The organism is Methylomonas sp. MS20, assembly GCF_050275925.1.
In the GTDB taxonomy this organism is placed as follows: Bacteria; Pseudomonadota; Gammaproteobacteria; order Methylococcales; family Methylomonadaceae; genus Methylomonas; species Methylomonas koyamae_A.
Window position 1 is genome coordinate 3160212 of sequence record NZ_CP189962.1, and the last position, 115343, is coordinate 3275554.

The following is a 115343-nucleotide window of genomic DNA, read 5'->3' on the forward strand; positions in this document are numbered from 1 at the left end:
CGGCCAGCGTCTGCTCGGCAAAATAGATCAATAGCAAGTATTTCATAAGGTCTCCAAATAACAGGGCTCCGCCTTTCCGGGGGTCTCACCGCAAAACCTTGAGTTCGAAAGATAACGGATGGCGCGTTGCCTGACGATGGCTGCGTCCCGCCGGCGCGGTCCGGCATTCTCGCCAAACCATAAAAACCCTCGAATACCGTGGATTTAACGCAAACCCAACGCGGCTAACGTTTGGCTGTCCTCGGCGACCGGCCGGACTTCGACGCAACCGAAGCGCGCGCCGGGAATTCCGGCGGCGATCCTGATCGCCTCGTTGAAATCGGTGGCTTCGATTAAATAATAGCCGCCCAGTTGCTCCTTGGTTTCGGCAAACGGTCCATCCGTCGTGGTCACCTTGGCGTCGCGGACCCGCACCGTTACCGCCGCGCTGGCCGGCAACAGCCGGTTGCAAGCCAAGTAGTGGCCGCTGGCGCGAATGGCTTCGGTAAACTCGGCATACTCTTCAAAATGGCGGTCGGCGGCGGTCGGCTCCATGTCCTCCATGACCTTTTCGGCACAAATTAGGCAAAGGTATTTCATCGGTTTCTCCCTGCATTGGGTTTCGGATGTTGGCTAGTCGATTGACGACAGTCCGATTCGACATCGCCGCCAAAAATTTTCAGCCCGCCAATTCGGCTAACCGGCGCTGTAAAAACCGGCGCTCGGGCTCCTGTTTGGCCAGATCAAGCGCGCGCCGGTAGGCGGCAACCGCGTCGGCGGCGTCCCCCAGGCGCCGGTATAAGTCGCCGCGGGCGGCGTGGATTAAATGGTAGTCCGCCAATTCGCCGCGCGCCAAGATGGCGTCAATCACGGCCAAGCCGGCGGCCGGGCCGTCGCGCATCGCCAACGCGACGGCGAAATTCAATTCGACCACCGGCGACGGCTGCACCCGCAGCAACAGCACGTACAACGCGACGATTTGCGGCCAATCGGTGGCTTCCGCGTGCTCGGCTTCGGCGTGCAACGCGGCGATCGCCGCTTGCAGAGCGTAGGCGCCGGGCCGTCCACCGCGCAAGGCAGCCTCCACCCAACGTCGGCCTTCGGTAATTTGCTCCCGATGCCACAGCGAGCGGTCCTGATCGGCCAGTAATATCAGCTCCCCGTCGGCCGAGGTTCTGGACATGCGCCGCGCCTCGTGCAACAGCATCAGCGCCAACAGGCCGTACACTTCCGGCTCCGGCAACAGCTCAGCCAGTAGCCGACCCAAGCGCAAGGCTTCGCCGGCCAAGTCTGGCCGGGTCAGGCTGGCACCCGACGACGCCGAATAACCTTCGTTGAAGACCAGATAGACCACCCGCAACACCGAGGCCAAACGATCCGGCAACTCTTCGGCGGGCGGCACCCGATACGGAATCTTGGCCTCGCGAATCTTGGCCTTGGCGCGAACGATCCGTTGCGCCAACGTCGGAACCGGCGTCAAGAATGCCGCCGCGATCGCTTCGGTCGTCAAACCGCAAACTTCCCGCAAAGTCAGGGCCAGATGCGCTTCCGGCGCCAATGCCGGATGGCAGCAGGTAAAAATCAGCTTCAAACTGTCATCCGGCCAATCTTCGGTATCGTCCGGCGTGACCTCCCCCAGCGGATCGGCCAACGCTTCGACATCCTCCCTTTGCTCGAAGCGGGATTGCCTGCGCAACCGGTCTATGGCCTTGAATCGACCGGCCGACACCAACCAAGCCTTGGGATTGGCCGGCACGCCATCGCCGGGCCATTGTTCCAACGCGGCGCGAAACGCATCGTGCAAGGCTTCCTCGGCGAGGTCGAAGTCGCCAAGCAGCCGGATCAAGGTCGCCAAAATACGGCGCGATTCGTCGCGGTATAAGGTCTGTACCGCGCGGTGTACGGCAGTGTCGTTCATCGAGAGTCCGTTAAAAAACCAATTCGAGAGCGGAAGTCGCTTCAAGCGCTCAAAACCGGGCCCAAGCGCCAAGGCTTCCGCGGCGCGGCTGATATCCAACACAAGCGACCGCGCTTGAAATGAGCGCATGCCCGGAACGCGGTCTTGGTATCGCCTGCATATTACCTCTGGCGCCCGAGTCTAGCTAAAAATTCGCGGCAAGGGTCGGACTGGCCCCGGTCCGGCGATTCCGGCAAAATAGCAGGTTAACTTTTTTGCTCTCGTCGCCATGTCCGAATTGCAATACCCGATCATCGTTCGCCCCCGTTTCCGATTCGCCGCACGCCGGATTTGGGTCAACTGCCACGTCTGGCTGGCGCTGACGGCCGGACTACTGTTCGCGCTGCTGGGCTTGACCGGCAGTCTCAGCGTATATCGAGAGGAACTCGACGGCCTACTGAACCCGCAACTGCGCGTCACGGTAGCCGAAGGCGCGGAAGTACTGCCTATCGATAAACTGTACGCCATGCTACGCGCCGCCGAACCCAATCGCCACGGCGCCTGGACCCTGGAAATGCCGCGCGCGGCGGATGGTCCGATCACCGCTTGGTTCGAGAAACCTAAGGAAAGTTACGAACAATTCTACGCTCCGCTGATGGTCGCGCTGGACCCTTACACCGGCCAAGTTCTGGACCGACGCTTCTGGGGACAAACCCTGACCACCTGGATCATGGACTTGCACACCGATCTGCGCTTGGCCGCCACCGGTCGCACTGTTGTCGCGTGGCTGGGCGGACTATTGATGCTGTCGGTCATCAGTGGCTTGGGTTTATGGTGGCCGGGCCGCGACCGACTCGGCGAGGTATTCCGATTGCGCCACGCCAGTCTGGTCAAACTGGCCTTCGATTTACACCGCTGGCTGGGACTGATCAGTGCCTGCGGCTTGCTGATACTGGCGTTTACCGGTTTTCACCTCGCCTACCCTCGTCTGCTGGAAACCATTACCGCCGCCGACGGCATGGGCCACGGCGACGACGGTCCGGCGGTACGCAGCACCGGCGTACCGAACAACAGGCCGGTTAACTTAGCCGAAGCCGTGCTGGTGGCGCGCGGACCGTTTCCAAAATCCGAAGTGCGGCGGGTGACGACCCCGGTCGGCGAACTAGGCACCTACCGGATCAATCTGCGCCAGCGCGACGAAATCAACCAACATCATCCGTTCACGACGGTCTGGGTAGACCGTTGGAGCGGGCAGATCCGCGACGTGCGCAACCCGCACCGGTTCTCGGCGGGCCAGCGTTTCACGACTTGGCTGTGGCCGCTGCATACCGGGGAAGCTTTCGGCGCGACCGGCCGGTTTCTATGGTTCCTGACCGGCCTGACGCCCGCCCTGCTCTACATCAGCGGTCTATTGCATTGGTCGTACCGGCGCGGCTGGTTGGCGGACCGCGCGATCGATTGGCCGGGTTTGGCCGAACGCTACGGAAACGCCTGCCGCGCCGGCGCCAGCCGTATGCGCGGCTGGCTGGCGAACCGCTTACTACCGATGTTACGCGACTTCAGCGCCAAATGGCGACGCTGACCGGGGGGTGTCGGGCCGCCAAGGAACCCAATGCCGCCGCCATCCGGAACGCCTCGATGGCGGTTAATGAAACAAGGTTGCCGCCAACTCCCGAACCGTCGGCGCCTGCTCGCCCAAACGCCGATACACTTCCGCCTGCCGTTCGGCACTAATACCGATCTCGCTCAAGCCGCTCAGCGGCGGCCATTCCTCGTCCTTGCCGGCCCGGCAAGCCATGCGGGCGGCGGCGTGTACCGTTTGGGCCGACTGCCAGTGACAGCCACGATATTCGGGCTCGCCGTGTTGGGCGATAGCCGCGACCAATTCCGGAGCCAATCCCCAATGCTCGGCCAAATAGCCGCCCACTTCGCAATAATCGCAATCCAAGGCTTGCCGCAGCAATCGACTCAATGCGATTTCCGGATGGCGCCGCTTATATTCCAACACGGCTTGGGTTTGCTCGGGCATCGTATCGGCCAGGCATAAGATACCGATGTTGTGCAAAATCCCCGCTGTTCTGACGGTTTGCGCCAGCCGGCCGCCGAGCGGTTCTGCCAATTGCGCGGCCGCCTGGCCGGTCAACATGCCACTCACCCAATAGCGGCGCAGATCGAATTCCCGACATTTTCCGGGATAAAACGGCTTCATTACCGCCAAGCCGATACCGACCGCCCTGACCACATTCATGCCCAATTTCAGACAACAGCGCTCTATCGAGGTCACCGCTTCGCCGTGACCGTTAGCCCAAGCGGAGTTCGCCAAGGCCAGCAGACGGGCACAGATCGTCGGATGGTATGCCAATACCTTGGCCAGCGCCGGGTAGTCCAAATCGTCGTCGACCAATGCCCTCAACAAATGATGAACATCATGCGGCAACACCAACACCCTTTCCAAGCCGCTCCGCCACAGCGGCGGCGCATCAGTGACCATCGCCGGGCACTCCCGAAGCCAGCCGGTTTTCCGCCTGTTCCAGCCGAAAGTCCTTCTCGAACAACGCCGGCAAGTCGTTAGCCGGCAACGGCTGGCTGAAATAAAACCCCTGGATGATCTGGCAACCCAAGCCGCTCATGACCATGGCTTGTTCGATGGTTTCGACACCTTCCGCGACCATTTTGAACGCCATCGCGTTGGCCATGCCGATGATGGTGCCCAACAAAATTGGGGTTTGCGGATTGCTCAGTACATCCTGAACGAACACCCGATCGATCTTCAAACAATCGACCGGCATATGCTTGAGCGACGCCAGCGACGAGTAGCCGGTGCCGAAATCGTCGATGGCAATCTTGCAGTTCATCGCCTTCAATTGACGGAAAATCGCCATATCCGCTTCGGTTTGCATCACGCTTTCGGTGACTTCCAGCGTCAGCGCTTCGGCCGGCAAATCCGAGGCTTTCAACGCGGCATTCAGAATCTCTAGCAATTGCGGATCGCGAAACTGGCTGGCCGAGACGTTGACCGCGATGGTGAGCGGTGTCAAGCCCAGATCGTGCCAAGCCTTGAGCTGGCGGCACGCCGCGCCGATCACCCAACCGCCGAGCTTATGAATCAAACCCAGCGTTTCCGATAGCCCGATAAATTCGGCCGGCCCGAGCAAGCCGCGGTGCGGATGTCGCCAGCGCAACAAGGCTTCGACGCCGATCATCCGGCCGGTCACCATACTAACCTGAGGTTGGTAATACAATTCAAACTCCTCGTTTTCCAGCGCTTCCCGCAGCATTTGTTCGTCTTGCAGGCGTTTGATCGCCAACCCGGTCATTTCCGGCCGGTAATAGGCGTAGCGCTGTTTGCCGGCGCTTTTCGCGGAATACATCGCGGTGTCGGCGGCCTTCATCAAATCGTGCTCGTTGTCGCCGTCCTTCGGATAGATAGCTATACCGATACTGACGCGCGGATTTAAGTGATGGCTACCCAGGATCAGCGGCAAATTGATTTCCTCCAGGCAGCGTTCGGCAATCTCCATTGCTTGAAACTCGTCGGTAATATGGTTGGCGATCACGCAAAATTCGTCGCCCCCAAGGCGAGCGACAAAATCCTCATCGCGCATCACCCGCTGGATACGTTGCGCGATCGCCGTCAAAAACTGGTCGCCGACGTTGTGACCGAAACTGTCGTTGACGTATTTGAATTCGTCCAAATCCAGAAACAGAAACGCAAACTGTTGTTGGCTGCGCTGGGCGGCCTTGATGGTTTGCTGGATGCGTTTTTGATAATGCACGCGGCTCGCCAAACCGGTCAAGGCGTCGAAATACGCCAATTGGTGAATCAGTTGCTCGGAAGCCTTCTGCTTGCTGATGTCCTGCACGGTGCCTGTAACGTAGGCATTCGGTCCGCCCTCGACCAACGCGGTATGCTGGCGCACCGTGATCGGCTCATCCAAATCGACGCGTAAGCGGTATTCGATGTCGTCGACCACTTCGCCAACCGCCGCCGCATCGATCAGCGCCCTCACCGTCGGCCGTTTATCGGTCTCGATCAAATCGATATAGCGATCGAGATTGCCCTGAAAATAGTCGGGCTCCAATCGGCACAACTCGGCGAGATAAGAGGAGGTCCCGAACCGCCGCAGCCTGGGTTCCCAAGTCCAGTAACCCAAGCCTGCGACGCGTTGCGCGGCGGACAGTTGCTGTTTGTTATGCCTCAGCTCGGCTGTCGTCCGGCTGGCTCGCAACAAAAATTTGATGTGATGTATCAACACCACGTGATTGATCGGTTTAACGATGAAATCGGCGGCGCCGGCTCTGAACGCACGATTGATCGATTCGATGTCGTCCAAGCCGGTGGACATAATGATCGGGACGCCGGCCATCGCCGGCACGGCATGCATGGCCAGACAAGTTCCGAAACCGTCGATGCCCGGCATGATGGCATCGAGTATCACCAAATCGGGCGTTTCCCGGTCCAACCATGCCAAAGCCGCCTCGCCGCTATCGGCCTCGGCCACTCGATAGCCGGCGGTCCGCAGTTTGGCGCCTGTCACCATCCGAAAACCCGGATCGTCGTCCACCAACAAGATGCGAGCAACCTCGCCGTCCGTCGCTACGTCGGCGAAATCCGACTCCGACGACCGAGCTTCGCCGACCGATTCCGCTCCCAGCGCCAGCCTTAAACTGTCAATCGCCGCAGTCCAACACTCGGTAACCGTCGCCGCCAACGCCTGCAGATCGGCGGCATCCGACTGCCGGGCCGCGCGCTCCAATGCGGCGCAAGCGGCCACCAGCTCGGCCGCGCCGATGTTGGCGCTCGCCGACTTCAAGCTGTGCGCGGTATCCGCGAGTGCATCGAAATCCCGAGTCTCGGCAAGCGGCGTAAGCCGTTCGGCCAATTTGGGTGTGGTGTCCAAATAAACTCGCGCCACTTTGCTCGATAAATCGTTACCGTCGGGGTCGGTCAAGCCTTGCAACGCGCTCAAATCGATAACCGCCGGCGAATTTACCGGCCTAGTCACGGCGGCGGTCTCTGGCGGCATCCGCGCCTCGCCAAGCCAAGCGGCCAACGCGGCGCGCAATTGATCGCGGCGGAACGGTTTGCTGAGGTAGGCGTCCATGCCGGCGGCCTGACATTGTTCGGGCACGCCTTTTTGGACGTCGGCGGTTAATGCAACGATCGGCGTACGCGCGCGTCCCGCCGCGCTTTCTTCGGCGCGAATCGCGACAGCCGCCGCAAAACCGTCCATCACCGGCATATGGCAATCCATCAAAATCAGGTCGTAACGTTTGTCGCGCGCGGCCTCGACAGCCGCCGCGCCGTCGGCGACGACATCGGCAGCGCAGCCCATGCCCACCAAGAAACTTTTGACGACTTCCTGATTGACCGGATTATCTTCCGCCACCAGTACCGTGCCGGACAGTTTTTCGGCCTCCGCGTTGGCAGACGGCATGGCCGCGACAGGTTTGTTGGCCAGAATTTCCAACAGACACTGGTGCAACTTGCGTTGAAATACCGGCTTGTTCAAATAAAAGCTGATGCCGTAATCCTGAAGTTTGTCGGCTTGCAACGATATGCTTTCCGAGCTCAGCATCACCAACGCGGGTTTGACAATTCGAGTGTCGTTTTGAATCGTTTTCGCCAAACTTAAACCATCCATGATCGGCAAATGCCAATCCAGCAACACAATCCGGAAAGCCTGATGGGGATTGGCCGAGACATCGGTCAACAGCTTCAAGGCCCTGGGTCCGCTATCGACGGTCGTGACGTTGGCGCCCCACAGCGTCAATTGGTCCAACAAAATCTCCCGATTGGTCGGATTGTCGTCGACCACCAAAATGTTGACGCCGGACAGTTCATGGCTTTCGGCGCGATCGATGCCGGACTGTATCCCCAAACCCAAGCGCAACGAAAAATAAAATCGGGAGCCGCGCTCGACCCGGCTGTCCACGGCCAACTTGCCGCCCATTAATTCCACCAGTTGCTTGGATATCGTCAAGCCCAAACCCGTACCGCCGTAACGACGGGTGATGCTGCCGTCGGATTGGGTGAAGCTGTCGAAGATTTTGGCCTGGCGGTCGTCCGGGATACCGATCCCGGTATCGACAACCTCGAACAACAATTCGATCGTATCGGTTCCGGCGACCTCCGCCAGCGTCGAGACTTTCAGTTGCACCTCGCCGCGCTCGGTAAATTTGATCGCATTGCCCAGCAAGTTGATCAGGACTTGGCGCAAGCGCTCGGCATCGGCCTGAATCACGTAGTTAAAATCGTGCGGAATGTTCAGGATCAACTCGATGCCCTTGCGATGCGCCGGTTCGGCCAACAATTCCAGGGTATCTTCCAACAAGCGCCGCAAATCGAACTCCTGAACGATCAATTGCATCTTACCGGCTTCGATTTTGGAAAAATCCAATATGTTATTGATGATACCGAGTAGCGAGTTGGCCGAACGGTAAGCGGTTTCCGCGAATCGGACTTGCCTGGCGTCCAGTCCGGAAGACTGCAACAGTTCCATCATCCCCAACACGCCGTTCATCGGCGTCCGGATCTCGTGACTCATCGTCGCCAGAAATTGCGACTTGGCTAGACTCGCCTGCTCCGCCAGTTCCTTGGCGGCGACGGTTTCAACCACGGTTCGTTCCAGTTCCTCGTTTTTTTCGGCGAGCTGGGCGGTGCGCTCGGCGACCTGACGTTCCAATTCATTCCGGTGCCTTTCCAGACGCTGGTCGCGTACCTGAATTTCGCTCAGCATTGCGTTGTACACCTCGGCTAAATCGCCGAATTCGTCGGTACTGGTTTTTTCTATGCGATGGTAAAAGGCTTTTTCGCTGCCCACCGATTTCATCGCTTGCATCAAATTCAATAACGGCGCCAAGAAAATATGTTGCAGCTTGGACGTCAGCATGGCGATCCACAACATCGTGAACACCACGATCAGCCCGATAATCAAATAAAAACTTTTCAATATGGCGTAAAACCCGCTCTGATCGTCCACCAGATGCAATACGCCTATCATGTCGCCGTCCAAATAAATTGGCCTGACAAAATGCAGATTATTCTCCGCGTCGTATTCGACGACATATTTTCCGCCAACATCGGCGACACTAAAATAATGAAACAGACTGTCGTACCACTCGGAAAAAAGCGTCATCAACATTTTGAACGGATGAACGGATTTATCGGCGGGTCCGGCTTCTCGCAAAACCGCGTAAGCCTGGTCGAAATTCCAATGGCTGGCTGGATTTTTCTCGGAGTGATAATCGGCAAATAATTTTCCGCTTCGATTATATAACTCGGCATTTAGAATACTGTCGCGGGTTTTCAAGCTCTTGAGCATTTCGTTGGCGGTCACGGGATCGTCGAACACCAAGGACGCGGAAATATTCGAAGCGACAATATTGGCGATTAATACCAATTGCTGTTCCGTCTCAATTTTTCTGGCGAAATATTCGTTAATTACGATGACCGATGTCGCTAAAAATAAGGTCATCATAGCGATCGCCGTCAAGATCGACACTAATTTCAGTTTGATCGGCGCATTGTTAAACCATTTGAACATGCTGTCGCCCTGTTTAATTTTCGCCGACTATCTTCGCCAAGCGCAGCAGATTGGAGCTGATCGCCAGTCCGGCGGCCTTGACGGCGTGATTATTGACGTACAATTGTATTTTACCGTCGACGTTCAGCATCGCCACCATTCCGCCGGCATTGACGAAATCCAGGCTTTCTCCAATCGTCAGAATCCGCCTGTTTTGAATATCCAAAAATACTTGAGAAAGTAGACTGTTGGAAATCTCGCTAATAAACAAAATATGACACTGGTTTAGATTCCTCAATTTCTCGGAGTTTAACGTCTTAATCGCTTTATTCCCGACCGCTTTACCGTTTATGGAATCGAAAGATTGCAATAACACATTATCGCCAACCAGGCAGACTTTCAATTGATTGTCGGAATCCGTGAAGGCCTGATCGGGCCATTGCGTAAAACGAGCGAAATTCAATGTCAATGCCGCCAACACCGCATATTGTTCGAACGCAACCGGCTCCCCGGACGCGATACGCAGATAGCCCAGCATCACGGCGATTGCACAAGTTCTAGTGATATTCGACATATCGCGCTTAAAATCGGCGTCCAAAAATCGGTTTAAAATATTCAAACGCGGGGATATTGGCCACGTGACGCATTTTAAAAACTCCAACTGATTTTGCCGTACATACCGCGATCGATCAGCGTCGGGACCACCAAATTCTCCTGTACATATTCCAAATGACTGCTCGTTAACAAGTTTTGTCCGACCAGCGAGACTTCCAATCCGGCCGCCGGCCGCCAAGCCAACCGGGCGTCCATGGTCACGTAGTCGCGAATATAGCGGTCGCCGCCGGACGTCGCGGAGGCATTGGTATCGACGTAGCGAAACCAGACATCGAAGTCCAGCTCCGGGATAACGTTGATTGCGCTGCGCAGATTGACCCGCTGTTGCGGACTCACACCGATCACCGCGGTTGCCGCCGACGGCAATTCGGTTTTCAACACACTGTAATTGGCGTCCCAGCGCCACCAATCCAACATTTGCCAGACCATCGCTAGCTCGACGCCGTAAGTCTTGGCTTTTATATTGTTGCTGAACAGCAAGGGTTGGACTACGACGCCGCGCAACGGATCGAAATAAGGCGTGCCCTGCACGGCGTCGCGTAAATGGGCGTAGTCGTTATAAAACGCCGTCACATCCACCGACAACGACTTAATCATCGTCGTTCGGTAGCCAATCTCGTAGGCGAGTACATCCTCGCTAAGCTGATTTCGGTTACCTTGCAGCGTTAAGTCCACCGGCACGAAGAAAGGTGCGGTCGGCGGTGCCACGGTAGTCGTCAAGCGCATATTCGCTTCGCCCCGAGAGGGCGTACGCACCGCTCGCGACATGGCCGCCCAAAACCGATGATTCAAGTCGGGCGCCCACATCAGGCGCGCGGTCGGCTGACCTTCGAAGCCGGTGAAATCATTGTGCTCGAATTTGCAACCCAGCGTAAACCACAGGGTTTGATCGATCAGTTCCATCTCGTCCTGGACGAAAGCGCTATAGAGTTGATTTTTTCGGTGGGCCGGCGACATATTGAAAATTACGCTGGAACCGAGCCTGTCGGCGGTGAGTTGATAACCCAAGCCCCAGATCAACTCATGCTTGTCGAAGACGTTGAGGCGGTGCTCGAAATCCAAATCCAGCGTATCGCGGCCTTCGGACATCCAACTTTCGTTACGCCGGTAGTAATCGTAAAACAACTGCAACGACAGATCGGACTGGGTGGAGAACGTGTGCTGCCAGCGGCCCAAGACGTTACCGCCGTAAGCTTCGGCCTTGTCGCGACCCAGGTCGCCATAGGGAGGAACGACACTGGGCACCAGCAGGGTTTGATTCAGATGGCTGTGATAGAGATCGCCCTGCAATTTAAAATCGTCGGCCAGCGTCAGCCGGGAATCGATACGAAACCCTCCCTGGACTCGGTCCCAATCGTCGCCGGCGCCATTGCCGCGCGCATCGGTGTTTTGGTCGCGCTTGAAGCCCTTGGCGAAGACTCGACCGGTGGTGTTCTCGCCCAACGCCGCGCCGTAACGAAACGCACCGAAACCCTGCTCCTCGGTACCGCCGCCCGCCGCAACCAAACCGCCCTGGGTTTTAGAACTGTGCTTGGTGATGACGTTGATCACGCCGTTGACCGCGTTCGCCCCCCACAGAGTCGCGCCGGGTCCGCGTATCACTTCGATACGCTCGACATCCTCCATCATCACATCCTGATTTTCCCAGTAGGTACCGGAAAACAGCCGGCTGTAGGTGTTGCGGCCGTCGATCAATACCAACAGCTTATTGGCGAAGCGGGCGTTGAAGCCGCGCGCGCTGACCGCCCATTTGTTCGCATCGATCCGCGCCACGTCCAGACCCGGCGCCATCCGCAAAGCCTCCGGTATGCTGGTGGCGCCGGACCGTTTAATGTCTTCGTTGCTGATCACGAAAATCGCGGCGGCGGCATCGTTCAGCGCTTGAGCTTTTTTCGACACCGATGTCACTTCGACATTGAGCAAATCCTCGACATTCAATTCCAGCGCATCTTTACCATCTGTTGCGGCTTCAACCGCCAGCCCCCCTGCCAACAGAAAACCGGCGATTATTTTTCTCATAGCCATTACTTTACCAGCGAGATTGACAAATGCTTGGTCCGTCCACGTCCGCAAAAACTTAGAAAATCCCTAACAACATAGCAAGCATAGTGAAAAAAATGCGAATTAGTTAGCGCTTACAGGCCGGTTTGAGACTGGATGCCTTGATCCGTAGTGATGCGGTGTGCGTCGGTTGGGGGGTACCTTGTTGCGGATCAATTCAAACGACGTACAGCGGCGCGTTGGAGAACAGTACGAGAAAGAATGCGGCCTCATCGACGGCCGCTCGGTCGGAAAACGGGAGACCCAGGAAAACCTCTTAGACCAACCTTTTGTCCGTTGGCGAGAAGTTCTGTTATGTCGATAAGCCGGTTGGAAGCCTCTTCAAGCGGTTGTTTTACCCGAATCGGCGTGAATCGCTCCCGACGGCGGCCGGGAGCGACAGCCCGTCAAACTAGGAAATTCAATTGCTGCACACTACCCGCCTGGCCCTGTTCGGTTAAATAGAAACCATTGCTGGCAACTTCGGCGCGCGACTGATTGTTGTCGTCTTTCAGTTGGAACGGCGTGGTCAGATGCCCCAGGTAAATCGCCCCGACATTCTTCGCCCCCAAGGCCAGCAATTGCTGACTGCCGTCGGCGTTACGCTGCCAGATTCTGAGCTTTTGATAGATAGCATCGGCGGCATCGATGAACTGGTTGCCATCCTGATCGTAATTAGCCAATTCGGCGAAGCCGTTGCCGGTCAACGCGCCGAACAATTCGGAACCGTCGTTGACGCTGCCGTCGTTGTTTTTGTCAAGCGCCAACAATCCGCTGCCGGATTTAAGCCCGGCAATCTGATCCGGCCTGCCATCGGCGTCGATATCGAATTGGAACGACGTGTTGCTCAGCTCAGCGGCCGTGCCGTCGAAGTTAATGACCAAGGGGTCTTTTTTTTGCGCGTCGCCGACCTGTATCGTGTTGCTGACTTCCGCGTAAAAGCTCCGACTCATGTTTAGGGACAGCGAAAAACTCAGGGATCGGCCATCCTGAGTGTTAATCGTACCCTCGGCACTGAACGAAGTGGTTTCGCTTTCGAAATAACTCAGCGTCTGTTGATAAGTCAGACCGCCGTTATCCGCTTGCGCGGCCGGCGCGGGTTGTTGATCTTGGTAGGTCGGCTGGTCGGTACCGGCGGTCAATTGGTCGGGACTAAAGGTTTTCAGATCGCGGCCGGTGATTTCCTTGACCATGCGCCGGATGATTTGCATCATCAAACTGTCTTTCGACTCGACCGGTGTCTCGGTATCCAGCGCCTTGGTCGCGCTAGCCTGTTTGGCTTGTTTAGCTTGACCGGCTCGACTGAGACTTAAGCGATCGTCGACCGGGCGGCGCGCTTCGTCCGAGCGTCGGTCCGGATGGCGGATGTTCAACACTTCCCGGCGATTGCTGACTTGCTGCTGCTGATGCCGGCCTTGCATTTTGATGGTGGAGTTGTCAATGATCATAAAGCCCCCTACTTCAAAAATGGTGTGATCCAGTTATCGGCGGGCCGACCTATATGTTTAATTTATCCTCGATTTTTTGTTTGAAGTTCAGAAAGTGCACGGTTTGCAATCGATCCGGCGTTTCGGCGCCCATCGCTTGACAGGGCACCTCGATCTCGGTGATGTGGAAGGGATAATTCTCGCAGGCCTTCCGGTAGCCGAGTATGTGCTGACGAACCGCGCCATAGCCGCTCGGATCGTCGAGCGGAAACCAGCGCTCGTTGCAATACACCCCCAACCGGCTAGGCGTCTCGCCGGCGATGCGCACGCTCAGTTCCATCGCGCTGGCTTTTAATTTGGGCTGGGCCGGATGGCACGAAATCACGCCTGCCGAGTTACGGTATATCTCGTAATATTTCAGGAGTGGGACCTGGGGTAAGCGATCCTGGGCAATCAAGGTCGAGAAAAATACCGAATAATGAGCCAGTACGTGCTCCGCGCCGGCGTTGGCATGCTGACGCAAATACAGCGCCCCGTGCTCGTCGACGATATAAACGCCAACATGCTTGCTGGTGACGTGGTAGAACAATTGGACCGTATCCGGCTGATTATATTGATAGAGGAACGGGATATAGGTCTGCTCCAGTACGTAATCGTCGAAAAACACCGGCGCGTAGCCGCCGTGCGGCTTGGCCAACTCTTGTAACAGCTGCGGCTGAGTGTCCAGCAAGTAATAACTCAAACGCTCGCCGCTCATAGCAAACATCGCGTACCCACCCCCGGCCGCCGTGACGTAACGCTGGTAGGGCGCGACCGGCCGATCGGCGATGGCCGTCAGTCTGGCGAAAAGCGCTTCGAGGCGGCCGACGATACTGCGGCCGCGCACCGGGGTATAGCACAATACCTGCAGTTGATCGGCCGCCGGCGGTTTGACGCCGTCGTTGAATAACTCGGTCAAGCAGGTGAAGACGCCCTCCAAGCCGCTGTAACGGTGTAAGGTTGCCTCGCCCCAAACGCTGATCGACAAGCGTTGCATCCCCAGCACGAAGCACAAACGGTTGTCGCCGTAACTGAGCGGATCGGCGCGTTCGCTCATCACCAGCTGTTTGGCATGACTGCTGTCGACCGGCAATTTTTCCCGCCAATTGACCAGCAGCAAGGTGGCTTGCACGCGGTTCGGGCGGTTATAGATAGCCAGATCGGCTTCCCGGCTCAACAAGTGACGGGTCAGAAACTGGTTTAACTCATTGAGCAACTGTTGCGCTTCGCCGCCGGCTTGCGCACTACCGCTCTCCAATACGTGCAGGTTGATGCTCTTTTTATACAGCCCGTTGATCACGGCCCAGCACAGCAATTCAAGCAGACTGTCGCCCTGTTTGATCGCCCGACCCAGCGCTAATTGCTTGGCGGACGGCCGTTCGGTAAACAAATACCAGACGGGCGCGTCGGAACCCGCCGTGACTTCCGCCGCAACCAGCAAATCCGGTTTGTTCTGCACCGCCTGGCGGGTGGACAGCACTTCGATCTTGTCGGGACGCAAATCCAACTCGACTTTCAACTTACGGCCGACCAATTTCAAATCTTGATTTTCGCGCTGCGCTTGATCCAAGGGCATACCGACGAATTGCAGAATCATTTTTAGGCATTGCTGCAACTGCTGACGGATCACCGCGTGCTCGGCGCCGGCCTTGGCGATATCCCAAAAACGCACGGTCGCCAAGTTGTCCAGCAAATCGTCGGGCCACTGCCATTGCTCGGCCACCTCCCGCAAGAAGTCCTGCTGCATCTGGCGCGCTCGGTTTTCGATCGGCGCAGCGCCGGTGCCGACGATTTTCAGGTAAAAACATTCGCGGGCCAATTCCAGGCGCCGTCCGCCGTCGATGCCGCGCAGATAGGCGTCGACCTTGCTATAGATCATCAGATAGGGATCGAGGCTATCGACGCTAAACTCGCCTTGATAAATCGCGCGCTTCATAGCCAGACACAACCACTGCGGCGTCGGAAATTCGCTGGCGTAACTTTCCATCAAAAACAGTTTCAACAGCGATTTGTGCGGGGAAGTCAGGGACTTGAAGATATGCCACAGCGTCGCGCTGGCGAACTCCGCGACCGGCACTTGATGCATGCCGCCGAAATCGATCACCTCAGGCTCGGAGACAAAACGGTTTTCGAGCAAATGCTTTACATATTGCGGATATTGATGATCCTGTTCCGGTGGCACCAGCCACCACAGCGGAATTCGGCCGGCAATATAAATAGATGTACGATAGAACTCTTCCAGCAGCAGATAGTGTTGAGTTTCCCCGCTGCTTTCCTTCGAAATCGGGGTATTTTCGCCGCGCGCGAATTGTCCGGCGTCCATCAGAAAAAAGTGGGTTTCCAGCTTTAGCGAAGCTGCCCACTTTTCGATGTCGCGGGCCTTTTGTTCCAGTTCGGCCAGTTGGTCGGCCGCCAAACCCGGCGCGTGGCACAACCAGATATCGATGTCGCTGTCCCTGGAAAAGGCCATGCTGCCAACGCTGCCCATCAGATAGATCGCATCGATCGGATGTTGGCGCAAGGCCTTGCGCTTGAACGCAAAGCCCTTGCTGAACTGCTTCGCCGCGTCCAGCGTTTGTTTGGACGGCGCGTAGTCGGGAATCCCGGCCGGCGTATCCAGCGCGATGAAACCGGGCAACAAGGGGTGATTTTGATGAAACAACAACGGCAACAATTTCAAAAACTCTTGTTGCCGCGGCTGCAGCAAACTCTGCACCCGTTGCAAGCGCTGCTGATTGAAATGCTTGAAACGTTGGACGACGGCTTGCAAATCCTTGCGGCTGATGTCTTCGCCGGGAGCGCCCAATTGAATAGCGGGAAGTCGATTGATCACGGATGCCGAACTCGCTGAGTTTGCCGTCTAGTATAGAGTCTTCAGGCCAGATGCGCTTCCAGTCTAACGAATTCGCCGCCGCCGTCCCGGTAACAAGTAAAACGGGTCAATCCGGCGTGCGGTACCGAAATCGCGAAGCCGCGCTCCACCGGCAAACCCAGCAAAACGCTGAACAAGCAGCGAATCACGCCGGCATGGCAAACCGCCAACACCCGCTGACCGGCGTGGTCGTCGATCACGCGCCGCCATCCCGCGCCGACCCGCGCCGCGAAATCGGCATAGGCTTCGCCGCCGGGTGGCGGGCAGGCGTGCGGGCGTTCGCAAAATGCCGCCCAGCGCGCGGGGTCGGACGCTTGAATTTCGGTGGCGGACCGTCCCTCCCATGCCCCGAAATCGATCTCCCGCCACTCCTGCAAAGTATGAAACGGCAAGGCTCGACGGGCGGCATAGACTTCGCCGAACCCCCGACACCGTAGTAACGGCGAACTGACCACGCTTTCCCAATCGCCGCTAGCGCAGCGCGCTTCCATGGCTTGCCAACCAAGCACGGTCAATTCGTCGTCGCGACTACCCCGGTAGACCGCGCCGCCGCAAGCCTCGCCGTGCCGGAGTAAATCGACGATGGTGATCTCGACGGTCAACGCTCGCTTCCTCGCAAAAATTCGAGATTCTACCCTAAGCGGTCAACCTTAACTTCGCCAGCCAGCTTGTCGCATACACGTCATTAAGCGCTGTCGATTGTCGATTTTGTCGTAATCTCGACAAGCTCATCGGTATTTCCCACGGGAACTTCAAGGTAATCTCGCCAAAAATCGACCGGCATGGATGTTGCGTAAGCTCTGCGGGCTTCAACCGGCCGGCCGCAGCGCCGCCGGAAAAAACAATAACCGCGAATTCGAGCCGGGACGGCCGAATCCGCCGATCCGCGCGCGCGGATCGCGTATGGCAACGCCAGGAGTGTCCATGATCGAAACCTTTTACGATGTGATGCGCCGGCAGGGCATCACCCGCCGCAGCTTCTTGAAGTTTTGCAGCCTGACCGCCGCCTCGCTGGGTTTGAGTCCGGCGTTCGCGCCGAAAATCGCCCATGCGATGGAAACCAAACCGCGGATTCCGGTGTTGTGGCTGCACGGTCTGGAATGCACCTGTTGTTCGGAATCCTTCATCCGTTCCGGCCACCCGCTGGCGAAAGACGTGATCCTGTCCATGCTATCGCTGGACTATGACGACACCATCATGGCGGCCGCCGGTCATAACGCCGAAGCCATCATTGATGAAATCGTCGAAAAATACAAAGGCAATTACATCCTGGCCGTCGAAGGCAATCCGCCGCTGGCCGAAGACGGCATGTATTGCATCATCGGCGGCAAACCGTTTGTTGAGCAACTCAAATACGCCGCCGAGAGTTGCAAGGCCATTATTTCATGGGGCTCCTGCGCTTCGTGGGGTTGCGTGCAGGCCGCCAAACCCAATCCGACCCGCGCCACGCCGGTGCATAAAGTACCGGGTCTGGCCAACAAACCGATTATCAAAGTGCCCGGCTGCCCGCCGATCGCCGAAGTGATGACCGCCGTGGTGGCCTACCTGCTGACCTTCGATAAGCTGCCCACCTTGGACAAACAAGGCCGGCCGCAAATGTTTTATAGCCAGCGCATCCACGACAAATGCTACCGCCGGCCGCATTTCGACGCCGGCCAGTTCGTCGAGCAATGGGACGACGAAGCCGCCCGCCAAGGCCATTGTCTGTACAAAATGGGCTGCAAGGGGCCGACTACTTACAACGCCTGCTCGACCGTAAAATGGAACGAAGGTACCTCATTCCCGATCCAGTCCGGCCACGGCTGTATCGGCTGCTCGGAAGACGGTTTCTGGGATAAAGGCAGTTTCTACGACCGCCTGACCGGCATCAACCAATTCGGCATCGAAGCCAATGCCGACGTGGTCGGCGGCACCGCCGCCGGGATCGTCACCGCCGGCGTCGCCGCTCATGCCGGTCTGACTGCCTTGAACCGCGCCAAACAAGCCGATAAACAACCCGGAGCCGAATAATCATGACCGTCACTGCTACCCCCAACGGTTTTCATTTGAACGACGCCGGCCGCCGCGTGGTGGTCGATCCGGTCACGCGGATCGAAGGCCACATGCGCTGCGAAGTCAATATCGACGAGGAAAACATCATCCGCAACGCGGTGTCCAGCGGCACCATGTGGCGCGGCCTGGAAGTGATCTTGAAAGGCCGCGACCCGCGCGACGCCTGGGCCTTCGTGCAACGCATCTGCGGCGTCTGCACCGGCACCCACGCCTTGACCTCGGTGCGCGCGGTCGAGGACGCGTTGAAAATCAAGATTCCGGAAAACGCCAACTCAATCCGCAACATCATGCAACTGAGTTTGCAGGCCCACGACCACTTGGTGCATTTCTATCATTTGCACGCGCTGGATTGGGTCAACCCGGTCAACGCGCTGAAAGCCGATCCGGTCGCGACGTCCGCGTTGCAACAACAAATTTCGCCGAGCAATCCCAAGTCCTCGCCCGGCTATTTCCGTGACACCCAAAACCGTCTGAAAAAATTCGTCGAATCCGGCCAGCTCGGTCCGTTCAAAAACGGTTACTGGAGCAATCCGGCCTATTTGCTGCCGCCGGAAGCCGATTTGCTGGCGGTCACCCACTATCTGGAAGCGCTGGATTTTCAAAAAGACATCATGAAAATCCGCACGATATTCGGCGGCAAGGACCCGCATCCGAACTGGCTGGTCGGCGGCGTACCGTGCGCGATCAACATCGACGGCGTCGGCGCGGTCGGTGCGGTCAACATGGAACGTTTGAACCTGATTTCGTCGATCATCGACAGAACCATCACCTTCATCGACCAAATCTACATCCCGGATTTACTGGCGATCGCCCAGTTTTACAAAGGCTGGTTGTACGGCGGCGGCATTTCCGGCCAAAGCCTGCTGTCCTACGGCGACATTCCGGATAAAGCCAACGACTATTCGGCGGCCAATCTGCTGATGCCGCGCGGCGCGATCATCAACGGCGATCTGAGCAAGGTCCACGAAGTCGATCTGACCGACCCGAAACAGATTCAGGAGTTCGTACCACACTCCTGGTACAAATACCCGGACGAAGCCGCCGGCCTGCACCCCTGGGACGGCATCACCGATCCCAATTACAAGCTCGGCTCGAATACCAAGGGCGATCGCACCCATATTAAAGAATTGGACGAATCGGCCAAATACTCGTGGATCAAAGCGCCGCGCTGGCGCGGCCACGCGATGGAAGTCGGCCCGCTGGCCCGCTATGTGATCGGCTACGCCCAGGGCAATAAGGAAATCACCGAACAAATCAATTTCGTATTGAAAACGCTGGACGTGCCGGTCAGCGCGTTGTTCTCGACGCTGGGCCGCACCGCCGCGCGAGGTCTGGAAGCCCAGTGGGCGGCCGGCAAGATGCGTTACTTCATGGACAAACTGATCGCCAACGTCAAGGCCGGCGATTTGGCGACCGCCAACGTCGAGCGCTGGGATCCGGACACCTGGCCAAGCAGCGTCAAAGGCGTGGGTTTCACCGAAGCCCCGCGCGGCGCGCTGGGCCATTGGCTGAAAATCGAAGACACCAAGATCGCCAACTACCAATGCGTGGTGCCGACCACTTGGAACGGTTCGCCGCGCGACGAGCACGGCAATATCGGCGCCTTCGAGGCTTCGTTGATGAACACCAAGGTCGAGCGCCCGGAAGAGCCGGTCGAGATCTTGCGGACGCTGCACAGCTTCGATCCTTGCTTGGCTTGTTCGACTCATGTGATGAGTCCGGATGGACAGGAACTAACCCAAGTGAAGGTGCGTTGATTAAACAATGTAGGGCGGATCAGCGCAGCGTCATCCGCCGTCATCAAATGCCGCAGTTCAGGAGAACACAATGAACAAATTTTTGGCCTCCGCCGCCTTATTATTGACTTTCAGCCAGGCCGAAGCTCACAGCCATCCCGGCATCGACAGCCTGAGCCATAGCCTGGAACACTTAATTCTGTCCTATCAACACTGGCTGCCCTATTTGGCGGCCGCTGGCTCGTTGAGCTTGGTCGCGATCGCGGCCGTCAAACGCTGGACCAACAGCCGCCGGAGCTCGAAATGAGCACGCCGACGGCTCCGGTTTACGTCTACGAATTGCCGGTTCGCCTGTGGCATTCGGTGAATGCCTTGGCCATCGTGGTGTTGGCGATTAGCGGATATCTAATCGCCTCGCCGTTGACATCGCCGGCCGGCGAAGCCTCCGAGCATTTTTTGATGGGCTATATCCGCTTCGCGCATTTCGCCGCCGGCTACGTGCTGGCGATAGGCATTGCCGGCCGGGCGTACTGGGCCTATGCCGGCAACGAGCATGCTCGGCAAATCTTTCTGCCGCCGCTGCTGAAAGCGCATTTTTGGGACGGCGTATGGTGCGAAATCCGTTGGTATTGCTTTCTGGAAAAGCAGCCGCGCCATTATGTTGGTCACAATCCCCTGGCAATCCTGGCGATGCACTTTGCCTTCGTTTGGGGCGCCTTGTTCATGATCGTAACGGGATTCGCGTTGTACGGCGAAGGTGAAGGTCAAGGTAGTTGGCAATACGCGCTGTTCAGCAGTTGGCTGCTGCCCTTGTTCGGCGACAGTCAGACCGTGCATACCTGGCATCATTTGGTGATGTGGCTCATCGTTTGTTTCGTGGTGATTCACATCTACGTGGCGGTACGCGAGGAAAAATTATCCGGACAAAGCATGCTTTCGACGATAGTCACCGGCTGGCGCGTTTTCAAGGACGACAAACCCATCGACGACGCCCATTGAACATGACCGCTACGCCGCGAATTCTGTTGCTGGGCATTGGCAACCTACTATGGGCCGACGAAGGATTCGGCGTTCGCGTCGTCGAACATCTGCGGAAGTACTACCAATTTCCCGAGCAGGTCACGGTGCTGGACGGCGGCACCCAGGGCGTGTATTTGGTGGACTACGTGCAAAACGCCGACGTGCTGGTGGTGTTCGACGCGGTCGACTACGGCCTGCCGCCGGCCACCTTGAAAATTGTCGAAGATGCGGACGTCCCCAACTTTCTCGGCGCCAAGAAAATGAGCCTACACCAGACCGGCTTTCAAGAAGTATTGGCCATGGCCCAGATGTTGGGCGACTATCCGGAACGTCTGCTGCTGATCGGCGTGCAGCCGGAAGAGCTGGAGGACTACGGCGGCAGTTTGCGGCCGAGTGTGAAGGCGCGAATCCAGCCGGCAATCGACATTGCCCTTGCCTACCTGGCCGAGTTCGGCGTGGTCGCCGATCGCGCCGACGCGCCCAAGGACTTGACCGATCCCATCCTGGACATCCAGCGCTACGAACAAGAGCGCCCGGCACCCGACCAAGCCTGCCGACTCGGCGACGAACGCATCGTGTTGTCGAATGCCTTCGAAGTGCGGCCGCCGCAAGCGTCCGAGCAACCGAGTTTACAAGTCGATGTCGACTATCGGGGGAAATACGGATGTGTATAGGCATTCCGATGCAGATCGTCGAATCGCGCGGCGAGACGGCGATCTGCGCTTATCGCGGTCAGCATAGTCAAATCGATATGATGCTGGTCGGCGAACAAGCGGCCGGCACTTGGTTGCTGGTATTTCTGGACACCGCCCGCGAAGTGCTCACGCCCGAACGCGCCACTCAAATCGGCGACGCGCTGGAAGCGATGCGGCTAGCAATGGCCGGTCAAACCGATTTCGACCATTTGTTCGCGGACCTGGTCGATCGCGAACCCGAACTGCCGGAGTTTTTACGAACATGAGTACGCCCTTGCTGGAACAGCTGCAAACCCGCCACGGCCTGCCGCTGTTGGATGCGGAGAGTTACGACTTATTCGTGCACGGTCATGACACGGTTGTGTTGTTCTTTGCCAACGATCCGCAGATGTTTCCGGAAAGTCATGACGTGGCAGTGATTTTGCCGGAACTGTTAAAAGCCTTTGCCGATCGTTTGCGCGGTGCGCTGATCGACAAATCCATCGAGCGCGAATTGCAAGCCAGATTTCGGTTTACCAGTTGGCCTTCCCTGGTATTTTTGCGCGGTGGCGAATATTTGGGCGTCATTACCGGAATTAAGGATTGGGCGGAATACGGGCAGGAATTTTCCAGGATTTTAACAAGTGAAGCGGGGCAACCGCCGCAGTTTGATCTTGGGACGGTTTGTGGTGCCGGACACGCTTAGTTCTCGATAGCACCGGGGTTGGAAATCGCATCCTTTGTTTGAACAGGATATCCGGAATTTAAAGTAAAATCCCAGCCTGGATCAAGGCGACCAACTTGAGGATTGGCGAACCATCGTGATACGCCTGATGCGTCGTTGCAAACCGGAATGCGCTCGGTGATGATTGTCCGAATCAAAATAACCAAAATTGAGGCACGGACATCGCGGACGGGATCGTTAGCTTGCCGGTAAACCGGCTCCTATCCGACTCTCGTGCCTGTTACCGATCACTAGTCCCGGCCACTTTCCTAACCACCATCCCTTTACCGCCGGTGAAGCCGTCAGGGCCTCCGGAACCGCCGCGATACTGTCCCAAATCAGTTCCACGAGTTGAGACCGGTCATTCGAGAATATCGGAGATCGGGATGTTGTTCATGCGAGTTCGCCCGCTGATTTGAAAATCCAGATGCTCGACAGAAACGGCGCTATCGGATATTGCGATCACGCAAGCTAAGCTACTTGGCCGATCTGGTATTCAATACCAAACCCAAAACACCCAACAACATTAATCCCAAAGAAATCATTTCGGCTTGAGTCGCCACGACACCCAAGAAATTCCCAACGGTGTTTACTCGGATTTGTTCTATGGAAAAACGCTCGGCGCCGCTGAGCAGCAGATAGAGCGCAAATAACCAGCCGCTTTTAAAAGGGTGTTTACGCAGCCGCCAAAGGATACCAAAGATAATACAGCCTAGTACTGTCTCGTAGATTGAGGTTGGATAGACACCCGGTGTAGCGATAGTCACGCCAACGATATTATTGTCGTAAGTCTGAGCCCAAAACCAAACCGGAAGCCAGTCGGGTTTGGCAGCCATGTTTGCTGGGATACCCCAATCTCCGTCGCCAGATAACTGGCAACCGATCCTGCCGATCGCGTATCCCAACATGATCGCCGGCGCTAACCCATCGCATAGCGTTGTAACCGAAAGCTCGTGCTTCTTCGCGTACCAAAAGCCCGCCAACGTTCCGCAAATGAGACCTCCCAAAAAAGTAAAACCGCCACGGCTGAATATCATGCCCCATGGATCGGCGATGAACTCGTTCGGATGTTCGATAATGTGGAAAACTCGCGCACCGATCAGGCCAATAATCAGCGCGAATGTAATCAAATCTGAGATGACATCTTGAGGAAAAATCGTTTGATCGACATACTGGCCTTCGTCTGATTTTATTCGCCGTTTAGCCAACCCGATACGCCCCGCCTCGTAAAGGCGTTGAACCTCCACACGCGATATCCGAATTGAAACAAGCGCGGCGATGGCAACCATCATTCCGAACGTCGGTAACGGCAACGGTAGGTCCAAACCCGTTAGTGCTTTCACCAAATCGCTTAAATAGGGAAACGCTAAACTCATACCCGACTCTCGTGCCTGTTACCGGCCATTAATCCCCGCCACCCTTCCTAACCATCATCCCCTTGCTCGGGTTGTAGCCCAAAATCGCCGCGCCGATGAACAGCAAAAACGCGACGGCGGTGAAGACTAGCGCCAATGGGTTGAACTGCTCATACAGCGCGAAGCGGATCAATTCGACGGCTTGCGAGAACGGGTTGTACTCGGCCAAGGTCGCCAGCAACGGACTGGATTCCTTGATTTTCCAGAGCGGATACAGCGCGGTGGACATGAAGAACAGCGGGAAAATCACGAAATTCATCACCCCGGCGAAGTTTTCCAGTTGCTTGATGAACGACGACAGCAGCAAGCCCAACGCGCCCAGCATCATGCCGCCCAACACCAGCGCCGGCAATATCCACAAATAGCCCGGCAGCGGCGCCTGAATGTCGTACAGCCAGGCGATGCCGAGGAAGGCATAGCACTGCAACACGCCGACCGCGGTGCCGGCGATCAATTTGCTGCACAGCAAGAACCAGCGCGGCAATGGGCAGACCATCAGCATGCGCATGCTGCCCATTTCCCGGTCGTAGACCATCGACAACGAGCTTTGCATGCCGTTGAATAGCAAGATCATGCCTAGCAGGCCGGGGGTGATGTAGACCTCGTACAGGATATAGGTTTCGTAAGGCGGACTGATCGCGATACCCAGCGCGGCACGGAAGCCGGCCGCGAATACGAACAACCACACCAAGGGTCGTACTAGCGCCGAGACGAAACGCTCGCGCTGATGCAGAAAACGCAGCAGTTCGCGGCCGACGATGCCGGCCGTGGCCCGCCAGTAATGCACTATTCTCATGCCGCCCCTCCTTTATCGGATTGGGTAAGCTTCTGAAACACCTGACCGGGATCGGCCCAGCCGGTGTTTTTCAATATCTCGGCAAGCCTGCCATTGGCCTTGATCTGGCCTTTGTGCAATACCACCAAGCTGTCGTCGGCATCGATTTCGTCGATCAAGTGCGTCGCCCACAACACCGCCAGATTTTGCTGTTTGACCAAATCGTGCACATGTTTGACGATGGCTTGCCGGCTGGGCACGTCCAGACCGACGGTCGGTTCGTCCAGCAACAGCAAGCTGGGTTTGTGCAACAAGGCGCGGGCAATCTCGACCCGGCGCTTGTGGCCGCCGTTCAGTTGCCTAACCTTTTCGCCGCGCCGTTCATACATAGCCAAACGCTCCAGCTCTTCCTGGATCCGTTTGTCGGCCTGCTTTTTGCCGATGCCGTGCAGCGCGGCGTGGTAGCGCAGGTTTTGGGTCACCGACAAATCCGGGTCCAGCGTGGTCTGTTGAAATACCACGCCCAGTTTGGCCAAGGCTTGCAGGCTTTGCTGCTTGACGTCGAAACCGCACAGCGCGATGCGCCCTTCCCGAGCATCGTAAAGCCGGGTGATCAACGCGAACAGCGTGCTTTTGCCGGCCCCGTTCGGCCCCAGCAGAATCGTGCATTCGCCGGGCTCGACCTGAAACGCCACATTATCCAGCGCCTTCTTGGCGCCATAGGCAAAGCTCAGGCCATCGATTTGCAGCGCGGCGCTCATGGCTTGACCGCCACGCCCCAGGGATAACGCCCCACCGCGATCGACTTGGTCACCTTATGGTTTTCCAAATCGATGATCGAGATGTCGTTACTGACGCCGTTGGTGGTGTACAAGCGCTTTTGATCCGGCGAGAAGGCCAGATTCCAGACCCGCTGACCGACCAGCAGATACTTCTCCACTTTGTAATTTTGGGCGTCGATCACCGCGACCCGGTTGGCCGGGCCCATCGCCACATAGCCATAGCGGCGCTGCTTGTCGATGGCGATGCCGACCGGTTGCACCAAATCGCTACTCAAGCCCGGCACCTCCAATTTAATGTTCCGGGCGATCTGCTTGGTCGCGGTATCGATAATGGTCAGCGTGCCGGCCATTTCCGAGGTCGCCCAAAGTTGCTGGCTGTCGTCGGTGAACGTTACCGCGCGGGGTCTGGCATCCACCAAGGTGTTGTCCTGGATTTGCCGGTTGGCGGTATCGATCCAGTGCAGCATGTTGGTGGTTTCAGAGGCGCTGATCGTCCATTGGTTGTTCGGACTGACCGCGATGCCCTCCGGCTCGACGCCGACCTTGATCTTGGCCACCGCCTTCTTGCCGGCGATGTCGATGACGGTGACTTCGGCGTCGTCTTCGTTGGACACATACATCAGCTTATCGTCCGGACTCAGCGCGAAGGTTTCCGGGTCTTCGCCGGACGGCAATTTGCCGATTTCCTTCAAGGTGGTGCTGTCCAGCATCCGGATCGTGTTGTCGTCGCTGGTGGCGACGAACAAGGTCTTGGCGTCGTGGCTGATCGCGATACCGCGCGGCCGTTGGCCGACCTTGACGGTTTTCAACAATTTGCCTTCGGCCGGATCGACGACGGCGATGGCATTGTCCTTTTCCAGCGTGACGAACACGGTTTCCGCCTGGACGTTGGCGACGAACAGCACGGCAAATGCCGCGCCGGCGAATTTAATCGATGGCATCGGTAATTCCTTGAAATGAGCTTGAAGAATCGGGCTCAGTGGCGGTATTGGGCATCGGGCGCGCAACGTCGAACCAACGCCGGCCAGCCACCTCGCGGCTGGGAAGTTTAACCCGAAGCCGTCGGGATTACATCCCGAGAACAACAAAGCGCCTTGGCATGTAAGCGAGTCAACGGTGGACAACTTGATGACGCGACCCACGGCTGTTCCGGCTTAGCGATTTCGGTTGACCGGGCGGCGGGCACAAAAAACCGGCGAGCCGACGACGCTAGCAAGTACAATATTCGCAAGCCGCCGCTCGCCGCCGCTTTATCCTAACCGACCGGCGCCTGCCGGCATCAGCCACTGTCCCGACGCTCCCGTGAAACGCTTCCTGCTCCAACTTCTGTATATCTGGAAACAAAAACTGAAAATCTATTTCCTGGCCGGCTGGATCGGCGCGGGCATGGGCATCTTTTTGTTGGCGCCCAGTTACGATTACATCAGTTCGCGCGAGCGCAACGCCGATCCGCTGTCGTCGATCGAATTCGTGCTGGGCCAATTCGGCGAAGTAATGACCGGCCAGATCAATCAAAACAATCTGATTCTGTTCTACGCCGAAATCGGCGCGATCCTGGGTCTGTTATCGTTGGGCTTTTATCAAATGCTGCATAGACGGCTGGTGGACCTGGACGCGCTGAAAGCCGAGTTGGAGAAAGACTTGCCGACCATCATCCGCCAGGGCGAAGGGCCGTTGCTGGAGTTTAAGTCTTCGCTGCGCTGGGACTTGCAGGAACAGCGGGTCAATAAAGCGATGGAAGGCGTGATTCTGAAAACCCTGGCGGGTTTCTTCAACAGCGCGGTCGGCGGTACCTTGCTGATCGGCGTGGCCGACAATGGCGAGATTCTCGGTTTGGCCGAGGACTTCCAGACCTTGAAAAAGCCGGATCAAGACGGATTTGAGCAAACCCTGATGACGGCGGTCTCGACCAACCTGGGCGCAGACCTGTGTCCGTTGATCCATGTGCTGTTTCATAAACTGGCCGACCGCGACGTGTGCCGGGTCATCGTCTCGCCGGCCAGCCGCCCGGTGTTTTTAACCCAAGCCGGTACGCCGAAATTGTTCGTCCGCACCGGCGGCGCCACCCGCGACCTTAACATACAGGAAGCCTTGGAATACGTTGCCGGACGCTGGAAAAGTCAGCGCTGACACTGTGTCGAATCGCGGCTAAAGCCGCTCCCACAAAGCTAGAACCGCCGTGCGCCATTTCCGCGCCGGCCGAGTTACACTATCCAGCCAAATACGTTCTAAGATCCAATCATGCCACAACCGCCCGCCTTCGTTTCCTGGTTCCGCCATTCGTCGCCCTACATCCACGCCCACCGGCGCCGCACCTTCGTGATTTTTTTCGGCGGCAGCGCGGTCGGCGAACCGGAATTCGACAATCTGATCCACGATTTTGCCTTGCTGCGCAGTTTGGGCGTGCGGCTGGTGTTGGTGCACGGCATACGCCAGCAGATCGACGAACGGCTGGCCGAACGCGGCGATACGCCGAAGTTTCATCACCATCTGCGCATCACCGACGCGACCACCTTGCAGTACGTCAAGCAAGCCGCCGGGTTGGTGCGCGTCGAAATCGAAGCCTTGCTGTCGATGGGCGTGTCCGGCTCGCCGATGGCCGGCGCCAAGATTCGGGTCGCGTCGGGCAACTTCGTCACCGCTCGTCCGCTCGGGGTGTTGGACGGCATCGATTATTGCTATACCGGCAAGGTGCGGCGCATCGACAGCGAGGCGATTCACCAGCAGCTCGATCAACACAATGTCGTGCTGATTTCGCCGATCGGTTATTCACCCAGCGGCGAGGTGTTCAATTTATCCGCCGAGGAGGTAGCCACCGAGGTCGCCATTGCCTTACAAGCCGATAAATTGATTCTGTTGACCGAACAAGACTGTTTGTCGCCGGACGAACAACGGCCGCTGCCGCAACTGACGACGGCGCAGGCCGAGGAATTATTGGAAACCACGCCGGATTTCCCGCCGCCGCTAGCCCGCTCTCTACGCGCGGCGGTGCAAAGCTGCCGGCAAGGCGTGCAGCGGGCGCATTTGATCAACCGCCACGTCGATGGCGCCTTGCTGCTGGAGTTGTTTACCCGCGACGGCGTCGGCACCCTGGTCAGTTCGACCGCTTTCGAAACCATTCGGCCGGCGGCGCTGGACGACATTGCCGGCATCATGGAACTGATCAAACCGTTGGAAGCGGAAGGCGTGCTGGTCAAGCGCTCCAGGGAGAAACTGGAAATGCAGATCGGCGATTACGTCGTCATCGAGCGCGACGGCCTAATCATCGGTTGTACCGCCTTTCACACGATGGACGACGGCAACAGCGCCGAAATCGCCTGTCTGGCGGTACACCCGGACTACCGGCGCGGCGCGCGCGGCAACAGCCTACTGGAGTATTTGTTCGCCAAGGCCAAGACCGAAGCCGTCAAACGCTTATTCGTGCGCAGTACCCAAACCGTGCATTGGTTCGTCGAACGCGGCTTTCACCCCTGCGAACTCGGCGATCTGCCGGAAACGATGCGCGACGGCTACAACTACCAGCGCAATTCCAAGTTGCTGGTCAAGGACATCGTATAATCGGACCTTTATCCGGATTAAGATTTAGGGAAATGGCATGCTGGACAAACAAGCATTCTTGAATGTCGTCGATCTGACACCGTTGGTCTCGATCGATTTGGTGATCCGTTCGGAAACGAACGCGATCTTGATGGGCGAACGAGTGAACGAGCCGGCGGCCGGCTATTGGTTCGTGCCCGGCGGCCGGATTTTCAAAAACGAAACCTTGGAACAGGCCTTCCGACGAATTACGCGGGCCGAACTCGGTATCGAGCTGGAGATTGAGCAAGGCCAATTGCTCGGCGGCTTCACGCATCTGTACGACACCAATTTTGCGAAGGCGCCCGGCATCGGCACGCATTACGTGGTGTTGGCCTACCAATTGCGGCTGCCGCTATCGCTGGCGCAACTGCCTAACGCGCAACACTCGGGCTACCGCTGGCTGGGCGAACACGACGACTTGAGCCGGGTTCACGCCAACAGCCTGGCCTATTTCCCTTACTTGCGTTAAATGAGACTAACCAAAGTCCTGCAACTGACCGACCTGCATCTGCGCGCCACGGCCGGTGGGACGATGCTGGGCGTCGATACCGAATTTTATTTCCGGGAAACCTTGAATCGGGCTCTGGCCGCGCACGGGCCATTCGACTTAATCCTGCTGACCGGCGACCTGACCCAAGACCCTTGCCCCGACAGTTACCGGCGTCTGGCCGGCATCCTCGCCGCCTACGACACGCCTTGCCTGTGCCTGCCCGGCAACCACGACGATCCGAATTTGATGCGGCTATGGCTGGCGGGCGGCAGTGTCGATTGCGGGAGGAGGATAGCCTTGCCGGGCTGGCAGATCATCGCGCTGAATAGTCGAAAACCCGGCAGTCCGGCCGGCTTTCTGAGTGAATCGGAACTGGCTGAAGCCGCCGAGCTGTTGACGGCCAATCCGGAACCGGCGTTATTGGCGGTCCACCACCACACATTGCCCTGCGGCAGTCCCTGGATGGACCGAATGAAAATCGAGAACGGCGACGCGTTAATCGAATTGACCGCCCGCTTCCGGCACATCAAGGCGGTGACCTGCGGTCACTTACACCAGCTATTCGAAGCGGATCGAGCGGGGGTGAGATGGTTGGGGATGCCGGCGACTTGTTTTCAATTCAAACCGGGCGCCGATAAGTTGGAACTGGACCCGCTGCCGCCGGGTTATCGGGTGTTCGAGCTGAGCGACAACGGCGAATTTTCGTCAGATTGCCATCGGCTGGACATCGAGCAACCGGAACTGGAATTGCAGGTCGATTATTAGCCCGCCAGCAAACGGCCGGATAAATAGCCTTCGGCATTGATGCCGACATCGTTGGCCACCAGCAACGCGCCCAACTCGTCCAAGGCCCGCCGATAGACTCGGCGCTTGAAATACACCACATCCTTCATCGGGTACCAATACTCGACCCATTTCCAGTTATCGAATTCTTGCTTGTGGCCGCAATCGAAACGCACCAAGGACTCGTCGCTCATCAATTTCAGGATGAACCAAATCTGCTTTTGTCCTATGCACAACGGTGTCGAGTTTTTGCGGACATAGCGATCCGGCAGCCTGTAACGCAACCAGTAGCGGGTTCGCCCCAACAAATGCACATGTTCGGCGCGCAAGCCGGTTTCCTCCCACAACTCCCGATACATCGCGGTTTCCGGATCTTCGTTGCCGTCGATGCCTCCTTGCGGAAACTGCCAGGAGTTGGCCCCCTTGCGCTTAGCCCAGAACACGCGACCCTCGTCATTGCAAAGGATAATCCCGACATTCGGCCGGTATCCTTTCGAGTCTATCATGTCAAAAAACCTGTATGATTTGCCGCCCGGTTACCGATGGTGAAATGCTAAAATCGGCAACCGGCGATCATGAATTAATGACGCAATTGTTCCATAAATAGGCTGCCGACGCTACCGGCGGCCGTTTTTTTCTTTATCAAGACGGGAAGGCCGTGAGCTTAGCGATATTCGATCTGGACAACACGCTGATCGCCGACGACAGCGATTTCTTGTGGGGACAATTTTTGGTGGACGCCGGCATCGTCGACAAGGACCACTACGAACAAGCCAACCAGAAATTCTACGAAGACTACAAGCACGGCACGCTGGACATCGTCGAGTTTTTGCATTTCTCGCTGGCGCCGCTGGCCTGCCACGAACCGGCCCAGCTCTACCGCTGGCGGGAGGAATTCGTCGAAACGCTGATCAAGCCGATTATGTTGGATGCCGCCCACGCCCTGGTGGAACGGCACCGCGCCGCAGGCGATACCTTGCTGGTGATTACCGCGACCAACCGCTTCGTGACCGAACCTATTGTCAAGCTCTACGGCATCGACAACCTGCTGGCGACGACGCCGGAAATGAAGGACGGCCGCTATACCGGCCGCTTTAACGGTACGCCGTGTTTCCAGCAAGGCAAGGTCACGTTATTGCAACAATGGCTGGCCGAATCAGGCGAATCAATAGTTGGCAGCCACTTTTACAGCGACTCCCACAACGATTTACCGCTATTGAATCTGGTGGAGCGGCCGGTCGCCGTCGACCCAGACCCAAAATTGCGCCTGGCCGCCGAGCAAGCCCATTGGCCCGTCATCAGCTTGCGATAGGCGCCGCACGCCACCGACAAGTTAATATTGAATCGCTCTTATTTTTTCTGTATAAAGAACACCTGTTTATCAACTTCCCTGATGATTTTCAGCGGGATATGCCCGGCTTGATCGATATAGACACCGAAATCCAGATGAGCAGCCGGATCGGTGGCAATCACCTTGACGACCGCGCCACTGTCGATTTCCATAATCGCTTTCTTGAGCCTCAACAGCGGTAACGGACATTGTAATCCGCTGGCATCGACTTCCAGATCAAATTTAATCATAACTCACGCGACTCGCTCGCCGTTTAATTAATAATTACCATAATATCCCACACCACACCGCGAAAATCGAGCCATGGAGTACTTCCCGCTGTTTTTAAACCTGAAGAATCAGCCTTGTCTGGTGGTCGGCGCAGGCGGCGTCGCGGCCCGAAAAATCGAGCTGCTGCGCAAGGCTGGTGCTCGAATCACGGTGGTTGCCGTCGAAATTAGCGCGGATGTCATTGGCATCGGCGACCTCGAATTACACCACAAACCCTTTGCCGCCGCCGACGTGGACGGTGCGCGTCTGGTGATTTCGGCAACCAACGACCGCGCCACCAACGAAGCCGTCGCCAAGGCAGCCAACGCACGCGGAATTCCGGTCAACGTGGTCGACAATCCGGATTTGTGCAGCTTCATTTTCCCGGCCATCGTCGACCGCTCGCCGCTAACGATAGCGATCTCGTCCGGCGGCGTTTCGCCGGTGTTGGCGCGCTTGCTTCGCGCCAAGGTCGAAACCGCCATTCCCGCTGCCTACGGCCGACTGGCGACCTTCGCCGAACGTTTTCGACAAACGGTCAAACAACATTTGCCGGACACCAACCGCCGTCGGATGTTTTGGGAAAGTGTCTTGCAAGGCCCCATCGCCGAACTGGTGTTTGCCGACCGGATCGACGAAGCCGAATCCCGCCTCAACGAAAGCTTGGCCGCCGATTCTACCCAGTCTCCGCGCGGCGAAGTCTATTTGATCGGTGCCGGCCCCGGCGACCCGGACTTATTGACCTTCCGCGCTCTGCGGTTGATGCAACAGGCCGACGTGGTTGTTTACGACCGCTTGGTCTCGACCGAGATTCTGGAAATGGCCCGCCGCGACGCCGACAAAATCTATGTCGGCAAACAGCGCAACAATCACAGCTTGCCGCAGGAAGACATCAACGCCTTGCTCGCGCAACTGGCGTTACAAGGCAAGCGGGTGGCCCGCTTGAAAGGCGGCGATCCGTTTATCTTCGGGCGCGGCGGCGAGGAAATCGAAACCCTGATGCAACAAGGCATCCAGTTCCAAGTGGTTCCGGGTATCACAGCCGCCGCTGGCTGTGCCAGTTATGCCGGCATTCCGCTGACCCACCGCGATCACGCCCAGTCGTGCACCTTCGTCACCGGCCACCTTAAGGACGGGAACATCAATCTGAACTGGCGCCAGCTTGCCACACCAAATCAAACCATCGTCATCTACATGGGTTTGGTCGGCTTGGATGTGATTTGCCGTTCGCTGATAGAACACGGTTGCCCGTCCGATCATCCGATTGCTATCGTCCAACAAGGCACCACCCGTCATCAACGGGTCTTGACCGGCACGTTGAGCGATATGCCCGCGCTAGTAGAAGCGGCTGAATTCAAAGCCCCTACGCTGATTATCGTCGGCAGCGTCGTCACATTGCGGGAAAAATTACAGTGGTTCCATCCGGAAACGGCCCAGCGCGCGTGAAAAAATCCCGAATTCAGCGGAAATTAAGTTTTCGTTGGAAGAATCGCCCCGCAAGCCGACTCGGGACGGCTTTCGCGGTGAAAATTAATTGAATTTTCCAACGAAACTCCCTATCCTTTACCGGCTTGATTTCCCAGGAGCTGTATTGCCAATGCAGTTCTTTTTTTAATCACAACGAGAGAACACAATGAAAAAATCATTCGTTTTTACCGTAGGTGCGGCATTAATCGCTCTGAGCGGTCAAGTAGCGGCTAACGAACAAGAAGAAATCGGTGCAAAAATCTACGAGCGCGCTTTTGGCCGTGGTTGCGGCGCTTGCCACGACATCTCATCCAACCCACAACTGAAAGAACTGATCAAAGCCGGCAAACTGCCTAAAGATCAATTCACGAAAGTGGTAAAAGAAGGCAAAAACGGCATGCCCAAAGCAACTGCGGCGATTATGGAAGTTGGTCCAGTCAAAAAAGCAGGTTACACCGAAGATCAAGCCATCGACGCGATCTACGCCTATCTGAGCAAATAAGTTCAAGCTCCAAGGCGAAAAAAAGCCGCCTCTCCGTTAGGAAGGCGGCTTTTTTGTGTGCCGAGTTTATTGCCTAGTCAGTTTTAGGCGCGCGTTCAGTCCCGACTCAAATAATGACGAGCACTCTGCCGATACGACGGCAAACGCCGACGGCCGCGTAACCAAACGCCAGCCACCGCCGCGATCATCAAGCCACAGGATACGAAGGTTAGATAGACCAAATCCTTGATGTCTTCCAGCTCTTGAACCAATACCTGATTGACGACTAGCGCTTCGCCGGGCTTGGCCGAAGCCGCGTCGCCCGCGCCGGAATACGACGTCAGAATTTTTACGTCGCCCTTCAGATCGCGTATCGTATCCAAGGAATCGGCGACGCTACCGCGCTTGATGTTGTCTTCCAACGAGCGCAATTTGCTCTCGATCGAACCGCTGACCAAGCCGAAAAGCTGGCCTTTCAACGCACTGATTTCGGCCGATAAAGCCGGGTTTTGGGTGGCATAGGCCATCGACACGGCTTGGTTTTTCTGAATTTCGTTCAGCAGATTTTGTCTGGGCAACAAAACAAAACCCAATAAAAAAACCGCTGCCGTCAATGCCGTCACCAGCATTAACAGAAAGCGGTTTGCCTTGATTAGCGCCTGATCCCGGTGAGCACCAGGCAAGTAGACAATAGCGTGCTTGTCGGTATTGGCATCATCCGGATTAATCTCAGGCATATCGCTCATTATTGTTCTAGTGTGCTAATCGGGAAGCTTAGTACCGACCGGGCAAACTTCGCCGTCAGCCTATCCCGACATTATACAAGCTTCGCTAAAAATGTCCTGCATTAAACCGGTTGCACTCAACGCGCCTTTTTCGCCGCGATTCGCATCCGCAATGCATTCAACTTGATAAAGCCTTCGGCGTCTTTTTGGTTGTAAGCGCCGCCGTCTTCTTCGAAGGTGGCAATGTTTTCGTCGAACAGACTGTCGGTTTCCGAAGCACGGCCGACGACGATGACGTTACCTTTATACAGCTTCACGCGCACCTTGCCGTTGACGCGGACTTGCGAGGCGTCGATCATCGTTTGCAGCATCGCCCGCTCGGGACTCCACCAATAGCCGTTGTAAATCAACGACGCATAACGCGGCATCAGTTCATCCTTCAAATGCGCCACTTCCCGGTCCAAGGTCAGCGACTCGATCGCCCGGTGGGCTTTTAACATCACGGTGCCGGCCGGCGTCTCGTAACAGCCGCGCGATTTCATGCCGACGTAACGGTTCTCGACGATGTCCAAGCGGCCTATGCCATTGGCGCCGGCGATTTGATTCAACTTTTCCATCACCTGATGCGGGGTATGCGGAACGTCGTCGATGGCCACGATATCGCCCTGTTTATAGGTTAGCTCGACATACGTCGCCTGATCCGGGGCACTTTCCGGCGACACGGTCCAGCGCCACATATCTTCTTCCGGCTCGGTCCACGGATTTTCCAGAATGCGGCCTTCGTAGGAAATATGCAGCGAGTTGGCATCCATCGAGTAAGGCGAGGTTTTACCCTTTTTCATTTCAACAGAGATCCCGTGGCTCTCGGCATAGGCCAACAGTTTTTGACGGGAGTTCAAATCCCATTCCCGCCACGGCGCGATGATTTTAATGTCCGGGCGCAGCGCGTAGGCACCCAACTCGAAACGAACCTGATCGTTGCCCTTGCCGGTCGCGCCGTGGGAAATCGTATCCGCGCCGGTTTCGTTGGCGATTTCGATCAAACGCTTGGCAATCAGCGGCCGGGCAATCGAGGTGCCGAGCAAATATTCGCCCTCGTAAATCGTGTTGGCGCGGAACATTGGAAACACAAAGTCGCGCGCGAATTCCTCGCGCAAATCGTCGATGTAGATTTCCTTAATGCCGGCCGCTTGCGCTTTCGCCCGCGCCGGCTCCAACTCCTCGCCTTGGCCGATGTCGGCGGTGAACGTGACGACCTCGCATTGATAAACGTCTTGCAACCATCTCAGGATGACCGAGGTATCCAAGCCGCCCGAATAGGCCAACACCACTTTTTTAACTTCCGACATTGCGTTCTTACCTGTGCCCATTGAAAATAGCCGGATTATACCAAAAATCGGCCGGCCGCCGATTCGGCCAGACCGGCGACCAACAACTCGACCAGCCGTTCGGTCGCACCCTGATTGGCTTGCACGAAGTCTCGAGCCCGCTGGGCCATCGCTTGGCCGGACGCGGTATCGCCAGATAAGGCCAACACCGCAGCCCCAAGCGCCTCGGCGTCGGCGCATTGGCGTGCGGCGCCTACCGCCAACATTCGCTCGGCGATTTCCTGGAAATTGAACATCCACGGGCCGAACAGCACCGGCGTGCCGATCGCGGCGGGCTCCAACACGTTATGACCGCCAACCTCGACCAGACTGCCGCCGACGAACGCCGCATCGGCGGCCGCGTACAATAATTTCAATTCGCCCATGCTGTCGCCGATGTAGACGTCGGTTTCGGTCCGGCACGCCAGTCCGGAACTGCGCATCAAGACCCGCAGGCCTTGCGTTTCGCACAGTTTTTGGACCAAGCCGAAGCGTTCCGGGTGGCGCGGCACGATCGTTAACAATAGCGCCGGCATTGCCGCTTTCAGGCGCCGATACTGCGCCAACAGCAGTTCTTCCTCGCCGGTATGCGTGCTGGCGGCTATCCATACCCAACGTCCGGCGAATGCCGACGCTTTCAAGGCGTTACCCGCCGCCAGGGTGTTGGGATCGACGGTGACGTCGAATTTCACGTTGCCGACCACCCGAACTTGGCTGGATCGGGCTCCGATTTCGACGAAGCGTTCGCCATCCTCGTCGGTTTGCACCGCAATCGTCTCGATACAGGCCAACACCGGCCGAATCAGGCTGGGAATTTTCAGATAGGCGCGCGCCGACCGCGCCGACAAGCGGGCATTGACGACAAACAACGGTACCTCGCGAGCACGACACTCGGCAAACAGATTGGGCCAAAGCTCCTTTTCCAGGACTACCGCCAGACTCGGCCGGAACCGCTCGAAGAACCGCGCGACGACCCAGGGTAAGTCGTAGGGCAAATACACGTGCTCAACGCGATCGCCCAATACGGCAACCACCCGAGCTGAACCGGTCGGCGTCGTCGTCGTCACCAAAACCGGAAGTTGGGGAAACTGGCTCAACAAACGCTGGATCAACGGAAACGCCGCTTCGGCTTCGCCGACCGAGACCGCATGAAACCAGATTCCGCCGCCACGGACCGGTCCGCGATAAATACCCAGGCGTTCCCGCCAGCGCAGCCGATAAGCAGGCGCCTTGATTCCCCGCCAATACAGGCGCAGCAAAATCGCCGGTAACAATAAACCGAATAAACACGTATAGATACGACGCATATTTAGGACTGGGGTTGGCTAAGGGTTGCCACGAAAGTCACCGGAGCAGTCACACAATCCGATGTCGGAACGCTGCCAATCGCGGCTAAAGCCGCTCCCACGCCACTGACTTTCATTTGCCGGGGCGATGCAGCGGTTTCATGATCGTCAGGTAAACCACTCGTTTCCCGACTTTTGCGGCGAGGTGCGGTCCGGTTCGCCGAGAAGTTGCGCGGGCTTGCGCCGAACACGCGCGACGCAAGCCGTCGCCGAATCGGCGTGAGCGGCAAAGCGAGGGTTAACTCGTCGGCCAGCGTCATTCGGCAAACTCGTACACCTTGTATTTGTCGACCAAGGGGCGCAATTGCTGTTGCGCGACAGCCTGGTAGTCAGGGTTTTTCAAGAAGGCTTCCAATGCATTGGGATCGGCGAAAGTCGCCGAAACCGCCACGTCGTACCCCTTATCCAGCGCGGTGCTGGCCCGCTCGCGGCGAACTTCCAAAGGCGTTCCTAGCCGATAACTCAGTACGCCGGGGAGATTCTCCAATGGCCGGCTCAGCTCGATATATTGACGGCGCGCCGCCGGATCGCCCGCCTGCTTCAACCACACCAGCGCGACGTGATGAACCGAACCGCCGCTCGGGGCAATTGGGTCCGGCGTCAACATGTGACAAGCACCGAGCACCAGCGGCAATAAGCAATACACTCTAGTCATCGATTTCTCAAAGTTCGGGGCGATCCGCCCAAGGTTTGTCATAACCAGCGGTCTTGAACACCGTTGTTTTAACAATCGCCGAAAAATATCGGGCAAGCGCGCGGACGGCGACGTAAGGCCTCTGCCGCAACGCATAGCGCGCTACTGCATTGCCTTGAAATCCCCATCGCAACGAAATCGGTACGGTCGTCTGGATCTACCCGACGATGGTAGCGGGCCGAACACCGTAGCGTCAAGCCATGCCGCCCCGGCCTCGCCAACGGCCCGCTCAAACGTGACACGGAGCGCCGACGCATCCAGTTTGCGCGAGTTTTCCGCTGTATCGGCGCCCGAGAATTTTTCCGGCACCTCCGGCGACAAGTCTCGAACGAGGGTTATACTAACTCGCGGCATAAGCACCGCTTGTTCGCCGCTTCCACCATAAAAAATAACGATCAGGGATAACGATGAAAAAAAATCTTCCGATTACCCAACGAGAGATCGAGTACAGCACCCAACTCACCATCACCTCGGCCACCGACACCGCCGGCCGGATCGGTTACATCAACCACGATTTTATTAAAATCAGCGGCTTTAGCGGTAGCGAACTACTCGGGGAAAGCCACAACATCGTCCGCCACCCCGACATGCCGCCGGCGGCGTTCGCCGATTTATGGCAAACCATCAAAAGCGGTAAGCCGTGGATGGGCATCGTCAAGAATCGCTGTAAAAACGGCGACCACTACTGGGTAGACGCCTTCGTGACGCCGCGTTTCGACCAAGGTAAGATCATCGGCTACGAATCGGTGCGTGTTAAACCCGATCCCTCGACCGTAGCCCGCGCCAGGGAAATCTACGAAAAAATGAATGCCGGCAAGACCGGTTCGGCCGGCCTTGGCCGACTCACTCTGACAGCGAAGCTGACGATGAGCTACGGCCTGCCCCAGACCGCGCTAGCCGGCATCCTGTACCTTAACGGCCTGGTTAGCCCCGGCGTCGCGGCCGGTCTGGCGGCATCCGCGCTGGCCGTCGGCTACGCCGCCGCCGCTTTGCTTTTGCAACCGTTGAGCGCCGCCGCCGCCGAAGCGCGCAAAGTCATCGACAACCCGCTAACCCAACGCATCTACACCGCCGACGATGGTGAAATCGGTCAACTGCTGTTAGCGATCAAATTGCTGAAAGCCAAATCCCGAACCATCATCCGCCGTTTGATTCAAGCCACGGAACCCTTGGCCGGCAAGGCCGATTCCACCCATCGCGCGGTTAGGCAAGTCAGCACCGCGATGGACCAGCAACTGCGGGAAATCGAACAAATTGCCTCGGCGATCCATCAAATGAGTGCCACGGTTAGCGAAGTAGCCCGTAGCGCCGCCAATGCCGCCGATGCCGCCAACAATGTCAGCCAAAAATCCCAGGCTTCGGTTGCGCGGGTCAACGACACGATAGGCATGATGGAAAGTCTGGCCGGCGCGGTCAATCAAGCCGAAGCGGTGATTCAGGTGCTCTCGACCCATAGCCAGAATATCGGCGGCGTGCTGGACGTGATTCAAGGCATCGCCGAACAAACCAATTTGTTGGCGCTGAACGCCGCGATCGAAGCCGCCCGAGCCGGCGATCAGGGCCGCGGTTTCGCGGTGGTCGCCGACGAAGTACGCACCTTGGCCGGCCGCACTCAAAAATCGACCGAACAAATTCATCGAATGATCAACGATCTGCGCGGCGGCACCGAAAACGCCGTCGCCGAAATGGCCAGGGTTCGAGAAATGGCGGCCGCCGGCTCCGAGCATGGCAAAAACTCCACTAGCCTGCTCCACGAAACGCTGCAATCGGTCGGCTACATCAACGAAATGATCGTGCAGATCGCCAGCGCGGCCGAGCAACAGCACGTGGTCTCCGAGGGCATCGCTCGAACCGTCGAAGCCATCGGCAATTTGTCCCGGCAAACCAGCGAACATGCGACTCAAGCCAGCGAAGCGGCCGGTAGCGTTTCGGAATCCAGCCGCGAACTGGATTTGATGGTCGAACAATTCGACGACCAGCAACACTAAGCCAGCCGCGCTTGCCGGATGAAAATCTCGCGTTCAGTGGTCCTGCTTCCATTTGATGTTGCAGCCGACACTGGGAATTTGCCGGGCCTCGACCGGAAGGCCATTCAACATCGCGTCCAGCGCGGCCCGCAAATCCGCGCCGGTCACCGGCTCGCCGTTTTTCGGTGTCGCCGCGTCCAGCCGGCCGCGATAAACGCAGGCCAAATCGGCGTCGAACAGATAAATGTCCGGCGTGCAAGCCGCTTGATACGCCTTGGCGACTTGCTGGGTCTCGTCGTACAAATAGGCCGCGAACGGGTAGCCCCAGGCCGCCATCAGCTCGCGCATCTTGTCGGGCGCATCGTCCGGATAGGCGACAACGTCGTTGGCGCTGATCGCCAGCGTCGCGACGCCCCGGCTCGCGTAGTCGCCGGCAATCGCGATCAATTGGGCTTTGACGTGCAGCACGTAGGGGCAATGATTGCAGATAAACAGAATCAACGTGCCTTGCTTACCGCGCAGGTCTTGCAAGCGATACGTCTTGCCGGTCACGGTATCCGGCAATTCGAAATCGGGCGCTATCGTGCCCAGCGGCATCATCGTGGATTGGGTGGCGGCCATCGCATGTCCTCTCGGTTACAAAATCCGAGACATTATAAGTTAAGCGCCGCGACTCGCTGCCGAAACCCATGATCGGATAGGCCATGAATGTCCACTCGAACCACCTTCCGCAACCGGACGCCTACGTACTGACAGAGAAACTCGGCGAAAGCTTGCAAGCTTCGGTCTACAAGGGTTACCACAAACACGTGCCCGAGTATCCGCTGGTCATCAAGTACCTGAAGTTGCTGTCGAGTTGGGAAGATCAATCCCGGCATTTGCGGCAAAAAATCGAACGTCTGAAGGTGTTGCACGACCCGCGCGTCAGCACGCCGCTGGCGCTGGAATCCGACGAGGGCGAACAATTCATCGTCCAACCGTGGTTCGCCGGCCAAACCTTGAGCGACTGGGTGCAATCTCAAGGATCGCCGGGTCTCGACAGTTTTTTCGCGCTGGCCTGTCCGCTCGCCGACATCCTGCAAACCGTTCACGACTGCGGCATTACTCACGGCGGCGTCAAGCCGCACAACATTCTGGTGCATGCGGGTACGCTGGGCTTGCGGCTGACCGATTTCATCACGCCGTTGGATATCCGCGATGTCAGTCATTTCATCTACGATCCGCAATTCGTTCGCCATACCTTGGCCTACACGTCGCCGGAACAAACCGGCCGCATCAACTACCGGGTCGATTTCGCCACCGATTTGTATTCGCTGGGCATCGTATTCTACGAATTGCTCGGTGGCCGGCCGCCGTTCGTCTCCGAAGACCCGTTGGAACTGATCCATTCCCATCTGGCGGAGGAAGCCGAGTACCTGCACGAACTCGACCCGAGCATACCGGAAACGCTGAGCGAGATCGTCGCTAAACTGACGGTCAAGCAACCGGAAAAACGTTACCAAAGCGCCGCCGGACTGCTGGCGGACCTCAGGCGTTGTCAGAGCGAATACGGCCGGGACGGCGTGGTGTCTAATTTCGCGATCGGCCGCCACGACCGTAGCCGCCGGGTGATATTCATCTCGAAAATGGTCGGACGGCAAACCGAATCCGAAACCATTCAACGCGAATACGACGAGGTGATGCGCGGTCGGTTTCGATCGGTACTGATTTCCGGCCTGTCGGGTATCGGCAAAACCCGGCTGATTCAGGAACTGCAAAAACCCTTGGTAAAGAATCGCGGCTACTTCACGTCCGGAAAGTTCGATCAATACCAGAAAAACATTCCCTACAGTTCGCTGATCCAGGCCTTGCGCAACCTGATCCGCACCTTCCTGACCGAGAGCGACGCTCAGGTACGACAGTGGCGGGCCAGGATTTTAGAAGCGGTTGAACACCAAGGCGGCGTCATCGCCGAGGTGGTGCCGGAACTGAACTTCATCATCGGACCGCAACCCGAGCCGCCGGCGTTACCGCCGGTCGAGGCCCGTCAACGCTTTAACAATCTGTTCGACCGATTTTTAGCCTGTCTGGCCAGCGAGGACAATCCGCTGGTGCTTTTCATTGACGACCTGCAATGGTGCGACAGCGCGACTTTCGATTTTTTACAAAACCTGTTTGCCAACCATCGCGATCACCCATTTCTATTGTTGCTCGGCGCCTATCGGCACAACGAAGTCGACGCCGGCCACCCATTGACGAAATTGATCCGCCGGGTCGGCGAAGCCGAGGGCCCGCTGACCGAAATTCGCCTCGGCGCGTTGAGCGAGCCGGACTGCCACGATATGGTGGCCTACATTCTGGATTCGTCTCTGGAAGCCACCGCCCTTCTCGCTCGATTCATCGCCGGACTGACCGAGGGCAACCCGTTATTCGTCAGTGAAAGTCTGGCCTGGCTATACAACGAAGGCCTACTCGGCATCGACGCCGATCGGCATTGGCTGTGGGACATGCAACGCATCCGCGACACGCGGATGCCTGCCAACGTGGTCGAGCTATTCAGCGCCAAGGTCCGCAAGCTGCCCGAGCGGACCTTGCGTATCCTCGATTATTGCGCCTGCCTGGGCAATCGTTTCAGTGCCGACGAAATCGCCAAGGTATTGGAATTGCGCATCGAACCGTTGTTCGAGGACCTGAAGCCGGTACTGAGTCTTGGATTAATGCTGGAAAACAAATCCGATCTGCAATTCGTCCACGACAGAGTACAAGAAGCGGTACTGCGTCAGGTCGATCCGGCCGCGCGCCGGGCGATTCATTGGCGCATCGGTCAGCGCCTGCTCGGTACAACCCCGGTCGGCACCGAACTGACGCACATGGATCATTTGTTCACCATCGCCGCGCACTTAAACCAGGGCAAACCCAGCTCGCCCGACGACCGCACCCGCTATTGGCTGGCGGAAATCAATTTTCACGCCGGCAATAAAGCGCTGGATGCGCTGGCTGGCGAAGCCGCCAACGAGTTCTTCGAAATGGCCCATCGTTATTTGCCGGGCGACTGCTGGACCCAGACCTACGAGCTGACCTTCCGAATTTACCAACGGCTGGCCAAAACCGACTTGATGCGGGGTCGTTACGATAGTTCGGAAGCCTTGCTCAACCAATTGATCGAACACGCGGTCAGCGATTTGGATAAGGCGGAAGCCCTGGCCGAACAGACTACCTCGCTATCCTCGTTCGGCAATTTTCAACAGGCGATTGCGACCGCCAACCGCGGCCTGGCGTATTTCGGCAAATCGCTGCCCGCCGATGCCGACGACGCTCGCCGTCAAATGGAAAGTTTGACGGCCGACATCGAAGCTCAAGGCGACGTCTGGCGCAAAATCGCCGCGATGCCGTTTACCCGGGAGCGCCGCAATAAAATCGAACTGGCCTTTTACGCCGAATTGATTCCGGATTTGTATATGTGCGGACTGGTGCCGCAACTCTACCTATCGGCCGCGCTGTCCACCCAGCATTGTTTGGGCGGCGGCATGGACGAGTCGGTGATCTACTCGTTTTCGATCATGGGTTTGAATCTGGGCGAGCAAGGTCGCTTCGAGCAAGCCTTCCGTTACGAAGATCTGGCGCGCGACCTGTGCGCCAAATATCCGAATACCTTCGGCGCCACCCGCGGCATGAACGGCATCGTCTGGTGCAATATGCACAGCCGTTCGCACCCGGCCGACATCGTCGAGTACGCTCATCAAGCCATACAATGCGGTCGCAATTGCGGAGACTTGTACAACGCCGGGCTATCCTACGGTCCGCTGATGTGGAACATGCAAGCCCAAGGCAAGAATCTGCGCTGGATAGAGGAAGCCGCCGACGAATGCCTGCAATTCTCCCGCAAGAATCAACTGGCGTTCTCGGTCAGCTTGGCGGAAGCCGTTCTGGCGGGGTGGATCGCGCCGATGAAAGGCGGCAAGCCGATTGATATGACCGCCACGCTGGCGGATTGGGACACCCATCGTTACGTCGCGGCCTCCGGCAGCTATTATGCGTTGCTCGGCTTCGCCCGTTATTTTCTCGGGGATTATGCCGGCGCGGCCCAGGCCTTGGACCAAGTGGAGCGCCACTTACACGGCTTGACCGATAACGTGCTGAAACGCTTGTGGTATGTCTACCGACTGTTGAACCGTTTACGGCAAGCCGACGCGCCGCCCTGGTCGGAACTGGAAACCGAAATCGCGCCGGTATTGGCACAGTTGGAAACTTGGGCCGGTCTGGGGCCGCTGTTGCAACCCTATCTGAGTTTTGCCAAGGCCGAAATTGCCCGGTTTCGCGGCGATGTCCGCGAGGCACGCAATCGGTATCTGGATGCCGCCGCCGACTGTTTCCGCCAGCAATACGGGCTGTTGGCCGGCCATGTCTACGAAGCATTGGCCGATTTGATCGCCGAACACGACGTGGGCGATGCCGAACTCTATTACGGCGAGGCTCGCCGTCACTACCGGCTGTGCCGGGCCGATCTTAAAAACCAACAACTACAGGAGCGGCACCGCTACGTTCCACCGGAAACGGGCGCCAGGATTGTCAAATCCGAATCGCCGAATTCAAAACTCCCTAACCTGGATATCGGCTACTTGATGAAATCCGCGCTGGCGCTATCCGCCGAGATCGATTTACCGCTATTAATGCGCAAAATCATGACCGTCGTGCTCGAAAGCTCCGGCGCGCAGCACGGTTATCTGTTGATTCGCCAGCAGGACGAATGGGTAGTCGCCGCGGAGCAACATGTCGGTAAGAAGCGCGCGCCGCGCCAGGAGTACGCGCCCTTACACAAAGTGCGCGGCATCTGCCGGGCCGTCGTCAATTACGTGACTCGCACTCACGAAAAAGTCGTGTTGCGCGACGCCGGCAGCGAAGGCGAGTTTCAAACCGCGCCGGAGGTCGTCGCGCTGGGCTTGCGCTCCGTGTTGTGCTTGCCGGTCGTCAAACAAAACGAACTCGGCGCGGTGCTGTATCTGGAGAACCGCTTGGCCGACGGTGTGTTCACGTCGGAAAAAATCGCGATGACCGAATTACTGACCGCGCAAGCCGCCATCTCGCTGGAAAACGCCCGACTGGTCGAGCAAACTCGCCATGCCTACCACCAATTGCAAGATAATCAGGACCATATGCTGCAAATGGAAAAACTGTCCGCGCTCGGCACCCTGGTCGGCGGCGTGGCCCACGAAATCAATAATCCGTTGATGGGCGTGATGAACTTCGTCGAATACGTGGCGGAACGTTGCGAAGACGCCAAGTCCCGCGAAGTGCTCGGGCAAGCTTTGCAACAAATTCAGCGGATCAAGGCCATCGTTTCCAACATGCTGATTTTCTTGCACAACCGTTCGGCGCAAACCGGGAGTTGCTCGCTTGCTGAAGTGTTGCAGCAAACGCTAATGCTGCTGGAAGGCGAACTGCGCAAATTCGCGATCGCGGTGCATGTCGACTCGCCGGCCGACCTTCCGCCGATCGCTTGCACCGCCGAAACGCTACAGCAAATTTTGGTGAATTTGTTGATCAATGCGCGCGACGCACTCGCCGGCAGCGAGCATCCGCGCATCGATATCCAAGCGCGTAGCGCGGAAAAGATGTTAGAGTTGACGATAACCGATAACGGCTCCGGTATCGCCGACGAAGTGCAAATCCGAATGTTCGACCCCTTTTTTACGACCAAGCCGCCGGGCCAGGGCACCGGCCTCGGCTTGTCGGTAACGCGGCGGCTGATCCAGGACATCGGAGGCACTATCAGCGTCGAGAGCCGCTCTGGTGAAGGCTGTTGCATGCGGTTAAAATTTCCTCACTTTTAACGCGGGACTAGCGATGGTGAACAATATTTTAGTAATAGACGACGACCCTGCGGTACGGGGCGCCTTCAAATTGATCCTGGAAGACGAAGGCTACAACGTACGCGAGGCCGAATGCGGAGAAGACGGTATCGCGATGGCGCAAAGCCTGCGCCCGGACTTAATCTTTCTGGACTTGCGGATGCCCGGCATCGACGGCGTGGAAACGCTACGGCGCCTGAAGGGTATGGACGACAGTTTGAACATCTATCTGGTGACCGCTTTCGCCACCGAATTCATGGATCAACTCAAGGCCGCCCACGACGAAGGCCTGCAGTTCGAACTGGCCAGCAAACCGCTGTCGGCCTCGCAAATCAAGAACATCGCCCAGGTGGTCCGGATCGCCAAGGATCACGAAGCCCGCCGAGCTAACCACCATAAGCTGGTATTGACGCTGTACGTCGTGTCGCTGAATGCGGAAACCCGCCGCTTGGTCGAACAAATCAGCGCGGTGCTGACCGGTATCTACGAACCCGGCCATTGGGTGTTCGATGTCGTCGAAGTGCTAGGAATGCCGGAAAAAGCGCTGGAACAGGAGGTCTTCGCGACGCCGATGCTGGTCCGCGATTTGCCGAAACCGGTGTTGAAGTTGCTCGGCGACCTGTCGCGCATGTCGTCGGTGATGGCCGCGATTACTACCCAGACTCAAAGTACCGGCGCGCAAACCGTCATCGTCTAAAACCGCTTTTACCGGACCCCATGCCGCAAACCCTTAGCCAGCTCAACCTGATCCTGGACACCATCACCGACGGCGTGCTGGTCGTCGATCCGTCAGGCAAGGTCATCTACGCCAATCAGGCCGCCGAATCATTATTGGAACGGGGCGAGTTGGCCGGCCAGATGCTGGCGATTCCGGTCGCCGACAGTCATTTACATTTTCAGGACATTAATTTGATTAGGCCCAGCGGCCTGGCTTGGGCGGAAATGCGCTCTACGCCGTTAACCTGGGAAGGCAAACCCGGCTTCGTCATCGGCTTGCGCGACATTACCGCTCGCAAACAAGCCGAAATTGCGCTGCAAGAGAGCGAGCTGCTGTTCCACACTTTGGCCAAGGTCGCGCCGGTCGGGATTTTCCGTACCGATCGGACCGGCACCTTTGACTATGTGAATACTCGCTGGTGCGAGATTTCCGGTCTGTCCTTCAGCCATTCCCACGGCGACGCCTGGATCGACGGCCTACACGACGAAGACCGCGCCGAGGTCGCCGCCGCCTGGCGAGCATGCGTCAGCCTGGCCGAACCGTTCTACCGACAATTCCGCTTCCAACTCGGCGACGGCGAGTCGCGTTGGGTGGTTTGCCGAGCCGAGCCGGAGCTTACCGATTCCGGCGACTTGTGCGGCTACGTCGGAACCGTCACCGATATATCCGAAATCAAGGCTAACGAAGACCGGCTAAGCCAAGCCGCCGCCGTGTTCGAAAGTACTCGGGAAGGTGTGATGATAACCAACGCCGACAAACAGATTCAGCTGGTCAACAAGGCTTTCAGCGACATCACCGGTTTCTCGCCGGAGCAGGTGATCGGCAAGACCCCGAAAATCATCGCCTCCGGCCACCACAACGTCGATTTTTATCGCGATATGTGGGCAACGCTGGCCAACACCGATCATTGGCAAGGCGAAATCTGGAATCGCCGTAAGAACGGCGAAGTGTTTCCCGAGTTGTTGAGCATCAGCGCGGTGCGCGACGGCCAAGGCGATGTCACCAATTACGTAGGCGTGTTCGCGGATATTTCCAAACTGAAAGCATCCGAAAAGGAACTGGAATTTCTGGCCCACCACGATCCGCTGACCCAACTGCCTAACAGGATGCTATTCCTATCCCGGTTGCGTCACAGTATCGACCAAACCCGCCGCCGGCGCGGCGTGATGGCGGTATTGATGCTGGATCTTGACCGCTTCAAGGACGTCAACGACAGTTTCGGCCACCTGGCGGGTGACGATCTGTTGCAGTTGGTCGCGCAAAGGCTCACCGCCCGTTTGCGCAACAGCGATACGATATGCCGGCTGGGCGGCGATGAGTTCGTCGTGTTGCTCGAGGAAATCCCCCAACCGGAAGCGGCCGCCCAAGTAGCCTCGCAAATTATCGCGGCGCTAAGCCAAATCTGGCGCCTGAGCAGCGGTCACGAAGTCAGAATCGGCGTCAGTGTCGGCATCGCCCTGTTTCCCGAACACGGTCAGACCCCGGACGAACTGATTCAACAGGCCGATACGGCTTTGTATCAAGCCAAAAACGACGGTCGCAACTGTTTCAAATATTTCTCGGAAGATCTGACTCGCGCGGCCCGCGAACGGATGGACCTGGAAATCCGCCTACGCCTCGCCATCGAGCGCCGCGAGTTGCGCGTGTATTTTCAACCGCAAATCGACATCGCCAGCGGCCATTTGGTCGGCGCGGAAGCCCTGCTGCGTTGGGAAACCGATACCGGAGAAATTATCTCGCCGTCGCGTTTCATACCGATCGCCGAGGAAACCGGATTGATCGTGCCCATCGGCAACTGGGTGTTGCAAGAGGTTTGCCGACAAGGCCGGCGCTGGCTGAACCGGGGGCTGGCGCCGATAAAGTTGGCGGTGAATTTATCGTCTCAACAATTTCTGCATAGCGACATCGGCGAAGCGATAGGCAACATTCTGCGGGAGACCGGATTTCCGCCGGAACATCTGGAGTTGGAGCTGACCGAGAGCGTGCTGATGAAACGGGAAAGGGAAGCGATCGAGATCCTACAACAGTTGCACGAACTAGGGCTCGGCTTGTCCATCGACGATTTCGGCACCGGCTATTCGTCGCTGGCCTATCTGAAACTGTTTCCGCTGGACGTCATTAAGATCGACAAGAGTTTTATCGAGGACATTCCGGACCAAGCCGATGATATGGAAATTACCGCAACCATCATCGCGATGGCAAAGACGCTAAAAATGCGGGTCATCGCGGAAGGCGTCGAAACTGCGGAGCAATTGAATTTTTTGCGCAGCCGCGATTGCGATCAGTATCAGGGCTATCTAACCAGCCGACCGCTACCTATCGCCGAATTCGAAAAATTCAGACGCGACTATCGCCCCCGTCCGGTCGAGCCCACCTATATCGATTAGAACCGCTATTCCCCGGTCCGACTTGCTTATATCTAACCGCAAAACCGCCGCGAGATCATCGGCGGCGGTTTTGCAGGACACTTCAATACAGCTTAAACGCGCCGACGCAGATACGTCGCAAGACCGGCGATGGCGCTGCCGAACATCCAAACCGCGCCGGGTACGGGTACCGGCGAAGTACCGCATTCCTCGTCGACGCTACTCACGCACACGTTCAACGAACCGGTATTGTCACCGAAAATATCGTCGTTCAGCCCAAATTGCACATAGGTCGCGCCAACCGGCAATTCGAAGCTGATGCCGTATACAAAGCCCTGACCGCTATCCAATTTAATCACGCTGCCCACGCTCAACAATTGCACGATATTGCCGCCGTCGTCGGTCAATGCACCGACCAGGGATTGCAAGAACAGACCGTAGGGCGCCGGATCGTCGGGATCCTGATTTTTCCCCCATTCGCTTTCGTAATAATAGCTAGGTAACACCTGGCCGCTGGAGCCCAACTCGTCGTCCTTGAATACGCTGCCTACATGGCCGTTATTATTAACGTTCGGCACATCGCCGAACGCGTTGGTTAGACCGTCAAGGTAGGTAATGTAAATTGAATCGCCCGCGCCGATGCCAATATCGGCCAGCTTCAACCGGGCCGGAGGCGTGTAATCCGGAATCGCATCGCTACCGTCCGCGCCGAGACCGTAAGCGTAATCGCCGTTCAAGCCGCCAAGTTCCCAATTCCAAGGACCGGCGGTGCCGGCAACGTTAACGATTTGATGTGCCGCATCCGCGGTCAGCGACATCAAGCCTAGCGTCGCCCCCAATATTGCTTTGTGTATTCCGCCAAACTTAAATTGCATAAAAATCTCCGAATATCCCATCAATGAAACCGTCCGCCACTGCGACCAAGTTTTGTTAAGCAGAAAATACGCCAACTATTTTTTGAAAATAATTTCAATACTTTAATATCCAAACCACATCGCCTTACCTGACACTGTAAAAACCGCCGACACTTTACGGCAACACTTGTGGTATCGTCGGCGCCCACTATCGACCAACGACCTTTCCCGCCACCGTACAGCCGCATGAGCCAATCCGCCAGTCTTCCGCTATTGTGGACCGAGGCCTTCGCGCTTGAACTTCAGACCTTTTTCGCCAATCGCTTGAAATGTCCGGAGGCGGCGGCCGATCTGACGCACGAAACCTATTTGCGCCTGCACCAGAGCATGACTCGGGCACCGGCGGACAATGCCAGGGCGCTGGCATTTAGAATAGCCGTGAATCTGGCAATCGACTACCAGCGCCGGTTGAATGTTCGAAATCAGCATCTCGCCGACTCCGACAGCGATACCTATGCCGATACCGTAGCCGACCCGGCTGGTAACGAGCCTTCGAAGATCTTGATTTCGAGAGAACGTTACGCCGCGCTGCAAGCCGCGCTGGCGGAGCTACCCGCCGATTGCCGCACCGCCTTTCTGTTAAACCGGGTCGAGGACTTGAGTTACCTGGAAATTGCTCAGCGGATGGGCATTTCGCGCAGCAAGGTCGGCCGCCTGCTGGAACAAGCCCTAGCCCACTGCACGCGGAAACTGGAACCATGACCACCGTACCGCAAGCCGCGCCTGGCCCCGATTCCGACGGTTTAACCGCCGCCAAGCAACAAGCCGTCCATTGGCTGATCCGCTTGAATGCCGGCGATTTGAGCGAGCAGGAAACACAGGCTTTCGCCGATTGGTTATCTCAGGATTACCGACACTCGGAAGCGCTCGCCGCCGTCGAACAAGTCTTTCAAGATATGACGACGGTAGCCACGCTGGAAACTCGCGCCGCACCGGCACTATCGATCCCGCGTGACGCCCCCGGCGCCGAGCTCGTCGCGTTTGGCCGGCACCGGCTCGGCGGCTGGTCAAACACCATATTTGCGGTAAAACGTTTGGCGATCGCGGCGGCCCTACTGCTGGCGGTATCGGCTGTCTCACCGCTAGGCAGCCGTTGGCTGGACAGCTGTCGTAGCGACTATCGCACCGCCACCGGCGAACAGCGCGAGATCGAACTGGTCGACGGCAGTCGACTGCTGATGAACACAGACACCGCTGTTTCGGTCGACGCCGACGCCACGGTCAGACGACTCAAACTGTATCGCGGTCAAGCCCGTTTCTGGGTTGCCGCCGATCGAAACCGGCCCTTCGAAGTGCAAGCCGGCGATCTTACCGTCCGCGCCTTAGGCACGATCTTCGAGGTCTACGTCAGCCAAAGCGGCGAGACGCGCATCCTCGTGCAGGAACACGCGGTGGCGGTGAGCGCTGGTGCCAGCGACCGCCGCGAAGTGGGCGAAGGCCAACAACTCGACTATCGGCCCGGCCAAGCGCTGGCAGCCGCGGAACCGGCCGATCTCGATCAAGCCACGGCCTGGCAGCAGGGGCAACTAACCATCAACGACCGGCCTTTAGCCGAGCTGATTGCGGATTTGGAACGCTACCGCTCCGGGCGCATTCTGCTCGCCGGTGCCGACTTAGCAAAATTGCGCGTGACTGGCGTATTTCCGTTACGCGAGCCGGATCGGATTTTATCCGCCGTTCGCACCATTCTTCATTTACGGCAAACCGACTTAGGACCTTGGCTGACGATCCTGCACCACTGATGCTACCACCCGGGTTGCAATGGCGATTCCCCAGGCCAGCCGCCATCGCCAAGCGTCGCTGAATACCGGCGTAACCGCTGATCGATGCATTCACATCCGCTCGCGCCAACTTTTTTGAGACGATTTTTTTAGTCGTGCGTTTTGTATAGGGAGATTCATACCACTACTGGAGAGAACGTGACAGCAAATCACTCGAAACGCCGCCGAAACCACAACGTCATGCTGAATTGCGCCACGGCGTTGTTGGCCGCTTTTGTCGGAGGCTCGTATAGCATCGACTCCGCACGCGCCGAAGCACTACCGCGCACTTACCACATTCCCGCTCAATCGTTAAACAACGCGCTGATGAAATTCGCCAGCGAATCCAGTCTGACAATCCTGTTTACCGCCGACCAAGTCCGCGGCCTGAGCAGCGAAGCGATCGAAGGCCAAATGACGCCGCAACAGGCTTTGGAACGTCTATTGCGCGGCAGCGGCTACCGCTTCCGCTTCATCGACCAAAACACGGTGACGTTGGATAAAACCGCCGAGACACCCACCACGCCTGCCCCCGACACGTTGCCGCCGGTTTCTGTTATCGGGAAAGCGGTCTACGACGCGACGGCCCCATTCAACCCAGACTACAAGTTGCCGAATGCGTCGACGGCCACCAAAACCGATACGCCAATCATGGAAACGCCGTTTTCGGTACAAGTGGTGTCCAAGCAAGTATTGCAGGACCGCCAAGCCGTGCGTCTGGAGAAAGCCCTGGAATACGTCAGCGGGGTGGTGCAAGGCGGATTCAACCAGCAGACTTCGGACGGTTTCATGGTTCGCGGCTTTCAAACCACCAATTATTATCGGGATGGCACGTTGATGCCGATCAGCTTTGCTCTGGCCTCCACCAAACGCGAAACCGCCAATCTAGAAAGCGTCGAGGTTCTTAAAGGCCCCGGCTCGCTACTTTACGGTAGAGCGGAGCCGGGCGGCGTGATTAATATCGTCACCAAACAACCGCTAACCACCCCTTATTATTCGATGCAACAACAAGTTGGCTCGTATGCGTTTTATCGGACAACGGTCGATGCCACCGGACCGCTATCCAGCGACGATAGCTTGCTTTATCGAGCAAATTTATCGTACGAGAACTCCGGATCGAATCGGGACTTTGTCAATACCGATAAAGTCTTTTTCGCACCGGTCTTAAAATGGAATATCAGCCCAAGAACCCAAGCATCGTTCGAACTCGAATACCAACACTTCAACACGATTCAAGATATTGGCATTCCGCCTATCGGCAATCGGCCCGCGCAAGTCGCCAGGAATCGGAATCTAGCCGAACCCTTCAACAGCCAATGGAACGGCGACAGTCTATTGCTGGGCGTCAATTGGTCGCACGAATTTAACGACCGCTGGAAAATCGTCAATAAATTCCTGACGCAGCGCGTCGACATCGACAACGCCTACACTAGCTTCGCGACCTTCGAGCCGGTATTGTCGGACGGCAACTTCAATCTCAAAACCATTAGTTTTCCGAAGCAGCGCAACGAAAACTATTTCACCACCGTGAATCTGCTCGGCAAAATCGAACATGCCCAGCTAACGCACGACGTATTGTTCGGTTTCGACTATATGAACGTCCGGTACATGGCCAACATCAATAATTCCTCGGCATTGTGGCCCAACAATCTGTTTAACCCGGTGTATCAAACGTCGACGCCGGCATTCGATCCGGCGGCGCAGTTTACCTATTCGCAAACTCAATCCTGGTATGGCCTATATTTTCAGGACCAGATTACGTTGCCGGGCGGCTGGCACTTGATGGGCGGCTTGCGTTACGACAACGCCAACTTGCGCGACAACGTCTCGGGTTTGGATTCGCCGGGCGAAGACCGCGTCAATCCTCGCGGTGGGGTTTTATGGCAACCCATGCCCTGGCTGTCTTTGTACGGCAGCTACACCGAGAATTTCGGGGTATCCAATAGCTCGTTCAATGCCGACGGCCATAATTTGCCGCCGCAAACCGGACAACAGTGGGAGACCGGCGTAAAAACCGAATTGCTCGACGGCAAATTGCGCTCCACCCTGTCCTACTTCGACCTGAAACAGCAAAACTTGCCGACGTCCATTCCCGGAAGCTTTTACTACCGCGCGTTAGGAGGCGCGGAAACCCGCGGCATCGAATTCGACAGTACCGGTGAAATCCTGCCCGGTTGGAACCTGATCGCGTCTTATACCTATATGCCGTTCGCGAAAATCACCAAGGACGTTGACAGCGACGGCAATATCGGCAATCAGGGCCACCGTTTGTTCGCTGCCCCGGAACACGTTGGCAGCGTTTGGAACACCTACGAGTTTCAACAGGGCCAATTGCAAGGATTCAAATTAGGCGCGGGCCTGGTGGCCGTGGATCAAAGACAAGGCAACCCGGAGAATACCTATCAAGTACCCGGCTACGTTACTCTGAATCTGATGACCGGCTACCAAACCAGAATTGGCGGATCAAAAGTCACCGCGCAATTGAACGCCGACAATATACTGAATAAAACGTACTTCGTCGGCACCAACAGCGCCAATCAAATCCAATTCGGTGCGCCACTCAGCCTAATGGGCTCGGTCCGCGTCGACTTTTAAAGACTCTGGACGTCGTTCGGACTCGCGTTGGCGTTTAATCGGGGAGCCTAGTTGGTCCCTAACGGCAACCGGAAACTTCAACGAACGCTGCCGCCTAGTCGTCCGGCGGCGTTCGGCGTTTTTCCGAGACTTGGACGGATATTTTAGACATGCGGCGCCGGACGCTGCTTACAACCACGGGGTCGATACGGATCGATTTTACAATCGGCGACAACATCCGGACTTAGAGCTAGCTGGCGGTGGTGCGGTAAAACATCGATGGGCGAAACGGCCCCCGCCGGAACTAGGCTCGAACGAAAAGATTTTCTGCTCGAAGCACTATCGCAACCCTAAAACACCCCCGAATATAGGCCCGCATCCGCTTTTGGCGAGGATTTTCGTAGGGGCTCCCAGCCTCTTCCGAAAACGAGCGGCATACCCGAAAAGCGGGGCAGGCTCTCCCTGCCGCTCCCCTGCGGGCTGCTCACTCGATACATCCATGTATCTCGCCTCCGGGTGCTACGCATGCAAATCGGCCATCCTGCCGATTTGTCTCACCAAAAGCTGCGATGCTCGGGGCGGGATAACGGGAATAGTCCACTCCAACGATTATTGTGTATCGCAAAGCTTTTTTGGTAGGCTGGGTTGGGATGCTAGTGTAAACCCAGTTTTAGCCTATATTGCTGGGTATCGCTTTGCTCTATCCAGCCTACTAACTGCCACAAACGTTTTGGAGTGTTTGATGTATCGAATAGTGTTGCTGTCATTTTTTTTGCTTCCCGGTTGTCAAACGAATGTCAGACCAGGCTCCGCTTGCCAATCCATAATTGAAATTGCCGATGCCGGAAAAATCCAATCTGCGGTGTTACAGGATGACCTTTCCTCGCGTGAATCATTTCCGGCAATACTGAAAACAGCAATTTATACCGTTAAAGAAGATCTTAATGGCGACGGCTTCGAAGAGATATTTGGTTCGTTTCAAGTCGATGCGTCTATCAAAGGGTTAGTTGCTGGAATCAACTCGGATTATGAATTGGCGCTGATAAATCCGGGCCGTGAGCAAGGGGATGAAATAAAGGTTAGTGTAGCGCAAGACTTCATCAATCCGATTACGACTGATTCATATGAGAAGAGAGTGATTAAAGTTGATGGCGTACCTTACATCGTTGTATTGAATGCAGGTTACCGAGGACGCCACGCTTTTGTCACTGACGAGAATTCTCCTAGGGCTATTTGGCGGGTAACGCGTGATTTCCAACTGGCTGTGGAATGTGAAATTGCGCAATTTAAAGATGAGAACGGAAAAGAACATCATCGTGTTCTGAAAGATGACGAACGCATTCTTCGGGAAGCCAAAGAAATGCGAACACCTGATAGTAATCCGTGGTATTTGATTAGTCGATTGCCCGGACTCACTGCTTTTGAAGCGGTGCTTGCCGCTGGTTGGGATATAAATTCATCTGGGAATGGCAGAACAACTCCGTTATGGGTGGCTATTTATGAAAAGCGATTAGATTTGGTCAAAGCGCTCTTGTTAGCGGGTGCTTTGCCAAATGTCTATCCGGAAGAGCCGGAAAAGGGGTTTGAATACCGATCGGTGACTCCTATTGAATATGCAATCACTTCTTCTGAAGATTCCTACGACTTGGCGAAGGTCCTCATCGAAACCGTGGGTAGTAAAAACGTAAAGGCTCAAAATGGTGACAGTGCATTATCTGAAGCAATTCTTTATGAAAGACCTGACATTATCGAGCTTTTATTTAATAACGGCGCAGAAGTCGACGACCAGTCTGTACATCATTGGTTGGAAACTGCCGAAAATGATTCGGCGGAGAAGGTGCTGCAGCTTTTGCTGGCGCATGGATTGGACTTAAACAAGAGTTACAGTTTTAAATTCCCTGTTTCCGGTATCAAACGGATTAATGAAAATACGTTGTCTGTAGGCCCTAACATTACATTTGCCGAAAAGCAATTGACCCCGCTTGAGTTTGCGAGATATATGGGTAATAAGCCAGCCGAGAAATTACTTATTCAGTCTGGAGCCAGATAATAAGTCATCCCTGGATGATCGGGGATACATCTTGTGTTCACCTGATTTACCTTTGAATTTCAGAACAGTTTTCTCCTCATTCCCACGCGCCGCGTGGGGATGCAGACTAACCGCGCCGCGGTCAGGTTAAAACCAATCCCGATAAATCGGCAATAAGCCCTCCATGCCGACATAGCTGCGCGCACTGAAATAGCGCCAATGTTCCGGCAAATCGACATAACCGCGTTTGACCGGGTTGAGATGAATGTAATCCAGTTTTTGCCGTAAGACTTCGGGATTATCGATCAACTGCGGATGGCTGCCTTCTTCCCACAATTGATAGTCCCGGTCGGTTTTATGTGCTTTGCGAAACCATTTGAGTTGGGCCAATAGCCGCTCGGCTTTGATTTCGTGTAAATAGTCGATCAATTGGCGGGCGGTGTAGGATTTGAAGTGGGCGATTTGATTGGCTAGATCGTCGGCTTGTATTAGCAGATGCATGTGATTTTCCAGTATCACGAAACCATAAATTCGCCAGCCGTTCTGTAGTTGGCGATAATGCAAGGCATCCAATACGATTTGCACGATGGCCGGCCGAGTGAATATGGGTATCCAGTTGAGCACGGTGCAGGTTATGAAGTGCGGATATTGAGGCTGGAGAATACGGTAGCGGCTGCGGCCCATCAGTGTCACCTGGTCGGATTCCTTATACCTATCTTACCGCCGGCGCGGTTAATCTGCGTTCCCACGCGGCGCGTGGGAACGAGAAAGGGCGAATACCCTATTGGTGGGTGCGTTATTTTAACTCGCGGGATACGTTAATCCTGAATACGCTGGAAGTCAGCGAGGTGCCGAACGTAGTTTGTGCGTCGGCGGAAGACATTGCCGACAGCCATCAGCGTTTGCAGGAAATTTTGCAGGTGTACTTGTGAGCGAAGGTTTCTTCGCCAGCGCTTATGGCGGCGATGCCTCGGGCTTGCCGGCCGAAGGCGATGCCGTTTTGGCAAGTACCGCCCGTCACCGCCTTTGCCGACTTGCCAGACTATTGGAGTTGCCCGCAATGCGGCGCGCCGAAAGCAGGATTTTTGCTTTTGGACGAACCTGTACCTGCCGAAGAGACGGCCGATCGCTCCGCGAGACCTTGGACTTCGATGATACGCTCTCGATTCGCGCGCTCGAACGACTTTGGTTACACTCCGCGGCATCCATTTCCAACCCTGGACTCACCGCCGCGCGTTTAATGTATACAGACCTGCACTGCCACTCCGCCCGGCCGGAAGTCCAACGTAGCCTAGTCAATATCGACTTGGCGGAGCTCAACACCAACGACATCGACGCCGTCGTCGCGGCGGCCGGGCGATCCCGCATCAGCGCCGGACTGCATCCCTGGCACTTGGTGGAGCACGGGCTGGCGGCGGCCTTCGACGCTTTGGAGCGGTTGTCGCCCCGTCTGGCCGCGGTCGGCGAATGCGGCTTGGATCGATGCGCCGCTACGCCTTACGAACTACAGCGGCGGACTTTTATCCGTCAGATCGAATGCGCCGAGCGCTGGGAAAAACCGTTGATCGTGCATTGCGTGCGCGCTTACGGCGATTTGCTGGTGCTGCGGCAAACGTTAAAACCCAAGCAAGTTTGGATCGTGCATGGCTTTACCGGCAAGCCGGGCTTGGCCGAGCAACTCGTCTGCGCCGGCTGCTATTTGAGTTTCGGCAAGGCCTTGCTGAACCCGCGCGCCTCGGCCAGAGACAGTTGGCGCGCCGCGCCGCTGGATCGGGTGTTCCTGGAAACCGACGCGGCCGACATCTCGATTGCGACAATCCATGCCGAAGCCGCTACAATTCGCGGCCTGGATTTAACCGCGCTGCAACGCCAACTCGTTGCCAATTTCGATAGAGTGTTTCGATGACCGACTTAAGCTGGCTGTCCCGTACCGAATTGCTGATCGGCAAGCCCAAACTCGACAAGCTGCAACAATCTCACGTGTTGGTGGTCGGCATGGGCGGGGTCGGCTCCTATGCGGCGGAATTCATCTGCCGGGCCGGCGTCGGCAAAATGACCATCGTCGACGGCGACGTCGTCGAAGCCAGCAACCGCAATCGGCAACTGCCGGCACTGGCGACCACCCACGGCCAGCCCAAGGCCGACGTGATGGGCGCCCGGCTGCTGGCGATCAATCCCGACCTCGATCTGACCATTAAATACGAATTCATCACGCCGGATACCGCCGCCACGCTGCTGGACGAATGCCACTACGACTACATCGTCGACGCGATCGACAGTTTGACGCCGAAAATTCATCTGATCCGAGCGGCCAAGGCGCGCAAGCTGAAAATCGTCTGTTCGATGGGCGCCGGCGGCAAACTCGATCCTACCCACTTGAAAGTCGTCGACATATCCAAGACTTACAACTGCCCGTTCGCCCAGTTCATTCGAATACGCTTGCGCAAGCACGGCATTCATCGCGGCGTAAAAGTGGTATTTTCGCCGGAAGTGGTGAACAAGGATTCATTGATGTTCACCGACGGCAGCAATTACAAGAAATCGGCCTACGGCACGATTTCCTATCTGCCGGCGGCTTTCGGCGGGGTTTGCGCGTCGGTGGTGATCCGCAATTTGATCCACGACCCGGCCCATCACTGACGCGAACCAACCGGAGCCACCATGTCAAAATCCACACCCAGTAACGGCCCGCGCCAGATCAATCTGGTAAACAGCAAACGGCTGCAAGCCTTGCGCTCGGGATCGACAGCCGCGGAATCCGGTCCATCGAACCGGAATGGCTCAACTCCGCCGCTTGCTGGCCCGGATGCCGCTAGCGCGCGCTTGCAACTGGAAGTCCGCCGCTGCCTGACCGAGATCCTGCGACAACTGCCGCCCGGCAAGCAGCGCAGCCTGTTCAAAATCCGTTACGGTGTCTATCCCGAGCAGCTGGAAAGTCTAGCACCCAACGAAGCGGCACGGATTTTGGGCTTGCCCGTCGGCCAACGACGTTAACCCCACATCCCGGTTAGTCCGCTACGTCGTCATCCGGTTGTTCGCGGCGCGCGAACTCGGCACGGCGGGCACGGCCCTCCGGACTATCATCGCGCCGGGACTGAAACTCGTCCATTAACGTCGATCCGCACACGCAATTTCTGAACACCGCGACGACCGCCTGATCGTCGTCGTCCAACATTTCCCGCAATCCGGTGTTACCGGCCGGTAAATCGACGGTTTGCGCCAGAAAGTCCTCGGCGCTGTTATAGACGCGCCCGCAAGTGCGGCAACTGCGCGGAAACGAGGCTTGGGCGGCGCGTAGCCCTTCGAATCGGTGATCGGTCATCGCGAAAACTCCAAAAGCGCGGCCGGCTGGCCGAATCGAAAACCGGTGTGAAGCCAAACCGGCAACTGGCTTATAATGCTCGGCTAGGCGAGATAAGGACAGCAATTTGTCGAATCCGCGCAGTATAAACCCAAGCAACGGCAACCGATCACCCGGCCCGGCCTTTCCGGAACGCACCCGATTCATGTACACGATAGAACCCAACCAGGATTATCGCGACCAAAGCCTGCGCCAACACGGCGAGCTGTCGGCCTCGCAATTGCAAGCCGATGCCGCCCGGCATTACGACGACTGCTACCGCGACTACCTATTCGCTTGGTGCAATCGCGACAACCTGGCCTTGCATTACGGCTATTGGAACAGCGACGCGCGTTACGACCAACATCAGGCCTTGTTAAACAAGAATCGGGTTTTATATGACGCCGGCGGCCTGAACGCCAACCACCGGGTGTTGGATGCCGGCTGCGGCATCGGCGGCAGCAGCATCTGGATGGCGAAAAACCACGGCAATCGGGTAACCGGTATCACGATCAGCGCCAAGCAGGCCGAGTACGCCCGCCAACACGCCAAACGCCACGGCATGGCCGAGTTGGTGGACTTCCGGGTAGCGGATTTCTGCGCGACGCCGTTCGCGGACGCCAGTTTCGACGCGGTATGGGCGCTGGAGAGCTCGTGTCATGCGCTGAATAAAGGCGATTTTTTGCGGGAAGCCTGGCGGGTCTTAAAGCCCGGCGGCCGCTTGATCGTTTGCGACGGCTTTTTATTGCAGCGCGAATTCGACGAAGCCCAGTGGCAAGCCGTCGTGACTTGCTTGAACGGCTGGGCCGTACCCAACCTATGCTCCCGCGATGAAATTACCGAATTGGCCGGCCGCGAGGGCTTTCAAAACGTGGTTTGTCACGACATCACCGCGCAGACAGAACCGTCGGTAGAGCACATGTACAAAGTCGCCAAACGCCTGCAACCGGTTCAGAAAGTCAGTCAATGGTTGGGCCTGCGCAGCAAGGCGCAAACCGCGAACTATTTAGTCGGACTGGCGCAGTATCGACTGTTTCACGACAAACTCACCGAGTACTGTATTATTACCGCCCAAAAAGCCTGATCGAGAAATCAATGCCGTTTTCGCGCCCGTTATTTCTGTTCAACCTGCTGCCGGTTTGCCTATTGGCCGGCTGCGCGACCGTTCCCGCCGGCAGTCTTCACGACAATTTCGCCGATTACGCCGAGTCGGTGTTTCGCCATCAAAACGCGTTGATCAGCCGCTTAATGATGCTGAACGACAACGACGAGCTGAGCGACACCGACCTGCTGGATAAAGCCGAAGAGCGCATGCACGACGCCTGCCACTGGTTGAACGAATACGCGGAACGGGAGAGCGACGGCGACAGTATGAGCTGGCGCTTCAAAGCCAAGGTTCAGGACAGCATAGAACCTTGCGACCGCCGCATTCAAGAACTGGAAACCCTGCTGGGTCAATACGACAAACCTTAAGTCACGACTTCCACCGAACCGGGCAGTACCAACATCGCCAGTCAATTCCGGATTACGCGGCGGCACCCACCGCTCGACACGACACCCGTGAGCGGGTCGACGGCCTTACCCAAGAATCCATGACACCCAACGTAGGTTTCGAACGCCGCCCAGCGGTACTACCCTGACCGGCTTTGGAAAGAATTAATCCAACCAGGCTTCGCTGCCGCCCACGAATAAGCGATACGCCGGATTGGCGGTTTCCTCCCGATAAGCCAAACCCAACACGTCCAGACAATGTTGAAACGGTCCGCACTGGTTGTCGGCCAATTGCAGACCGATCAAAACCTTGCCGAACGCCGCGCCGTGATTGCGGTAGTGGAACAGACTGATATTCCACTGGCTGCCCAGGGCCATCAAAAACTTTAACAAGGCACCGGGACGTTCCGGAAATTGCAAGCTATAAACCCGCTCGCGCAGCTCGCGGGGCGCGTGTCCGCCAACCATGTAGCGAATATGGTCCTTGGCCAGTTCGTTGCCGGTCATATCGGTGACCGGAAATCCGTCGTCGCGCAATTGCGCGATCAGTTGCTGGCGATCGGTTTCCGCGCCGCTGCTGCTGATCCCGACGAAGACCTGGGCCAGACGGCTGTCGAAATAGCGGTAATTGAATTCGGTGATCGAGCGCTTGCCGAGCATTTTGCAAAACTTCAGAAAGCTGCCCGGTACTTCCGGTATCGTCACCGCCAATAAAATTTCCCGGTGCTCGCCGACCTGGGTGCGCTCGGCGACATAGCGCAAACGGTCGAAATTGATATTGGCGCCACTGTCGATCGCGATCAGGGTTTGCTGCGTCAAACCGTTCTGTTCGGCGTATTTTTTCAAACCGGCTACCGCCAGCGCGCCGGCCGGTTCGGCGACCGAACGGGTATCGTCGAAGATGTCCTTGATCGCCGAACAAATTTCGTCGGTGCTGACGGTCATCACTTGATCGACCGATTGCTTGGCGATTCGAAACGGCTCGGCGCCGATTTGCCTAACCGCCACGCCATCGGCAAACAATCCGACCTGATCCAAGACCACCCGCTCGCCGGCGATCAAGGCCTGATTCAGGCAGTCGGCGTCGTCGGGCTCGACCGCGATCACCTTGATATCCGGCCGCACGAATTTGACGTAGGCGGCGATCCCGGCCACCAATCCGCCGCCGCCGACCGGCACGAATATCGCGTGAATGTCGGCATTGTGTTGGCGCAGAATTTCCATCGCCACGGTGCCTTGGCCGGCGATCACGTCCGGATCATCGTAGGGATGAATGAAGATCATGCCCTTCTCGGCCACCAATTCCATCGCATGCGCATAGGCTTCGTCGTAGGAATCGCCGTGCAACACAATCTTGGCGCCGCGCGCCTTCACCGATTTGATTTTGATTTCCGGGGTGGTCCTGGGCATCACGATCAAAGCCTTGATGCCCAGTTTTTTGGCGGCCAGCGCCACACCTTGCGCATGGTTGCCGGCCGAGGCGGCAATCACGCCATGTTGAATCTGCTCGGCGGTCAGCGACGCGATTTTGTTATAGGCTCCGCGCAGCTTGAACGAGAACACCGGCTGCAAGTCTTCCCGCTTTAAATAAACCTTGTTATTGATCCGTTCCGACAAAGTCGGCGCAAAGTCCAACGGTGTCTCCTCGGCCACGTCGTAGACTTTTGCCCGCAATATTTTTTCGATGTAATTGTGCATTGAATTCCTCGGCATGAACCGGTCGGCATGCCCCGTTTCCGACCGGTTGGTCGGCGTAAAAACAGCTGAGAGATCGGCGTTAATCGGTTATTATCCCATACAATGACGGGTCGAACGCCGAGTCAGATTTATAAGAGCATACTCATCAGGATTTCCTACCATGACGCAAGACGAATTAAAAAAACAAGTCGCCCAAGCCGCTTTGCAATACTTGAAAAACGTGCCCATCATCGGCATGGGCACCGGTTCGACGGTAACTCATCTGATTAACCTATTGGCCGACTGCGACTTCAAAAACGACATCGAAGGTGCAGTGTCCAGTTCCGGCAAAACCACGGAGCATTTACGCTCAATCGGCATTCCAGTCCTTGAACTGAACCAAACCGGCGACCTGGAAGTGTATGTGGACGGCGCCGACGAAGTGACTCCGCATAAAAAAATGTTGAAAGGCGGCGGAGGCGCGCTGACCCGCGAAAAAATCATTGCCGGCGCCAGCAAGAAATTCGTGTGCATCGTCGACGAAACCAAATGCGTGGACATCCTGGGTAAATTCCCGCTGCCGGTCGAAGTGCTACCGCTATCGCGCAGCTTCGTCGCCCGTCAATTGGTGAAAATGGGCGGTCAACCCGAGCTGCGGATGAACAAAGAGACCGGGGCCAGTTACATCACCGACAACGGCTGCGAGATTCTCGACGTCTACAATCTGAATATCGTCGACCCCGTCGAAATGGAAAAAGCCATCAATAATATTCCGGGCGTCATCACCAACGGCCTGTTCGCGTTGCGCGACGCCGACGTGGTACTGGTTGGCAAAGGCAGCGAAGTCATCAGCTACTAAGCTCCGCCCACCGCGCTCTACCGGCGGACCCAATGTCAACGGTGTCCGCCATTGCTTACCGTTACCCTATCGCCACAAACCGTCATTCAGGAAACACCCCATGTCCGACATCGAAATCGCCCAACAGGCGAAAATGCGCCCGATCATTGAGCTCGCCGGCGAGAAATTCGGCATACCCGCCGAACATTTGGACCCCTACGGCCATTTCAAGGCCAAGCTGTCGCTGGAATACCTGAATTCCCTGCATGATAAGAAAGACGGCAAACTGATCCTGGTCACCGCCATCAGCCCCACCCCGGCTGGCGAGGGCAAAACCACCACCACGGTGGGTTTGGGCGATGCCTTGAATCGAATCGGCAAGAAAACCATCATCTGCTTGCGCGAACCCTCGCTGGGCCCCTGTTTCGGCGTCAAGGGCGGCGCGGCCGGCGGCGGCTATGCGCAAGTAGTGCCGATGGAAGACATCAATCTGCATTTCACCGGCGATTTTCACGCGATCGGCGTCGCCCATAATCTGCTGTCGGCCTTGATCGACAATCACATCAACCACGGCAACCCACTCGACATCGACCCGCGCCGCATCCAATGGAAGCGCGTCGTCGACATGAACGACAGAGCCTTACGCAAGATCGTGGTCGGCATGGGCGGCGCGGCCAACGGCTATTTGCGCGAGGATGGCTTCGACATCGTCGTGGCGTCGGAAGTGATGGCGATTTTGTGCCTGGCCACCAGCCGCGCCGATTTGAAGGAGCGCCTGGGCCGCATCGTCATCGGCTATAAATCCGACAAGGTCACGCCGGTTTACGCCCGCGACCTGAACGCCCACGGCGCGATGGCGGCGGTACTGAAAGACGCGATCAAACCGAATCTGGTGCAAACCCTGGAGAACAATCTGGCCATCATCCACGGCGGCCCCTTCGCCAACATCGCCCACGGCTGCAACACCGTCACCGCCACCAAAACCGCGTTGAAACTGGCCGATTATGCCGTCACCGAGGCCGGTTTCGGAGCGGATCTTGGCGCTGAGAAATTCATCGACATCAAATGCCGCATGGCCAGCTTGACGCCGTCGGCGGTGGTTTTAGTCGCGACGGTACGGGCGCTGAAATTTCACGGCGGCGTGACCAAGGACGAGTTGAATCAGGAAAATCTGGCCGCGCTGGAAAAAGGTTTCGCCAATCTGGAACGCCATCTCAGCAACATCCAAAATCATTACGGCTTGCCGTGCGTGGTCAGCATCAACCATTTTACCTTTGACACCGATGCCGAAATCCAATTGCTGAAAAGCAAGTGCGAGGCCTTGGGCGCGAAATGCGTGATCGCCAAACATTGGGCGCATGGCGGCGCCGGCGCGGAAGAGCTGGCAAACGCCGTGTTGGATATTGTCGACCACCGCGAACCGGAATTCAGCTTCGTTTACGACAGCGAGTTGCCGCTGTGGAACAAGATCGAAGCCATTGCCACCAAGCTCTACGGCGCCGCCAACGTCTCGACCAGTCCAAAAGTGATGAGCGAAATCAAGGCCCTGCAAGCCAGTTACGGCCATTTTCCGATCTGCATGGCCAAAACCCAAATGTCGTTTTCGACCAACCCCAACAGCAAGGGGGCACCGTCGGGACACACGGTCGAAATCAGCGAAGTGCGGCTGGCCAACGGCGCCGGTTTCATCGTCGCCATCGCCGGCGACATGATGACCATGCCCGGCTTGCCGAAAGTGCCGGCCGCGGAGCGCATCGACATCAGCGACGACGGTGTCATCAGCGGTTTATTTTAACGCTGAGCGTCAGCGAAAGGGCTTGGGCTGGCGGCTTCGGTTCCAAGCTCCGAGTCATTTGCCACCATCGCCGCTTGTTTGGCGTTCTGCTATGCTTAATCGACCATTTTGATAGCGACGACACGTCAGCGGTAGGTTTGCGCTAACGGTGTTTTCGTTATCGATGCGTTGAAGGCGCCAAACGGAGGCACTGGCATGGCAACATTCATTTGGCAGGACCGATATTCGATAGGCGACGCGACAGTGGACGACCAGCATCGGCAAGTGTTCGAGCTGGCCGAACAGGTCCTGGGCGCTAGCGACCGCGACGAACTGATTCATTTGTTCATTCGTTTTTTCCGGCACATCCGCGAACACTTCCATTGCGAGGAAGCGCTGATGAAGAGCCTCGATTACCCCGGCTACCAAGCCCATGTCGCCGCGCACGATCAAATGCTGGACGAACTCATCCACCTCAGCAGCGAAGTGCGCGGCGACCGTTGGAATCGATCGGAAATCACCCGCTTTGTCAACGACTGGATATTGGTGCATATCGTTGAAGTCGACCGCTTGCTGGGCGACTTCCTAGCCGACATGGCGGCGTCAACCACGCCGAGCCAAGCCGATCTCAGACTCCATTCGCACTGATCCAGCCCTATGCCTCACGCGGCCGGAAACACTAGTGTCGATGCTCGGTTAAGCCGAGTCAGTCCCGGTCTGCAACCAACTCGCGCAGCTGCGACAACTCTTCCAAAGACAAGACTCGCCCGATCGCCAACAAAATGATGAAGGCGTCGTCTACTCGCGCCATCGCCTGAATGAAATCGGTGCGGATATCGGTACCGAAATCCGGCGCCGGTTGGATATTGGCCGGCGGTATCTCCAAAATCTCCCGTACTTCATCGACCAGCATTCCGATTAATTGACTGGTTTCAGCCACTTGCACGGCCACCAACACAATACAGCTCAGCTTGCTGATTTGGGTGGGCTTATGGCGTAATCGGGCCGCCAGATCGATAACCGGCACCACGTTACCGCGCAGATTGATCACGCCGTGTATGTAATCCGGCGTCAACGGCACCCGAGTCACGTTGACGATTTCGATGATTTCCTTGATATCCAAAATGCTGACGCCAAAGGTCTCGTCACCCACCAGAAAGGTCAAATATTGGCCGACCTGCTCCGGCACGGCCAACGAATTTCCCAACTCGCTCCGCATTAAATTCGTCATGGCCGGCTCCGCCTAAAAGCGTTCGAAGTCTTGATCGTTAAAATCCGGACTGTTGTCCGCCGAAGCAGGCGCCACGACTGGTTTGATGCTATAGGGCTTGGCAACGTTACGCGCCGGCCCGCGCATCGAAGAAGCGCCGCGACCGTTCGACGCGGCCCCGCGCCGGCCTTCGTTCACCTTGAAAAATGCCACGGCCTGCTGGAGTTGCACGGCCTGACCGTTCAGCTCTTCGGCGGTCGCCGCCAATTCCTCGGCGCTGGCGGCATTCTGCTGAGTGGCTTTATCCAATTGCCGCATGGCGTCGTTGATTTGATTGATGCCGCTGGATTGCTCCACCGACGCGGCGCTGATTTCTTGAACCAGGTCGGAGGTTTTTGCAATATTAGGCACCAAGGCGTTGATCAAGGCCCCGGCTTTTTCGGCGATCGCGACGCTACTGCTGGCGAGTTCGTTGATCTCCCCGGCCGTGACCCGGCTGCTCTCGGCCAATTTCCGCACTTCCGCCGCCACTACCGCAAAGCCCTTGCCGTGCTCGCCGGCCGAGGCGGCTTCTATCGCGGCATTCAGCGACAACAGATTGGTTTTATAGGCAATGTCTTCGATCAGGCCGATCTTTTTCGCGATATTCTTCATCGCCGCGACAGTCTCGTTGACCGCCGCTCCGCCCTCGCGAGCGTCGTTCGCGGAACGTACCGCCATTTGCTCGGTAACGTGGGCATTTTCGGTATTTTGTTGAACCGAGGCGTTGAGCTCCTCAATCGACGACGTGGTTTCCTCAACGCTGGCCGCCTGTTCGGTGGCCGCCTGACTCAACGACTGGGCGGTGATACTGACCTGTTCCGACGCATTGTTGAGATTGTCCGAATTGAACCTAACCTGCTGAACCACCCGCCCCAACTGGTCGCGCATGTCTCGCAAGGCCTGAGCCAATTGGCCGATTTCGTCCTTGCCTTCGACTTCCAGATCGGCGCTGAGATCGCCATCCGCCAAAGCCTTTGCAAAACCGACGCCGGTCACGATGGGTCGGGTGATTAAATTGGCTAAAAAGATGGCGATCAACACCCCCAGGATCAACGATACCGCGATCGTCACCAAGATGATTTTATTGGCTTCCGAAACCAAGCTGTCGGCATCCTGCCGCGCGATGTCCAGTTGCGCGAAGCCCGATTCCTCGGCGGTCTGGGCTTGCTGGATCACGTCGTCGCCGGCGTCGAGCATTTCCTTGCGCATCAGCTTCATTTGCTCGTCGTTGTCTATCCAGGTTTGCGCGGCCTGATGGTAATCGTGCGCCGCCGTTCTGGCATCGGCGATAATCCGCTTGCCTTCTTCCGTCCCGGCGATCTTTTCCAGATCGTCATAAATGCCGATCAACTCGGGCAACCAAACCTGCATTTTTTTCCAGGCCGCGCGATCCTTCAGATTCAACTCCTCTTTTTCGGCGCGCATGATCTCCAAGGCCTTGATGTAGGCTTGGGTCGCGCCAACATAGCGCTGCACGAATTGATCGAGTTCCGCCGCGTTGGCACCTTTGTCCTTGGCCTCTTGATAGCGGGCGACTTGGCGTTTCAAATAAGCATCGGCGGCTTTCGCAACCGCATTGCCTTTTTCCACCATGGTTTCGGCGGCTTCCTTATTGGCGGTGTACCCGGCCAACACAGCCTGAAACTTCTCGCCAAATTTAGCGGCGCCGCTTCTGGCTATTTTCGATTGGCTCAGCAGTTCATTATTGCCGTACTGTTTGGCCACCTGATCGATTTTGTCCAGGTAAACCGACAGCTTCTTTAAACTTTCGAGTAACTGTTGGGCGTCTTCCTTCTTTTGGGAGAGCCGGTACGAACGTTGCGCCACTAAGGCTTCCAATGCCATGCGTTCCACGCCGGTGGCGTATTCGACGGCTTTTCCGTTGTTGTCGGTGATGCCGAACAGCGCCCCGGACACTTCGCCGATGTAAACGCGCGCCAGCAAGCCGAATCCCACGGTAATCGCCACCAACAGCATGGCACCCGTCAATATTTTAGTTTTTATTCTGAGATCGTTGATGTTCATCGATAGACCCTGTTTGGCAAAAGAAAAAGTGATTTACTGTCACGCGCTGGATGCGGTTAATCGGGATGGGCGGCGCGTCATGGCGGCCTGGACCAGGCCGGGAACATCCAAAATCAAGGCCACGGTACCGTCGCCGAGTACCGTGGCGCCAGTAATACCGGTCAACTTTTCGAACACCTTGCCCAGCGGCTTGATGACGGTTTGATGCTCGCCATGCAATTCGTCGACGACGAAACCGGCCTTGCCGCGACCGGATTTCACCACCACCATGCTTTCCCGGCGTCCCTCGCCGGTTTCGGTTCTGGGTTGCTGGAAATATTCGCTCAGGCGCAGGTAAGGCAACACCTGACCGCGCAGATTGATATAGTGCTCGACCTCGTCGATGTTGCATTCCTTATCACCCATCTCCAGACATTCGTCGACCAGATTGAGCGGAATGATGTAACGCTCGCGGTCGCAGCCGACCATGAATCCGTCGATGATCGCCAGCGTCAGCGGCAGCTCGATACTGATCGTCGTGCCTTGGCCTTCGACGCTGTCGATCGCGACGCTACCGCGTAGCGCTTCGATGTTTTTCTTGACCACATCCATGCCGACGCCGCGCCCGGACAGGCTGGTCGCTTGTTCCTTGGTGCTGAGACCGGCCGCGAAAATCAGACCGTAAATTTCCTGGCGACTCAAACTATGATCGGCCTTGATCAAACCGGCGGCAATCGCCTTGGCGACTATTTTGTCGGCATTCAAGCCGGCGCCGTCGTCGGCAACCTGAATGACAATGTGGCCGGACTGATGGAAGGCGTTCAGATGCACGCTACCCTGGGCCGGCTTGCCGGCCGCCAAGCGCTGCTCCGGGGGTTCGATGCCGTGATCGAGCGCGTTTCTGACCAAATGCGTCAGCGGGTCGTTGATCTTTTCGACCATGGCTTTATCCAATTCGGTTTCGCCGCCGCTGATATAAAGCTCGATATCCTTGCGCAACTCCTTGCCAACATCCCGGACCACGCGCCGAAACCGCGAAAAGGTCTCGCCGATCTGCACCATCCTGAGCTCCAACGCGGTATCGCGTATCGATCCGACCAACGCGTTCATGCCGGCCGCGACATCTCCGGCATCGCCGAGACCATGGCGCTCGACGATTAAATTCATCGCCGCGCTGGAGATCACCAATTCGCCGACTAGATCGATCAGATGGCCCAGTTTGCCGGCATCGACGCGGATGTAATTGGCTTCGGCGGCCAACTTTTGCTTGGTCTGTTCCTGTTTCCGCAAGGCGTGCTCGACGATGGGTTGCTGTACCACCTGTCTTTCCACCAGGATTTCACCAATCGGCTTGCCGGCTCCGGCGCATCGGGCGGCATCCTGTTCTCGCAACGCGGAGTCGATTTCGCCGCGCGTCAGGGCGCCGATTTCGACCAACATATCGCCGAGCTTTTGCCACTGAGCCGGCTCCAAATTGTCCAATAACCCCAAGTAGTCGCTGAGCTTGGCGTTCGGCGGCAAAATTTTGATGTCGCAGTCGTCCACGATAAATTCGAAAACCGATTCGATGGTTTGTTTGTTCGCCTCGCTTTGCAAAGCGATCTTGAAATGCAGATAACAGCTTTCGGGGTCCATCGAATCGCCGGCCGGCATCGCCGGCGCCAGCGTCAATATCTGGCGAATCTCGCCCAGCGTGGTCAAATAGCGAATGAACGACAAGGGGTCCATGCCGTTGCGAAACGCATTCTCGCCGAATGCCAACGAAATGAGCCAGTGGTCGTCCGCTGAAATCGGTCCGCCGGCTTCACTGGTCAATACCGAAGGTTCCGGCGCCGGGCTAACCGCACCTTCGCACCGTCCACCCAAACGGCCGATCAGCGAGCGCCCGCGTGCCACCAAATCCTCCGGCAACGCCGTTTCCGGCGCCGCCAGACAATGCTCAACCAGCTGGGCAACATGATCCTTGCTGTCCAACAACACGGAAATCAATTCGGCGTCGATCGGCCGCTCGCCCTGGCGGACGCCGTCAAGCACCGTTTCCGCTTCGTGCGTGAAGGCAACGATCGGATCGAATCCGAACAGCCCCGACGAACCCTTGATGGTATGCATGGCTCGAAACAAGCGGTTCACGATTTCGGCATCGCCAGGCGCCGACTCCAGCGCCAGCAACGCGTCTTCCATGTCGTTCAGCAACTCGCCGGCTTCCTGGGCAAAAATGTTTAATGCGGCATCGAAATCGCTCATGATTCATTCCCACTTGCGGTTAACACCATCGGATCGCCGAAATGCTCGCCCAGGTTCAACAATTCGAAGACATCGACGACGGCCTGACTATGGCCGATCAGCCGCATTGCGACATCCCGGCGCGCGCACTCTTGTTTCATGTACATCAACAACTGCACGCCGGCGCCGTCGAACTCGCGAACGGCGGATAGATCGATCTGCAATTCGCTGGCGACATCCAGATAGGCCGCCAATTGCCCGCGCGCATCGCGGACTTGATAGATCGTCAACTCAGCCTGCGCGGCGAGCTCCACTCGGCCGCCATCCACCGTTATTTCCCGGATGCTCACGAAACGCCCCTCACTACCGACCGGAACCGGCCACAAAGTTATCGTAATCGCCGAAGCCGCCGACGATTTTGTCTTGGATCAGAAAAACGTGATATCGCCGTCGTCCGCCGGCCCGGCACTCTCGACAGCCCCGCCTGAAGTATGATTGATCAGCTCTTCCGGCATCGTATAGCTTAGCTCCATCCTGGAAAGAATTTGCGCGACATCAAGGCTGCCGGCATGCCAGTCGCTACTGTCGTGACGGGTTTCGACCGCATTTTGCAGGCCTTCGAGATTGTGCTCGACATGGCTGAGCATTTGGCTGACCCGATCTTGAAATTGGAAAGCGATGAGTACCGAGAAAATCTCGTCGCGAATTTGGGCGCTATGACCTCGCAACAGATTGCCTTCGCTCTTGGAAGCATCCAGCGCGCGCTGCAAGTCGTCCAGCGCGGAACGTATCGACTGTTCCGCGTCGCGGATGGTTCTGTCGTCATTGCTGCCGGAAGCTTCCGACAATTTCAACGTCGACTCCATCGCCCGATTGATATCGCCGATGGCCTGACTGATTTTTTCGCCGGTTGACGACGAAAATCCGGCCAGCTTGCGGACTTCGTCGGCAACCACGGCGAATCCGCGCCCATTTTCGCCGGCGCGGGCAGCCTCGATCGCCGCGTTCAGCGCCAACAAATTAATTTGCTCGGCCACTTTGCGGACCTCCTTGGCCATCGAGTCCAACTGGCGGGTGTGCGACGACAATTTTCGAACTTCGTCGACGACGGTATGCTCGACTTCCTGAATTTGGCCCAAGGCCGCCAGCACAGCCGATAGCGCGCCGCGGCTCTCGTTGAATAGCGAATCCACGCTACGTCCGCCTGAGTTTTGGCCGGTGCCGGCAATCAACTGTTCCAGGTTGCCCGCCATCGCCGCGAAGCGATCGGTCAACACGGTGATTTCCCGTTCGGTGTGGGTGCGGGAGGTCTGAACTTGCCTCAGTACTATCGGCACGACTTGCAGGAACAAGCGCTCCAATTCGCCGACGTAAATCTTTAAATCGTTGACTTTATCGTCTTCGTCGCCTTGCCAGAATTGCGCGCAACGCTGAACCCGCTCGCGCAAGCGCACCGCCAAATATTGGCCGACCACAAACCCGCCGAGAACCAGACCGGCGGCCAGCGCCCACGAAAGTGGACTAAAATTCCCGAGTAGGACGACGGCCGAGCTGCTGAGCACGCTCAAACCGATCGGCAATAGACGGAAACTGGTGGCATCGGAAAGTTCGGCTGTCGATAGACCGGCTGGGGTTGGCATAGTGGTTCCGGAATTGAATAAAATGACTACGATTGATCTTAGTGGGTTTTATGGCATCATTCAACTTAACGGCGGCCCGTTATTCGGTTTGTGGAGGACCCAGTTATCAGCATTTCGCCCATCACGCCGGAAGAGTTCGAGCGGTTTCGCCGCTTGCTGCAAGAACACGCCGGCATCGCGCTACTCCCGGAAAAACGCGTCATGGTCGCCAGCCGCTTGGCTAAACGTCTGAACTTTTACGGCCTCGACAACTACGGCGCCTATTTCCGCCTAGCGACCGATCCCGAACACCCGGACGAGTTCCAGCTACTGGTCAACGCGTTGACCACCAACGAAACCTATTTTTTCCGGGAACCCAGCCATTTCGAGTTCCTGCGCGACAAGATGCTCCCCGCCTGGCCGACTCAGCCGCTCAGAATCTGGAGCGCGGCTTGCTCCAGCGGCGAGGAGGCGTATTCGCTGGCGATGGTGCTGACCGACAAAGGCCGCAATCGAGCCTGGGAAGTCCTGGGTTCCGACCTCAGTACCAGAGTACTGGAGGTCGCCAGAGCCGGCATATATCCACTGGACAGAATCGAACAATTGGAGCGCCGTCTGATGGAAAAATATTGCCTGAAGGGCGTCCGCAGCCAAGCCGGCCATTTCCGGGTCAACGCCGAGCTGCGCGAGCGCGTCAAATTCGAGCAAATCAACCTGACCCAGCCCTTGCCCGGCCATCTCGGTAAATTCGACGCGATCTTTCTGCGCAACGTGTTGATCTATTTCGATCCGGATACCAAAAAACGCGTCGTCGAAAATCTGTTGCCCGCGCTGCAACCGCACGGCTACTTCGTCGTCAGCCACTCGGAAAGCCTGCACTCGGTCACGCAACGCCTGCAAACCGTCGTACCCTCGATCTACCGACTGTCATGAGAGCCACCCCTTACCGCAATACCCAACGCATAACCATCGATCCGGGAGAGCATTACGTATCCCGCAAGCCGGAAGTGATATCGACGCTGCTGGGCTCTTGCGTCGCGGTCTGCCTTTACGATTCGGTCAACGGCGTGTTCGGGATGAACCATTTTCTGCTGGCCTACAAACAACAAGCGGCAAATACGCCTATTATTCAGTCCGATTACGGCCGCTACGGCATTTATTCGATGGAACTGTTGATCAACGACATGATGAAAAAAGGCGCCGACCGCTCGCAACTGAAAGCCAAATGTTTCGGCGGCGGCAACGTTCTGAAACTTCGCGAAGACAGTTGGAATCGGCCGACGGTCGGCGACGTCAACGTTCAATTCGTTCGCGAATTTTTAAAAAACGAAAACATACCGATCGTCAGCGCCTGCCTGGGCGGCGACTACGGTCGCAACGTGCATTTCATGGGCAGCGATTTTTCGGTGTATATCAAAAAAATCGGCCACGGCCTGGAGCTGGCGGTGGTTCAGGACGAACGTCGGTTCTGGAAAAAAACCTTGGACGAAACCAAACGCACTACCGGCGACATCGATTTCTGGTAGCCACCCTCGGCAGGACGATTACTATGACGGACATCAAAATCTTCATCGTGGACGACTCGGCGGTCGTCAGACAGGTATTAACCGCGCTACTGGCCGACATTCCCGGTTTCAAGGTCATCGGTTCGGCGCCGGACCCGATCTTCGCGCAAGCCAAGATGGAAAAAGATTGGCCGGACGTGATCGTGTTGGATATCGAAATGCCGAGGATGGACGGCATCACCTTTCTGCGCAAACTGATGAGCGAACGGCCGACGCCGGTGGTAATTTGCTCGACGTTGACCGCGCGCGGCGCCGAGGTAACGATGCAAGCCATGAGCGCCGGCGCAGTGGATATCATCACCAAGCCTACCGTCAATTTGAAAGGCTTTTTGCAGGAAGCCCAAAGCCAGGTTGCCGACGCAATCCGCGGCGCCGCCCGCGCCCGCGTCAAAAAGACCGCGCCGGCCGTCCCGAAAGCCGCGTTGATCGTCAATCCCAAATTGAACGCCGATTCGGTGATCCCACCCTCGACCGCGACGACGATAGGCGAAACCACCGACCGGGTCGTGGCGATCGGCACTTCGACCGGCGGCACTCAGGCCCTGGAATACGTATTGACCCGACTGCCGCGCACCACGCCGGGCATCGTCGTCGTGCAACACATGCCCGAAGCCTTTACCGCCGCGTTCGCCAAGCGCCTGGATAGTTTGTGTCAAATCAACGTCAAGGAGGCCGAGCAAGACGACAGGGTCATTCCCGGCTTGGCGCTGATCGCGCCGGGCGGCAAGCATATGTTGCTGAGGCGTAGCGGCGCCCAATATCGGGTGGAAATCAAGGACGGCCCGTTGGTCAGTCGGCATCGGCCGTCGGTCGACGTGCTGTTCCGCTCGGCGGCCCAGGCGGCCGGCCGAAACGCATTGGGCATCATCATGACCGGCATGGGCGACGACGGCGCCCACGGGATGAAGGAATTGCACGACACCGGCGCCTTGACCGTCGCACAGGACGAGGCCAGTTGCGTGGTCTACGGCATGCCCAAGGAAGCCGTGAAACTGGGGGCAACCGACGGCGAACTGCCGCTATCGGCGATACCGGAGTTAATCATCCATTCGCCGACTCGCGCCAAGTTCCTGAAAGGCTGAAGCGCTAAGGCATTAAGCAACTTGCAGCGCGCGGCACCGCCAGCCGTAATAGCCGATGTACAGATAGCACAGCAGCGGGACGATAAACGCATGTTGTATCCCCCAGCGATCCGCCAACGCGCCTTGCAGCACCGGTAAAATCGCGCCGCCGACAATCGCGGCGCAGAGTATCCCGGAGCCTTGCCCGGTATGTTTGCCCAAGCCGGTCAAGGCCAGCGAGAAGATAGTCGGAAACATGATGGAGTTAAACAAGCCGACCGCCAAGATCGTCCACATCGCCCAGCCGCCGCCGATCAGCATCGTCGCGGCCACCAAGCCTGCCGCGCTCAAGGCGTTGAACGCCAGCACCCCGCCGGGCGCCAATGAACGCATCGCCGCCGCGCCGACGAAGCGGCCGACCATCGCCCCGCCCCAATAAAACGACACATAGCGACCGGCTTCGGCGTCGGTGAAGCCGCCGATGTCCGGCTGGCTCAGAAAACTCACCAAGAAGCTGCCGATAGACACTTCGCCGCCGACGTAAACAAAAATCGCCAGCGCGCCCAGCACCAGATGTGGATAACACCAGGCGCTGGCCCGGCTGTCGCCGCCTACGCCACCGGCTGACGACGCTTCGGCTTCGACGGCCGGCAGTTTCAGCAGCGCAAACACGACCGCCAGTAAAAACAGCACCGTCGCCAACAGCAAATACGGATGCTGTACCGCCGCCGCTTCGACGGCCTGATAGGCCGCCAAGTCCTCCGCGCTCAAACCTTGAATCTGCTCTGCGCTTTTCACCGCCGTCGCCAATATCAACCAGGACCCGAAAAACGGCGCCAGCGTGGTGCCCAGCGAATTGAAGGCCTGAGTCAAGGTCAAGCGGCTCGATGCGGTTTCCGGTGGCCCAAGCACCGTGACGTAAGGGTTAGCGGCGACCTGCAACAAGGTAATTCCTGAAGCCAACACGAAAAACGCGGTCAAAAACAGCGGGTACAGGCGCAGCCAGGCCGCCGGATAAAACAACAGACAACCGCAGCCCGCCACCGCCAAGCCGATAACGATGCCCCGTTGGTAACCGAGCTTTTCGACCAACAGGCCGCTCGGCACCGACATCACGAAATAGGCCGCGAAAAAGCAAAACTGAATCAGCATCGCCTGGAAGTAATTCAACGTGAACACCGCCTTCAAATGCGGAATCAGAATGTCGTTCAGGCAGGTGATGAAACCCCAGATGAAAAACAGCGAAGTCAGGATCGTCAGCGAACCCAGATGCGGGTTGGCGGCTTTCTGCGCGTCGGTCATGGCATTCTCCGCTTAATTCGGCAAGACACTGAACGGCACGGATTCGTCACCGACCATCACCTTGAAATCGCCCGGTTCGACGACGCGCCGCATATTCAATCCGATGAAGGACATGGCCTGAGCGGTCAACGTAAAATGCAAGGTCTTTTGCTCGCCGGGCTGCAACTCGACTTTCTCGAAGGCTTTTAGCTGCTTGACCGGGCGCGATACCGAAGCCGCTATGTCGTTCAAGTAAACCAGCACGGTTTCCTGGCCGGTCCGCGTGCCGGTATTTTTAACCCTGACGCTAACTTCCACGCTGTCGCCGGCTTTGATTTGCGCCGGTTTCACCAACAATCCACTGGTTTCGAAACGGGTGTAACTCAAGCCGTGGCCGAACGGATACAAAGGCCGATATTGATTGGTCTCGTAAGCTTCGATGGGTTTATGGTCGTAGGGCGTGATGTCGTTGACCGCGCGCGGGTAGGAAATCGGCAGTTTGCCGCTCGGGTTGACATCGCCGAACAAAATGTCGGCCAGCGCCGCGCCGCCTTCCATACCGGGCAAAAAGCCCAATACCACCGCCCTCGCCTTGTCGGCGATTTCGGTGATGATGCGCGGCCGGCCGCCGAAAGTCACCAACACCACCGGCTTGCCGATTTCGAAGATCGCCCTAGCCAACTGCAGTTGCACCGGGTCCAGGGCCAACGAGTCAATATTGCCCTCGGTTTCGGTATACGGTTTTTCACCCAGCGCCAGCACTACCACATCGTGTTTGCGGGCTTCGTTAACCGCTTGCTCGATGTTGATTTCATCGCTGAAACGCTGACCGCCGACAAAGGTGACTTGGCCGCTGGTTTTACGCTGAATCGCCTGCAACAACGTCGGATACTGTTTCGGATACAGTTCCTCGGACGCGCCTTGCCAGGTAATCGTCCAACCGCCGTTCATCACACTGAGCAGATTGGCGGTCGGACCGGTCACCAAAATACTGGCTGTTTTGGACAGCGGCAGCATGCGGTTGTCGTTTTTCGCTAATACGATGGCTTCCCGCGCCGCTTGTCGATTGACCTCAACCGCCTCGGCGGTCGCGAAATAGCCGGCCACCGGCAAGGCCGGCTCGGTACGCTCGAACAGACCGGTTTGGAATTTGACGCGCAGAATGCGCGCCACCGCCTCGTCGATACGGCTGAGCGGCACTTCGCCGCTTTTGGCTAAATCCAGCAATAAATCGTAAAAGCTGAAATTGAACGGCACCATGCTCATATCCACGCCGGCCATCACCGCCATCTTCACCGCCTCGCGCGGGCTGGCCGCCAGTTTGTCGCGGGTGTGCAGACGGATGATGTCTTCCCAGTCCGACACCGTGAAGCCTTTGAAACCCAGTTCGCCGCGCAGGATCTCGGTCAGATAATGATAATTGGCGTGGCCGGGTATGCCATCGACTTCGGCCGAGTTAATCATCACGGTCGGTGCGCCGGCCAATACGCCGGCTTCGAATCCGGCTAAAAACCATTCGCGCAAGGCCCGTTCGCCGATCCAGGCCGGCGTGCGATCCTTGCCGTTCAACGGATAGCTGTAGCCGACGTAATGCTTTAGACAGGTCGGCGCCTTGTCGGCGGCGGCCATATCCTCGCCCTGGTGGCCTTTAATGAACGCGCCGCCCAGGATTTGCGCCAGATGCACGTCCTCGCCGTAGGTTTCCCACAATCGCGGCCACAGCGGCTGTCGGCCAATGTCCATCACAGGCGAGAAATTCCAGTCCAAACCGGAAGCTTTGACCTCGCGGGCGACGATTTCGCCTTCCTTGAACGACAATTCGGGATTGAAGGTCGCCGCCATGCTGATCGCCTGCGGAAACAAGACCGAGTTTTGGGTATAGGTGGCGCCGTGGATCGCGTCGATGCCGTAAATCACCGGAATTTTCAAGCGCGACCGCGCGGCGGTGTCCCGAATGCTTTGGGTGATGTTCCGCCATTTTTCGATAGGCTGGGCACGGTTGTTCGGCGTGGTCGGCGTATTCAGAATCGAACCGACGTGATGATTAAAGATGGCGTCGTCCAATTTGGCTTGATCGACCGGATTCTCGGCATCCTGACCATTGGCGACCGACACCACGCTGAAGTCGATCTGGGTCATTTGGCCGACTTTTTCTTCCAACGTCATTTGCGCCAATAGCGCTTGCACTCGCTCTTCCACGGGACTTGGGTTGGGTTCAGCGCTCAAGACGGACTCCGACAAAACGAATAAGGAAAGGGACACTAAAACGGCTTTGATATTCAAGGTTTTGGTAAAGGTAACGGGATAAACCGGCCGGCCGGCGAACATACCGGCCGCGACGCGACCGGAAAAACGGACGACATTAAATCATCTGCCCGCCTGCGTCTCAAGGCATCGCCGGACTTTTCCGGTCGGTTCGGAAGGTATAATCGCTCATTTAACCACGAACACAATCCGCCGATGACAACGAACGCCCAACGCTTGGATGTACTTTGCATAGGTCACGCCAGTTACGACCTGGTATTCGCGATTTCGCACCATCCCGGTCCCGACGAAAAGACCGTCGCCGACGACTTGCTTGGCTGCGGCGGCGGACCGGCCGCCAACGCGGCGGTGGCGGTCGCCCGATTGGGCGCTAGCGCCGGCTTCTGCGGCTATTTGGGCAACGACGTCTACGGCGACAGCCACTTGCGGGAATTGCTGGCGGCCGGGGTCGGTACGCAATGGGTGGTGCGCGGCGATTCGCCGACGCCGCTATCGGCGGTACTGGTCAAGCCCAACGGCCAACGGGCCCTCATCAATTACAAAGGCGGGACCGAAGCCTTGCCGGCCGAGCGATTAAGCTTCACCGGCCGGGAAGCCAAAGTCCTGCTTTGCGACGGTCACGAACCGGGACTATCGCTGACCGCGCTGGCGGCGGCGGACGACCAGACCGGCAGCGTGCTGGACGGCGGCTCGCTGCACGCCGGCACCTTGGCCCTGTTGGACAAAGTCGATTATGCGGTTTGCTCGGAAAAAATGGCCGTGCAATATGCCGGCGACGAACAGGCGGCGCTGGTCAAATTCGCCGAACTCGCGCCGGCCGCCGTCATCACGCTCGGCGCGCGCGGTTTGATCTGGCGGCGCGGCACGGAAACCGGCGCGTTGGAAGCGCCGCCGGTGCTGGCGGTGGACAGCACCGGCGCCGGCGATGCGTTTCACGGCGCCTTCGCCGCCGGTCTGGCCGCCGGCCTGGAATGGCAAACCCTGTTGCGCTACGCCAGCGCGGCAGGCGCCTTGTGCTGCACACGCTTGGGCGCCAGACCCGGCCTGCCGACGCTCGAACAACAGCTCGCGCTGCTCGCGCAATGGCGTCAGTAAACCAATACCGCCAAAATCGGCTCCCTCTGGACTCTATTGCGTGAATCCAAGGGAGCAAAAGCCGCCGCCGGCCAGGCGATAGGCGTGTATCCGCTGGATAACGACGCGGAAGCACAAGCAATTTACGCGAGTCATAAGCTTGAGCAACAGACTGAAACCAAGCAAATCGGTTTTAACTAAACATAATACGCCGATAGCCTGCGATTCCAGGTTTGGCGGATTTGGCAGAAGTTATCAGGCAAATCGAGATTTGCCACTCCGGGCGTAGCAGTGCAAAACGATATTCGCCGCTCACGGATTATCAGTCGGGCCTGTTTTTGACCCGCAATCGCGACTCGGCGGCCAACTTGGGTCCATCCGAATCGTCTCTTGCCTCTCGCGTCACTTACCGAAATAGTCCAGCAGAAATTCGACGAAGGCGGTGAGTTTGGCCGGGTAAAATCGGCGTTGCAAATAGGTGGCGTAGACCGCCAGCGCCGGGCGCTGGTAATCCTTGAGAATTTCGACCAACTCGCCATTTTGCAAATGCGGCGCGGCCGACAGGCGCGGCGCCCGCACGATGCCCATGCCCAACGCGGCGGCTTGGCAGAGCGCCCGACCGTTGTTGGAGGCCAGCAACCAATCCACTTTAATCCGCTGCAATTCGCCGGCGACGTTAAACAACCAATAATCGCCGTGCGGCGTATCGACGTAATGCAGGCAGCGGTGGTCGCTCAAATCCTCTATATGTTGCGGCGTGCCTTGCTCGCTCAAATAGGCGGGAGACGCATAGGTGCATAGTTCGGTTTCTGCGATCTTGCGCGCCACTACGCCGGGGTCCAGGGTATCGGTGACCAACAGCGAAATGTCGAAGTTGCCGATGCGCAAATTAGGCGGTTTGTTGTCCAAGGTCATCAATATCTTGATTTCCGGATAGGTTAGCAAAAAGCGTTCGATGACCGGTACCATGTACATGCCGCCGAAATCGATCGGCGCACTGACCTTGATGTGGCCCTTGATGCGCTCGCCCATCTGACCGGTAGCGGCTTCCAAATCGGCCAAGTCCTCCAGCAACTGCCGGCTGCGATGGTAGTAAGCCTCGCCGGCGCTGGTCAAACTCAAGCTACGCGTGGTGCGGTTCAACAGAACCACGCCTAACGACGCTTCGAGCTGGGCCATATATTTGCTGATCATCATCGTCGAGCACTTCAATTCTCGAGCAACCGCCGAGAAGGTGCCGAGCTCGACGATCCGGCAAAACACCCGCATGTTGTTAAACTTATCCATGGCACCTATTTATAAACCTGTGGTTTAAGATTTATAAACCAATTCGCCTCTTTAAACCAGAGAGCAAGGTCGATAGAATGCGCCCCGGAGATAGTCGTTACATCGTCTGGTTTTGCTGTCTTAAACCAGACGTCTTTTCCCCCACCCCACCGAGGTAATTATGAGCAAAATTCTTAACGAAGTACTCCTAGCCAATCGCGGCTATGTCGCCGAATTCAACAAAGGCGATCTGGCGATGCCGCCCGCCCGCCAATTCGCCATTCTGACCTGCATGGACGCCCGCCTGGACCCTGCCAAATACGCTGGTCTGTCCGAGGGCGACGCCCACGTCATCCGTAACGCCGGCGGCCGCGCCAGCGACGACGCAATTCGCTCGCTAGTGATTTCTTATAAATTGCTGGGCACGAAAGAGTGGTTTGTGATTCACCATACCGATTGCGGCATGGAAACCTTTACCAACGAAATCATGAGCGATTTGCTGGCCAGCAGCCTGGAAACCGCCAGCGTCGACGCGTCCGGCTGGCACGATCACGGCGCGGGTCCAGGTTCCACCGACGGCAAATTCATCAATTGGCTGACCATTAAGAATCAGGCGGACAGCGTGTTGGAAGACGTCAAGCGCATCAAGGCCCATCCATTGGTTCCGGGTAACATTCCGGTGTATGGATACGTTTACGACGTCAAAACCGGCAGCCTGATCGAGGTTCCGGAGGCCACCGCGGCCGGCGCCGCCAGTTAAAGCGCCCGCCACGCGGAAAAATGCCGGCTCGTGCGTCACACCAGCCGGTTTTCAAGCATTTCCTTACTTCGAAAGCCGCCGATCGCGGCTGAAGCCGCTACAAGCATTTTTTTCGTTCTCCAGGCCGAAAACCATTTGACGATCGTCGGTGCAAGGCGACCGAGCGACTAAAGCCACGGCCATCTCAGTCGCCAATCCGGCCGGCTCAGTCGCGGCTTTTCCCGCGATAAGCGACCCAGCCCAGCAGAGCGGAACCGAACATCCAAAACGCCGCCGGTAGCGGTACCGGCGCGACGTAGCCGGCCAAATCGGCGGCCGAAGCCTTGTAGGCGTGCAGCACGCCCGGCAGCAGGCTGTATTCGTCGGTCAGACTGGCGGCACTACCATTTGAAGTCCACGCGCAACCGCTGGTTTCGCCCAGCGGGCATTGAATCGAGCCGGCATAAGGATCGGCATCGCTAAACCGAAAGTACACGTCGAATTGCTGGCCGCTACCGTTTTGAGTGACGCTGTAGTCGTTGTCGGTGCCGGCTAACATTAGATAACTGCCGTCGGCCAATTTAGGTCCTATTGCCAGTCCTTCCCATTTCTCCGGCGACTTATTGCCCAACGCCGCCAGCGTGTTGGCGTCCAGGTCGATAATTTGCGCGGACTTGCTCACTTTGGTATAGCTCGCACCGGAGTCCAGATCGATGTTGCTGACATCGGTCGCCCCGGCCAGATCGATCTTGTAGACTTCCTTATCGGCGGTCGCCAAATCGGCGCCGACTCCGACACCGCGATTGTTGCGCTCCAACACGAAAAACTCGTGGTCGTTGATCGCCACCAACGCCGATACGCCCTGGCCTTGGCCGGAACGCTTCATTTCGTAGGCATACTGCGCCACGGCGGCGCCGGTTTCGGTATCGAACTTGACAATGCGGTTAACTTTGCCGTTACCGGCCCCTTCATCCAGCATCGCGCTTTGCAGGATCGCGTAGGCGTATTTGCCGTCCGGACTGATCGCCAAGCCTTCGAAACCGCGGTTGGTGCGCTTGCCGGCATCGTTACCGGTGTCGGCCGCGTAATTGGCCGTACCGCTGGCGCTGTTGCGCGGCACCAGATTCGCCGGCGTCGCATACGTTTTCACCACGGCGCCGGTGTTGCGGTCGATTTCGTACAAGGACGGACCGTATTCGTCGGACACCAGCAAATTACCGCTGCGCGGATTGACCACCACACCTTCCGGATCGAAGGCGTTACCCAAGGTTCCGGTCGGATTGGGGGCAATGCCGTTCAGAGCCGCGCCGGACTTGGAAAACTTCAGCGTTTGCAGCAGCGTGAAATTCGAAATCGCGCCGGTTTGGCTATCGATGTCCAAACTGAAGCGTTGCACGCGGGTCTCGTAATTCAACGAACCGCCGCCGGGACCGCGGTCGGACAAGCCCCACCACTCGTTACGGTTGGGATCGTAATAAATGTCGGAGAAAAAGCCGACCCGGCCGTCGTTGACCGACGTGCCGAAACTGTCGCCGGTCGCACCGGAAATGGTCAATCCGTTGACGAAAACCGGTGTCGCTATAGCCGCATTGGCCAACAGCATCCCGGAGCAAAACAGGGTGGATGTTAAACGCATGAAGGATGTCTCGAATCATGGGATGGAAAAGCCCCGATTCTATCCAGCGTTTACGACAGCAACGTTGCAAAAAACCGTCGCTCGGCTTTAGTGGTCGGCCGTCCGGCCGGCGGCGTTTGTTCAGGCCTTTTTAACGAATTCCGACTTCAAACCCATCGCGCCGATACCGTCGATCTTGCAATCGATATCGTGGTCGCCGTCCACCAAACGGATGTTCCTAACTTTGGTCCCGACCTTGACGACAGCCGACGAACCCTTGACTTTCAGATCCTTAATCACGGTCACGCTGTCGCCGTCCTGAAGCACGTTGCCGTAGGCATCGGTCACGACCTTGGCCGCTTCGCCAGCGTCGGTGTTGGCTTGCTTCGCCCATTCGTGTCCGCACTCGGGACAAACATAACTTTCGCCGTCTTCGTAGGTGAACTCCGATTGGCATTGGGGACAGTTGGGCAGTTGAGTCATATCGAGCTCCAGGCTTGGTTTTAAAAAACCTGCCAATGTACAGCGCAACTGGCGAAAAAGTCAAAGCGCTTGGACGCGACCACCCGGTAAAAATCAGCTGCTGCGAGGGATTTGTATGACTTGGCCGGCACGCAGATTGCCGTCGTTCATTGCGTTGGCATCGCGGATCGCCCGCATCGAAACGCCGTATTGTTGGGCGATTTCCGATAAAGTCTCACCCCGCCCGATCACGTGTTGGTTGGCCGACGGCGCCGCGACCACAACGGTTTCGCTAACTGCCGACGGCGTCGGCTCCGGTTTGACGGCCGCCACCGGCTCGGTTTTTTCGATCGCGGCCAAACGGCTGCCGCCGCCGGCTTTATACAACTGCGCCATCAGCGTGCCGGCCGGCGCGTATTGCCGGAAATGCGCCATGATGCCGCCGAACACCGCCGAGGCCATCTGTTGCTGATACCCGGCGCTGTTCAGTCGGCGCTCTTCGTCCGGGTTGGAAATAAACGCCGTTTCCACCAAAATCGACGGAATCGGCGACTTCAACACAACGAAACCGGCTTTTTGGACGTTGCTGCGATGTAAATGTCCCACCGACTTGACGTTTTTCAGGACCTTATTGCCGATGTGCAGGCTGGCATCCTTGGCCGCCTTTTGCGAGAGATCCATCAATACCGAAGCCAAGGCCTCATCGCGACCGTCGCCGCCCCCAACTTTATCCGCCGCGTTTTCGCTGTCCGCCAAAAACCGGGCCACCGCGCTGGACGCACCGTTATTCGACAGGGTATAGACCGAAGCGCCATGGGCGGACGGATCGTCGAACGCATCGGCATGAATGGACACGAACAAATCCGCCTTGGCGTCTTGGGCGATGCGCACCCGCTCGCGTAGCTTGACGAAATAGTCGCCGTTCCGAATCATCACGGCTTTCATGCCCGGTTGGCGATTGATGGAAGCCGCCAATCGTTTGGCGATAGCCAGTACCACGTCTTTTTCTTGCGTGCCGTTGTTACCCTGAGCGCCGACGTCCTTACCACCGTGACCGGCGTCGATGGCGACGACAATGTCCCGGCCCTTGGCCTTAACGGCGGATTTCAATACCGCCGGCTTTAACTCCGGCTTCGCAACCGGCTCTTGGGCAAGCGCGGCTTTTTCCAACTTAGCGACTTCCGGCTTAACCAGCGGTTTCAGTGCCGCTACCGGCTCGTCCTTGGGCGTTAATTGAATTTGCAAGGCGTTACCGGATAGCGCGGCCTTGACATCGGCGTCGCTTTTGAGTTCGACGACGACTCGCACATCGTTGCCGTTGTGCATGCCGCTACGGACATTCAGAAACAAGGGATGATCGGCGGGCGGCTGCGCGGGTGGCGCGGCGAATTTGGCGTCGACGAAATCGACGACCAAACGGCTAGGACTTTTCAACACGAATGCGTGGTGTTTGACCGGACCCGGCAACGCGAACGACACTTGCGACGCGGCTCCGTACTGGATACCGGCCAGTTCGGCCTGAGCCGCCAAAACGGCATGAGCGGCGGTAGACAAGACCACCGCCCAGAAAATTCGAGACATTCGCTGCATAGCCGTTAGCCCAAAAGTGACAATTCCGTTGAGATTATAGCAATAGGTCTTTGTTTTTCCAGTGTAGTTTTATCGAATTTTCCCAATCGCCACGTAAGTGATTGATTTGAACCGCACGATGCTCGCCAACGTAATTCAGGGTCAATTCCAGGTCGGCCGCCGGCAGTTGTCCCATCCCCATCTCCGGCCATTCTATACAACACCAAGCCCGCTCGCCCAGATAGTCGGCCATCCCTATCCATTCCAATTCCTCGGGATCTTTCAGCCGATACAAATCAAAATGAAACAAGGCGCGGCCGTTCAAGCGGTATTCCTCGACCAAACTGAAAGTCGGACTTTTGACGGTTCCGCCATAGCCCGCCGCGCGCAACGCGCCGCGAATCAGCGTGGTTTTGCCCGCCCCCAGATCGCCGTTCAAAAACATCAGGCATTTGTCCGGCATTGCTTGCCACAACGCCGCGCCGAAGGCCTCGGTTTCCGAAGCGTCGATCAATTCGATTTCGATCAATTGAGTAACTCTCTGATTTCCGCCGGCAAATCGCCGGCCAACAAGCCGCGCTCACCGTGACGCAAGGCCAGGCGATCGGCGGCTTCGCCGTGTACGTAAACACCCAGTCTGGCCGCTTCCGGCGCCGACCAGCCCTGCGCCAGTAGTCCGCCCAGCAGTCCGGCGAGAACATCGCCCATGCCGCCGCTCGCCATGCCGGGATTGCCGGTGGACGACACGTAGATGCGTTCGCCATCGCCGACCAGGCTACCCGCGCCTTTCAGTACGCAAACGCCGCCGTAGCGCTGTTGCAAGCTCACTAACGCCGCAAACCGGTCGGCGCCGACTTGGGCGGTCGTCGAACCCAACAATCGAGCGGCTTCGCCGGGATGCGGCGTTAAAATCCAATGATCGCGGCGCTCCGGCCGAGCCGCCAACAGGTTCAAGGCATCGGCATCCACCACGCAGGGCTTGCCGGACGCCAGTACCGCCGCGAACATCGTCCGTGCCCAGGCGTCTTGCCCCAAACCCGGACCGACAACGACGACGCTGGCCTTGTCCAACAGACTTGCCAAATCCGCGGAGGATTCGACGCCGTGGCACATCAATTCCGGCCGGCCAAGATTCAGGACGGCGCTATGCACGGCTCGCGTCGCGATGCTGACTAAGCCGGCACCAGTGCGTAACGCGGCTTCGCCGGCCAATCGAATCGCGCCGCTATAACCCAGATTGCCGCCAACCGCCAATACATGGCCGCAGTGGCCTTTATGCGCGACGCGCGGGCGAGGCGGCGGCGGGGTTTTGGTCAGTCGGTAAATCGAACCGGCACCCGCCAGCACCTCGTCGGGCAAGGCCAGGCTATCGCACACGACTTCGCCGCAATAGTCGGCCGCAAAACCGGTCAACAAGCCGCGTTTCAGCCCGATAAAGGTCACGGTCAAATCGGCGGCCACCGCACAGCCCAAGACATTGCCGGTATCCGCGTCCAATCCGGACGGTACATCGAGAGCGACTACCGGCGCGGCGGATGCGTTGATCGCGGCGATTGCCGACGCGTAAGGCTCGGATACCGGCCGGCTCAAGCCGATGCCGAGTAGTGCGTCGACGACCACGCTGTCGCCGGGCAGACTGTCGCCCAAAACCTCGATGCGGCCGCCGGCCTCAAAAAAGCCCTCGGAGGCGTCGGCGGCATCCACCGGCAAGCGGGCCGAATCCGATAGTGCATGCACGTCGACGCGATAACCGGCCAGCAAGGCCAAGCGCGCCACGACATAGCCGTCGCCGGCATTATTGCCGGCACCGCAAAACACCGTCAGGCGCCGACGTTCCGGCCAGTGGCGCCGGATTTGTTCGAACGCGGCCGCCCCAGCCCTGGCCATCATGACCGCACCGGCGATGCCGTGTTCGGCCATCGCTCGCCGCTCGGCTTCGCGGATTTCGGCAACGCTGTAGACTTGGTCGGCTGAGGGCATGGGCTTGTGTAAAATGACGCAGTAAACCCATTATATTTTCCTGCCCGCCATGCCCCCAAGTCATTTCGTCGCCACCGAAGAATTCGTTGCCAACATTCGGGCCTGGGCCCTGGACTTGGGCTTTCAACAACTCGGCATCAGCGATACCGATCTGACCAGCGCCGAAGGCCACTTGCAGCGTTGGCTGGCGGACGGGATGCACGGCGAGATGTACTATATGGCGGCGCATGGCCTTAAACGCAGCCGGCCGGCCGACTTGCAGCCCGGCACGCTCAGCATCATTTCGGCGCGGATGGATTATCTACCGGAGCATCGGAGCAGCATGGCCGAGCGGCTGAACGATCCGGCCGCTGCCTTCGTGTCGCGCTACGCCCTGGGCCGCGACTATCACAAACTGTTACGTAGCCGTCTGCAAAAACTGGCCGACAAAATCGCCGCCGAGATCGGCCGATTCGGCTACCGGGTGTTCGTCGACAGCGCACCGGTGCTGGAAAAAGCCATCGCCGAGAAAGCCGGGCTAGGCTGGATAGGCAAGCACAGCAATTTAATCAACCGCCGAGCCGGCTCCTGGTTTTTCCTCGGCGAAATCTATACCGATCTGGCCCTGCCGGCCGACACGCCGGTCGCTTCGCATTGCGGCACTTGCCGAGCCTGCCTGGACATCTGCCCGACCCAGGCCATCGTCGCGCCTTACCGAGTCGATGCCCGGCGTTGCGTGTCTTATTTAACGATCGAGTTGCACGGCAGCATTCCCGAGGAACTGCGACCGCTGCTCGGCAACCGGATTTACGGCTGCGACGACTGCCAATTGATTTGCCCGTGGAATCGCTACGCCACACTCAGCGGCGAAGCGGACTTTCAACCGCGCCACCGCTTGGACCGCGCCACGCTGATCGAACTATTCGGCTGGAGCGAAACCGAATTCCTGCAACGCACCGAAGGCTCGGCGATCCGCCGCATCGGCCACGCGCGCTGGCTACGCAATATCGCCGTCGCGCTGGGCAACGCCAGAGCCGACCAAGCGATTCGCGCGGCGTTGGCCGGCCGGCTGGACCACGATTCAGAGCTGGTCAGGGAACACGTGGTTTGGGCGTTGCGGCGACAGACCACGGAAGCCGAAACTTGAGCCACGGCTGAAACTTGCGGTAAAGTACCTGCCTATCCTTTCCGGAGGCCAGCATGTCGATTCCGGCCCTCGCCAACACTCAATTCCCCGACTATTCCGGTTCGGCGAAGAGCGGTTCCGCCGCCGCGCGGCAAGACTCGACCAAAACCCAGCAAACCGGGGCCAGCGCCCAGCTCAGCGACGAACAACTCGCGCAAGTTCAAAAACTGAAAACCCGCGACCGGGAAGTCCGCGCGCACGAGCAAGCCCATCTGAGTGCAGCCGGCGGCCTGGCAACCGGCGGCGCCCACTTTCAGTACGTCACCGGCCCGGACGGGGTGCGCTACGCGACCGGCGGCGACGTCGGCATCGACACGTCGGAAGTCAGCGGCAATCCGCAAGCCACGTTGGCCAAGGCCGATACGATACGCCGGGCCGCCTTGGCGCCTGCCCAACCGTCAGGCCAGGATTTGAGCGTGGCCGGGCAAGCCAGCGCGATGGCGGCCAAAGCGCGCGCCGAATTGCTAAAAAGCCAACAAGCGCCAAACTCCGGCCAGCACCTGAATGTGCGGGCCTGATCAGTCGGCGCCGAACTCGACCGCAAAACCGCCGTTCGGATCGATCCTGACCACCCTGGCCATCTGCACCGGCGCGTCGTCGAACTCGGTGGTCTGGACTTCGACGACCGCCCCCATTGGCGGGATCAATTCTACCGGACAGAACAAATACAACCCGGTTTCGGAGAAATCCCGCATGTCGAGGATTTGCGTCTCGGTCGAAACCGGAACCGTCACCCGGATCTTAGCCCGGTGTTTCAGACGCGGATGTCTGCGCTTGTTATCTACCACGAATACTCCCGACTCTCTCCAAGTTCCAATGCGCGCAGCCGGTCCTCAAACCAGCAAATAAAGCCCTAATCCTACCATGACCAGTCCGCTGAGCAATTTGAGCCAACGTCCTTCGCGTTCCCGCAGCCGCCGCTGACTCAGCGTCCAGACGCCGACGGCCAGCACAATCACGTCGTCCAGCATATAGGCGGCATTATAGAGCAGCAAATAACCGTAATATTCGACCCCTTGCAACTGGCGCAGCGTCAGTATCCGGGTATACAAAGCCGGAAAACCGGAAGTACACATGAACTCGACGACCTGAACCAGCACAGCCAACACCACGGCGCCGACGATGGCACCGAACAAGTTGTCGGCTTGTAGGATGGCCCGCATCCGCGCGTATATGCCCGGCTTGGCGGACGCCGGAATCGATAGCGAAAATCCGCGTCCGAACGCCCAAAAGTCTTTCAGATGGATGGCGCCGGCCACTATCGCGATGGCCGCGATCGCCCACTGCGAGCCGCGCGACCAACCGATCAGCAAAAACAGATTCAGCCACGCCGCCATGAACAAGAAATAGGCGATGCCCTCCACGACCACGAAGGTGCCGGCCACCGCCAGCATCCGCATCCGCTGTTGCATCGGCGCCAGCATCGAGAGCATTAAGAGTAGCACCCACATCGAACACGGATTGAAACCGTCCAGCAAGCCCATTGCCAGCGTAAACAGCGGTAACCCGACCTGATCTAAATCAATCCGCCGGCCCAGAAACGTGAAGCCGAAACTTTCCGGCTGCGAGTCGGGTACCACCTCAGGCGTTTCGCAACTTGTCTCGGGAACGACGCTGCAACTGCCGGCGTCGCCGGTCGCGATATCGGCCCGCTGCGAGCCCCGCAATGCCGCGCGGATCTGCTCGTCGCTGAGACCGCCCGCGCTATACCCGATAATCCAGCGCCCTCCGACGTAAAACGCGGGTAAGCGCAAACCCGCCGTCTCGGCGCCGGCTAGCGACCGCATCCGCGCGGCGGCGTCGGTTTCCCGGCTAACGTTATGCACCTCGATACGCAAAGTGGGTTGCTCGGCATGCAAGCGGGCCAAAAACGCCTCGGCTTCCAAACAGTGTTCGCAGCCGTCGCGCACGAACGCTTCGATGTCGGCCGCGTCAGCCGCGCGGAGTCCGGTCTGCATGATCAGCGCGAGTATGCCGCAGATTAGCCGTAGGCTTAATGTTCGATAAACCGTCCTGTCGAACCCGAAAATCCGTCCGATTGAACTCATCCGTCCCCCTTGCGTCTACCGCCGGTCGGCCGTGTTAGTCGCGACCGAGATAAAATTATTGGATAATACGCCGTTATTGCCAACGACCCGCCTCCACCGCAGTGGAGCCACACCGCAACGCGCCTTAGAGCGGCAGACTCCCAACACTGAATGGCCAAACGACCCAACAGATACCGAAAACTCACCGTCAGACGCAAAAAAACGTCCTCGAAATCCAACTGGTTGATACGCGGCGCAATCACCGTGGCGCTGACCGCGTTGGCGGCCCTGGCGGTTTACACCTTCTACCTGGATTATACCGTTCGCCAACAATTCGAAGGCAAGCGCTGGTCGATCCCGGCCCGGGTCTACGCCAGTCCGGTCGAGCTATACAACGGCTACGAGATGTCCGCTAAAAGCTTCGAGGACTTGTTACAACAACTGCATTACCGGATGGACCCGCAACTGGCCGCCGAGGGCTCTTACGTGGTCAAGGGTAGTCAAGTCTCGCTGAAGACCCGCGCCTTCAATTTCGGCGACACGCCGCAAGACAGCCGCAAAATCATCGTCGGCTTCGCCGGCGGCGGCGTGACTAGCATAGCCGATGCCGCGACCGGCGAAAGCGTCGCGATCTTGCGGATGGACCCGGTGCAAATCGGCAGCTTCTATCCGACCCGTAAGGAAGACCGCATTTTGATCAAGTTGGACGAAGCGCCGCCGACCCTGGTGCAAGGCTTGCTGTCCACCGAGGACCGCGATTTTTATCATCACTTCGGCATCTCGCCCAAGGGTATCGCCCGGGCGATGTGGAACAATCTGAAGGCCGGCGGCATGGTGCAGGGCGGCAGCACGATCACCCAGCAATTGGTGAAAAACTTCTTCCTGCACCCCAAACGCACTCTACGGCGCAAGCTCAAGGAAGTGCTGATGTCGCTGATTCTGGAGTACCGCTACAGCAAGGACGAGATACTGGAAGCCTACTTGAACGAAATCTTCCTGGGCCAGGACGGTTCCAGCGCGGTACACGGCTTCGGTCTGGCCAGCGAGTTTTATTTCGGCCAATCGCTGAAAACGCTGAATCTGCCGCAGGTCGCTACGCTGGTCGCGCTGGTGCGCGGACCGTCGGAATACGACCCGCGCCGCAATTCGGACCACACTCTGGATCGACGCAATCTGGTGCTGGACTCGATGCTCGCCGAAGGCTATATCGACGAACAACAGGCCAGCGAAGCCAAAAAGCAGCCGTTGGGTGTGGCCAAGGTGATACACCGCTCGGCCAACCGTTTTCCGGATTTCATCGACTTGGTCAAACGCCAACTTAGACAGGAATACAAGGAAGAGGATCTGACCTCGGAAGGCTTGCGCATTGTAACGACGCTGGACACCCGTACGCAGGACACCTTGGAGCAAACGCTGGCGAACAAACTGAAACACCTGGAAAAAAGCCCGAAAAGCGACGATTTGCAAAGCGCCGCCATCGTCACCCGCCGCGACAACGGCGAGATCGTCGCGTTGGTCGGCGGTCGCGACAGCGCGGTCACGACCGGCTTTAACCGGGCGCTGGACGCGGTCCGGCCGATCGGCTCGTTGATCAAACCGGTGGTATATCTAACCGCGCTGGAACACCCCGACCGCTACACGATCGCCACGCCGATCAGCGATACCGCGATCGCGTTGGACGACGGCAGCGGCAAAACCTGGTCGCCGGATAACTACGACAATCGCGAGCACGGCGTGGTACCGCTGCATACCGCGCTGACCCATTCCTACAATCTGGCGACGGTGCGGATCGGCATGGACATCGGGTTGGGCAAAATCGCCAACACCCTGAAGGCGATGGGCGTGTCGCGGCCGGTGAATCTATATCCGTCCTTCCTGCTCGGCGCCCAAGCCCTGACGCCGTTCGAAGTCACCCAACTTTACCAGACCCTGGCCGGCGACGGCTTCGCGACGCCGCTACGCTCGATTCGGGCGGTTAATGCCGCCGACGGCAAGGCGTTGCAAAGCTATCCGTTCACGGTCCATCAGGCCGTCGATCCCGCCGCCGCCTTCATCACCAACACGATACTGCAGGAAGTGATGTATGCCGGCACCGGCCACTCGGCCTACAGCTACATGCCGCAAAGCATGGCGCTGGCCGGCAAGACCGGCACCACCAATCAGTTGCGGGATAGCTGGTTCGCCGGTTTCAGCGGCGATTTGCTGTCGGTGGTCTGGGTCGGCCGCGACGACAACAAGCCGACCGGCCTGACCGGCGGCAGCGGCGCACTGCAAATCTGGGCCGATCTGATGCGGCAGGTCTCGAAAAAGCCGGTCAGTCTGATCCGGCCGGACAATGTCGAAATGAAGTGGATCGATCCGTCCACCGGTTTGCTCAGTACCGAGGACTGCCCCGGCGCCAAATTACTGCCCTTTATTGACGGCTCCGGCCCCAGCCAATTTTCCGAATGCGGCGGCGGCGGCGAAACCGACGGCAACTGGCTTAACAACCTCAATCCTTTTTAACCGATGAAAATTCTTAGCTTCGTTTTTTGCTTGATATGCGCCACCCCATTGCACGCGGAGGAAACGCCGATCGCCCGATTGAAAACTTTTTTGGCCGGCTCGAGCGCGCTGGCCGCCGACTTCCGCCAAGTGACGCTGGACAAGAGCGGCAAACCGGCACAAACCAGTAGCGGCAAGTTTTATTTGAGCCGCCCCGGCAAATTCCGCTGGAATTATCAAAAACCCTTCGTCCAGGAAATCGTATCCAATGGCGGCAAGGTCTGGTTTTACGATGCGGATTTGGAGCAGGTCACGGTCAAGCAATTGGACGATTCGCTGGGTTCGACGCCGGCCTTGCTGTTGACCGGTCAAATCGACATCGAAGAGAAATTCACGTTGCGAGAGCAAGGCGAGGACGAAGGCATGAATTGGGTGAAATTGTCGCCCAAGAACGAGGAAAGCGGCTTCAAATACATCCTGATCGGCTTGGAGCGCGACCAGTTGGGCGGCATGGAATTGAGCGATAATTTCGGCCAATTGACGCGTATCTATTTTTCCAACATCCAGATCAATCCCAAGCTGGAAGAAGCCTTGTTTAACTTCAAAGCACCCAAGGGCGCCGACGTGTTCGAAAACTAAGCGGCCGGAGCCGGCAAGATTTTGCCGGCCTTGCCGTCAGGCGGCCAATTCCACCCGGTTACGGCCGCGTTGTTTGGCCGCGTACATTGCTTTGTCGGCGCGCTTGACCAGCAATTCCGCGCTGTCGTCGCCTTGCAGCGTGGCAACGCCCAAACTGGCGGTCAAATTCAACACATCCATGCCGTAAGCCAGGGTATGCGACTCGATGTCGGCGCGCAGACGCTCGGCGATAATCCCGGCGCCGTCGATGTCGGTGTCGGCCAATAAAATCACGAACTCTTCGCCGCCGAAGCGGTAAACCGCATCGCTGCCGCGCACGCTATCGCGTAGCCAGGCGGCCACCGATGCCAAGGCCAAATCGCCGCAAGCATGGCCGTATTGGTCGTTAATATTCTTAAAATGATCGATATCAACGAAGACCAAGGACAAATGCTGGCCGTGGCGTACCGCCCGCTTGACCTCGCGTTGCAAGCTATCGTTGAAGGCCGCGCGATTGTTGGTTTTGGTCAACGGATCGGTATACGCCATCCGTAAGGCTTGTTGAAACAGCGTGGCATTACGTAACGGATAAATCAGACAGCACAACAGGCTTTCCAGCATTTTCAGCTCGTCGCGGCCAAAACGTTGGGTGCGGGTCAATTTTAGTTCGCCCAGTTCCTGTTCCTCGACTTTCAAGACATAAGAGCAGGAGTGGCGAGCCATCACGCCGCGCTGATAGTGCATATTGAACAGCGGATTGTTGTATTCGACGCCGTTGTGCGGGATCGTGGCTTGAATCTTATTGCAAAAGATCCCGATCAGTTCGTCGAACTCCAGCGTGGTTTGCAAGGCACTGCTGATGTCGTAATGATGAAGATTGACCGCCGTCGAGGCTTCAAAGGTTTTGTTGCTGACGACGGCTAATTCGGCGGATTGTTCTTTCATGACGGTCCCCAGTGATCGAGTTGGCGTTCAAACCATCGATAGCCAGGACCGTGCCATATTATTGTAATCTTTATTTTTCAAAAACTTAGAATACAAAACACCCCTTCGAAGCGGCAAGGCGGCAAATTTCCGCCAGATTCCCGGCGCCGCTCAAAACAGACCCAATTGAACCTGAGCCACTTCCGACATCATTTCCCTGGACCAAGGCGGGTCCAAGACCACTTCGACGTCCACGCTATCGACGCCGGGCAAACCGCGTATACACTTCTCGACGTCGCCTTGAATCACCGGCCCCATGCCGCAACCCGGCGCGGTCAACGTCATCCGTACCTGGACGTCGTGACCACCGTTGGCGTTGGCCGTCACGTCGCAACCGTAGACCAAGCCCAAATCGACGATATTCACCGGAATTTCCGGATCGTAGACGGTTTTCATCACTTCCCAGCAATTGCGCTCGACCGCCTGTGCATCGGTTTCCGACACCAGGGTCTGCAAATGCTGAGGCTCCTTGCCGAGCGCGTCGGCGTCGACGCCGGCGATCCGCACCATGTGGCCGTAATCGGTGAAAACCGTATAGTTACTGCCCAAGGACTGGTGGATCGTGACTTCCTGACCCTTGCGCAACATGCCGTGATGGCCGTCGGGAATCGTGACAATGTTGACGTCACGGTTTAAAAACACCACTTCTCTGTCTGCCATAGCTCGTTTCAACGGTTGAATGTCTGGGCGTCAATAATTTGACCGGTGACGCCGAGGCTGGCGTCGCTGAATAAATAAACGTAGGCCGGCTGCAAACTGGTGGGCGCCGGCAGCGCCGCCTTGTCTTCGGCCGGATAGGCCTTACGCCGCAACGGACTGTCGACCGGCCCCGGCACCAAGGTGTTGACCCGGATTTTGCCGGCGGATTCCAACTCGGCCGCCAATATCGCCGCGAAACCTTCCAAGGCGATTTTGGAAACGCCGTAAGCGCCGGAATAGGCCTGGCCCTTGCGAGCCGAGGAATCCGACGTAAACACAATCGCGGCGTGCTCGGCGGCCAACAACACCGGCAGCAGCACCCGGCACAGCAAAAACGCCGCGTTCAGATTGACGTTCAACGCATGCCCCCAATCCTTGGTTTTGTAATTGGCGATAGGGCTGAACGCGCTGAATTCCACCGCCGAATGCAATACGCCGTGCAATGCGCCGAAGCGCTCGGCGATGGCGTCGGCCATTTCCTGATATTGAGCTTCGGTGGCGCCGGCCAAATCGAAAGGGTACATCGTCGGTTCCGGACCGCCGGCCTCGACGATCGCGTCGTAGGTCTTTTCCAATTTAGGGATGCTGTTGTCCAGCAAAATCAGGCTGGCGCCCTGTCCGGCCAGAGCCAGCGCGGCCGCGCTCCCTAAACCGCCGCCGGCGCCGGTAATTAAAATAACTCGATCGTTCAATGACATAGACTGGTTTGGATCCATTGCGTCAGTTGACGGGGATGTTCGATCATCGCGTCCGCCCCCCAAGTGTCCGGCTGGTCGTCGCTGTTCAAATAGCCGTACAAGGCCGCGAGAGTTTTCATACGGGCGTTTTTGCCGGCGGCAATGTCGTGCGGCGCATCGCCAATGTAGACGCAGCGCTCGGGTGTTACGCCGGCCAACCGGCAAGCTTCGAACATCGGCTCCGGATGCGGCTTGCTAAACGCGGTGGTGTCGCCGCTGACCGCGCAAGCCACGCGCGTATCCAGCGCCAGCGCTCGCAACAACGGCGAGGTAAATCGCTGCTTTTTGTTGGTCACGACCCCCCACTTCAAACCGGCGGTTTCGATGGCGTCCAGGCAATCGCCGATGCCGTCGAAAAAGCGACTGTGTTCGGCAATATTGGCCTGATAGGCGTCCAACATGTCGCTCAACATCATTTGCGCCGTGGCTTCGTCCACCGTAACCGCTTGCCGAATCATCGCCATGGCGCCCCGCGAAATCGCCGGCTTCACCGTCGCCGGATCAATTTCGGCAAAACCGTGCGCCGCCAGCGTTCGATTTAGACAGGCGATCAGGTCCGGCGCGGTATCGACCAAGGTACCGTCCAAATCGAACAACACGCACTCCAGTTTGAAGTCGGTCATGCGGTTTATTCCGGACGCGCGAACGCGGCGATGTAGTTGACGTCGATATCGCGGCCCAGACTGAAGCGCTTGGCGAACGGGTTGTATTCGATGCCGGTCATTGCCTGCAATTCCAGACCGCCGGCCCGCGCCATTCGATCCAATTCGGCCGGCTTGATAAAGGTTTTATATTCGTGAGTGCCCTTCGGCACCATTTTCAGCAGATGCTCGGCGGCGACGATCGCCAGTAGCCAAGCCTTCGGCACCCGGTTCAAGGTCGAAAAAAACACCAGACCGCCCGGTTTGACCAACGTCGCGCACGCCTTGACCACCGAAGCCGGATCGGGAACGTGCTCCAACATTTCCATACAGGTCACCACGTCGAAGCCGCCCGGCTCCTCGGCCGCCAATTGTTCGGCGCTGACCTTGCGGTAATTGACCGCCACGCCGGTTTCCAGACTGTGCAGATCGGCGATATCCAGCAAATCTTCGCTCAGATCGATACCCAAGGCATCGGCGCCCTGCCCGGCCAAACCTTCGGTCAGAATGCCGCCGCCGCAACCGACGTCAACCACCCGCTTGCCGGCCAAATCGACTTGCCGGCCGATGAATGCCAAGCGAAGCGGATTAACGGCGTGCAAGGTATGCAATTCGCCGTTCGGGTCCCACCAGCGCTCCGCTTGAGCGCCGAACTTATGAATTTCGTGAGGATGTACGTTGTCTGCTGCCGTCATGATCTACCGCGCGCTGTGTAAGTTGGCGATAGTTTACTTTAACACTAGGTTATTCGTCATGCGGCAACTGCAAGCATTCGGTTCGCCGCGACCCGCTTCATCGAATGGCGTTGAAATCGGCCGTCCAAGCACCCAAGATTGTCAGCGTTACTCGGGACGGGCAATTCTCCCCAACTTCCGCCGGATTTGGCTAGACTAAGCCTTCCACTCACCCAGAAGCGGCGTATGCGGGAAGAAAGCAAGACGGAAGACCACAAGCTGGACATCCAGCGCATTATCCAGTGGCTGGACGACGACGGCATATTGTCGAAAGCGGACCTGGAAAAATGCCGCCAATACGCGGCCGCCAAGATCAATCTCAACAAGCATCCGTTGAAAATTTTGAGCGAATGCGAATTGGCCGACCGCAGTCAACTCGGCAAGCTGCTGACTCAGGAAGACCTCACCCAATGGCTGGCCAAAAAGCTGGCGCTGCCCTACTACTATTTCGACCCGCTGAAAATCGACGTACCCAGCGTGACCGCGATCTTCAGCAAAGCCTATGCGGTCAATTACAACATCCTGCCGATCAAGATCAACGACGAGGAAATTGTCGTCGCCACCGCCGAGCCCTTCATCCGCGCCTGGCAACTGGACCTGGCCAAGATGCACCACGGCAAGATTCGCTGCGTGTTCGCCAATCCCGACGAAATCAAGCGCTATCTGGACGAGTTTTACAACTTTTCGCAATCGCTGAAAGGCGCGCAAACCCAAAACGAAGGACGCGGCGGCGGCCAGAACTTCGAGCAATTGGTCGAACTCAGCAAAATGGCGGACCTGGATGCCAACAACCAGCACGTCGTCAATCTGGTCAACTGGCTGCTGCAATACGCCTTCGACCAACGCGCCAGCGACATCCACATCGAGCCGCGCCGCCAACAAGGCAACGTGCGCTTTCGGATCGACGGCATCCTGCACCACGTCTACCAGTTGCCGATGCCGATCATGAACGCGGTGCTGAGCCGGCTGAAAATCCTGGGTCGGATGAACATCGCCGAAAAGCGTTTGCCGCAAGACGGCCGCATCAAAACCCAAATGAATGCCAAGGAAATCGAATTGCGGCTATCGACAATGCCGACCGCGTTTGGCGAAAAACTGGTGATGCGGATATTCGACCCGGAAGTGCTGCTGCGCGATTACGAACAACTCGGCTTTAACAAGCAGGAATTGGCGATCTGGAATCGGATGACCGGCCAGACTCACGGCATCATCCTGGTTACCGGGCCGACCGGTTCCGGCAAGACCACGACGCTGTATTCGACGCTGAAACGGCTGGCGACGCCGGAAATCAATCTGTGCACCGTCGAAGACCCGATCGAGCAAATCGAACCGGTCTTCAACCAGATGCAGGTGCAGGCCAATATCGGCCTGGACTTCGCCAGCGGCATCCGCACCCTGCTGCGCCAGGACCCCGACATCATCATGGTCGGCGAGATCCGCGACTTGGAAACCGCCGAAATGGCGGTGCAAGCCTCGCTGACCGGCCATCTGGTCATCTCGACGCTGCACACCAACAACGCCCCGGCCGCCGTCACCCGCTTGCTGAATTTGGGCGTGCCCGGCTACCTGATTCAGCAAACCGTATTGGGCGTGATGGCGCAGCGCTTGATCCGGGTCTTATGCAAGCATTGCAAAACGCCGGTCGCCGTCGACGACGCCCAATGGCAAGCCCTGGTCGCGCCGTTCCGAGTGGCCCCGCCCAAGCAAATCCACCGCGCCACCGGCTGCAAGGAATGCCGCAACACCGGCTTCGCCGGCCGGATAGGCATCTACGAAATCTTCGAGAACAGCCAGACTTTGGAAAAGCTGATCGTCGAAGGTTGCGACACGGCCTTGCTGCAAAAACAAGCCATCAAGGAAGGCATGCGCCCGCTCCGCCTCAGCGGCGCCGAGAAAGTCGCGGCCGGCATCACGACCATCGAAGAGGTGCTCCGAGTCGCACCGGAGCGGATTGAATTTTAGCGGTCGGCGGAATCGCGGGGCAAAGTCTAGGCGCGGCTGAACCGGTGACAATGACATGTTCGATCATCGCATCCGAAGAATTATCCGTAGAGGAATGACATCGTCCTGGAAGTTATGAAATGCAGAAATCGACCCGTTAGCGACATTCAAGGCTTTTCATCTAATGGCAAGAGCAAAGCAGTAAGCTGCCGTTCATCGCATGGTTATCATGAGTGAGAATTCATATTAGGGAGCAGGCGCTTACGTCAAAAATGTTCGCAATCGCCTGCCTGAATTGACTAGCCTTTAATGCACATCACTTGCCGCAATTGATGCACGATTTCGACTAAGTCGTGTTGCTGTGCCATAACCTGTTCGATGTCCTTATAGGCGGCCGGTATTTCATCGATCACGCCGCTATCTTTACGGCATTCAATGCCTTGTGTTTGATGGGCTAGATCGTCGGCATTGTAACGTCGCTTGGCTTCGCTACGACTCATAAGGCGGCCAGCGCCGTGCGAGCACGAACAAAAGGACTGTTCGTTGCCTTTACCGCGCACGATGTAAGAGCGTGCGCCCATGCTGCCCGGAATAATTCCCAGCTCACCCTCGCCAGCGCGAATTGCGCCTTTGCGGGTGACCAGCACTTTGGCATCGAAATGCCATTCGTGAGCGACATAGTTGTGATGGCAGTTAATGACTTCCTTGGTGAAGGTTAATTTCGGCCATTTTTTATGTAATACCTCGCCGATTAAACGCAGCATTTCCCGTCGATTGGTCATTGCATAGTCCTGCGCCCAACTGACTGCCAGCAAATAATCGTCGTAGTGCTTCGCACCTTCGCGAAAATAGGCTAAGTCTTTATCGGGCAAATTCACCAAATGCTGCCCCATGTCCTTTTTTGCCAGATTGATGAAATACTCGCCAATCACATTGCCAATACCTCGACTTCCGGAATGCAGCATGATCCACACTTGATCGCTTTCATCCAAACACAGTTCGATGAAATGATTGCCACCGCCTAGCGTACCTAATTGACGTATCCAAGTTTGATAAGGCTTGTTTTGCTTGGCATTGACCTTGGGGTGTTTATCCAAAATTTGATGTAAGCCCACGCCAAGCGCGTTTATGGTCGAGCGTTGTGCTTGATCGCTACGGTGCATGGCAAAACCGACCGGCACCGCCGCTTCCAGCGCTAACCGCAATGAACGTAAGCTGTCCGGCAAATCATTAGCGCTGACCGACAATCGCACGGCACACATGCCGCAACCAATATCCACGCCGACTGCCGCCGGTATAATCGCCCCCAGCGTCGGAATCACCGAACCGACCGTTGCGCCTTTGCCGCAATGCACATCGGGCATCACGGCAATATGGCTGTGCACAAACGGCATCTGCGATAAGTTCAGCAATTGTTGATAGGCTGCCGGATCGACTTGGTCTGTGTAAATTCTGACCGGCACTTTGCCTTTGGTGATTAGGGTTTGAATAGGCATGATTCACCTCCTGTATTGTTGCTACCAACGAAGTAAAAACTGAGAGCCGGGACTTTTTTACGATGTAAGCTGGCTGCCACCACGCTACGCAGCACCGCTTGACTGTGTTTTAGCGCCGCAAAAATGGCTTCGCTATTAGTGGCATTGTTGGGAGAGCCAACGCTGACACATAGACGCTGTTTAGCAGGCTCATACTGTACGGCGAGCACCTCAACGCCTAACAAATCAGGGTGTTTGCATTCGCCTTCGAGAAATAAACTTAAAGTTCGACGTGCCTGTTTACTCAGTTGTTGATCTTTACGCGCCTGTTGTTTAACTGGGTCGCGTTGTTCGAAACGAGGCGCTAGACCATCGTCTTCGCGCCATTCTGCGCACAATAAACGTGTGCGGTTGGATTGATGTGTTTTCATAAACTTCCACAAAGCCTATCCGAAGCTGGCAGCCCAACGGCAATAGCCAGCCCTGACCGGAATCGGCCAAAAATTAAAATAAGGGATTAATGCGGAAGCCCGATCCCGACGATCGGATGAAAATTACCGACCGGTTAAGGATGCGAGGCTTAAGCGCGTTGCAAAATCGAACATACAGCCTCCTTCGGTGGGTTGGTGGGTTAAAAAGATGCGCAGTTTAGTAACCTGGACTACGGATGTCAAAATATTGCGCTGCTTCTAATTGCAGTGATGGGGCTGATATCGCTGACGGTGTCAAAATACACCATGGTGAAATTACGGGAACGAAGGGGCGTTTATTGCTTGGGCTTAATCAATCCCGCAAGATATACAGAAATCATCCAACTATACGGGTCACAAATAAAAAGCATGTACCGATCAAGTCTTCTAGCACTTTTGCACCCGCCAGAAATCGTAAAAATTAAACCATTGTCGCGGGGCGGTCAGACAATGGTGTTGCAAACGCTCGGCGTAGCGGCGGACGGCGGCATGGATGACCGCGTCGCGGTTGGCGCGGGTCCAGGTCAAGCCGTCGCTGAACGGCTCGAAAATGATCCGGTGCCGGCCGGCCTGTTTGATACAGAACAAGCCGTACACCGGACACCGCAACAAACCGGCCAACACGAACGGACCCTGCGGCAACGGCGCCGACGCGCCGAGAAAGTCAGCCCAGGCTATCCGGCCGCCGCCCACCGGCGTGCGGTCGGCGGCGATGACCACCAACTCGCCCTGCTCGATTTTTTCGGCCAAGCGCATCGCCACGCCGGCGTCGATCTCGGTGACTTGCAGCAAGTTCAGCGCGCTAGCCGGGTTGTAGCGCGCCAACAAACGGTTGAAGCGCTCGGCATGCTTGGTGTGTACCAGCACGTTGATCTTGACGTTCGGATCGCGCCGGGCCATGACCCGGCACACTTCGGGATTGCCCAGATGGCAGGCCAACAGCAACGCGCCGCGCCCCCGCCCCAAATCCGCCAATAGCCGTTCGCGGCCCTCGAATTCGACCGCATCCGCCGGCAAGGCATCGGCCCAGGCCGCCATTTTGTCGATGATAGCGTTGGCGAAGGCGATGAAATGCCGCCAACTCCGCCAGTTCAAATGCTCCGGCCGCTCGCCGTTAAATACCGCCAAACGCCGCCAAAACTGCCGACTGGCCTGTCTGGCGTTAGGATGGCTTAGCCAGTAATAACTGACCACCGGATACAAGAACGCCTGCAACAACGGCCGGCCGCCGTAACGGAACACGCCGAACAGCAAGCGCATACCCCAAACGCAGGTCGATTCGCCGATTTGCGCCCAATGGCCGGCGGCTTTCATCGCAAACGCCCGAGCAACAAAACCGGCAGTCTGAGCAGCATCCCGAAAAACAAACGGGCGTGCGTCGCGGAAATCAACGCGTTATCGCGGAACAACCGAAAGTGCGACACGCCGTCTTCCGGATAACGCACCGCCGTCGGCAGATTGAGCGCGGTGACGCCTTGCCAATACAGCTGGACCACGATATCGATGTCGAAGGCCATGCCGCTAGCCACGCGCTGCCTAGCCAGCAAGTGCTCGACCGCCGCCAGCGGATACAAGCGAAACCCGCACATGCCGTCGGCGATGGCATCCGACCAGGTGTTGATACGAATCCAGAAGTTGGTGATGCGCCGGCCGTGTACCCGGCTCCGCGGCGCGTCGGCGCCGTAACGCGGCGCGCCGAGTATCATCGCGTCCGGATACAACCTGGCCAACGCCAGAAACGCCGGTATATCGGCGGTATCGTGCTGGCCGTCGGCGTCGATTTGCAGCGCGTGGCTAAACCCGCGCGCCAGCGCTTGGCGAAAACCGTCCACGACCGCCGCGCCCTTGCCGCCGTTGGCCGGCCGTTCCAGCAAGCTCAACCAATCGGTTTGCGCGGCGGCCAGCTCGCGTAACACTTGTCCGCAGGCCGGCGAGCTGCCGTCGTTGACCAATAGGCACGGCAGTCCGTGCGGCTTGAGCCGCGCCAACAAGGCCGGCAGCGCCCGCTCGTGGTTGTACACCGGAATCACGATGCAGACCTTGATCGTCATGCTTCGGCTTGGATCAAGCGGCCGGAGCTATAGGCCCGGTCGGTATCGCGAAACTCGAAAGCCAGCCGGCCGGCGGCGGCGCGCCAAGTCAAATTCAACTGAAGCTCGCTATCGGGCCGAATCGGCTGTACGAATTTGATCGCTTCCAAACTCCGAAACGGCACGACGAAACCGAACAACAAACGGCCGTAATGCTCGACCCAAGCCAACTGCACCACGCCGGGCAAGATCGCAAACCGAGGAAAATGGTCGGCGAAGTAACGCAAATCGGCCGGGATCTTCAGCGTCAACTCGGCGCTGTCGCCCGACCAGCGCACTTGGCGCGGCAACGGCAAGCGATCGTCGCTGACCAACCAGCACCGCAAGGCCGGCACATCCGGCTTGCCCGCAGAGGTTTCCGGCAGCCTCGAAAAAAACAGCCAGCGCCTCGGTAACAGCACCGCCTCGAAATGCCGCAGCAGACCTTCTCGCAGCTCGGCTATCAGCGCCTTGCGGCCGTCGCCGAGCATTAAGCGATGGCCGGTCGCGGACAACACCCCGGCCACCGCGACGGCATCGCGCCGGCCGCTGATCGGCAAGGCCACAGCCTCGGCCAGCCAGCCGCCGGCCACGATGCACTGCTCCAATTCGGTTAACGACAAACGCTTTTCCTCGATCTTGACGATGCGGTCGCGCCGGCCCATCAGATCGAAACATCCGTCGGCCCGCCATGCCAGCGCATCATCCAGCGGATAGGGCTCAGCATCCGGTAAATAGGGCGAACTCAACTCGCCGTCGGGACTTAGAGTCAGCCCGGCGAACAAGCGCCAGCCGTTGTCGGGAAATCGTCTCCAGGCAATGCCGCCGGTTTCGCTACTGCCGTAGACTTCCCACGCGGCGTGCCCGGCCCGCGCCGCCAAGCGCTCCGCGGCGGCGGCCGGTAGCGGGCCACCGGAACTGAAGACGGCTGGGAAACCGGCAATCTTGGCCCAAGGAGATTCGGCATCCAGGCGCTTCAGATGGGCAGGGCTGGCGATCCAGCAAACGCGCTCCGGCAAACCGGCCGCGTCCAACGCGGTTTCGCTGACGAAAGCGCGACCGGCCGCCAACGGCCACAACACCCGAAACAACAAACCGTAAATGTGTTGATGACCGACGGTGCCCGCTACCCGGCAGTCGCCGAGCAAGCCGCCCCACTGGGCTTCCAGGCCGGCGACTTCGCACCAAAGTTGGCGTTGGCTTTTAAAAATGGGCTTGGCGACGCCGGTCGAACCGGAGGTAAACAAGGCGAGGTCCGGCGCTTGGCGATCGGTCCCGCTCGTCCAGGCTCGCCAAGCGGCCCAGGGTCGGCTAAAACTCGCCGACCCGGCAAATTGAGCGTCGGTTGCGCCGTTCGCTTCACTGGAAATTTCGTTGAAATCCGGCCCGCTCAGGCCGTGCGCCGGCCAGTCGCCGAGCAAGCGGCAGTCTTCGCTTTCCAGCGAGGCGCCGGTATCGGGCCGGTTATTCGCCGCCAGCCAAACCTGCTTGCCGGCCTGCCATAACGCAAACAACAACACCGCGAACGGATAGGCATCCTGGCAATACAAGCCGTAACGCGGATAAGGATCGGCGGCAAAACGCTCGGCCCAGGCCGCGACGGCCAACCGGAAATCGCCGCGCGTGTAGCATAGACCGCGATGCCAAGCCACCGGCCGGCCGTCGTCGGCGGTATCGAAAGCCCGAGCCACGCGCTAACCCCGCCAAGCGGCGCGGCGCCGGACACCGTATTCGCCGAGCAACAGCAGCCCCATCAACAGATAGGCGATCAGTCCGTTGTACAAGCTCCACACCTCGAAGCTGGCATACAGCGCGGTGACCAGCGCGGCCGTGCCGTTCAAGACGAAAAAGCCGCACCACAACACGGTCACCCGGCGGGTGTAAATCACGCCGGCGGCCGGCAAATCAGGGGTTTGCAACCGGGCCAGCCGCTCGATCAGGCTGGGCGGGCGCAGCAGGCTGACGCCGAAGATTGCCAGCATCGCGGCGTTGACCGCAACCGGGTAGAAACGCAGGGTCAATACCTGATTGCTCCAGACCGCGAACGCCGCGAAGGCCAAGCCGGCCCAAGCCGCCTGACGCATCCAGCGCTGGCCGGCCAAGGCCAGGCGCGCGGCCAGCAATCCGGCCAACGCCGCCGCGATCCAGCGCGGTTCCCAATAGCGCAGTCCGAAATACACCGCCGCCGGGTACAGCAACATCAGCACGCCGACCGCCGCATTGAACCAGCGCGGCATGCTACTCTTGCAGCAAACGATGGACGGCCTCGACCACGTCGCCAATGCTGCGAGCGGTTTTGAAGTCTTCCGGTTTGACCATCTTGCCGGTAACTTCCTTCAGACGCACGATCATGTCCACCGCGTCTATGCTGTCGAAATCCAGATCTTCGTAGAGTTTGGCTTCCGGAACGATGGCCGCCGCGTCGATTTCAAACATTTCGACCATGATGTCGCGGATCGCCGCCAAAATGTCTTCGCGAGTTTGCATCATGCCGCGCTCCCGGCCGTCGCCAAAAAGCGCGCCAGCGACGCCACCGACGCGAATATCGCCGCGACGTCGTGCTGCTCGGCATCGATCTTGACCCCGTAGCGCTTGCGGATCGCCACGCCCAGCTCCAGCGCATCGATGGAGTCCAATCCCAGGCCGCCGTCGAACAACGGCGCCTCGCTATCGATGTCGGCGACATCGACATCCTCCAAGGCCAGCGTGTCGATAATCAGGCGTTTTAATTCAGTTTCCATCGTGTTCATCGTTCATTCGTCGTTCGCTAAAGTAGTCTTGCAAGGTTTCGGTCAGCCGCCGCACCGCGATCGAACGCGGCTTGATCGCTCGAAAGGCGTCGATATCGATGGCGTCGCCGACCTGCATTGTAAGCGCAAAGCGCCGCGCCGGGATGCGATACCACGGCTCGGCCTTGGTCAGCGTGCTGGGACGGCAGCGTAGCACCACCGGCGTGACGAGGCAGTCGGCCTGCAAGGCCAGCGCCGCCGCGCCGCGCTGAAACCGGTAGGCTCGGCCCGGTACCGAACGGGTGCCTTCCGGAAACACGATCAGACAGCCGCCTTCGCGCAGACGTTCGGCGCAGGCGTCCAACATCGCTTGCGAATCGGCGTTGCTGATGTAGCCGGCGTGCAATATCGGTCCGCGCATCGCCGGATTGCGCCATAGACTAGCCTTGACGATGCAACTGGCGTGTCGGATGCGGCTCAGCAGAAATACCACGTCGACCAGCGTCGGGTGATTGGCGACGATCAACTGGCCGGGCCGGTTCAATTTCTCCAAGCCGTCGATCCGGTAAGTCATCACGCCCAGCCGATGCATCAGACCGATGAAGGCGTAAAAGCTCAGATGCACCGCGTATTGGGCGCGGCGCTGCTTGGCGGCCGGCAAACTGGGCCGCAACGCCAAGATCGGCAACACCAGCCACCACAACAGCATGCCGCCGACGCCGAACACCGCGAAACTTACGGCGGTGGCGAACAGCCGCCAAGCGTAGTCCAAGCTGCGAATCAGCGCTTTTGCCATAACCAGCCCTGGCCGTTGTTGCCCAAACGCAGTTCGGCGCGGGTATCGAAAAGAAATTCGACCAAAGCCGGTAATTGCAGCGGCTGCTCGCCGTCGCCGCGCGGCTCGGCCAGCCGCTCAAAACGGCAGACCAGGCCTGCCCCGCCGCGCGCCAAACGCAGGGCCAAGGCTGCGCCGGGCGCCGACAACCGATAGCCGGTAGTCGGATAAAAGTCCGGCAGCGCTTCATCGTAAAACACCAGCAAAACTTCTTGATGACCTTCGCCGAGCAGCCCCAAGGCTTCGATAAAGCCCGGCCCCACGCCGCCCGCGCCGGGTGCCAGAGCCACTGTTTCCAGCCGGTGGGCGTAAACCATCGAATACAGGCCAGCGATGGCATTGTGTACCGACAAGCTGAAACCGGCCGGCGACAAGTCCTCGCCGGCTTGCAGGGTTTGCAGCAAGGCCAGCGAATCGGCGATTTGGCCGTGGCTGGAGCTGAATACCGCCGGCAAGGCCTCGCCGGGCGCGATACAGCCGTCGATCGCCCGAAACGCGCGGCGGGCCAGCGGGCTCAAGCGTCGTAACAAACTTTTCGGAACCTGGCGCGGTGCCGGGCCGTCGGCCGGGTTTAAATCCGCGTGCCAGCCGCGAATCGTAAAATCGAGTGCCATGGCGTCGCTTAAACCGCTGAACGCCGCCGCCACTCCGTGTCGGCCAATCGGTATAAAACATGCCGCCGCAACGGGCTGTTAGGCGGTAGCAGCGGGTGATCGAATTCGCGGTCGCGGCGCATGCCCAAGCGCCGCATCACCGCTTCCGAGCGAGCGTTCCCCAGTGCGGTGAACGAGACGATTTCCGGCAGACTCAGGGTTTCGAATCCAAAAGCCAACGCGGCCCGCGCCGCCTCGCTGGCATAGCCCTGCCGCCAATGGCGGTAGGCCAAACGCCAGCCGACTTCGACGCAAGGCGCGAAGTCGTGGCGGGTGGCGGGTACGTGCAATCCCACGTAGCCGATGAACTCGCCGGTACCGGTCAATTCCACCACCCAGAATCCCCAACCACGCTCGGCGATCAAGGCTTGAAAACGCTCGGCCAACGCATCGCTGGCGGCCCGGTCCAGGGCTTGCGGCAGATGCGCCATCACGCGGACGTCGGCATTGATCGTCGCGAACGCCGGCCGGTCGGCGTCCCGCCACTGCCGCAGTATCAAGCGGGCAGTGGCGAGAGTGCGGACTTCGGTCATCTCCGCCCCCGTTCGGTTCCGATCAGGCGCACCGCGGTCACTCCTGCTTGTCGTTGATCAAGTCGTAAGTGATGTCAGGGTTCAAGCCGATAGGCCAGTAAATGATCGCGAACGGCGGCCAAAAGATCGAAACCACCCGGAACTTGGCGCGGAGTTTACCTTCCTTCAGCACCTTGCCGTTTTTCTCCAATTTGTACGGAATGCCGCCGCCGGGCGGCATTCCGGCCGCGGTCCAGAAATACGGTTTGGTGGTAACTTCGCCGTTCGCACTGATTTGCACCGGCTCCGGCCGTTTGTACAAATACAGTTGCGAGCCATCCGGCACTTTGAAGTGACCGGTCGTCGAACAGCCGGCCAATATCATCAGGGCCGCGAACCACAGGATTAATCGTTTCATGTCGTCTCCTATTAAAGTTAAGACCAGCGTTTGAAAATCAGCGAGGTATTGATGCCGCCAAACGCAAAGTTGTTGCTCATCACGTACTCGCAAGTCAACAAGCGAATACTGCCCTGAATATAGTCGAGTTCGGCGCAAGCCGGATCGACGGTTTCCAGATTGGCGGTAGCGTGAAACCAACCCTCGCGCATCATCATGATCGCGGCCCAGGCTTCCAACACGCCGCAGGCACCCAAGGTATGTCCGGTAAAGCTCTTTAAGGCACTGACCGGCATCCGCGCGCCGAACACCGCGCGGGTGGCGTGACTCTCGGCGATGTCGCCGTATTCGGTGGCGGTGCCGTGGGCGCTGACATAGCCGATCGCCGCCGGCTCCAACCCGGCGTCGCTCAGCGCCAGCCGCATCGTGGTTTGCATGCTGGCGCTGTCCGGTTGGGTCACATGCAGACCGTCGGAATTGGTGCCGTAACCGACGACTTCCGCGTAAATTCGCGCGCCGCGCGCTTGGGCGTGTTCCAGATCTTCCAGGATGAAGGTGCCGGCCCCCTCGCCTATCACCAAGCCGTCGCGGTCGCGGTCGAAGGGGCGCGGCGTTTGCTCGGGATGGTCGTTGCGCAAGCTGGTCGCGAACAAGGTATCGAACACGGCCGCCTCGGAAGCCGACAGCTCGTCGGCGCCGCCGGCCACCATCACTTGCTGCCGGCCGAATTTGATCGCCTCGTAGGCATAGCCTATGCCCTGACTGCCCGAGGTACAGGCGCTGGACGTGGTGTAAACCCGGCCGTTGATCCCAAAATACAGGCCGATATTGACCGGCGCGGTGTGCGCCATCATCCGGATATAGGAGGTGGCATTCAGGCCATCGGTGGCGCGGTTGAGCAGCATGTTGCCGAAATCGGCGATCGCATCGTAACTGCCGGCGCAACTGCCGTAGGCGATGCCGGTTTGACCGCTGTCCAGACAGGGGTGAAACAACAAGCCGGCGTCCTTCAACGCCCATTCGGTGGCAAGCGTCGCCATCAAGGCCACTCGGCCCATCGACCGGGTTTGCTTACGGGTATAGTGCGCCGGCCGCTCGAACTCGACCGGCCCGGCCAGGCGGGTGTTCAGTCCGTTATAAATATCCCACTCCGGCATGGTCCGAATGCCGGTGCGATCAGCCTGCAAATGTTCGGCGATGGTTTCCCAATCGTTGCCGATCGGCGATAGTCCGGCCATGCCGGTCACGACGACGCGTTTCAACACAGGCCTCCGTTGACAGAAATCACTTGGCGAGTGATGTAGGCCGCATCCTTGGACAATAAAAACGCCACCGTCGCGGCGACTTCCTCCGGTCGACCGACCCGGCGGGCCGGAATCAAGCCCTTGATTTCGTCCAGCGGCAGTTCGTCCAGCATGTCGGTGGCGATCAGACCCGGCGCCACGCAATTGACGGTAATCTCGCGCTTGGCCAACTCCAGCGCCAAGGCCTTGGTCGCGCCGATGATGCCGGCCTTGGCGGCGCTGTAATTGACCTGGCCGCGATTGCCCATCAGGCCGGACACCGACGACAGCGTGACGATGCGGCCGGGTTTACGGCGCCGGACCATCGGCATCACCAGCGGTTGCAAGACGTTGTAAAAGGCGTCGAGATTGGTGTGGATGACGCTGTCCCATTCCTCGCCGGTCAAGGCCGGAAAAGCGTTATCGGCGGCGATGCCGGCGTTGCATACCACGCCGTAATAGGCGCCGTGACTGTCGATGTCGGCGTTCAATACCGCCGCGCATTCAGCCCGGTCGGCCACGTCGAATTGCAGGATGCGAACCTGTCGGCCGAGTTCGGCAATCTGGGCCGCCACGACTTCGGCGTCGTGGCGTCGGCCGCGACAATGCAGGACCAAATCGTAACCCAGACCGGCCAAATAGAGGGCAATAGCGCGGCCTATGCCCCGACTGGAGCCGGTCACTAACACGGTATCATTCATGCAAATCGTCAGGTTGGAAAACGTTGAGGGTGGCGAAAATGTCGATATTGTCGCCGCGAATCCGGCATTCGAAAACTCCCAATTGACCTTCTTGCAGAATTTTCGCGGCTTCGACCGTCAGACGAGCGCCGACCGGCAGATAATCGACATTGCCGAGATAGCGCCGGGTACCCAGCAAAAAGCCCAGCCGGATCGGCTCGCCGGCCTGCTTGGCTTTCAGTCCGGCATAAACGCCGATGGTTTGCGCCATGTATTCGATGCCGACCCAGGCCGGCACCTGCTCGGCGTCGCCGAACAGCAAACCGTCGCCGCGCACCGTTAACTCGGTCGCAACCCCGGCCTCATCGAAATGCAACAGCCGGTCCAACAGCACCATCGCGCCGGTATGCGGCAGCAGCTCGGCGATCGGCGTATCGAATCCGATCATGCCCGCGCCACGACTATCGAGACGTTGCTGCCGCCGAACGCAAACGAATTGCTCTGGCACACCGCCACCGGCCGGCCCAGCGTTTGCCCGGGCCGCACCCAGTTCAGCTTGGGTAAGGCCGGATCGCTGTCGGCGTCGTTGACGTTGGGAATCAGTGCGCCGGCGGGGTTGGCATCGGTCAGCAACAACCAACAAAATCCCAATTCCAGCGCCGCCGCCGTGCCTAGTGTATGACCGGTCATGCCCTTGCTGGAACCCACCGGCGTGCGACTGCCGAACACCTGATGCACCGCGCGACTCTCCATCGCGTCGTTCAACGGGGTCGCGGTACCGTGCAGGTTGACGTAATCGACTTGCGCCGTATCTAGGCGAGCTTGCTCCAGCGCCTGCCGCATCGCGGCGGCGACCGCGACGCCGGTCGGGTCCGGCGCTGAAAAATGGTATCCGTCGCTGGTCGCCGCCGCGCCGAGCAAGGCCACCGGCCCCGGCACCCGGCTCATCACGAATAGCGCGGCCGCCTCGCCCAAATTGATGCCGTCGCGCCCGGCGCCAAACGGCCGGCACAATCCCTTGCTGACCGATTCCAGCGCCGCGAAGCCGTTGACCGTCAAACCGCACAGGCTATCGGCCCCGCCGACCAGCACCGCGTCGCACAAGTCCAGATCCAGCAAACGCCGGGCCGACAATATCGCCTTGCCGCTGGACGAACAGGCGGTCGATACCGTGTAACGCGGCCCGCCCAAGCCCAAATAGCCCGCCAAGAAATCGGCGCCGGCCCCCATTTGCTGTTGCTTGTAATGGAAACCCACCGGAATCGCGCCGGTCTCGGCCAGCGCTTGCAAAGCCAATTCGCTGTTGCGCACGCCGGACGTGCTGGTGCCCAGAACCACACCGATCCGGTCGGCACCGTAACGCGCGGTCATTTCGAACAGCGTGTTTTCGAGCTGACGGGCGGCCGCCAACAGCAGCCGATTGTTGCGGCAGCGATACACGGCCCAAGCGTCCGGCAATTCGGGCAATTCGGCCGCGATCCGGCCCAGATACAGCGGCCGGCCCGGCGTGAACTCGTCGCTGGCCACCAAGCCGGAGCGGTCGCCGCGCTGCAGCGCCCCGAGTATCTCGCTCCGCTGGTGGCCCAGCGCGCACAGCAGTGCCGCATCGTTGAAGTAAAACCTCATCGGCCCAGCACTATTTCACCGCCACCAGATTCAGCAGCGTCGGTTCGGGACGCGTGGGCAGCGACCAGCCGAACCATTCCAGCGCACCGGCATCCGGCCTACTCCACCACAAATACGGCGTCGAAATCCGCTCGGCATCGACGCGAAAACCGGTGTCGCGAATCAAGCGCAAATATTGGTCGGCGGTCTTTTGCACCGCCATCGGGTGGCGAAACAGCAAGCGTATCGGTAGAGAATGGATGAAACGCTTGCAAGACTCGGCAAATAACAGCAAACCGTCGGGTTTTAACACCCGGTAAAACTCCCGCATCGCCTCCGGATGCCGAACGATATGATGAAAACTCTGATGGCAAAACACGATATCGAAGCCGGCGTCCGGATACGGCAGACGCTCGGCGTTACCCAGGCTGACCGTCACCGGACAAGTGCAACGGCCGGCCTGACCTTGGGCATCGGCCAACAGTGCGGCGTCGATTTCGATCGCGGCGATGCGGCTGGGCGCGAACGCCTCCGCCAATAGCGCGAACGAATTTCCCCGGCCGCAGCCCACGTCCAATATCGTCGGTGCCGCCGGCGCGGCGGGCATCAAACGCCGCAAATCGGTGATCGCCACCCGCAACACCCGCTTGCGCCAGGTTTCGGTGTTCAAAAACCAAATGCCGAAGGCGCTTTCCTTGATCCAGCAGGTTTGGGAGAGAGTCATGTCAGCAACGCTATGATCGGGCGATTGGGAAACCAGCGGAAAATGTAGTCATCGCACCGCGAATTCCGGTTTTTAGATCCGCCTTCGGTCTCGCCAGGTGGGCGAGAGGCGGATAGGTCGAAATTGACCGCGCGACACGGTTAAACAGCGGCGCATTATAAGCGGATAGGACCGATTCCGGCACGCCGGCGGCGGTTTAGATTTTCGCCAGCAACATCACCGTCGACCGGGCTTGGGCGCGGTAAACGAACTCGCCCACCGCGACCGCCGCCTCGGCACCGACGCAATCGTCCGGCGACGCCAGCGCGGTATCGATCACCCGCGCCCATTGCAGCGGGGCGTTTTGATAACTCCGCGGCAATTCGAAAGCCAGGCTTTCCCAATAACTGTTGAAAATAAAATAAATCAGATACGGCCGCTGCAGCTTGGCGATCAGAATCGCCAGGCCGTGCGAATCCCGTCCCCAATCCGGCTGATGCAGTTTAACGCCGTGGTACTCGATATACAGCTGTTGGAAAAACAGATTCAACGTGGCTTGCGACTCCTTCCAGGTATACAGCAAGCCGCGCAACTCGATCAGTAGTTTAACGAAACGGTGGATGTCGGCATGTTTGTCCCGCAAGGACCAATCCAACCAGCTCAGCTCGTTATCCTGGCAATAGGCATTGTTGTTACCCCACTGACTGCGGCAGACTTCGTCGCCCATCGTCAGCATCGGCGTGCCGGCGGAAAGCAAGGTCAAGGCCAGGAAATTCTTGATCTGGCGCTTGCGCAGCCGGTTGATGTCACCGGAGTCGGTTGGCCCCTCCGCGCCGCAATTCCAGCTGAGATTGTTGTCGCAACCGTCGCGATTGCCTTCCCGATTGGCTTCGTTGTGCTTGACGTTGTACGACACCAAATCGTAGAGCGTAAAACCATCGTGGCAGGTCACGAAGTTGACGCTGGTTTCGGGTTCGCGCCGTTCGGCGGCAAAAATATCGGGACTGGCGAACAGACGATTGGGCAATTTGGCGACACTACCCGGCGCGGCCCGCCAGAAATCGCGGATGTCGTCGCGAAACTGGCCGTTCCACTCCTTCCAGAAGTCGCCGATGAAACAGCCGACCTGGTACAAGCCGGCGGCATCCCAGGCTTCCGCGATCAATTTGCTGCCGGACAACACCGGATCGGTTTCGATGTCCCATAAAATCGGCGGATTCGGAAACGGCCGGCCTTCTTCGTCGCGCGACAGAATCGACGCCAAATCGAAGCGGAAACCGTCCACGTGCATTTCCGTGACCCAATAGCGCAAGCTATCCAAAATCAAGCGCCGCACCACCGAATGGTTGGCCTTCAGCGTGTTGCCGGTGCCGGCGTAGTTGGTGTAGGCGCCGTTTTGCGGATCGAGGATGTAGTAGACATCGTTGGCCAGGCCCTTGAAACAAAACATCGGCCCGCGCTGATCGCCCTCGGCGGTATGGTTGAACACCACGTCCAGTATCACTTCGATGCCGGCGCGGTGGAGGGCTTTGACCATGTCGCGAAACTCGGCGATCGCGGCCAGCGGCGCCGAATCGGAGCTGTAACCGCAATGCGGCGCGAAAAACGAGACCGGCGAATAGCCCCAATAATTGCTCAGACCCGGCGGTGCGTCTTGCGGATCGAATTGAAACACCGGCAGCAACTCGACGGCGGTGACGCCCAAATCCTTCAAATACGGAATTTTCTCGATGACGCCGGCATAGGTGCCGCGCTTGCCCGCCGCGACGCCGGAACTGGCGTGCTGGGTGAAACCGCGCACGTGCATTTCGTAAATCACGGTACCGCGAAACGGTTTACGCAGCGGCGCGTCGCCTTCCCAGTTGTAGCCCCGGTAATCGACCACGACGCTTTTCATCGCCGCGCCCCAATTGACGCCTGGCCGGCACGCGGCCTGGCGATCGTAATTCGTCCCGGCCGCGACGCCGCGCGCGTAAGGATCGAGCAGCAGTTTTTCCGGATCGAAACGCAGGCCGCGCTCGGGATTGTTGGGCCCGTTCACCCGGTAGCCGTACAACTGGCCGGCTTGAATGTCGGGCGCGTAGATGTGCCAGTAGTGGAAGGTCCGGTGGCGTAGCGGGTCCAGCGGCACGATGCGGCTGGGTATATCGTCGTCCGCCGCGTCGAACAGCAGCAGCTCGACCGAGGTAGCATTCTTGGCGTACACGCTGAAGTTGGCGCCCCCCGGACGCAAGGTTGAACCCAGCGGATAGGAACTGCCCGTGTTGACTTTGCCGTTCATGTCGCTAAAACTCCCGGTTACGTGGGATTCCCGAACCAAGATCCCTGACCGAAAGTTTAGGAGAATATCTAGAAACTGGACGAAACCTAGGGTTTTGCCGTTGCCGATCGGGCGGCCGCCAAAACGCGCGGAATCGTCAAGGGAGGTATCGCGGTTTCGGTTTGGTCATAGGGGATGACGACGCAGACCAGACAAGGTGTGCGCTCCGTTAGCCGCTGGATCGAAATTGGTCGCAGACAGATTGCCGTCCCGATAGGCTTAGCAC

General features: G+C 58.0%; 108 protein-coding genes (1 of these 108 only partly in view). 44 read left to right on the forward strand and 64 right to left on the reverse strand.

The window, feature by feature from the left end:
- The 3 genes from ACQE3D_RS14125 to ACQE3D_RS14135 form a co-directional block, all read right to left on the reverse strand.
- Positions 1-46: the beginning of a YciI family protein gene (locus tag ACQE3D_RS14125; RefSeq protein WP_281020632.1), read on the reverse strand. The gene continues 320 nt to the left of window position 1, outside the view; only the first 46 of its 366 coding nucleotides appear in the window; its start codon is at positions 44-46; its stop codon lies off the left edge, out of view.
- A gap of 158 nt (positions 47-204) precedes the next feature.
- On the reverse strand, positions 205-579 hold the full coding sequence (locus tag ACQE3D_RS14130) for a YciI family protein (protein WP_064027820.1): 375 nt from the start codon (positions 577-579) through the stop codon (positions 205-207).
- Between the two features lie 79 nt (positions 580-658).
- Complete coding sequence (locus ACQE3D_RS14135; RefSeq protein WP_313730021.1) at positions 659-1897, reverse strand: RNA polymerase sigma factor; 1239 nt, start codon at positions 1895-1897, stop codon at positions 659-661.
- A gap of 268 nt (positions 1898-2165) precedes the next feature.
- Here ACQE3D_RS14135 and ACQE3D_RS14140 point away from each other — a divergent pair, with 268 nt between their 5' ends.
- A complete protein-coding gene (locus tag ACQE3D_RS14140) occupies positions 2166-3458 on the forward strand; it encodes a PepSY-associated TM helix domain-containing protein (RefSeq protein WP_313730020.1) in 1293 nt (430 codons plus the stop codon).
- 63 nt (positions 3459-3521) lie between these two features.
- Here the strand turns inward: ACQE3D_RS14140 and ACQE3D_RS14145 are convergent, their stop codons facing one another.
- The 7 genes from ACQE3D_RS14145 to ACQE3D_RS14175 form a co-directional block, all read right to left on the reverse strand.
- Positions 3522-4367, reverse strand: coding sequence for an HDOD domain-containing protein (locus ACQE3D_RS14145; protein ID WP_313730019.1), 846 nt, complete (start codon positions 4365-4367; stop codon positions 3522-3524).
- On the reverse strand, positions 4357-9423 hold the full coding sequence (locus ACQE3D_RS14150; RefSeq protein WP_313730018.1) for an EAL domain-containing protein: 5067 nt from the start codon (positions 9421-9423) through the stop codon (positions 4357-4359). Before ACQE3D_RS14150 ends, ACQE3D_RS14145 begins: the two co-directional genes overlap by 11 nt.
- A gap of 13 nt (positions 9424-9436) precedes the next feature.
- A complete protein-coding gene (locus ACQE3D_RS14155) occupies positions 9437-9976 on the reverse strand; it encodes a YfiR family protein (protein WP_139306230.1) in 540 nt (179 codons plus the stop codon).
- A 74-nt stretch (positions 9977-10050) separates the two neighbouring features.
- A complete protein-coding gene (locus tag ACQE3D_RS14160) occupies positions 10051-12036 on the reverse strand; it encodes a TonB-dependent receptor plug domain-containing protein (protein WP_313730017.1) in 1986 nt (661 codons plus the stop codon).
- Positions 12037-12464: 428 nt separating this feature from the next.
- A complete protein-coding gene (locus ACQE3D_RS14165; RefSeq protein ID WP_313730016.1) occupies positions 12465-13505 on the reverse strand; it encodes a hypothetical protein in 1041 nt (346 codons plus the stop codon).
- Between the two features lie 49 nt (positions 13506-13554).
- The gene (locus tag ACQE3D_RS14170) at positions 13555-16356 is read right to left on the reverse strand and encodes a class I adenylate cyclase (protein WP_313730015.1); all 2802 of its coding nucleotides are present in this window, start codon (positions 16354-16356) and stop codon (positions 13555-13557) included.
- A gap of 41 nt (positions 16357-16397) precedes the next feature.
- The gene (locus ACQE3D_RS14175; protein WP_313730014.1) at positions 16398-16997 is read right to left on the reverse strand and encodes a histidine phosphatase family protein; all 600 of its coding nucleotides are present in this window, start codon (positions 16995-16997) and stop codon (positions 16398-16400) included.
- A gap of 322 nt (positions 16998-17319) precedes the next feature.
- On the opposite strand from ACQE3D_RS14175, the gene ACQE3D_RS14180 reads away from it, so the two are divergent.
- The 7 genes from ACQE3D_RS14180 to ACQE3D_RS14210 all read left to right on the forward strand — a co-directional run bounded on the left by ACQE3D_RS14180 (position 17320) and on the right by ACQE3D_RS14210 (position 22583).
- Positions 17320-18405 carry a hydrogenase small subunit gene (locus tag ACQE3D_RS14180; RefSeq protein ID WP_269454754.1) on the forward strand — a complete coding sequence of 362 codons (1086 nt, stop codon included), beginning with the start codon at positions 17320-17322 and terminating at the stop codon, positions 18403-18405.
- A gap of 2 nt (positions 18406-18407) precedes the next feature.
- Positions 18408-20204: a nickel-dependent hydrogenase large subunit gene (locus tag ACQE3D_RS14185; RefSeq protein WP_064027838.1), complete on the forward strand. Its 1797-nt coding sequence runs from the start codon at positions 18408-18410 to the stop codon at positions 20202-20204.
- Between the two features lie 70 nt (positions 20205-20274).
- Positions 20275-20490 carry a hypothetical protein gene (locus tag ACQE3D_RS14190; RefSeq protein WP_168029453.1) on the forward strand — a complete coding sequence of 72 codons (216 nt, stop codon included), beginning with the start codon at positions 20275-20277 and terminating at the stop codon, positions 20488-20490.
- Positions 20487-21182: a Ni/Fe-hydrogenase, b-type cytochrome subunit gene (gene cybH / locus ACQE3D_RS14195; protein ID WP_071158064.1), complete on the forward strand. Its 696-nt coding sequence runs from the start codon at positions 20487-20489 to the stop codon at positions 21180-21182. Before ACQE3D_RS14190 ends, cybH begins: the two co-directional genes overlap by 4 nt.
- 2 nt (positions 21183-21184) lie before the next feature.
- Positions 21185-21877 carry a HyaD/HybD family hydrogenase maturation endopeptidase gene (locus ACQE3D_RS14200; RefSeq protein WP_313730012.1) on the forward strand — a complete coding sequence of 231 codons (693 nt, stop codon included), beginning with the start codon at positions 21185-21187 and terminating at the stop codon, positions 21875-21877.
- Positions 21868-22164 (forward strand): HypC/HybG/HupF family hydrogenase formation chaperone, encoded by a 297-nt coding sequence (locus ACQE3D_RS14205; RefSeq protein WP_313730011.1) that lies wholly within the window; start codon positions 21868-21870, stop codon positions 22162-22164. The genes ACQE3D_RS14200 and ACQE3D_RS14205 overlap by 10 nt, the downstream gene beginning before the upstream one ends.
- On the forward strand, positions 22161-22583 hold the full coding sequence (locus tag ACQE3D_RS14210; protein WP_313730010.1) for a hydrogenase: 423 nt from the start codon (positions 22161-22163) through the stop codon (positions 22581-22583). The genes ACQE3D_RS14205 and ACQE3D_RS14210 overlap by 4 nt, the downstream gene beginning before the upstream one ends.
- Positions 22584-23077: 494 nt before the next feature.
- Here ACQE3D_RS14210 and ACQE3D_RS14215 read toward each other — a convergent pair whose 3' ends face one another.
- From ACQE3D_RS14215 to ACQE3D_RS14230, 4 genes are read right to left on the reverse strand one after another with little or no spacing between them, the layout of a single operon-like run.
- Positions 23078-23977, reverse strand: a complete 900-nt coding sequence (locus ACQE3D_RS14215) for a prolipoprotein diacylglyceryl transferase (protein ID WP_313730009.1) — start codon at positions 23975-23977, stop codon at positions 23078-23080.
- A gap of 28 nt (positions 23978-24005) precedes the next feature.
- Positions 24006-24812, reverse strand: coding sequence for an ABC transporter permease (locus ACQE3D_RS14220; RefSeq protein WP_313730007.1), 807 nt, complete (start codon positions 24810-24812; stop codon positions 24006-24008).
- Positions 24809-25552, reverse strand: coding sequence for an ABC transporter ATP-binding protein (locus tag ACQE3D_RS14225; protein ID WP_313730006.1), 744 nt, complete (start codon positions 25550-25552; stop codon positions 24809-24811). Before ACQE3D_RS14225 ends, ACQE3D_RS14220 begins: the two co-directional genes overlap by 4 nt.
- Positions 25549-26514, reverse strand: coding sequence for a PQQ-dependent catabolism-associated beta-propeller protein (locus ACQE3D_RS14230; protein WP_313730005.1), 966 nt, complete (start codon positions 26512-26514; stop codon positions 25549-25551). The genes ACQE3D_RS14225 and ACQE3D_RS14230 overlap by 4 nt, the downstream gene beginning before the upstream one ends.
- Positions 26515-26875: 361 nt before the next feature.
- Between ACQE3D_RS14230 and ACQE3D_RS14235 the strand changes: the two genes are divergently transcribed.
- From ACQE3D_RS14235 to ACQE3D_RS14250, 4 genes are all read left to right on the forward strand, one after another.
- On the forward strand, positions 26876-27703 hold the full coding sequence (locus tag ACQE3D_RS14235) for an AlbA family DNA-binding domain-containing protein (protein WP_313730004.1): 828 nt from the start codon (positions 26876-26878) through the stop codon (positions 27701-27703).
- A 111-nt stretch (positions 27704-27814) separates the two neighbouring features.
- Entirely contained in the window at positions 27815-29131 is a 1317-nt protein-coding gene (argA, locus tag ACQE3D_RS14240) for an amino-acid N-acetyltransferase (protein ID WP_313730003.1), read from the forward strand.
- 37 nt (positions 29132-29168) lie between these two features.
- Positions 29169-29621, forward strand: coding sequence for a GDP-mannose mannosyl hydrolase (locus tag ACQE3D_RS14245; protein ID WP_313730002.1), 453 nt, complete (start codon positions 29169-29171; stop codon positions 29619-29621).
- Positions 29622-30407, forward strand: a complete 786-nt coding sequence (locus ACQE3D_RS14250; protein WP_313730001.1) for a phosphodiesterase — start codon at positions 29622-29624, stop codon at positions 30405-30407.
- On the opposite strand, the gene ACQE3D_RS14255 is transcribed toward ACQE3D_RS14250, so the two are convergent.
- On the reverse strand, positions 30404-30931 hold the full coding sequence (locus ACQE3D_RS14255; protein WP_064027864.1) for an RNA pyrophosphohydrolase: 528 nt from the start codon (positions 30929-30931) through the stop codon (positions 30404-30406). The two genes, ACQE3D_RS14250 and ACQE3D_RS14255, sit on opposite strands and share 4 nt — an antisense overlap.
- A gap of 152 nt (positions 30932-31083) precedes the next feature.
- On the opposite strand from ACQE3D_RS14255, the gene ACQE3D_RS14260 reads away from it, so the two are divergent.
- Entirely contained in the window at positions 31084-31737 is a 654-nt protein-coding gene (locus tag ACQE3D_RS14260; RefSeq protein WP_313730000.1) for an HAD family hydrolase, read from the forward strand.
- Between the two features lie 38 nt (positions 31738-31775).
- On the opposite strand, the gene ACQE3D_RS14265 is transcribed toward ACQE3D_RS14260, so the two are convergent.
- A complete protein-coding gene (locus tag ACQE3D_RS14265) occupies positions 31776-32006 on the reverse strand; it encodes a sulfurtransferase TusA family protein (RefSeq protein WP_064027868.1) in 231 nt (76 codons plus the stop codon).
- Positions 32007-32079: 73 nt separating this feature from the next.
- Here ACQE3D_RS14265 and cysG point away from each other — a divergent pair, with 73 nt between their 5' ends.
- Both cysG and ACQE3D_RS14275 read left to right on the forward strand, forming a co-directional pair.
- Positions 32080-33471: a siroheme synthase CysG gene (cysG, locus tag ACQE3D_RS14270; protein ID WP_313729998.1), complete on the forward strand. Its 1392-nt coding sequence runs from the start codon at positions 32080-32082 to the stop codon at positions 33469-33471.
- 187 nt (positions 33472-33658) lie between these two features.
- Positions 33659-33994 carry a c-type cytochrome gene (locus tag ACQE3D_RS14275; RefSeq protein WP_064027872.1) on the forward strand — a complete coding sequence of 112 codons (336 nt, stop codon included), beginning with the start codon at positions 33659-33661 and terminating at the stop codon, positions 33992-33994.
- A gap of 95 nt (positions 33995-34089) precedes the next feature.
- On the opposite strand, the gene ACQE3D_RS14280 is transcribed toward ACQE3D_RS14275, so the two are convergent.
- The 5 genes from ACQE3D_RS14280 to ACQE3D_RS14300 all read right to left on the reverse strand — a co-directional run bounded on the left by ACQE3D_RS14280 (position 34090) and on the right by ACQE3D_RS14300 (position 38066).
- Positions 34090-34719 carry a hypothetical protein gene (locus ACQE3D_RS14280; protein WP_313729997.1) on the reverse strand — a complete coding sequence of 210 codons (630 nt, stop codon included), beginning with the start codon at positions 34717-34719 and terminating at the stop codon, positions 34090-34092.
- A gap of 116 nt (positions 34720-34835) precedes the next feature.
- Entirely contained in the window at positions 34836-36047 is a 1212-nt protein-coding gene (locus ACQE3D_RS14285) for an argininosuccinate synthase (RefSeq protein WP_313729996.1), read from the reverse strand.
- Between the two features lie 35 nt (positions 36048-36082).
- Positions 36083-37372 carry a lipid IV(A) 3-deoxy-D-manno-octulosonic acid transferase gene (gene waaA / locus ACQE3D_RS14290; RefSeq protein WP_313729995.1) on the reverse strand — a complete coding sequence of 430 codons (1290 nt, stop codon included), beginning with the start codon at positions 37370-37372 and terminating at the stop codon, positions 36083-36085.
- A 2-nt stretch (positions 37373-37374) separates the two neighbouring features.
- Complete coding sequence (locus ACQE3D_RS14295) at positions 37375-37671, reverse strand: hypothetical protein (protein WP_313729994.1); 297 nt, start codon at positions 37669-37671, stop codon at positions 37375-37377.
- The gene (locus ACQE3D_RS14300; protein ID WP_313729993.1) at positions 37668-38066 is read right to left on the reverse strand and encodes a Dabb family protein; all 399 of its coding nucleotides are present in this window, start codon (positions 38064-38066) and stop codon (positions 37668-37670) included. The genes ACQE3D_RS14295 and ACQE3D_RS14300 overlap by 4 nt, the downstream gene beginning before the upstream one ends.
- A gap of 446 nt (positions 38067-38512) precedes the next feature.
- On the opposite strand from ACQE3D_RS14300, the gene ACQE3D_RS14305 reads away from it, so the two are divergent.
- Positions 38513-40093: a methyl-accepting chemotaxis protein gene (locus tag ACQE3D_RS14305; RefSeq protein ID WP_313729992.1), complete on the forward strand. Its 1581-nt coding sequence runs from the start codon at positions 38513-38515 to the stop codon at positions 40091-40093.
- A gap of 33 nt (positions 40094-40126) precedes the next feature.
- Here ACQE3D_RS14305 and ACQE3D_RS14310 read toward each other — a convergent pair whose 3' ends face one another.
- Positions 40127-40693 carry a thioredoxin family protein gene (locus ACQE3D_RS14310; RefSeq protein ID WP_281020657.1) on the reverse strand — a complete coding sequence of 189 codons (567 nt, stop codon included), beginning with the start codon at positions 40691-40693 and terminating at the stop codon, positions 40127-40129.
- An 83-nt stretch (positions 40694-40776) separates the two neighbouring features.
- On the opposite strand from ACQE3D_RS14310, the gene ACQE3D_RS14315 reads away from it, so the two are divergent.
- From ACQE3D_RS14315 to ACQE3D_RS14325, 3 genes are read left to right on the forward strand one after another with little or no spacing between them, the layout of a single operon-like run.
- Complete coding sequence (locus tag ACQE3D_RS14315; protein ID WP_313729990.1) at positions 40777-45882, forward strand: AAA family ATPase; 5106 nt, start codon at positions 40777-40779, stop codon at positions 45880-45882.
- Between the two features lie 13 nt (positions 45883-45895).
- A complete protein-coding gene (locus tag ACQE3D_RS14320; protein ID WP_313729989.1) occupies positions 45896-46597 on the forward strand; it encodes a response regulator in 702 nt (233 codons plus the stop codon).
- Between the two features lie 20 nt (positions 46598-46617).
- Positions 46618-49005, forward strand: a complete 2388-nt coding sequence (locus ACQE3D_RS14325) for a sensor domain-containing protein (protein WP_313729988.1) — start codon at positions 46618-46620, stop codon at positions 49003-49005.
- 92 nt (positions 49006-49097) lie between these two features.
- Here ACQE3D_RS14325 and ACQE3D_RS14330 read toward each other — a convergent pair whose 3' ends face one another.
- Positions 49098-49859 (reverse strand): hypothetical protein, encoded by a 762-nt coding sequence (locus ACQE3D_RS14330; RefSeq protein WP_064027893.1) that lies wholly within the window; start codon positions 49857-49859, stop codon positions 49098-49100.
- A gap of 225 nt (positions 49860-50084) precedes the next feature.
- Between ACQE3D_RS14330 and ACQE3D_RS14335 the strand changes: the two genes are divergently transcribed.
- From ACQE3D_RS14335 to ACQE3D_RS14350, 4 genes are all read left to right on the forward strand, one after another.
- Positions 50085-50600, forward strand: coding sequence for an RNA polymerase sigma factor (locus ACQE3D_RS14335; RefSeq protein ID WP_168029498.1), 516 nt, complete (start codon positions 50085-50087; stop codon positions 50598-50600).
- A complete protein-coding gene (locus tag ACQE3D_RS14340) occupies positions 50597-51640 on the forward strand; it encodes a FecR family protein (RefSeq protein ID WP_313729985.1) in 1044 nt (347 codons plus the stop codon). The genes ACQE3D_RS14335 and ACQE3D_RS14340 overlap by 4 nt, the downstream gene beginning before the upstream one ends.
- 177 nt (positions 51641-51817) lie before the next feature.
- The gene (locus tag ACQE3D_RS14345) at positions 51818-54253 is read left to right on the forward strand and encodes a TonB-dependent siderophore receptor (protein ID WP_313729983.1); all 2436 of its coding nucleotides are present in this window, start codon (positions 51818-51820) and stop codon (positions 54251-54253) included.
- Positions 54254-54974: 721 nt separating this feature from the next.
- Complete coding sequence (locus tag ACQE3D_RS14350; RefSeq protein WP_313729982.1) at positions 54975-56282, forward strand: ankyrin repeat domain-containing protein; 1308 nt, start codon at positions 54975-54977, stop codon at positions 56280-56282.
- Positions 56283-56408: 126 nt separating this feature from the next.
- Here ACQE3D_RS14350 and ACQE3D_RS14355 read toward each other — a convergent pair whose 3' ends face one another.
- Entirely contained in the window at positions 56409-56945 is a 537-nt protein-coding gene (locus ACQE3D_RS14355) for an REP-associated tyrosine transposase (protein ID WP_313729981.1), read from the reverse strand.
- Between the two features lie 2 nt (positions 56946-56947).
- Between ACQE3D_RS14355 and ACQE3D_RS14360 the strand changes: the two genes are divergently transcribed.
- From ACQE3D_RS14360 to ACQE3D_RS14380, 5 genes are read left to right on the forward strand one after another with little or no spacing between them, the layout of a single operon-like run.
- Positions 56948-57193 (forward strand): hydrogenase expression/formation C-terminal domain-containing protein, encoded by a 246-nt coding sequence (locus tag ACQE3D_RS14360; RefSeq protein ID WP_313729980.1) that lies wholly within the window; start codon positions 56948-56950, stop codon positions 57191-57193.
- Positions 57194-57253: 60 nt separating this feature from the next.
- Positions 57254-57502, forward strand: a complete 249-nt coding sequence (locus ACQE3D_RS14365) for a rubredoxin (protein ID WP_427550952.1) — start codon at positions 57254-57256, stop codon at positions 57500-57502.
- Positions 57502-58167 (forward strand): TatD family hydrolase, encoded by a 666-nt coding sequence (locus tag ACQE3D_RS14370; protein WP_313729978.1) that lies wholly within the window; start codon positions 57502-57504, stop codon positions 58165-58167. Before ACQE3D_RS14365 ends, ACQE3D_RS14370 begins: the two co-directional genes overlap by 1 nt.
- The gene (locus tag ACQE3D_RS14375) at positions 58164-58901 is read left to right on the forward strand and encodes a tRNA threonylcarbamoyladenosine dehydratase (RefSeq protein WP_064025644.1); all 738 of its coding nucleotides are present in this window, start codon (positions 58164-58166) and stop codon (positions 58899-58901) included. Before ACQE3D_RS14370 ends, ACQE3D_RS14375 begins: the two co-directional genes overlap by 4 nt.
- Positions 58902-58922: 21 nt before the next feature.
- Positions 58923-59255, forward strand: coding sequence for a hypothetical protein (locus tag ACQE3D_RS14380; RefSeq protein ID WP_313729977.1), 333 nt, complete (start codon positions 58923-58925; stop codon positions 59253-59255).
- Between the two features lie 13 nt (positions 59256-59268).
- Here ACQE3D_RS14380 and ACQE3D_RS14385 read toward each other — a convergent pair whose 3' ends face one another.
- Positions 59269-59583 carry a hypothetical protein gene (locus ACQE3D_RS14385; protein ID WP_313729976.1) on the reverse strand — a complete coding sequence of 105 codons (315 nt, stop codon included), beginning with the start codon at positions 59581-59583 and terminating at the stop codon, positions 59269-59271.
- A 106-nt stretch (positions 59584-59689) separates the two neighbouring features.
- Here ACQE3D_RS14385 and ACQE3D_RS14390 point away from each other — a divergent pair, with 106 nt between their 5' ends.
- Both ACQE3D_RS14390 and ACQE3D_RS14395 read left to right on the forward strand, forming a co-directional pair.
- Positions 59690-60685: a methyltransferase domain-containing protein gene (locus tag ACQE3D_RS14390; protein WP_313729975.1), complete on the forward strand. Its 996-nt coding sequence runs from the start codon at positions 59690-59692 to the stop codon at positions 60683-60685.
- 11 nt (positions 60686-60696) lie between these two features.
- Entirely contained in the window at positions 60697-61074 is a 378-nt protein-coding gene (locus tag ACQE3D_RS14395) for a hypothetical protein (RefSeq protein WP_064025655.1), read from the forward strand.
- 183 nt (positions 61075-61257) lie between these two features.
- Here the strand turns inward: ACQE3D_RS14395 and ilvA are convergent, their stop codons facing one another.
- Positions 61258-62790 (reverse strand): threonine ammonia-lyase, biosynthetic, encoded by a 1533-nt coding sequence (ilvA, locus tag ACQE3D_RS14400; RefSeq protein WP_175463702.1) that lies wholly within the window; start codon positions 62788-62790, stop codon positions 61258-61260.
- A gap of 160 nt (positions 62791-62950) precedes the next feature.
- Here ilvA and rpiA point away from each other — a divergent pair, with 160 nt between their 5' ends.
- The 3 genes from rpiA (at position 62951) to ACQE3D_RS14415 (ending at position 66029) form a co-directional block, all read left to right on the forward strand.
- A complete protein-coding gene (gene rpiA, locus ACQE3D_RS14405) occupies positions 62951-63628 on the forward strand; it encodes a ribose-5-phosphate isomerase RpiA (protein ID WP_064025659.1) in 678 nt (225 codons plus the stop codon).
- Between the two features lie 100 nt (positions 63629-63728).
- The gene (locus ACQE3D_RS14410; protein ID WP_427550956.1) at positions 63729-65402 is read left to right on the forward strand and encodes a formate--tetrahydrofolate ligase; all 1674 of its coding nucleotides are present in this window, start codon (positions 63729-63731) and stop codon (positions 65400-65402) included.
- A gap of 195 nt (positions 65403-65597) precedes the next feature.
- The gene (locus ACQE3D_RS14415) at positions 65598-66029 is read left to right on the forward strand and encodes a bacteriohemerythrin (protein ID WP_313729972.1); all 432 of its coding nucleotides are present in this window, start codon (positions 65598-65600) and stop codon (positions 66027-66029) included.
- 58 nt (positions 66030-66087) lie between these two features.
- On the opposite strand, the gene ACQE3D_RS14420 is transcribed toward ACQE3D_RS14415, so the two are convergent.
- From ACQE3D_RS14420 to ACQE3D_RS14440, 5 genes are all read right to left on the reverse strand, one after another.
- Positions 66088-66612: a chemotaxis protein CheW gene (locus tag ACQE3D_RS14420; protein WP_064025665.1), complete on the reverse strand. Its 525-nt coding sequence runs from the start codon at positions 66610-66612 to the stop codon at positions 66088-66090.
- A 12-nt stretch (positions 66613-66624) separates the two neighbouring features.
- On the reverse strand, positions 66625-68658 hold the full coding sequence (locus ACQE3D_RS14425) for a methyl-accepting chemotaxis protein (protein WP_313729971.1): 2034 nt from the start codon (positions 68656-68658) through the stop codon (positions 66625-66627).
- A gap of 39 nt (positions 68659-68697) precedes the next feature.
- Positions 68698-70881, reverse strand: a complete 2184-nt coding sequence (locus tag ACQE3D_RS14430) for a chemotaxis protein CheA (RefSeq protein WP_313729970.1) — start codon at positions 70879-70881, stop codon at positions 68698-68700.
- Complete coding sequence (locus ACQE3D_RS14435; protein WP_082885370.1) at positions 70878-71210, reverse strand: STAS domain-containing protein; 333 nt, start codon at positions 71208-71210, stop codon at positions 70878-70880. Before ACQE3D_RS14435 ends, ACQE3D_RS14430 begins: the two co-directional genes overlap by 4 nt.
- Before the next feature lie 78 nt (positions 71211-71288).
- Positions 71289-72500: a methyl-accepting chemotaxis protein gene (locus ACQE3D_RS14440; protein WP_313729969.1), complete on the reverse strand. Its 1212-nt coding sequence runs from the start codon at positions 72498-72500 to the stop codon at positions 71289-71291.
- Positions 72501-72590: 90 nt separating this feature from the next.
- Between ACQE3D_RS14440 and ACQE3D_RS14445 the strand changes: the two genes are divergently transcribed.
- From ACQE3D_RS14445 to ACQE3D_RS14455, 3 genes are read left to right on the forward strand one after another with little or no spacing between them, the layout of a single operon-like run.
- Entirely contained in the window at positions 72591-73412 is an 822-nt protein-coding gene (locus ACQE3D_RS14445; protein ID WP_313729968.1) for a CheR family methyltransferase, read from the forward strand.
- Positions 73409-74005, forward strand: a complete 597-nt coding sequence (locus ACQE3D_RS14450; RefSeq protein ID WP_064025676.1) for a chemotaxis protein CheD — start codon at positions 73409-73411, stop codon at positions 74003-74005. Before ACQE3D_RS14445 ends, ACQE3D_RS14450 begins: the two co-directional genes overlap by 4 nt.
- Before the next feature lie 23 nt (positions 74006-74028).
- Positions 74029-75126 carry a protein-glutamate methylesterase/protein-glutamine glutaminase gene (locus tag ACQE3D_RS14455; protein ID WP_313729967.1) on the forward strand — a complete coding sequence of 366 codons (1098 nt, stop codon included), beginning with the start codon at positions 74029-74031 and terminating at the stop codon, positions 75124-75126.
- A 12-nt stretch (positions 75127-75138) separates the two neighbouring features.
- Here ACQE3D_RS14455 and fucP read toward each other — a convergent pair whose 3' ends face one another.
- Positions 75139-76407: an L-fucose:H+ symporter permease gene (gene fucP, locus ACQE3D_RS14460; protein WP_313729966.1), complete on the reverse strand. Its 1269-nt coding sequence runs from the start codon at positions 76405-76407 to the stop codon at positions 75139-75141.
- Positions 76408-76419: 12 nt separating this feature from the next.
- Positions 76420-78612: a glycoside hydrolase family 3 N-terminal domain-containing protein gene (locus tag ACQE3D_RS14465; protein WP_313729964.1), complete on the reverse strand. Its 2193-nt coding sequence runs from the start codon at positions 78610-78612 to the stop codon at positions 76420-76422.
- A 234-nt stretch (positions 78613-78846) separates the two neighbouring features.
- Between ACQE3D_RS14465 and ACQE3D_RS14470 the strand changes: the two genes are divergently transcribed.
- Both ACQE3D_RS14470 and ACQE3D_RS14475 read left to right on the forward strand, forming a co-directional pair.
- Positions 78847-79746 (forward strand): carbohydrate kinase family protein, encoded by a 900-nt coding sequence (locus tag ACQE3D_RS14470; RefSeq protein WP_313729962.1) that lies wholly within the window; start codon positions 78847-78849, stop codon positions 79744-79746.
- A gap of 36 nt (positions 79747-79782) precedes the next feature.
- Positions 79783-79926, forward strand: coding sequence for a hypothetical protein (locus ACQE3D_RS14475; protein WP_313729961.1), 144 nt, complete (start codon positions 79783-79785; stop codon positions 79924-79926).
- Between the two features lie 201 nt (positions 79927-80127).
- Here ACQE3D_RS14475 and ACQE3D_RS14480 read toward each other — a convergent pair whose 3' ends face one another.
- A complete protein-coding gene (locus tag ACQE3D_RS14480; protein WP_064025686.1) occupies positions 80128-81012 on the reverse strand; it encodes a LysR family transcriptional regulator in 885 nt (294 codons plus the stop codon).
- Between the two features lie 160 nt (positions 81013-81172).
- Between ACQE3D_RS14480 and ACQE3D_RS14485 the strand changes: the two genes are divergently transcribed.
- Positions 81173-81751, forward strand: coding sequence for a beta-class carbonic anhydrase (locus ACQE3D_RS14485; protein WP_064025688.1), 579 nt, complete (start codon positions 81173-81175; stop codon positions 81749-81751).
- A 205-nt stretch (positions 81752-81956) separates the two neighbouring features.
- On the opposite strand, the gene ACQE3D_RS14490 is transcribed toward ACQE3D_RS14485, so the two are convergent.
- From ACQE3D_RS14490 to ACQE3D_RS14510, 5 genes are all read right to left on the reverse strand, one after another.
- Entirely contained in the window at positions 81957-83366 is a 1410-nt protein-coding gene (locus tag ACQE3D_RS14490) for an esterase-like activity of phytase family protein (RefSeq protein ID WP_313729960.1), read from the reverse strand.
- Positions 83367-83486: 120 nt separating this feature from the next.
- Complete coding sequence (locus tag ACQE3D_RS14495) at positions 83487-83828, reverse strand: zinc ribbon domain-containing protein YjdM (RefSeq protein ID WP_168029538.1); 342 nt, start codon at positions 83826-83828, stop codon at positions 83487-83489.
- 93 nt (positions 83829-83921) lie between these two features.
- Positions 83922-85388, reverse strand: a complete 1467-nt coding sequence (locus tag ACQE3D_RS14500) for an N-acetylmuramoyl-L-alanine amidase (protein ID WP_313729959.1) — start codon at positions 85386-85388, stop codon at positions 83922-83924.
- A gap of 43 nt (positions 85389-85431) precedes the next feature.
- Positions 85432-85905 (reverse strand): tRNA (adenosine(37)-N6)-threonylcarbamoyltransferase complex ATPase subunit type 1 TsaE, encoded by a 474-nt coding sequence (tsaE, locus tag ACQE3D_RS14505; protein WP_313729958.1) that lies wholly within the window; start codon positions 85903-85905, stop codon positions 85432-85434.
- Positions 85902-87356 (reverse strand): NAD(P)H-hydrate dehydratase, encoded by a 1455-nt coding sequence (locus ACQE3D_RS14510; protein WP_313729957.1) that lies wholly within the window; start codon positions 87354-87356, stop codon positions 85902-85904. The genes tsaE and ACQE3D_RS14510 overlap by 4 nt, the downstream gene beginning before the upstream one ends.
- A gap of 49 nt (positions 87357-87405) precedes the next feature.
- Here ACQE3D_RS14510 and queG point away from each other — a divergent pair, with 49 nt between their 5' ends.
- Together queG and ACQE3D_RS14520 are read left to right on the forward strand one after the other, a co-directional pair.
- Positions 87406-88482, forward strand: coding sequence for a tRNA epoxyqueuosine(34) reductase QueG (queG, locus tag ACQE3D_RS14515; protein ID WP_313729956.1), 1077 nt, complete (start codon positions 87406-87408; stop codon positions 88480-88482).
- 53 nt (positions 88483-88535) lie between these two features.
- Entirely contained in the window at positions 88536-89039 is a 504-nt protein-coding gene (locus tag ACQE3D_RS14520; protein ID WP_064025700.1) for a putative metalloprotease CJM1_0395 family protein, read from the forward strand.
- Here the strand turns inward: ACQE3D_RS14520 and ACQE3D_RS14525 are convergent, their stop codons facing one another.
- Positions 89040-89309, reverse strand: coding sequence for a PilZ domain-containing protein (locus tag ACQE3D_RS14525; RefSeq protein ID WP_064025702.1), 270 nt, complete (start codon positions 89307-89309; stop codon positions 89040-89042).
- Positions 89310-89354: 45 nt separating this feature from the next.
- Positions 89355-90569, reverse strand: a complete 1215-nt coding sequence (locus ACQE3D_RS14530; RefSeq protein WP_313729955.1) for a glutaredoxin family protein — start codon at positions 90567-90569, stop codon at positions 89355-89357.
- Positions 90570-90719: 150 nt separating this feature from the next.
- On the opposite strand from ACQE3D_RS14530, the gene mrcB reads away from it, so the two are divergent.
- Together mrcB and lolA are read left to right on the forward strand one after the other, a co-directional pair.
- On the forward strand, positions 90720-93053 hold the full coding sequence (gene mrcB / locus ACQE3D_RS14535; protein ID WP_313729954.1) for a penicillin-binding protein 1B: 2334 nt from the start codon (positions 90720-90722) through the stop codon (positions 93051-93053).
- A 3-nt stretch (positions 93054-93056) separates the two neighbouring features.
- Positions 93057-93671: an outer membrane lipoprotein chaperone LolA gene (gene lolA / locus ACQE3D_RS14540; protein WP_071157970.1), complete on the forward strand. Its 615-nt coding sequence runs from the start codon at positions 93057-93059 to the stop codon at positions 93669-93671.
- Positions 93672-93707: 36 nt separating this feature from the next.
- Here the strand turns inward: lolA and ACQE3D_RS14545 are convergent, their stop codons facing one another.
- The 5 genes from ACQE3D_RS14545 to ubiG all read right to left on the reverse strand — a co-directional run bounded on the left by ACQE3D_RS14545 (position 93708) and on the right by ubiG (position 97406).
- A complete protein-coding gene (locus ACQE3D_RS14545) occupies positions 93708-94595 on the reverse strand; it encodes a GGDEF domain-containing protein (RefSeq protein ID WP_313729953.1) in 888 nt (295 codons plus the stop codon).
- Between the two features lie 150 nt (positions 94596-94745).
- Positions 94746-95294 (reverse strand): putative Fe-S cluster assembly protein SufT, encoded by a 549-nt coding sequence (sufT, locus tag ACQE3D_RS14550; protein ID WP_313729952.1) that lies wholly within the window; start codon positions 95292-95294, stop codon positions 94746-94748.
- 8 nt (positions 95295-95302) lie between these two features.
- Complete coding sequence (locus ACQE3D_RS14555) at positions 95303-96031, reverse strand: SDR family NAD(P)-dependent oxidoreductase (protein ID WP_313729951.1); 729 nt, start codon at positions 96029-96031, stop codon at positions 95303-95305.
- A complete protein-coding gene (locus tag ACQE3D_RS14560; RefSeq protein ID WP_071157962.1) occupies positions 96022-96693 on the reverse strand; it encodes an HAD family hydrolase in 672 nt (223 codons plus the stop codon). Before ACQE3D_RS14560 ends, ACQE3D_RS14555 begins: the two co-directional genes overlap by 10 nt.
- Before the next feature lie 5 nt (positions 96694-96698).
- Entirely contained in the window at positions 96699-97406 is a 708-nt protein-coding gene (gene ubiG / locus ACQE3D_RS14565; RefSeq protein ID WP_064027479.1) for a bifunctional 2-polyprenyl-6-hydroxyphenol methylase/3-demethylubiquinol 3-O-methyltransferase UbiG, read from the reverse strand.
- 225 nt (positions 97407-97631) lie between these two features.
- Here ubiG and ACQE3D_RS14570 point away from each other — a divergent pair, with 225 nt between their 5' ends.
- A complete protein-coding gene (locus ACQE3D_RS14570) occupies positions 97632-99407 on the forward strand; it encodes a GspE/PulE family protein (RefSeq protein ID WP_064027477.1) in 1776 nt (591 codons plus the stop codon).
- Positions 99408-99685: 278 nt separating this feature from the next.
- Here the strand turns inward: ACQE3D_RS14570 and ACQE3D_RS14575 are convergent, their stop codons facing one another.
- The 18 genes from ACQE3D_RS14575 to glgX all read right to left on the reverse strand — a co-directional run bounded on the left by ACQE3D_RS14575 (position 99686) and on the right by glgX (position 115078).
- Positions 99686-100882, reverse strand: coding sequence for an RtcB family protein (locus ACQE3D_RS14575; protein WP_313729949.1), 1197 nt, complete (start codon positions 100880-100882; stop codon positions 99686-99688).
- Entirely contained in the window at positions 100864-101292 is a 429-nt protein-coding gene (locus ACQE3D_RS14580) for a ribosome-binding factor A (protein WP_313729948.1), read from the reverse strand. Before ACQE3D_RS14580 ends, ACQE3D_RS14575 begins: the two co-directional genes overlap by 19 nt.
- A gap of 426 nt (positions 101293-101718) precedes the next feature.
- The gene (locus ACQE3D_RS14585) at positions 101719-102645 is read right to left on the reverse strand and encodes a hypothetical protein (protein ID WP_168029555.1); all 927 of its coding nucleotides are present in this window, start codon (positions 102643-102645) and stop codon (positions 101719-101721) included.
- Complete coding sequence (locus ACQE3D_RS14590; protein ID WP_313729947.1) at positions 102642-103382, reverse strand: glycosyltransferase family 2 protein; 741 nt, start codon at positions 103380-103382, stop codon at positions 102642-102644. The genes ACQE3D_RS14585 and ACQE3D_RS14590 overlap by 4 nt, the downstream gene beginning before the upstream one ends.
- Complete coding sequence (locus tag ACQE3D_RS14595; protein WP_313729946.1) at positions 103379-105091, reverse strand: AMP-binding protein; 1713 nt, start codon at positions 105089-105091, stop codon at positions 103379-103381. The genes ACQE3D_RS14590 and ACQE3D_RS14595 overlap by 4 nt, the downstream gene beginning before the upstream one ends.
- Before the next feature lie 3 nt (positions 105092-105094).
- Positions 105095-105637 (reverse strand): hypothetical protein, encoded by a 543-nt coding sequence (locus tag ACQE3D_RS14600; RefSeq protein ID WP_313729945.1) that lies wholly within the window; start codon positions 105635-105637, stop codon positions 105095-105097.
- Position 105638: 1 nt separating this feature from the next.
- Complete coding sequence (locus ACQE3D_RS14605) at positions 105639-105887, reverse strand: acyl carrier protein (protein ID WP_064027499.1); 249 nt, start codon at positions 105885-105887, stop codon at positions 105639-105641.
- Positions 105887-106141 (reverse strand): phosphopantetheine-binding protein, encoded by a 255-nt coding sequence (locus tag ACQE3D_RS14610; protein ID WP_083385919.1) that lies wholly within the window; start codon positions 106139-106141, stop codon positions 105887-105889. The genes ACQE3D_RS14605 and ACQE3D_RS14610 overlap by 1 nt, the downstream gene beginning before the upstream one ends.
- A complete protein-coding gene (locus tag ACQE3D_RS14615) occupies positions 106131-106925 on the reverse strand; it encodes a lysophospholipid acyltransferase family protein (RefSeq protein ID WP_313729944.1) in 795 nt (264 codons plus the stop codon). Before ACQE3D_RS14615 ends, ACQE3D_RS14610 begins: the two co-directional genes overlap by 11 nt.
- On the reverse strand, positions 106910-107578 hold the full coding sequence (locus ACQE3D_RS14620) for a beta-ketoacyl synthase chain length factor (protein WP_313729943.1): 669 nt from the start codon (positions 107576-107578) through the stop codon (positions 106910-106912). Before ACQE3D_RS14620 ends, ACQE3D_RS14615 begins: the two co-directional genes overlap by 16 nt.
- Positions 107579-107586: 8 nt before the next feature.
- Positions 107587-108150, reverse strand: a complete 564-nt coding sequence (locus tag ACQE3D_RS14625; protein WP_313729942.1) for a GNAT family N-acetyltransferase — start codon at positions 108148-108150, stop codon at positions 107587-107589.
- Positions 108151-108187: 37 nt separating this feature from the next.
- On the reverse strand, positions 108188-108547 hold the full coding sequence (locus tag ACQE3D_RS14630; protein WP_064027453.1) for a hypothetical protein: 360 nt from the start codon (positions 108545-108547) through the stop codon (positions 108188-108190).
- Between the two features lie 17 nt (positions 108548-108564).
- The gene (locus ACQE3D_RS14635; protein ID WP_313729941.1) at positions 108565-109788 is read right to left on the reverse strand and encodes a beta-ketoacyl-ACP synthase; all 1224 of its coding nucleotides are present in this window, start codon (positions 109786-109788) and stop codon (positions 108565-108567) included.
- Entirely contained in the window at positions 109785-110510 is a 726-nt protein-coding gene (gene fabG, locus ACQE3D_RS14640) for a 3-oxoacyl-ACP reductase FabG (protein ID WP_313729939.1), read from the reverse strand. Before fabG ends, ACQE3D_RS14635 begins: the two co-directional genes overlap by 4 nt.
- Positions 110503-110937 carry a hotdog family protein gene (locus ACQE3D_RS14645; protein ID WP_313729938.1) on the reverse strand — a complete coding sequence of 145 codons (435 nt, stop codon included), beginning with the start codon at positions 110935-110937 and terminating at the stop codon, positions 110503-110505. The genes fabG and ACQE3D_RS14645 overlap by 8 nt, the downstream gene beginning before the upstream one ends.
- Positions 110934-112115, reverse strand: a complete 1182-nt coding sequence (locus ACQE3D_RS14650) for a beta-ketoacyl-[acyl-carrier-protein] synthase family protein (RefSeq protein ID WP_313729937.1) — start codon at positions 112113-112115, stop codon at positions 110934-110936. Before ACQE3D_RS14650 ends, ACQE3D_RS14645 begins: the two co-directional genes overlap by 4 nt.
- A gap of 10 nt (positions 112116-112125) precedes the next feature.
- Positions 112126-112818, reverse strand: coding sequence for a class I SAM-dependent methyltransferase (locus tag ACQE3D_RS14655; protein ID WP_313729936.1), 693 nt, complete (start codon positions 112816-112818; stop codon positions 112126-112128).
- A gap of 196 nt (positions 112819-113014) precedes the next feature.
- Positions 113015-115078: a glycogen debranching protein GlgX gene (glgX, locus tag ACQE3D_RS14660; protein WP_313729935.1), complete on the reverse strand. Its 2064-nt coding sequence runs from the start codon at positions 115076-115078 to the stop codon at positions 113015-113017.
- Positions 115079-115343: the final 265 nt, after the last annotated feature.

Excerpts from the sequence above, each read along its gene's own strand:
- ACQE3D_RS14150 (WP_313730018.1), bottom strand. The coding sequence starts at position 9,423 with ATGTTCAAATGGTTTAACAATGCGCCGATCAAACTGAAATTAGTGTCG.
- ACQE3D_RS14415 (WP_313729972.1), top strand. The coding sequence starts at position 65,598 with ATGGCAACATTCATTTGGCAGGACCGATATTCGATAGGCGACGCGACA.
- sufT (WP_313729952.1), bottom strand. The coding sequence starts at position 95,294 with ATGGCAGACAGAGAAGTGGTGTTTTTAAACCGTGACGTCAACATTGTC.
- ACQE3D_RS14520 (WP_064025700.1), top strand. The coding sequence starts at position 88,536 with ATGTCGATTCCGGCCCTCGCCAACACTCAATTCCCCGACTATTCCGGT.
- waaA (WP_313729995.1), bottom strand. The coding sequence starts at position 37,372 with ATGCGTCGTATCTATACGTGTTTATTCGGTTTATTGTTACCGGCGATT.
- ACQE3D_RS14420 (WP_064025665.1), bottom strand. The coding sequence starts at position 66,612 with ATGACGAATTTAATGCGGAGCGAGTTGGGAAATTCGTTGGCCGTGCCG.
- ACQE3D_RS14355 (WP_313729981.1), bottom strand. The coding sequence starts at position 56,945 with ATGGGCCGCAGCCGCTACCGTATTCTCCAGCCTCAATATCCGCACTTC.
- ACQE3D_RS14280 (WP_313729997.1), bottom strand. The coding sequence starts at position 34,719 with ATGAGCGATATGCCTGAGATTAATCCGGATGATGCCAATACCGACAAG.
- ACQE3D_RS14160 (WP_313730017.1), bottom strand. The coding sequence starts at position 12,036 with ATGAGAAAAATAATCGCCGGTTTTCTGTTGGCAGGGGGGCTGGCGGTT.
- ACQE3D_RS14335 (WP_168029498.1), top strand. The coding sequence starts at position 50,085 with ATGAGCCAATCCGCCAGTCTTCCGCTATTGTGGACCGAGGCCTTCGCG.
- ACQE3D_RS14130 (WP_064027820.1), bottom strand. The coding sequence starts at position 579 with ATGAAATACCTTTGCCTAATTTGTGCCGAAAAGGTCATGGAGGACATG.
- ACQE3D_RS14320 (WP_313729989.1), top strand. The coding sequence starts at position 45,896 with ATGGTGAACAATATTTTAGTAATAGACGACGACCCTGCGGTACGGGGC.
- mrcB (WP_313729954.1), top strand. The coding sequence starts at position 90,720 with ATGGCCAAACGACCCAACAGATACCGAAAACTCACCGTCAGACGCAAA.
- ACQE3D_RS14300 (WP_313729993.1), bottom strand. The coding sequence starts at position 38,066 with ATGACTAGAGTGTATTGCTTATTGCCGCTGGTGCTCGGTGCTTGTCAC.
- ACQE3D_RS14155 (WP_139306230.1), bottom strand. The coding sequence starts at position 9,976 with ATGTCGAATATCACTAGAACTTGTGCAATCGCCGTGATGCTGGGCTAT.
- ACQE3D_RS14200 (WP_313730012.1), top strand. The coding sequence starts at position 21,185 with ATGACCGCTACGCCGCGAATTCTGTTGCTGGGCATTGGCAACCTACTA.
- ACQE3D_RS14575 (WP_313729949.1), bottom strand. The coding sequence starts at position 100,882 with ATGCCTATTCAAACCCTAATCACCAAAGGCAAAGTGCCGGTCAGAATT.
- ACQE3D_RS14190 (WP_168029453.1), top strand. The coding sequence starts at position 20,275 with ATGAACAAATTTTTGGCCTCCGCCGCCTTATTATTGACTTTCAGCCAG.
- ACQE3D_RS14425 (WP_313729971.1), bottom strand. The coding sequence starts at position 68,658 with ATGAACATCAACGATCTCAGAATAAAAACTAAAATATTGACGGGTGCC.
- ACQE3D_RS14450 (WP_064025676.1), top strand. The coding sequence starts at position 73,409 with ATGAGAGCCACCCCTTACCGCAATACCCAACGCATAACCATCGATCCG.
- ACQE3D_RS14600 (WP_313729945.1), bottom strand. The coding sequence starts at position 105,637 with ATGCCGCGCTGGTTCAATGCGGCGGTCGGCGTGCTGATGTTGCTGTAC.
- ACQE3D_RS14230 (WP_313730005.1), bottom strand. The coding sequence starts at position 26,514 with ATGCCATCGATTAAATTCGCCGGCGCGGCATTTGCCGTGCTGTTCGTC.
- ACQE3D_RS14490 (WP_313729960.1), bottom strand. The coding sequence starts at position 83,366 with ATGCGTTTAACATCCACCCTGTTTTGCTCCGGGATGCTGTTGGCCAAT.
- ACQE3D_RS14610 (WP_083385919.1), bottom strand. The coding sequence starts at position 106,141 with ATGGAAACTGAATTAAAACGCCTGATTATCGACACGCTGGCCTTGGAG.
- ACQE3D_RS14305 (WP_313729992.1), top strand. The coding sequence starts at position 38,513 with ATGAAAAAAAATCTTCCGATTACCCAACGAGAGATCGAGTACAGCACC.
- ACQE3D_RS14590 (WP_313729947.1), bottom strand. The coding sequence starts at position 103,382 with ATGACGATCAAGGTCTGCATCGTGATTCCGGTGTACAACCACGAGCGG.
- ACQE3D_RS14545 (WP_313729953.1), bottom strand. The coding sequence starts at position 94,595 with ATGAAAGAACAATCCGCCGAATTAGCCGTCGTCAGCAACAAAACCTTT.
- ACQE3D_RS14210 (WP_313730010.1), top strand. The coding sequence starts at position 22,161 with ATGAGTACGCCCTTGCTGGAACAGCTGCAAACCCGCCACGGCCTGCCG.
- cybH (WP_071158064.1), top strand. The coding sequence starts at position 20,487 with ATGAGCACGCCGACGGCTCCGGTTTACGTCTACGAATTGCCGGTTCGC.
- ACQE3D_RS14185 (WP_064027838.1), top strand. The coding sequence starts at position 18,408 with ATGACCGTCACTGCTACCCCCAACGGTTTTCATTTGAACGACGCCGGC.
- ubiG (WP_064027479.1), bottom strand. The coding sequence starts at position 97,406 with ATGACGGCAGCAGACAACGTACATCCTCACGAAATTCATAAGTTCGGC.
- rpiA (WP_064025659.1), top strand. The coding sequence starts at position 62,951 with ATGACGCAAGACGAATTAAAAAAACAAGTCGCCCAAGCCGCTTTGCAA.
- ACQE3D_RS14410 (WP_427550956.1), top strand. The coding sequence starts at position 63,729 with ATGTCCGACATCGAAATCGCCCAACAGGCGAAAATGCGCCCGATCATT.
- ACQE3D_RS14205 (WP_313730011.1), top strand. The coding sequence starts at position 21,868 with ATGTGTATAGGCATTCCGATGCAGATCGTCGAATCGCGCGGCGAGACG.
- ACQE3D_RS14325 (WP_313729988.1), top strand. The coding sequence starts at position 46,618 with ATGCCGCAAACCCTTAGCCAGCTCAACCTGATCCTGGACACCATCACC.
- fabG (WP_313729939.1), bottom strand. The coding sequence starts at position 110,510 with ATGAATGATACCGTGTTAGTGACCGGCTCCAGTCGGGGCATAGGCCGC.
- ACQE3D_RS14430 (WP_313729970.1), bottom strand. The coding sequence starts at position 70,881 with ATGAGCGATTTCGATGCCGCATTAAACATTTTTGCCCAGGAAGCCGGC.
- ACQE3D_RS14495 (WP_168029538.1), bottom strand. The coding sequence starts at position 83,828 with ATGACTCAACTGCCCAACTGTCCCCAATGCCAATCGGAGTTCACCTAC.
- ACQE3D_RS14555 (WP_313729951.1), bottom strand. The coding sequence starts at position 96,031 with ATGTCATTGAACGATCGAGTTATTTTAATTACCGGCGCCGGCGGCGGT.
- ACQE3D_RS14645 (WP_313729938.1), bottom strand. The coding sequence starts at position 110,937 with ATGATCGGATTCGATACGCCGATCGCCGAGCTGCTGCCGCATACCGGC.
- ACQE3D_RS14225 (WP_313730006.1), bottom strand. The coding sequence starts at position 25,552 with ATGAGCGCCGCGCTGCAAATCGATGGCCTGAGCTTTGCCTATGGCGCC.
- ACQE3D_RS14395 (WP_064025655.1), top strand. The coding sequence starts at position 60,697 with ATGCCGTTTTCGCGCCCGTTATTTCTGTTCAACCTGCTGCCGGTTTGC.
- ACQE3D_RS14560 (WP_071157962.1), bottom strand. The coding sequence starts at position 96,693 with ATGACCGACTTCAAACTGGAGTGCGTGTTGTTCGATTTGGACGGTACC.
- ACQE3D_RS14310 (WP_281020657.1), bottom strand. The coding sequence starts at position 40,693 with ATGGCCGCCACCCAATCCACGATGATGCCGCTGGGCACGATAGCGCCC.
- ACQE3D_RS14485 (WP_064025688.1), top strand. The coding sequence starts at position 81,173 with ATGAGCAAAATTCTTAACGAAGTACTCCTAGCCAATCGCGGCTATGTC.
- ACQE3D_RS14500 (WP_313729959.1), bottom strand. The coding sequence starts at position 85,388 with ATGTCTCGAATTTTCTGGGCGGTGGTCTTGTCTACCGCCGCTCATGCC.
- ilvA (WP_175463702.1), bottom strand. The coding sequence starts at position 62,790 with ATGCACAATTACATCGAAAAAATATTGCGGGCAAAAGTCTACGACGTG.
- ACQE3D_RS14365 (WP_427550952.1), top strand. The coding sequence starts at position 57,254 with ATGCCGTTTTGGCAAGTACCGCCCGTCACCGCCTTTGCCGACTTGCCA.
- ACQE3D_RS14350 (WP_313729982.1), top strand. The coding sequence starts at position 54,975 with ATGTATCGAATAGTGTTGCTGTCATTTTTTTTGCTTCCCGGTTGTCAA.
- ACQE3D_RS14265 (WP_064027868.1), bottom strand. The coding sequence starts at position 32,006 with ATGATTAAATTTGATCTGGAAGTCGATGCCAGCGGATTACAATGTCCG.
- ACQE3D_RS14580 (WP_313729948.1), bottom strand. The coding sequence starts at position 101,292 with ATGAAAACACATCAATCCAACCGCACACGTTTATTGTGCGCAGAATGG.
- ACQE3D_RS14245 (WP_313730002.1), top strand. The coding sequence starts at position 29,169 with ATGCTGGACAAACAAGCATTCTTGAATGTCGTCGATCTGACACCGTTG.
- ACQE3D_RS14145 (WP_313730019.1), bottom strand. The coding sequence starts at position 4,367 with ATGGTCACTGATGCGCCGCCGCTGTGGCGGAGCGGCTTGGAAAGGGTG.
- queG (WP_313729956.1), top strand. The coding sequence starts at position 87,406 with ATGCCCCCAAGTCATTTCGTCGCCACCGAAGAATTCGTTGCCAACATT.
- ACQE3D_RS14375 (WP_064025644.1), top strand. The coding sequence starts at position 58,164 with ATGACCGACTTAAGCTGGCTGTCCCGTACCGAATTGCTGATCGGCAAG.
- ACQE3D_RS14455 (WP_313729967.1), top strand. The coding sequence starts at position 74,029 with ATGACGGACATCAAAATCTTCATCGTGGACGACTCGGCGGTCGTCAGA.
- lolA (WP_071157970.1), top strand. The coding sequence starts at position 93,057 with ATGAAAATTCTTAGCTTCGTTTTTTGCTTGATATGCGCCACCCCATTG.
- ACQE3D_RS14340 (WP_313729985.1), top strand. The coding sequence starts at position 50,597 with ATGACCACCGTACCGCAAGCCGCGCCTGGCCCCGATTCCGACGGTTTA.
- ACQE3D_RS14250 (WP_313730001.1), top strand. The coding sequence starts at position 29,622 with ATGAGACTAACCAAAGTCCTGCAACTGACCGACCTGCATCTGCGCGCC.
- ACQE3D_RS14275 (WP_064027872.1), top strand. The coding sequence starts at position 33,659 with ATGAAAAAATCATTCGTTTTTACCGTAGGTGCGGCATTAATCGCTCTG.
- ACQE3D_RS14480 (WP_064025686.1), bottom strand. The coding sequence starts at position 81,012 with ATGGATAAGTTTAACAACATGCGGGTGTTTTGCCGGATCGTCGAGCTC.
- ACQE3D_RS14470 (WP_313729962.1), top strand. The coding sequence starts at position 78,847 with ATGACAACGAACGCCCAACGCTTGGATGTACTTTGCATAGGTCACGCC.
- ACQE3D_RS14570 (WP_064027477.1), top strand. The coding sequence starts at position 97,632 with ATGCGGGAAGAAAGCAAGACGGAAGACCACAAGCTGGACATCCAGCGC.
- ACQE3D_RS14140 (WP_313730020.1), top strand. The coding sequence starts at position 2,166 with ATGTCCGAATTGCAATACCCGATCATCGTTCGCCCCCGTTTCCGATTC.
- ACQE3D_RS14625 (WP_313729942.1), bottom strand. The coding sequence starts at position 108,150 with ATGACCGAAGTCCGCACTCTCGCCACTGCCCGCTTGATACTGCGGCAG.
- ACQE3D_RS14650 (WP_313729937.1), bottom strand. The coding sequence starts at position 112,115 with ATGAGGTTTTACTTCAACGATGCGGCACTGCTGTGCGCGCTGGGCCAC.
- ACQE3D_RS14615 (WP_313729944.1), bottom strand. The coding sequence starts at position 106,925 with ATGGCAAAAGCGCTGATTCGCAGCTTGGACTACGCTTGGCGGCTGTTC.
- ACQE3D_RS14295 (WP_313729994.1), bottom strand. The coding sequence starts at position 37,671 with ATGACGCTGGCCGACGAGTTAACCCTCGCTTTGCCGCTCACGCCGATT.
- ACQE3D_RS14620 (WP_313729943.1), bottom strand. The coding sequence starts at position 107,578 with ATGGCACTCGATTTTACGATTCGCGGCTGGCACGCGGATTTAAACCCG.
- ACQE3D_RS14330 (WP_064027893.1), bottom strand. The coding sequence starts at position 49,859 with ATGCAATTTAAGTTTGGCGGAATACACAAAGCAATATTGGGGGCGACG.
- ACQE3D_RS14605 (WP_064027499.1), bottom strand. The coding sequence starts at position 105,887 with ATGCAAACTCGCGAAGACATTTTGGCGGCGATCCGCGACATCATGGTC.
- ACQE3D_RS14220 (WP_313730007.1), bottom strand. The coding sequence starts at position 24,812 with ATGAGAATAGTGCATTACTGGCGGGCCACGGCCGGCATCGTCGGCCGC.
- ACQE3D_RS14530 (WP_313729955.1), bottom strand. The coding sequence starts at position 90,569 with ATGAGTTCAATCGGACGGATTTTCGGGTTCGACAGGACGGTTTATCGA.
- ACQE3D_RS14385 (WP_313729976.1), bottom strand. The coding sequence starts at position 59,583 with ATGACCGATCACCGATTCGAAGGGCTACGCGCCGCCCAAGCCTCGTTT.
- ACQE3D_RS14370 (WP_313729978.1), top strand. The coding sequence starts at position 57,502 with ATGTATACAGACCTGCACTGCCACTCCGCCCGGCCGGAAGTCCAACGT.
- ACQE3D_RS14440 (WP_313729969.1), bottom strand. The coding sequence starts at position 72,500 with ATGCCAACCCCAGCCGGTCTATCGACAGCCGAACTTTCCGATGCCACC.
- ACQE3D_RS14135 (WP_313730021.1), bottom strand. The coding sequence starts at position 1,897 with ATGAACGACACTGCCGTACACCGCGCGGTACAGACCTTATACCGCGAC.
- ACQE3D_RS14585 (WP_168029555.1), bottom strand. The coding sequence starts at position 102,645 with ATGAAAGCCGCCGGCCATTGGGCGCAAATCGGCGAATCGACCTGCGTT.
- cysG (WP_313729998.1), top strand. The coding sequence starts at position 32,080 with ATGGAGTACTTCCCGCTGTTTTTAAACCTGAAGAATCAGCCTTGTCTG.
- ACQE3D_RS14380 (WP_313729977.1), top strand. The coding sequence starts at position 58,923 with ATGTCAAAATCCACACCCAGTAACGGCCCGCGCCAGATCAATCTGGTA.
- ACQE3D_RS14255 (WP_064027864.1), bottom strand. The coding sequence starts at position 30,931 with ATGATAGACTCGAAAGGATACCGGCCGAATGTCGGGATTATCCTTTGC.
- ACQE3D_RS14165 (WP_313730016.1), bottom strand. The coding sequence starts at position 13,505 with ATGATCATTGACAACTCCACCATCAAAATGCAAGGCCGGCATCAGCAG.
- ACQE3D_RS14285 (WP_313729996.1), bottom strand. The coding sequence starts at position 36,047 with ATGTCGGAAGTTAAAAAAGTGGTGTTGGCCTATTCGGGCGGCTTGGAT.
- glgX (WP_313729935.1), bottom strand. The coding sequence starts at position 115,078 with ATGAACGGCAAAGTCAACACGGGCAGTTCCTATCCGCTGGGTTCAACC.
- fucP (WP_313729966.1), bottom strand. The coding sequence starts at position 76,407 with ATGACCGACGCGCAGAAAGCCGCCAACCCGCATCTGGGTTCGCTGACG.
- ACQE3D_RS14510 (WP_313729957.1), bottom strand. The coding sequence starts at position 87,356 with ATGCCCTCAGCCGACCAAGTCTACAGCGTTGCCGAAATCCGCGAAGCC.
- ACQE3D_RS14215 (WP_313730009.1), bottom strand. The coding sequence starts at position 23,977 with ATGAGTTTAGCGTTTCCCTATTTAAGCGATTTGGTGAAAGCACTAACG.
- ACQE3D_RS14180 (WP_269454754.1), top strand. The coding sequence starts at position 17,320 with ATGATCGAAACCTTTTACGATGTGATGCGCCGGCAGGGCATCACCCGC.
- ACQE3D_RS14315 (WP_313729990.1), top strand. The coding sequence starts at position 40,777 with ATGAATGTCCACTCGAACCACCTTCCGCAACCGGACGCCTACGTACTG.
- ACQE3D_RS14655 (WP_313729936.1), bottom strand. The coding sequence starts at position 112,818 with ATGACTCTCTCCCAAACCTGCTGGATCAAGGAAAGCGCCTTCGGCATT.
- argA (WP_313730003.1), top strand. The coding sequence starts at position 27,815 with ATGCCACAACCGCCCGCCTTCGTTTCCTGGTTCCGCCATTCGTCGCCC.
- ACQE3D_RS14630 (WP_064027453.1), bottom strand. The coding sequence starts at position 108,547 with ATGAAACGATTAATCCTGTGGTTCGCGGCCCTGATGATATTGGCCGGC.